The 115343-nt window shown below is 40.8% G+C and carries 98 protein-coding genes, 4 tRNA genes and 2 pseudogenes (2 of these 104 cut by a window edge); 34 read left to right on the plus strand and 70 right to left on the minus strand.

Annotated features, from left to right (window positions below):
* From IX83_RS06885 to IX83_RS06920, 7 genes are all read right to left on the minus strand, one after another.
* On the minus strand, positions 1 to 116 hold the start of the coding sequence (locus tag IX83_RS06885; protein ID WP_201770238.1) for a terminase. It extends 1498 nt beyond the left edge of the window; only the first 116 of its 1614 coding nucleotides appear in the window; its start codon is at positions 114 to 116; the stop codon falls past the left edge of the window.
* Positions 103 to 609, minus strand: a complete 507-nt coding sequence (locus tag IX83_RS06890) for a terminase small subunit-like protein (RefSeq protein ID WP_051919485.1) — start codon at positions 607 to 609, stop codon at positions 103 to 105. The genes IX83_RS06885 and IX83_RS06890 overlap by 14 nt, the downstream gene beginning before the upstream one ends.
* Positions 610 to 945: 336 nt before the next feature.
* The gene (locus IX83_RS06895) at positions 946 to 1341 is read right to left on the minus strand and encodes a DUF559 domain-containing protein (protein WP_038500684.1); all 396 of its coding nucleotides are present in this window, start codon (positions 1339 to 1341) and stop codon (positions 946 to 948) included.
* Complete coding sequence (locus IX83_RS06900) at positions 1338 to 2102, minus strand: ATP-binding protein (protein WP_051919488.1); 765 nt, start codon at positions 2100 to 2102, stop codon at positions 1338 to 1340. The genes IX83_RS06895 and IX83_RS06900 overlap by 4 nt, the downstream gene beginning before the upstream one ends.
* Entirely contained in the window at positions 2102 to 3130 is a 1029-nt protein-coding gene (locus IX83_RS08655) for a helix-turn-helix domain-containing protein (RefSeq protein WP_051919491.1), read from the minus strand. Before IX83_RS08655 ends, IX83_RS06900 begins: the two co-directional genes overlap by 1 nt.
* 2 nt (positions 3131 to 3132) lie before the next feature.
* Positions 3133 to 3330: a helix-turn-helix domain-containing protein gene (locus tag IX83_RS06915; RefSeq protein WP_038500688.1), complete on the minus strand. Its 198-nt coding sequence runs from the start codon at positions 3328 to 3330 to the stop codon at positions 3133 to 3135.
* Position 3331: 1 nt separating this feature from the next.
* Positions 3332 to 3580: a hypothetical protein gene (locus tag IX83_RS06920; RefSeq protein ID WP_051919494.1), complete on the minus strand. Its 249-nt coding sequence runs from the start codon at positions 3578 to 3580 to the stop codon at positions 3332 to 3334.
* Between the two features lie 81 nt (positions 3581 to 3661).
* On the opposite strand from IX83_RS06920, the gene IX83_RS08660 reads away from it, so the two are divergent.
* From IX83_RS08660 to IX83_RS08670, 14 genes are all read left to right on the plus strand, one after another.
* A complete protein-coding gene (locus IX83_RS08660; RefSeq protein WP_051919496.1) occupies positions 3662 to 4342 on the plus strand; it encodes an XRE family transcriptional regulator in 681 nt (226 codons plus the stop codon).
* Positions 4343 to 4362: 20 nt separating this feature from the next.
* Positions 4363 to 4905 carry a hypothetical protein gene (locus IX83_RS06930; protein WP_038500691.1) on the plus strand — a complete coding sequence of 181 codons (543 nt, stop codon included), beginning with the start codon at positions 4363 to 4365 and terminating at the stop codon, positions 4903 to 4905.
* Between the two features lie 8 nt (positions 4906 to 4913).
* Positions 4914 to 5681 (plus strand): hypothetical protein, encoded by a 768-nt coding sequence (locus IX83_RS06935; RefSeq protein WP_038500694.1) that lies wholly within the window; start codon positions 4914 to 4916, stop codon positions 5679 to 5681.
* Positions 5682 to 5894: 213 nt separating this feature from the next.
* A complete protein-coding gene (locus IX83_RS09035) occupies positions 5895 to 6047 on the plus strand; it encodes a hypothetical protein (RefSeq protein WP_158074684.1) in 153 nt (50 codons plus the stop codon).
* Positions 6048 to 6057: 10 nt separating this feature from the next.
* Positions 6058 to 6429: a hypothetical protein gene (locus IX83_RS06940; RefSeq protein WP_038500697.1), complete on the plus strand. Its 372-nt coding sequence runs from the start codon at positions 6058 to 6060 to the stop codon at positions 6427 to 6429.
* Positions 6422 to 7318 (plus strand): hypothetical protein, encoded by an 897-nt coding sequence (locus IX83_RS06945; RefSeq protein ID WP_038500700.1) that lies wholly within the window; start codon positions 6422 to 6424, stop codon positions 7316 to 7318. The genes IX83_RS06940 and IX83_RS06945 overlap by 8 nt, the downstream gene beginning before the upstream one ends.
* Before the next feature lie 16 nt (positions 7319 to 7334).
* The gene (bet, locus tag IX83_RS09135; RefSeq protein WP_051919498.1) at positions 7335 to 8183 is read left to right on the plus strand and encodes a phage recombination protein Bet; all 849 of its coding nucleotides are present in this window, start codon (positions 7335 to 7337) and stop codon (positions 8181 to 8183) included.
* A gap of 11 nt (positions 8184 to 8194) precedes the next feature.
* Positions 8195 to 8806, plus strand: coding sequence for a YqaJ viral recombinase family protein (locus IX83_RS06955; protein ID WP_038500703.1), 612 nt, complete (start codon positions 8195 to 8197; stop codon positions 8804 to 8806).
* 1 nt (position 8807) lies between these two features.
* The gene (locus IX83_RS06960) at positions 8808 to 9287 is read left to right on the plus strand and encodes a single-stranded DNA-binding protein (protein ID WP_038500706.1); all 480 of its coding nucleotides are present in this window, start codon (positions 8808 to 8810) and stop codon (positions 9285 to 9287) included.
* A gap of 43 nt (positions 9288 to 9330) precedes the next feature.
* Positions 9331 to 9720, plus strand: a complete 390-nt coding sequence (locus IX83_RS06965) for a hypothetical protein (protein ID WP_038500709.1) — start codon at positions 9331 to 9333, stop codon at positions 9718 to 9720.
* Positions 9707 to 9997: a hypothetical protein gene (locus IX83_RS06970; protein ID WP_038500712.1), complete on the plus strand. Its 291-nt coding sequence runs from the start codon at positions 9707 to 9709 to the stop codon at positions 9995 to 9997. The genes IX83_RS06965 and IX83_RS06970 overlap by 14 nt, the downstream gene beginning before the upstream one ends.
* A 12-nt stretch (positions 9998 to 10009) precedes the next feature.
* Entirely contained in the window at positions 10010 to 10468 is a 459-nt protein-coding gene (locus IX83_RS06975) for a DUF3310 domain-containing protein (protein ID WP_038500715.1), read from the plus strand.
* Positions 10469 to 10586: 118 nt separating this feature from the next.
* Complete coding sequence (locus IX83_RS06980) at positions 10587 to 11249, plus strand: hypothetical protein (protein WP_038500718.1); 663 nt, start codon at positions 10587 to 10589, stop codon at positions 11247 to 11249.
* 305 nt (positions 11250 to 11554) lie between these two features.
* Complete coding sequence (locus IX83_RS08670; RefSeq protein ID WP_051919501.1) at positions 11555 to 12361, plus strand: KilA-N domain-containing protein; 807 nt, start codon at positions 11555 to 11557, stop codon at positions 12359 to 12361.
* Between the two features lie 39 nt (positions 12362 to 12400).
* On the opposite strand, the gene IX83_RS06990 is transcribed toward IX83_RS08670, so the two are convergent.
* Positions 12401 to 13402, minus strand: a complete 1002-nt coding sequence (locus IX83_RS06990; protein ID WP_038500721.1) for a tyrosine-type recombinase/integrase — start codon at positions 13400 to 13402, stop codon at positions 12401 to 12403.
* A gap of 224 nt (positions 13403 to 13626) precedes the next feature.
* Positions 13627 to 13711 (minus strand) — tRNA-Leu (locus IX83_RS06995).
* 451 nt (positions 13712 to 14162) lie between these two features.
* Between IX83_RS06995 and IX83_RS07000 the strand changes: the two genes are divergently transcribed.
* Genes IX83_RS07000 through IX83_RS07010 form a run of 3 tightly spaced genes read left to right on the plus strand, consistent with a single transcriptional unit; the run spans position 14163 to position 18334 of the window.
* The gene (locus IX83_RS07000; protein ID WP_038500723.1) at positions 14163 to 15659 is read left to right on the plus strand and encodes an MBOAT family O-acyltransferase; all 1497 of its coding nucleotides are present in this window, start codon (positions 14163 to 14165) and stop codon (positions 15657 to 15659) included.
* A 3-nt stretch (positions 15660 to 15662) separates the two neighbouring features.
* Positions 15663 to 16970 carry a DUF459 domain-containing protein gene (locus IX83_RS09060; protein ID WP_051919504.1) on the plus strand — a complete coding sequence of 436 codons (1308 nt, stop codon included), beginning with the start codon at positions 15663 to 15665 and terminating at the stop codon, positions 16968 to 16970.
* Between the two features lie 2 nt (positions 16971 to 16972).
* A complete protein-coding gene (locus IX83_RS07010) occupies positions 16973 to 18334 on the plus strand; it encodes a GDSL-type esterase/lipase family protein (protein WP_051919508.1) in 1362 nt (453 codons plus the stop codon).
* 194 nt (positions 18335 to 18528) lie between these two features.
* Here IX83_RS07010 and IX83_RS08675 read toward each other — a convergent pair whose 3' ends face one another.
* The 4 genes from IX83_RS08675 to ribD are packed head-to-tail and all read right to left on the minus strand — an operon-like array spanning position 18529 to position 22221.
* Entirely contained in the window at positions 18529 to 19260 is a 732-nt protein-coding gene (locus IX83_RS08675) for an SGNH hydrolase domain-containing protein (protein ID WP_051919509.1), read from the minus strand.
* Complete coding sequence (locus IX83_RS08680) at positions 19250 to 20446, minus strand: acyltransferase family protein (protein WP_051919512.1); 1197 nt, start codon at positions 20444 to 20446, stop codon at positions 19250 to 19252. The genes IX83_RS08675 and IX83_RS08680 overlap by 11 nt, the downstream gene beginning before the upstream one ends.
* 6 nt (positions 20447 to 20452) lie before the next feature.
* Positions 20453 to 21070 (minus strand): riboflavin synthase, encoded by a 618-nt coding sequence (locus IX83_RS07020; RefSeq protein ID WP_038500726.1) that lies wholly within the window; start codon positions 21068 to 21070, stop codon positions 20453 to 20455.
* Between the two features lie 2 nt (positions 21071 to 21072).
* Positions 21073 to 22221 (minus strand): bifunctional diaminohydroxyphosphoribosylaminopyrimidine deaminase/5-amino-6-(5-phosphoribosylamino)uracil reductase RibD, encoded by a 1149-nt coding sequence (gene ribD / locus IX83_RS07025; RefSeq protein ID WP_236620607.1) that lies wholly within the window; start codon positions 22219 to 22221, stop codon positions 21073 to 21075.
* Between the two features lie 180 nt (positions 22222 to 22401).
* Between ribD and IX83_RS07030 the strand changes: the two genes are divergently transcribed.
* The gene (locus IX83_RS07030; protein ID WP_038500732.1) at positions 22402 to 23172 is read left to right on the plus strand and encodes a TadE family protein; all 771 of its coding nucleotides are present in this window, start codon (positions 22402 to 22404) and stop codon (positions 23170 to 23172) included.
* Positions 23173 to 23211: 39 nt separating this feature from the next.
* Here the strand turns inward: IX83_RS07030 and ftsB are convergent, their stop codons facing one another.
* From ftsB to IX83_RS07050, 4 genes are read right to left on the minus strand one after another with little or no spacing between them, the layout of a single operon-like run.
* A complete protein-coding gene (gene ftsB / locus IX83_RS07035) occupies positions 23212 to 23583 on the minus strand; it encodes a cell division protein FtsB (protein WP_038500735.1) in 372 nt (123 codons plus the stop codon).
* A 6-nt stretch (positions 23584 to 23589) separates the two neighbouring features.
* Positions 23590 to 24888 (minus strand): phosphopyruvate hydratase, encoded by a 1299-nt coding sequence (gene eno, locus IX83_RS07040; RefSeq protein WP_038500737.1) that lies wholly within the window; start codon positions 24886 to 24888, stop codon positions 23590 to 23592.
* An 11-nt stretch (positions 24889 to 24899) separates the two neighbouring features.
* Positions 24900 to 25760, minus strand: a complete 861-nt coding sequence (gene kdsA / locus IX83_RS07045; protein ID WP_143244770.1) for a 3-deoxy-8-phosphooctulonate synthase — start codon at positions 25758 to 25760, stop codon at positions 24900 to 24902.
* A gap of 5 nt (positions 25761 to 25765) precedes the next feature.
* Positions 25766 to 27412 carry a CTP synthase gene (locus tag IX83_RS07050; RefSeq protein ID WP_038500740.1) on the minus strand — a complete coding sequence of 549 codons (1647 nt, stop codon included), beginning with the start codon at positions 27410 to 27412 and terminating at the stop codon, positions 25766 to 25768.
* Positions 27413 to 27724: 312 nt separating this feature from the next.
* Here IX83_RS07050 and IX83_RS07055 point away from each other — a divergent pair.
* A tRNA-Arg gene (locus IX83_RS07055) sits at positions 27725 to 27802 on the plus strand.
* Between the two features lie 215 nt (positions 27803 to 28017).
* Here the strand turns inward: IX83_RS07055 and IX83_RS07060 are convergent.
* The 9 genes from IX83_RS07060 to orn form a co-directional block, all read right to left on the minus strand.
* A complete protein-coding gene (locus IX83_RS07060; RefSeq protein ID WP_038500743.1) occupies positions 28018 to 30186 on the minus strand; it encodes a malate synthase G in 2169 nt (722 codons plus the stop codon).
* A gap of 88 nt (positions 30187 to 30274) precedes the next feature.
* Positions 30275 to 31876, minus strand: a complete 1602-nt coding sequence (locus IX83_RS07065) for an isocitrate lyase (protein WP_038500746.1) — start codon at positions 31874 to 31876, stop codon at positions 30275 to 30277.
* 649 nt (positions 31877 to 32525) lie between these two features.
* The gene (locus tag IX83_RS07070; protein WP_038500749.1) at positions 32526 to 33515 is read right to left on the minus strand and encodes an asparaginase; all 990 of its coding nucleotides are present in this window, start codon (positions 33513 to 33515) and stop codon (positions 32526 to 32528) included.
* Entirely contained in the window at positions 33515 to 35554 is a 2040-nt protein-coding gene (locus IX83_RS07075) for a TIM-barrel domain-containing protein (RefSeq protein ID WP_148304543.1), read from the minus strand. Before IX83_RS07075 ends, IX83_RS07070 begins: the two co-directional genes overlap by 1 nt.
* A gap of 142 nt (positions 35555 to 35696) precedes the next feature.
* Positions 35697 to 36263: a CDP-diacylglycerol--glycerol-3-phosphate 3-phosphatidyltransferase gene (pgsA, locus tag IX83_RS07080; RefSeq protein ID WP_038500752.1), complete on the minus strand. Its 567-nt coding sequence runs from the start codon at positions 36261 to 36263 to the stop codon at positions 35697 to 35699.
* Positions 36264 to 36365: 102 nt separating this feature from the next.
* Positions 36366 to 38186, minus strand: a complete 1821-nt coding sequence (uvrC, locus tag IX83_RS07085) for an excinuclease ABC subunit UvrC (protein ID WP_038500755.1) — start codon at positions 38184 to 38186, stop codon at positions 36366 to 36368.
* Positions 38149 to 39240 (minus strand): beta-N-acetylhexosaminidase, encoded by a 1092-nt coding sequence (gene nagZ, locus IX83_RS07090; protein WP_077315817.1) that lies wholly within the window; start codon positions 39238 to 39240, stop codon positions 38149 to 38151. The genes uvrC and nagZ overlap by 38 nt, the downstream gene beginning before the upstream one ends.
* Positions 39194 to 39586, minus strand: coding sequence for a holo-ACP synthase (acpS, locus tag IX83_RS07095; RefSeq protein ID WP_174407404.1), 393 nt, complete (start codon positions 39584 to 39586; stop codon positions 39194 to 39196). Before acpS ends, nagZ begins: the two co-directional genes overlap by 47 nt.
* Positions 39587 to 39590: 4 nt before the next feature.
* Positions 39591 to 40142, minus strand: coding sequence for an oligoribonuclease (gene orn, locus IX83_RS07100; RefSeq protein ID WP_038500759.1), 552 nt, complete (start codon positions 40140 to 40142; stop codon positions 39591 to 39593).
* 152 nt (positions 40143 to 40294) lie between these two features.
* Between orn and rsgA the strand changes: the two genes are divergently transcribed.
* A complete protein-coding gene (rsgA, locus tag IX83_RS07105; protein WP_038500762.1) occupies positions 40295 to 41176 on the plus strand; it encodes a ribosome small subunit-dependent GTPase A in 882 nt (293 codons plus the stop codon).
* A gap of 293 nt (positions 41177 to 41469) precedes the next feature.
* Here the strand turns inward: rsgA and IX83_RS07110 are convergent, their stop codons facing one another.
* The 7 genes from IX83_RS07110 to IX83_RS07140 form a co-directional block, all read right to left on the minus strand.
* Positions 41470 to 41913 (minus strand): NfeD family protein, encoded by a 444-nt coding sequence (locus IX83_RS07110; RefSeq protein WP_038500765.1) that lies wholly within the window; start codon positions 41911 to 41913, stop codon positions 41470 to 41472.
* A gap of 11 nt (positions 41914 to 41924) precedes the next feature.
* The gene (locus tag IX83_RS07115; RefSeq protein ID WP_038500768.1) at positions 41925 to 42836 is read right to left on the minus strand and encodes an SPFH domain-containing protein; all 912 of its coding nucleotides are present in this window, start codon (positions 42834 to 42836) and stop codon (positions 41925 to 41927) included.
* A gap of 132 nt (positions 42837 to 42968) precedes the next feature.
* Positions 42969 to 43952 (minus strand): NAD(P)H-dependent glycerol-3-phosphate dehydrogenase, encoded by a 984-nt coding sequence (locus IX83_RS07120; protein ID WP_038500771.1) that lies wholly within the window; start codon positions 43950 to 43952, stop codon positions 42969 to 42971.
* A gap of 250 nt (positions 43953 to 44202) precedes the next feature.
* Positions 44203 to 46365 (minus strand): polyribonucleotide nucleotidyltransferase, encoded by a 2163-nt coding sequence (gene pnp / locus IX83_RS07125; protein WP_038500773.1) that lies wholly within the window; start codon positions 46363 to 46365, stop codon positions 44203 to 44205.
* A 94-nt stretch (positions 46366 to 46459) separates the two neighbouring features.
* The gene (gene rpsO / locus IX83_RS07130; protein WP_038500776.1) at positions 46460 to 46729 is read right to left on the minus strand and encodes a 30S ribosomal protein S15; all 270 of its coding nucleotides are present in this window, start codon (positions 46727 to 46729) and stop codon (positions 46460 to 46462) included.
* A gap of 66 nt (positions 46730 to 46795) precedes the next feature.
* On the minus strand, positions 46796 to 47548 hold the full coding sequence (pssA, locus tag IX83_RS07135; protein WP_038500779.1) for a CDP-diacylglycerol--serine O-phosphatidyltransferase: 753 nt from the start codon (positions 47546 to 47548) through the stop codon (positions 46796 to 46798).
* 20 nt (positions 47549 to 47568) lie between these two features.
* A complete protein-coding gene (locus tag IX83_RS07140; RefSeq protein ID WP_038500782.1) occupies positions 47569 to 48219 on the minus strand; it encodes a phosphatidylserine decarboxylase in 651 nt (216 codons plus the stop codon).
* 143 nt (positions 48220 to 48362) lie between these two features.
* Between IX83_RS07140 and IX83_RS07145 the strand changes: the two genes are divergently transcribed.
* Both IX83_RS07145 and IX83_RS07150 read left to right on the plus strand, forming a co-directional pair.
* Entirely contained in the window at positions 48363 to 48575 is a 213-nt protein-coding gene (locus IX83_RS07145) for a heavy-metal-associated domain-containing protein (protein WP_201770239.1), read from the plus strand.
* Positions 48576 to 48664: 89 nt separating this feature from the next.
* A complete protein-coding gene (locus tag IX83_RS07150; RefSeq protein WP_038500786.1) occupies positions 48665 to 50803 on the plus strand; it encodes a heavy metal translocating P-type ATPase in 2139 nt (712 codons plus the stop codon).
* A 54-nt stretch (positions 50804 to 50857) separates the two neighbouring features.
* On the opposite strand, the gene IX83_RS07155 is transcribed toward IX83_RS07150, so the two are convergent.
* The 9 genes and pseudogenes from IX83_RS07155 to scpB all read right to left on the minus strand — a co-directional run.
* A complete protein-coding gene (locus tag IX83_RS07155) occupies positions 50858 to 51391 on the minus strand; it encodes a copper chaperone PCu(A)C (RefSeq protein WP_051919519.1) in 534 nt (177 codons plus the stop codon).
* 88 nt (positions 51392 to 51479) lie between these two features.
* Positions 51480 to 53306, minus strand: coding sequence for a translational GTPase TypA (typA, locus tag IX83_RS07160; RefSeq protein ID WP_038500789.1), 1827 nt, complete (start codon positions 53304 to 53306; stop codon positions 51480 to 51482).
* Entirely contained in the window at positions 53303 to 54055 is a 753-nt protein-coding gene (truB, locus tag IX83_RS07165) for a tRNA pseudouridine(55) synthase TruB (RefSeq protein ID WP_038500792.1), read from the minus strand. Before truB ends, typA begins: the two co-directional genes overlap by 4 nt.
* Positions 54048 to 54413, minus strand: coding sequence for a 30S ribosome-binding factor RbfA (gene rbfA / locus IX83_RS07170; RefSeq protein WP_051919522.1), 366 nt, complete (start codon positions 54411 to 54413; stop codon positions 54048 to 54050). Before rbfA ends, truB begins: the two co-directional genes overlap by 8 nt.
* Complete coding sequence (gene infB, locus IX83_RS07175) at positions 54414 to 57044, minus strand: translation initiation factor IF-2 (protein WP_143244767.1); 2631 nt, start codon at positions 57042 to 57044, stop codon at positions 54414 to 54416.
* Complete coding sequence (nusA, locus tag IX83_RS07180) at positions 57044 to 58522, minus strand: transcription termination factor NusA (protein ID WP_038500795.1); 1479 nt, start codon at positions 58520 to 58522, stop codon at positions 57044 to 57046. Before nusA ends, infB begins: the two co-directional genes overlap by 1 nt.
* A complete protein-coding gene (gene rimP / locus IX83_RS07185; protein ID WP_038500796.1) occupies positions 58519 to 58980 on the minus strand; it encodes a ribosome maturation factor RimP in 462 nt (153 codons plus the stop codon). Before rimP ends, nusA begins: the two co-directional genes overlap by 4 nt.
* Positions 58981 to 59274: 294 nt before the next feature.
* A pseudogene (gene rluB / locus IX83_RS07190) lies at positions 59275 to 60453 on the minus strand (23S rRNA pseudouridine(2605) synthase RluB); the annotation flags it as partial.
* Between the two features lie 111 nt (positions 60454 to 60564).
* Positions 60565 to 61089 (minus strand): annotated as a pseudogene (scpB, locus tag IX83_RS07195) (SMC-Scp complex subunit ScpB); the annotation flags it as partial.
* Between the two features lie 126 nt (positions 61090 to 61215).
* Here scpB and IX83_RS07200 point away from each other — a divergent pair.
* Positions 61216 to 61292: transfer RNA gene (locus IX83_RS07200), tRNA-Met, on the plus strand.
* A 156-nt stretch (positions 61293 to 61448) separates the two neighbouring features.
* Positions 61449 to 61640, plus strand: coding sequence for a hypothetical protein (locus IX83_RS07205; protein WP_038500801.1), 192 nt, complete (start codon positions 61449 to 61451; stop codon positions 61638 to 61640).
* 313 nt (positions 61641 to 61953) lie between these two features.
* On the opposite strand, the gene rpsI is transcribed toward IX83_RS07205, so the two are convergent.
* From rpsI to icd, 3 genes are all read right to left on the minus strand, one after another.
* The gene (gene rpsI, locus IX83_RS07210; RefSeq protein ID WP_038500803.1) at positions 61954 to 62346 is read right to left on the minus strand and encodes a 30S ribosomal protein S9; all 393 of its coding nucleotides are present in this window, start codon (positions 62344 to 62346) and stop codon (positions 61954 to 61956) included.
* A gap of 10 nt (positions 62347 to 62356) precedes the next feature.
* Positions 62357 to 62785, minus strand: coding sequence for a 50S ribosomal protein L13 (gene rplM / locus IX83_RS07215; protein ID WP_038500806.1), 429 nt, complete (start codon positions 62783 to 62785; stop codon positions 62357 to 62359).
* A gap of 647 nt (positions 62786 to 63432) precedes the next feature.
* Positions 63433 to 64689 (minus strand): NADP-dependent isocitrate dehydrogenase, encoded by a 1257-nt coding sequence (gene icd / locus IX83_RS07220; RefSeq protein ID WP_038500809.1) that lies wholly within the window; start codon positions 64687 to 64689, stop codon positions 63433 to 63435.
* 118 nt (positions 64690 to 64807) lie between these two features.
* Here icd and IX83_RS07225 point away from each other — a divergent pair, with 118 nt between their 5' ends.
* The gene (locus IX83_RS07225; RefSeq protein ID WP_038500812.1) at positions 64808 to 65227 is read left to right on the plus strand and encodes a DUF1841 family protein; all 420 of its coding nucleotides are present in this window, start codon (positions 64808 to 64810) and stop codon (positions 65225 to 65227) included.
* A 225-nt stretch (positions 65228 to 65452) separates the two neighbouring features.
* On the opposite strand, the gene ffh is transcribed toward IX83_RS07225, so the two are convergent.
* Positions 65453 to 66871, minus strand: a complete 1419-nt coding sequence (ffh, locus tag IX83_RS07230; RefSeq protein ID WP_038500815.1) for a signal recognition particle protein — start codon at positions 66869 to 66871, stop codon at positions 65453 to 65455.
* 68 nt (positions 66872 to 66939) lie between these two features.
* On the opposite strand from ffh, the gene IX83_RS07235 reads away from it, so the two are divergent.
* The 3 genes from IX83_RS07235 to ampD all read left to right on the plus strand — a co-directional run bounded on the left by IX83_RS07235 (position 66940) and on the right by ampD (position 68827).
* Complete coding sequence (locus IX83_RS07235; protein WP_038500818.1) at positions 66940 to 67782, plus strand: cytochrome C assembly family protein; 843 nt, start codon at positions 66940 to 66942, stop codon at positions 67780 to 67782.
* Between the two features lie 65 nt (positions 67783 to 67847).
* Positions 67848 to 68105, plus strand: a complete 258-nt coding sequence (locus IX83_RS07240) for a hypothetical protein (RefSeq protein WP_038500821.1) — start codon at positions 67848 to 67850, stop codon at positions 68103 to 68105.
* A 167-nt stretch (positions 68106 to 68272) separates the two neighbouring features.
* A complete protein-coding gene (gene ampD, locus IX83_RS07245; RefSeq protein WP_143244766.1) occupies positions 68273 to 68827 on the plus strand; it encodes a 1,6-anhydro-N-acetylmuramyl-L-alanine amidase AmpD in 555 nt (184 codons plus the stop codon).
* Positions 68828 to 68992: 165 nt separating this feature from the next.
* Here ampD and IX83_RS07250 read toward each other — a convergent pair whose 3' ends face one another.
* Positions 68993 to 69946, minus strand: a complete 954-nt coding sequence (locus IX83_RS07250; protein ID WP_038501806.1) for a homoserine kinase — start codon at positions 69944 to 69946, stop codon at positions 68993 to 68995.
* A 78-nt stretch (positions 69947 to 70024) separates the two neighbouring features.
* Between IX83_RS07250 and dusA the strand changes: the two genes are divergently transcribed.
* Entirely contained in the window at positions 70025 to 71020 is a 996-nt protein-coding gene (dusA, locus tag IX83_RS07255) for a tRNA dihydrouridine(20/20a) synthase DusA (RefSeq protein WP_038500826.1), read from the plus strand.
* A gap of 99 nt (positions 71021 to 71119) precedes the next feature.
* On the opposite strand, the gene IX83_RS07260 is transcribed toward dusA, so the two are convergent.
* The 8 genes from IX83_RS07260 to IX83_RS09125 all read right to left on the minus strand — a co-directional run bounded on the left by IX83_RS07260 (position 71120) and on the right by IX83_RS09125 (position 77601).
* Positions 71120 to 71195: transfer RNA gene (locus IX83_RS07260), tRNA-Asn, on the minus strand.
* A 180-nt stretch (positions 71196 to 71375) separates the two neighbouring features.
* Positions 71376 to 71906 carry a DUF2569 family protein gene (locus IX83_RS07265; protein ID WP_038500829.1) on the minus strand — a complete coding sequence of 177 codons (531 nt, stop codon included), beginning with the start codon at positions 71904 to 71906 and terminating at the stop codon, positions 71376 to 71378.
* 177 nt (positions 71907 to 72083) lie between these two features.
* A complete protein-coding gene (ilvC, locus tag IX83_RS07270) occupies positions 72084 to 73100 on the minus strand; it encodes a ketol-acid reductoisomerase (protein WP_038500832.1) in 1017 nt (338 codons plus the stop codon).
* Positions 73101 to 73140: 40 nt separating this feature from the next.
* Complete coding sequence (gene ilvN / locus IX83_RS07275; RefSeq protein WP_038500835.1) at positions 73141 to 73632, minus strand: acetolactate synthase small subunit; 492 nt, start codon at positions 73630 to 73632, stop codon at positions 73141 to 73143.
* Positions 73633 to 73635: 3 nt separating this feature from the next.
* Entirely contained in the window at positions 73636 to 75372 is a 1737-nt protein-coding gene (ilvB, locus tag IX83_RS07280; protein WP_038500838.1) for a biosynthetic-type acetolactate synthase large subunit, read from the minus strand.
* 186 nt (positions 75373 to 75558) lie between these two features.
* Positions 75559 to 76875 carry a tryptophan--tRNA ligase gene (locus tag IX83_RS07285; RefSeq protein ID WP_038500841.1) on the minus strand — a complete coding sequence of 439 codons (1317 nt, stop codon included), beginning with the start codon at positions 76873 to 76875 and terminating at the stop codon, positions 75559 to 75561.
* A gap of 62 nt (positions 76876 to 76937) precedes the next feature.
* Positions 76938 to 77411 carry a MarR family winged helix-turn-helix transcriptional regulator gene (locus IX83_RS08685; protein ID WP_051919526.1) on the minus strand — a complete coding sequence of 158 codons (474 nt, stop codon included), beginning with the start codon at positions 77409 to 77411 and terminating at the stop codon, positions 76938 to 76940.
* Between the two features lie 61 nt (positions 77412 to 77472).
* Positions 77473 to 77601: a hypothetical protein gene (locus IX83_RS09125; protein ID WP_269077389.1), complete on the minus strand. Its 129-nt coding sequence runs from the start codon at positions 77599 to 77601 to the stop codon at positions 77473 to 77475.
* 183 nt (positions 77602 to 77784) lie between these two features.
* Between IX83_RS09125 and pdxA the strand changes: the two genes are divergently transcribed.
* Together pdxA and uvrA are read left to right on the plus strand one after the other, a co-directional pair.
* Complete coding sequence (gene pdxA, locus IX83_RS07295) at positions 77785 to 78735, plus strand: 4-hydroxythreonine-4-phosphate dehydrogenase PdxA (protein WP_077315858.1); 951 nt, start codon at positions 77785 to 77787, stop codon at positions 78733 to 78735.
* Positions 78732 to 84236, plus strand: coding sequence for an excinuclease ABC subunit UvrA (gene uvrA, locus IX83_RS07300; protein ID WP_038500844.1), 5505 nt, complete (start codon positions 78732 to 78734; stop codon positions 84234 to 84236). Before pdxA ends, uvrA begins: the two co-directional genes overlap by 4 nt.
* A 179-nt stretch (positions 84237 to 84415) precedes the next feature.
* On the opposite strand, the gene IX83_RS07305 is transcribed toward uvrA, so the two are convergent.
* The 7 genes from IX83_RS07305 to IX83_RS08690 form a co-directional block, all read right to left on the minus strand.
* Entirely contained in the window at positions 84416 to 84718 is a 303-nt protein-coding gene (locus IX83_RS07305; protein WP_038500847.1) for an integration host factor subunit alpha, read from the minus strand.
* 12 nt (positions 84719 to 84730) lie between these two features.
* Entirely contained in the window at positions 84731 to 87133 is a 2403-nt protein-coding gene (pheT, locus tag IX83_RS07310) for a phenylalanine--tRNA ligase subunit beta (RefSeq protein ID WP_038500850.1), read from the minus strand.
* Between the two features lie 21 nt (positions 87134 to 87154).
* Positions 87155 to 88183, minus strand: a complete 1029-nt coding sequence (pheS, locus tag IX83_RS07315; RefSeq protein ID WP_038501813.1) for a phenylalanine--tRNA ligase subunit alpha — start codon at positions 88181 to 88183, stop codon at positions 87155 to 87157.
* Positions 88184 to 88198: 15 nt separating this feature from the next.
* Positions 88199 to 88555, minus strand: coding sequence for a 50S ribosomal protein L20 (gene rplT / locus IX83_RS07320; RefSeq protein WP_038500852.1), 357 nt, complete (start codon positions 88553 to 88555; stop codon positions 88199 to 88201).
* Positions 88556 to 88567: 12 nt separating this feature from the next.
* A complete protein-coding gene (gene rpmI / locus IX83_RS07325; RefSeq protein ID WP_038500855.1) occupies positions 88568 to 88765 on the minus strand; it encodes a 50S ribosomal protein L35 in 198 nt (65 codons plus the stop codon).
* A 252-nt stretch (positions 88766 to 89017) separates the two neighbouring features.
* Positions 89018 to 89857 carry a glycosyltransferase family 25 protein gene (locus IX83_RS07330; protein ID WP_038500858.1) on the minus strand — a complete coding sequence of 280 codons (840 nt, stop codon included), beginning with the start codon at positions 89855 to 89857 and terminating at the stop codon, positions 89018 to 89020.
* 57 nt (positions 89858 to 89914) lie between these two features.
* A complete protein-coding gene (locus IX83_RS08690; RefSeq protein WP_051919529.1) occupies positions 89915 to 90910 on the minus strand; it encodes a glycosyltransferase family 2 protein in 996 nt (331 codons plus the stop codon).
* Positions 90911 to 91244: 334 nt separating this feature from the next.
* Between IX83_RS08690 and IX83_RS07340 the strand changes: the two genes are divergently transcribed.
* Together IX83_RS07340 and IX83_RS07350 are read left to right on the plus strand one after the other, a co-directional pair.
* Entirely contained in the window at positions 91245 to 92750 is a 1506-nt protein-coding gene (locus IX83_RS07340) for a YifB family Mg chelatase-like AAA ATPase (protein ID WP_038500861.1), read from the plus strand.
* A 287-nt stretch (positions 92751 to 93037) separates the two neighbouring features.
* Entirely contained in the window at positions 93038 to 94501 is a 1464-nt protein-coding gene (locus tag IX83_RS07350) for a chloride channel protein (protein WP_051919532.1), read from the plus strand.
* A gap of 614 nt (positions 94502 to 95115) precedes the next feature.
* Here IX83_RS07350 and IX83_RS07355 read toward each other — a convergent pair.
* Both IX83_RS07355 and pdxH read right to left on the minus strand, forming a co-directional pair.
* Positions 95116 to 95604, minus strand: a complete 489-nt coding sequence (locus IX83_RS07355) for a flavin reductase family protein (RefSeq protein WP_038500866.1) — start codon at positions 95602 to 95604, stop codon at positions 95116 to 95118.
* Between the two features lie 8 nt (positions 95605 to 95612).
* Positions 95613 to 96242 (minus strand): pyridoxamine 5'-phosphate oxidase, encoded by a 630-nt coding sequence (gene pdxH, locus IX83_RS07360; RefSeq protein WP_038500869.1) that lies wholly within the window; start codon positions 96240 to 96242, stop codon positions 95613 to 95615.
* Between the two features lie 64 nt (positions 96243 to 96306).
* On the opposite strand from pdxH, the gene IX83_RS07365 reads away from it, so the two are divergent.
* Positions 96307 to 97101 (plus strand): tRNA threonylcarbamoyladenosine dehydratase, encoded by a 795-nt coding sequence (locus IX83_RS07365; protein ID WP_038500872.1) that lies wholly within the window; start codon positions 96307 to 96309, stop codon positions 97099 to 97101.
* 272 nt (positions 97102 to 97373) lie between these two features.
* Here IX83_RS07365 and IX83_RS08695 read toward each other — a convergent pair whose 3' ends face one another.
* The 6 genes from IX83_RS08695 to IX83_RS07395 all read right to left on the minus strand — a co-directional run.
* Positions 97374 to 98954, minus strand: a complete 1581-nt coding sequence (locus IX83_RS08695) for a hypothetical protein (protein WP_051919536.1) — start codon at positions 98952 to 98954, stop codon at positions 97374 to 97376.
* A 307-nt stretch (positions 98955 to 99261) separates the two neighbouring features.
* The gene (locus IX83_RS08985) at positions 99262 to 111846 is read right to left on the minus strand and encodes a YadA-like family protein (RefSeq protein WP_038500874.1); all 12585 of its coding nucleotides are present in this window, start codon (positions 111844 to 111846) and stop codon (positions 99262 to 99264) included.
* A gap of 474 nt (positions 111847 to 112320) precedes the next feature.
* Positions 112321 to 113124 (minus strand): hypothetical protein, encoded by an 804-nt coding sequence (locus IX83_RS07380; protein WP_038500877.1) that lies wholly within the window; start codon positions 113122 to 113124, stop codon positions 112321 to 112323.
* A 244-nt stretch (positions 113125 to 113368) separates the two neighbouring features.
* Positions 113369 to 113929 carry an LbetaH domain-containing protein gene (locus IX83_RS07385; RefSeq protein ID WP_038500879.1) on the minus strand — a complete coding sequence of 187 codons (561 nt, stop codon included), beginning with the start codon at positions 113927 to 113929 and terminating at the stop codon, positions 113369 to 113371.
* 13 nt (positions 113930 to 113942) lie between these two features.
* Positions 113943 to 114935, minus strand: a complete 993-nt coding sequence (locus IX83_RS07390; RefSeq protein WP_038500882.1) for a uracil-DNA glycosylase family protein — start codon at positions 114933 to 114935, stop codon at positions 113943 to 113945.
* A 2-nt stretch (positions 114936 to 114937) separates the two neighbouring features.
* Positions 114938 to 115343 carry the end of a bifunctional tRNA (adenosine(37)-N6)-threonylcarbamoyltransferase complex dimerization subunit type 1 TsaB/ribosomal protein alanine acetyltransferase RimI gene (locus tag IX83_RS07395; protein WP_038500885.1) on the minus strand. 770 nt of this gene lie beyond the right edge of the window, so 406 of the gene's 1176 nt are visible here — the last part of the coding sequence; its start codon lies beyond the right edge, outside the window; it ends in the stop codon at positions 114938 to 114940.

The following is a 115343-nucleotide window of genomic DNA, read 5'->3' on the forward strand; positions in this document are numbered from 1 at the left end:
TGCATTTGTGGTCCGGGCAAAGGTCGCCAAATTGCTGTATCTGTATCCAGCAAGTCCAATAACTCTTCCTGTTCACTGGGGGTCAAGTACTGCATTAACTCATCAAGATTCTTCACGGTAACCTCGTTTCTTGGCTTTGGCCAACAATGAATTTAGTCGCGAAAGTCTGACCGTTTCGCTAATTTCTACTGGACCGCCTTCATTGCCTGTTAGCTCAATCTTGCTTGTATCGCCATACTTTCTAGGCGACATGCGGGCTAAAACCCATTTACGCGTATCGGCTTGCAAACGTGCTTTAGCGATACTGGCAAAATCCTCTGGAATGTTATCCACTAATTCCAACAGTTCATCATGAATAAGGTCAGCATGAACTTCCCTTGCTCGTGTGTAGTTGTCCGAAAAATCGCTATACTCTCTTAACCACAAATACACGGTAGATCGCACAGGCATATCAGCTTGTTCGCAAATCTGCTTTAAGCTCAACCCTTGTTCTAACTGCTCACAGATTTTATTGGCCACCTCCTTGCTGTATTGAGTAGGCCTGCCTTTTTTAATTTTCCCAACTGGTCCAGACTTGGACTTTTTGCTTTTTGATTTTTCCACTGCCATTTAATGCTCTCCATTCAAACGTTAAAGTTGCTCGTCTCTTATAAGTGCAAATCGATGCAATCGTATTTTTTGACACACCAAACCGACAAGCCAGTTGCTGATAAGAAAGCCCTTCATCCTCGTGTAGACTTCTTATCTCATCAACCTGCTTGTCTGTCAGTTTTGACTTCGGATGACCTTCCCCCACCCGGCAACCCGACTCTGAAACCGGTATTTTTTTAGTCAATATAAGCCCCTATGCAACCCAATATGCATACCACAATCAGTATGCAAACAATTTGAATTGATTCAAATATCCAGTCATTACCATGCCACTTTTCAGCTTTTGTTCGTTTCTTAATCTCTTGCATTGACCGCCTCCAATACCCAATTCAAAGCGGATAAACTTCTAACTTCCTGTCCCGTAAACCTATACACCTGCCAGCCCATTAACGTGGCTGTGTTGTATTTTTCACAGTCAGCGATAAAACCTTTGGCTCTAGTGTGACGACCATTTGTCCATACTCCGCCTTCAATTTCCACTGCAATTTTCTTTTCAGGCATCGCAAAGTCAAACTTCCATTTGCGAGTTGGGTGAAATTTAAACTCACGTTCAAAACTCAAATCAGAGGCTTTTAACTGCTGTTCAAACATCTTCTCAAGGACACTTTCTTTTCTGCTTCTACTGAGCTTTCTTTTAATGCTTGCTTTTTGCTGAACGAGGGCTTGATATTCTCGTGATGTCAATCTCATGCTTTACTCCTGTAGCTTCCCCAAACGCAGTTAATCAGCTTGCCACCGTCTTCTCTCAAACGGTCAATTGCTCTTTCTCCCAACAAATTAGACAACTCTTTAATTTCTAAATTGGTCACCAGAATGGTTGCTTTATTCGCGTTATATCGGCTATTGATTAACGAAAAAAGTCTAGACTTCTCAAAGTCACTGTCATTAATGCCTACTTCATCTAACACTAGCAACGAGGGTTTTTCTAGCTTACGCATAATATCCCATTCCGTTTCTTGGTAATCCACTCCTTTACGACGCTCCCATGAGTCTTTAATTCGGTTTGCAACATCCGTTACAGTCGTGAAGTAGCATGAAATACCATCAAGATACCTATCAATCAATGTATTCAAGATCGCTAGTGCCAAGTGAGTTTTTCCTGCCCCTACACCACCAGAGATTATGAGAGAACGTCCTACATGGTCTTTAAACTCATTAGCAAACACCTGACATATCTCTTTTGCCTGTAACTGCTCGGGACTATTTACCACGAAATTATCAAAATTTTTGTTTATGTAACGTTCAGGAATATTCGCAATTCTTTGAGAACGAGTTTTTAACAAAAGTCGATTAGCTGCACGTTCTTCCTGCTCCAAACGTTCTTTACGGCACTTAGGACACTCTCCTTTATCGTCCTTATACGCGATATTCTCGTACGCTCCATGCACCTCACACGTGCCTGTAACTACGCTAAAATTTGGCGAATTAAATACTTCTAGTAACGTTTTCATTAAAAATCTCCTACTACTGGCACATTGCCGTAATACTCTTTGGTAAAGTTATTCCATTTGCCCAACGTTGACTTACCTTTGGATTGGTTGTTAGAGTCTTGCCAATTCCATGACGCTTTAAACCCTTGCCAACCGCGTTCAATGGCAATCCTAATTGCTTGTTCTGTTGTTAGCCCTGCTTTTTGTGCTTCGTTTTCAAAGCCTCTTAAAGCGGTCTCAGTGATTTTTGATTTTCGATGAGCAATAAAGTCGTCAGCAAGTTGCCCAGTGATGCCAAATTGGACAAGCAGATCTTTGGTTGATTTTTTTGGTGAGTTTTTAACGGGGGTGAGGTGAACAGCGTGCGAGTTTTTCTCGCGCGCGTTTATATTATTTATATTATTTATATTATTATCTACTATATTATTATTTATATATATAGGTTCTGGGTGCAAAATTTTCACCACCCCTAGTGCAGATTTTTCACTAGGTGGTGCAGAATTTTCACCACTTTCTTGTGTAATTTCTTCATTAGGTGGTGCAGAATTTTCACCACCTAGTGCAAAATTTTCACCACCTAGTGCAAAATTTTCACCACCTAGTGCAATTTTTTCACCACCACCTAGTGCAGAATTTTCACCACCTAGTGCAAAATTTTCACCACCTAGTGCAGAATTTTCACCACCTAGTGCAAAATTTTCACCACCTAGTGCAAAATTTTCACCACCTAGTGCAATTTTTTCACCACCTAGTGCAATATTTTCACTAGGTATCTGCTTCCAATTTTCAGGGTGCAATTGATACACATTGCTACCACGTCCATCATTAGTTTTTCTTTCAAACACAGTTAGCATTTTTAACGCTTGCATTTGTTTGATATGCTGAATGACTGTACGACGAGATACCTCACACTGCCTAGCAATGTCAGCATAGCTCGGATAGCAATAACCTTCATCATTGGCATTATCTGCCAATTTCAACAAAATAAGCTTTTTAGTGCTGTCCCCTATTTTGCTCTCTAACACCCTTGTGATAAGTTTGATGCTCATATTTAATCCTCCACTAAACGATAGCGTGCATAATGCTTTTCGCCATCTTCAACAATCTCTGTGACGATGTTGTAGCCCTCGCGTCTCAAATCAAAAATTCTTGCCCCAAGCCGAAAACAACCGAAAAGATTTAATGCGTCTATCGGTGTGATCGGATTTCCCTTTTTTAAAAATTCTAGAATTTGTTCTGCCTGTGCCATATCATGCTCCTTTATTCTGTTTTGATTTATTTGACTTGATATATGGACCAAACACATCTAAATGCTCAAGCTTGATAGCGGCAGGGATTCCTCGTGTTCGCCAATTATTAACTCTCTGATATCCGCCATAACCTAGCCCTAGTATCTCCACGAGCTTCTTAACTCCACCAAGTTCTTGAATAATTTCCTTGTCTGTTTTCATCGCAAAAAAATAAATACTTTGTTTAACAATAATTAATATATTAAACATATAGTTTATAATTGTCAATCATTTTGTTTAACACATTTTGTTTAAGAGGTAGTATGATTTTTAATCAAGGAGAAAGAAAATATGGAACTAAGTACAAAACGACTATACGAACTCGTGGCTCGCTCTATCGGCAGAAATGACATTACTCAAACTGAGTTAGCTAATGAGCTAAACGTATCGCCTCAAACCGTGAACAATTGGGAAAAAAGGGGGATTCCTCCATCGATTGCCGTAGAGGCGGAAGAAAAGTATGGAGCATCGCCAACATGGTTAATGAAAGGCGTTGGTCAAAACTTAATCATTCATCAACCAGAAGCACATGAAGCTGATTTGATTAGTGTGCCTGTATACAACAAAGCAGCGAGTATGGGCTACGGTACTATTTCAGACGAAGAAAAGATAGTTGAATTTGCGACTGTAACCAAAGCATGGATTCGCACGCAGTTCCCACGTATTACTAGTATCGATAATCTAGCCATGATTCCTTCAACGGGTGACTCAATGAGCCCGACAATTGCCTCAGGCGAAATTCTCTGGGTGGATACTGGCGTTAACACTACAGACGTTGATGGCATTTACGCCATTAGCTTTGGCGATAGATTTTTTGTTAAAAGACTTACATTTAACCCATTAAAACAAGTTTTAACCATATCTTCAGACAATCCGCTTGCTGGTGATAAATGGGAAGTGACTGAAGAGAATGCTTATGATTTAATCATTCATGGCAAGGTTTTACTGTCGTGGAAGTCGGTTAAGTTGTAGAAAGTTAATAAGGAGGGGTAATGTCGAATAACTCAAATTTTCTAAGCCTTTCAGAAGTACACGAATACCTAAACATGGAAAAGTACACTCAAAGTGAAATGAGATGGATAGAAATGCCTAAGCACACTCAAACCGAGTATAGATATTATACTGCGATAGAAATAGGTGGTATTGCTAGAGAAGGTATGCGTTTGATTATCGCATATCGTGAACCCTATACTCGTATTAAAGGCGATGCATCTCACTATGTTGATGAAAAGATTTCATGTTCTTTCCTTCTAGGCAAGTCAAGAGTTTTAGGGTATGATTGTGAAAAGGATGTTGTACATAAAAATAAAGGTAATGTAGGAAGGGATTTACCTTTTTACAAACAGGAAATAAAAGGACCGCACAAACATATATGGGTAAAAGAAGGCAAGGAAGGTTATGCTGAGCCAATGGAACTAGACAAAACAGATCTAAAATCTGTTTTTTATACGTTTTTAGATGAAGCAAATATTACTCATTTGCATGATTATGTTCCACCTCCCCAACCCGTTTATTGCCAATCTGAACTTTTTTAGGTGACCTTATGTTTAACATAGAAAACTCTTTGCCTACGTGGAAAATTGGCGACCATCAAACTAATAGCGTACGTGTTTTTTCGCCATTTACTTTTGCTGATGACGGACAAACCATTTCATTTGTTGTGTTTTTTCCTAAGCCCAACTGTTTCTATATTAGTGATTTGGGAGCTCATGCATCACTAGCATATGATCTTGGCTCTGATTTTTCCAAGAAAAATTTAGATGAGTTGTATGAGCAATCATGCAATGAGTATGCATATTTTAATGACAGCGAAATAGTTGCTGAAGGAGACATTAATATGCTAGAGCAAGCACTTAATGAATCACTACTGCTAGCAATATCTTTGTCAACCAATTACACCAGATGGTTCCCGAAAGTAAACGCACAGAAATTTCAATCGACGGTATACAACACGCTTTGTAAAACATTTGGTCGGGAAAAAGTAAAAAAACAATGTTTGGGTAAAGGTGCAAGTGGAAATGAAATAAAATTTTCATTCGGTATAACCAGAAACGATTCACGTCTAAGTTTTGTCGAGATAAGTGCAGCAACCAACAAAAAAGAAGCCAATTGGAAAGAGGTATACCAAATTTACGGAAAATTTGCCGATAATAAAGAGCTTGACAATCGCCAACCACGACTATCATTGATAGAAAAAGACGTTATGAATGAGGATTATCAGAAAGCCTCTACACTCTTGACAGGAGTATGTAACGTTACTCGATTCGACCCTAGCAATGCAGAAGAAATTTTGATAGCTGTCAACCAATAATCTACTACTTCGACCAGACACACCGCCCTCACACGAGGGCTTTTTTATTACCCAAATTCCGCCTATTTTTCACACACTGTATTTTTTTTGTTGTTTTTTTACACACAATTTTTAAATAATAAAAACATTTTGTTTATTTTTATATTGACTTTATTAAACATATTGTTTAACATTATGTTTATGATGAATGTAAAAAATCGTTAAAGGTCAATCATGAAAAAACAAGTTATTTATATCTACGGACAACCTTACATCATGAACGAGCATGGAACTTTATCTCGTGTCCGAAAAGCATGGTGGCAGATGAGAATCACCAAAATTCTAGCTTTATTTATCGCGGGCTTTATTACAGCACACTTAATTTAAGGAGTGAGAAATGCTTTATCTTTACGCAGTTTTGGATAAAAAACCTTACTTAGACGAAGATAGTTTAATAGACACATTATTAAGCCATGGCGAAGAGGTTGATGATGATTTCCACTTTAAAAAAATAAAAGGCATTGCCGAAGATTTAGCAGCAGAAGACGAAAGAACGTTCACGAAATACATTGCATTCGTGGAGCTTGACGAGAGTGGATTTCCTTATTGGAATGGCGACCCAGAGGACATTCCAATAACTAAAAGAGAGCATTACTCAGCACGCAAGTGTGCTGTTTATGAAGTAAATGCCTCAGGTTATACCGATGAACAAGGCTATAACCCTTGCATATTGACAGACTTATATTCAGGAGAAAGTGTAAATGTTTGAATTAGAGATTAGAGCAGAATCCAGGCTCGTGACAAATAACATCGACTTATTTAAAAAGCAAGCTGAAGAATATTTAAAAAGCCTACCAACATCATTTAATAATGATGAGGATTTTCTCAGAGCCGAGGAAGACATTAAGGATTTAAAAACGCTAGAAGCCCGTACAAAATCTGCAATAGAAGCTGTCATTAATGGTTCAGCCGATATTTCTGCGGTCATCGATACGGCAACTAAAATCGCCGAGGAATTTAGACAGGCTCGATTAACTCGAGAAAGACTTGTTAAAAGTCGCAAAGAGGATATTAGAAACGAGCTTATTGCTACCGCTAGTGCAAACATATTAGCCTTTATCGGAGTGCTTAACTTTGATAACAGCGTCATTAAAGCGATAGAACGCATTTATAACAAATCCGCTATTAATGGTAGATTAGAACAGGCGTTAAAAAATAAACGCACTATTTCGGGGGCAGACAAAGCAGTACATACCGAATGCACCTTGATTAAAGAAGAGATTACACAAGATGCGACAAAGTACAGTGAATCATTAAAGACTATCCCTGATGACAAACTTTACCTGTTTCCTGACATCGTTAATTTACTCGTTTCTAACGAGGATATTACAGACATTCTTGACACCCGTCTTAAAGACGAAGCAGAACGCCAAGCAAAATTAAAAGAGACACAAGAGAATAAGCAAACGGTGTCTGCACCAGCACCTGAACCCGTTCCTGAGCCAGTCGCACCAGTCGTGGTTAATCAGGAGCCTGCCCCAGATAAAGAGCAGTTTTTGATATTAATCAACTTAAATTGCACGCTTGAAGAGGCTCAAGCAATCGCTAAAAGCCTCAAGGATAAATACATGAACGTGAGACTTAAAAAATCTCAGTAAATACGAGGAGTTTAAAATGAGCACAAACTTAGCATTGTTAAATAGTTCTATCACTAAATTAGCGCGAGCTATCGACTTTGGCGGAGACGTACAGCCAGCCGAGCTAGTCAATATTTTGAAGTCCACCGCATTTCATACCAAGCAAGCCATTACTAACGAACAGATGATTGCTTTAGTAGCCGTGGCATCACAATATAAACTCAACCCTTTCACTAAAGAAATCTATGCATTTCCAACCAACAACTCCATCGTGCCTATCGTAGGCGTGGATGGCTGGATTAAGTTAATTAACTCCAATCCACAACTCGACGGCATCGAATTTGAACAGGACAATGAGAAATGCACTTGCGTTATTTATCGCAAAGACCGCTCCCACCCTATCCGCGTGACCGAATATTTTGATGAGTGCAGTCGCCCTACTGACCCTTGGAAGAAATACCCTAAGCGTATGTTAAGACACAAGGCTATGATACAAGCGGCACGTGTTGCATTTGGTTTCTCTGGCATTTATGACGAGGACGAAGGTGAACGCATTAAAGAATCTGCTTCTACAGAAAATCGCATTATCGACATCACGCCACAAAAAAATACGATAAGCCCAGAACAAGCAAAAGAGTTAGAGGCGTTGATTCATGAAAGTCAAAGCGACAAAGAAAAACTATTGTCTTACTTTGGCATTTCATCGCTAGGCACTTTACCGATTGAAAAATACGAAGAGCTTAAGGCTACTCTAACTCGTCGTATCAAAAGCAAAAAAGCAACTGATGTGGAAGTAGTACCTAAAGCACCAGAAGCAACTACCGTTCCAAGCAATGTCGATCCTGAAACTGGCGAAGTGATCGATGAGGAAGATATTCCATTTTAACGAGGTAAAGAATGGCATTAATAACACTTAACTGCGAGCAAGGTTCTCAAGAATGGCTAGAGGCACGTTTAGGAATAGTAACCGCTACAGGGGCAAGCAATATCGTAACGCCTAGCGGAAACAAATCTAACGGCTGGGTTAATTACCTGAGCGAGCTAGTGGCTGAAACTTACGAAGGAGCAAAAGACCCTGTGAGAACAGCAGATATGGAACGTGGCCATGAATTAGAACCCAAAGCTCGTGCAGGCTATGAGTTCTTAACGGAACACGAAGTTAAACAAGTCGGCGGTATTTACCTAGATGAAAACCGTGATGTCATGATTAGCCCTGACGGTATCATGCCTGACTTAAAGAAAGGCTTGGAAATCAAAAGTCCACGACTCAAGAATCATATTAAGTACATATTAGAAGGCGGTGTCCCGTCTGAGTATTTAATACAAGTTCAGTTTAGCCTTTGGGTTACAGGGTTCGAGTCATGGGATTTCGTCAGTTACTGTCCCGAGTACACACCTCAGACGATGTACTTACATACAACTACACGTAACGACACATTAATGAGGGCGTTTGATCGGCTTGTCCCTCAATTCTTAAAGCAACTCAATGGATTAAAAAGAGGTAAATAATATGTCATCAGTCAATAAAGTAATTTTAGTAGGTAACTTGGGAAGAGACCCGGAACATCGTGTGTTCCCGAATAGTGATGGAGGTGTCACAAATTTTTCTATCGCCACTTCCTATCGTACACGAGGACAGGACGGTAATTGGAATGAGGAAACAGAATGGCACAATATCGTGACATTTAATCGTACAGCAGAGGTTGCTAACCAATACCTAAAAAAAGGCAGTAAGGTTTATGTCGAGGGTCGCATTCGTACAAGAAAGTGGCAAGACAAAATGGGGCAGGACCGATACACAACTGAAGTACTTGCTGAAAAGCTTGTCTTGCTAGGAGGCGATAAAGCACCACAATCATCGAATGCTAACACAAGTGGCGGTTGGGACAATAACCCATCTAACCCAACAAACAATGCATATTTGAACGCAAAAAACGGTACTCGCCCAGTGAATAACGTGTCCGACATGGAAGATGATTATCCGTTTTAATCAATAGATTTACTACTAAACGCTTTAAGAAGGAGTTAACAATATGGCCATTAAAGTAATAAGCGAATTTAATGCAGACATTAACGGCGTTCATTTTGGCTGGCGGGAGTTTCTGCATTTCAGAACCGCATCATCCATTCTATCTAACGTTTACAGCGAGTTCAATATCAAGATAGAAAGCCATGTATTTGCAAAAAGACTGCGTGATGTACTCAAGTTCACGGACGATTTTAGTAAGTTGTCTAGATTTGAAGATCGCATCGAAGCAATGATGTGCCTTATTAAATCGCCACACGAATTAGATTTTACGCACACGATGATTATCGATGCAGTGGATTACGACATTTGTGCCATTGAGGATTTAAAACTACTGCAAGCATCTTGGAAAAAAGTTTTAAAAGAACACGAGGAGTTAGCCAATGAACCTAGCTAAATCCAACGCAGTGGTCAAAGTCATTCGAGACAATGACATTATCACCATGACGGGAGCTCAGTTTAACGAGTTTGCCAAAACGTTAATCGCTCAAACCATGGACAGCATCAAACTCAAAAACAAAGAAGAGGCTTGTCAACTTTTGGGCATCAGCTTGTACAACCTAAACAAGCTGATTAAAAAAGGACACCTTCACCCCATTGAAGATTTAATCAGTATGCAGGAAATCCTACGCATTCAAGAATCTGGAGTTTTGAATCGAATTAAATATTTATAAGGAGTAAAGAACATGACAACCTTTAATGCTTTTGTGGAATTAGAAAAAGTGTCCACACTAAAAAATCCACTACGTTATGCCAAGGTAGCACCGCATTATACGGTTGACACAGGTCAAGTCAACACAGCCACCATCATTAACATACTAGGTCGTCGAAGCTACTTTCTGGCCAATGCCTTCAAGTATCTTTCTCGTTTACACAAAAAAGGGCAACTAGAAACCGATGTGATTAAAGCGTATCACTGCTTGAGGATCGCAGAGCGTTTTGGAGTTGAAGACATTCCTTTAAGCGAAAACGAGCGAGACACTCTCACTCAATTCATCATCGAGCAAGAACCCAACTACAATCCCCTACACTTTAAATTAATTTGCATTGTGCTAGATATCGAGAACAAGAACATCATATACAAAGAACTTTACACCTTATTCAAGATGTTGCTTTGGTGTTTAGAGGATAAAGAGATTGGGTAATCTATAGAAAATACATTTACAAAACTGTTAGATAAGCATTCGATGCTTATTCCAATACTGTATTAATTAGTAATATATAATTAGCTATTAACAACAAACATTAACAGGGGAACTAATCATGGCAGATTTATCAGGCTACCTCCCATTAATAATTATTCTTTTAATTTTTCTTGCTTTCTTTATTTGGCATCGCAAGCATAAAAAAGAGAACGGTTTAAAAGGCCCCGCTGGGTGGATATTGGTATTTAATATAGGTAGTGTATTAGGCTTTTTTTCAATCATGTCTAGAGAACAAACTGCCAAAGGCACCCCTTTAGAAACAGCAACAAACATAGTACTACTGTGTATTGCCGTCCTAACTTTTTACGCATTATATCTAACTATTAAAAAACAAGGCGATCCAAAAACACCACAAAAGGTTATTAAAGCCATATGGTTAAAAGGACCAGTTGCGATGTCCGTACTGTTTCTTTCGGCAATGTACTACTATCCGAATATATACAACACATCTTTTCCATATTTCTGGACATTAACGGCTATTATGGTTTTAGGCTATGTAGCAATGCCTGTTGTAGCCGCTACTGTCTGGGTCTTATACTTTCAAAACGCTGTTCGCGTACAGAACACATACAACATTACACCAAAGGACAAGCATTATGTGAAAAAGATTGTCGGGCTATGCGTACTACTTGCATTATTAGCCTTTATCAGAGGACCTTTAGAACAGAATTATTACCAAAAATTATCCTCTTTAGAACGAACAATGTATTTTCAACAATAAATTAAGAACCCTTTAATAACAACCTCTACCATTAGCTGTAGAGGTTGTTAACAGAGAATATTAAGATTGACTTCCCAAATAATTTAAGGTAGGATTAAAACTCCTAAGCAAAAGCAGCTCCGACCTGTTGTCGGCCTTTTTATTAATTTGACCTCCAGAATTACATTTATTGTTGTAAACGATAAATATCAAGTTAATGGGGGTGCGGGTACCAGCAATGGCTCGGCGTTACTTTTGACGTAGGACACCCCCGCCTATTATATTTTTATAGGCATTCTATTAATCCTAAACAAAAGAGGTTCTTCATGAACATTCAAATTTCTAATACTAATATACGCCAAAACGAATATGGCTTATTTTCATTAAACGACCTACACAAAGCCTCTGGTAAAGAAAAGCGACATCAGCCAAGCAACTGGCTTTCAACTCAACAAACCATCGAATTAATTAAAGAATTGCAAGCTCCTGTAATTCAAGGAGCTGAACAAAATCAACAGGTTATACAAGTTAAAAACGGTATCGGCACATTCGTCTGCAAAGAGCTGGTTTATGCTTACGCGACTTGGATTTCAGCTAAGTTCTTTCTACTAGTTATTCGCACTTTTGACCAAGTAGCTTCAGGGTCATACTCCCTCACCCCTGCCCAAAAACAAACAATCCGTGAGGCAGTTAAGCTTAGAAATAAATATACTGGTGAACATTGGCAGACAATCTATGATAAATTGCATACGCGTTTCAGGGTCAACACTTACCACGAAATCCTAGCGAGCGATTTTGAAAACGCACTACAATTCTTAGGCGTGGGTCGTCAGCCTGTTCCTACAACCAAACCTGCAACACCCAAAGGCGTATTTATCTCGTATGATCTACTGGAGAGTATTGGCTATGCGGTACTGAATGGCATGAGGTTAAAGAATTATGTCGAGCCCATGTACCAAGGACTTCGCTCATTACGCCTAGACCCTGAAGGCAGTTTGCGTACGTTGCTATATGAAACCGATATAACTTACGAGAGAGTCTGGAAGTTTATTCAGGATAACCGCCAAGAGAACTGGCGACTAACCCATGAAGTCCCGTCTTATCATTACACGGTTAAAATGATTCAGGACTAAAAGCTCAGACCACCCGCTTACCCACCTAGGTGAGCGGGCTTAGCTATCCAACCTATCCAACATCTCCTCTGCTGACTCGCGATAATAAACATTTAACATTCGTGGATCGGAGTGCCCCATAACTTTCATTAGCTGTAATTGCGTAAACTTTTTAGAAAGCCGAGTGCAAGCAGTCGCCCTCAAGTCATGAAAAGTAAATCCTGACAATCCTGCCTTTTCTCTGGCAGTGCGAAAAAGTGCATCTCGAGTAGGAGAATATAATTTAAATACTAAATCATATTCACCAGTGACAGGTTCTAGCTGTTTCAAAATTTCCATTGCCTTTAAAGATAGCGGTACATCTCTAACCCCTGCATCTGTTTTAGCTTGACGGATATACGCTACTCTTCCCTTAATATCACACCACTTCAGGTCACAAATTTCACCGCTTCTCATTCCTGTTTCAAGCGAAAATAACATCGCACACGCCACTCTTGCTTTTGTAGTTAGTGGAGGTTTATCCGCCTGATACCCTAACGCATTACACATAATTGCTATCTCTTCATCTCTAACAATACGCTGACGGTGTGCGGGAGCTTGCGGTAACTTTAAAAATTGCCAAGGGTGTTCTTTGAGCCAAAACCATTCAGAAATGCAATACCTGAACACACCACTAAGCAGTCCATACTCTTTAAGTAGCGTTGACGATTTAATTCCTTGAGCTAATCGTTTATTTTTCCATTCATGGCCATCGTGGATATTGATATCCTCTAACGGTGTAGCTACTAGCCTAGGGAAGTCTCTGATAAGTTTTCTGATACGAATCTGCTCATTTCGACAGCCTCGTTTTTTAATACTCACCTCTCTCGCATATCTTTCTAAAGCTTGTAATAAAGTTTTGCCATAAGATCGTTCTCCTCTTTGCTCACTCAAACGCTCCTCAAGCTTTTCCCACCATTCCTTACATTCACGTTTAGTAGGTAGTGTTTTAGAGTACCAAGTTCCTCTAACTTTTCCACGAACTCGCCAATTACCTGAAGGTTGAATTTCATATCTTGCCATGTTATATCCTCTATATTTTTTTTAACCTTGTTTATTACTCTAATTAAAATAGCTAAAAAAAGGAAGAAAAAATGTCAACTTTTTGTCAACTTTTTTTAATTTAGGTTAATTTTACTGTATAAATATACAGTAAATCAAGGATTTTAGGCAAAACAAAAAACCCTGTATTTTCAACTAATTGATTAAAAATCAACTGTTTAAAAATACAGGGTTCTAATATTCGGTGGTGCCCAGGGCCGGAATCGAACCGGCACGCCTTGCGGCGGGGGATTTTGAGTCCCCTGCGTCTACCAATTTCACCACCTGGGCTTAAAGATTTAGAATTATACACATAAGTAAAAAACTTGTAAAGACCTGAACCAAAAAACAACATCTTTTTTATAAACACCTCATTATCTCCATACCCTCCTTACCCCATCACCGAACCAACATCCACTTACCACTTCATCGCCACTACTTAAATCCTTATCCCACTTCACCATCCTTCTCACGTTTTTATTTCTGCATTATCTCCACCCCCATCCCTACCTCATCACCGAACCAATATCCACTTACCACTTCATCACTCCTGTCTAAAACGTCTTCTCTTATCATTCATCTAATACTTACTTTTTTTTCATAACCCCATTTCAAACCATCATCAAACATCATCATCCCTCAACAGCCTTGCTTTCGTATCCTGACAAACTTATTTCACACCACTTCTTTGAATATTTTAAAGCGTGATAAAATACGTGAGCTTACACATTACAAATAAATTATGCCTATTTTATCGATAGAATTTGCACTATTTTTTCTGATTTTTTTCCCTGTTTACTGGCTATTTAGAACACATATAAAAGCTCAAAACATTCTCTTATTATTAGCCAGTTTGGCATGGTTAATCAGCATTAATTATTGGTTCGCTTTGGCTGTTTTAGGCTATGGATTAGGCATTCATTTTATTGCCAAACGCATTATTCAAAAAACACCTTTTGCTTTTACTGGCGGGGTCGTCAGTACATTACTGTTTTTATCGATTTTCAAATACAGTAATTTTTATATTGCGGATCTGCAGTCTTTACTTCAATCCAGTCAATTTAATTTAATGATGCCTTTGGGTATTTCATATTACTGTTTTCAAGGAATTTCTTATTTACACACCCTTAAAGAAAAAGGCAAAAAACAGGCAATGGGCTTAATTGAGACACTTTGCTTTTTTAGTTTTTTTCCTACCATTACCACAGGCCCGATTTTAAGAGGCGATGATCTTAGACTCGATGCCAGCCAAGTTGATCCGATACGTCAAGAAGGGTTAAAAAAATCAAAAGGAAAATTTCTTTTTCCAGGGGCCGTTCAACAATTCACAAAAGCCAAAGAACGATTTCTCATACAACCTCATTTGGCCCTTGCTTACTTGCTTTTAGGAACGTTTAAGGTTTGGGTTTTGTCGTCATTTTTAGGCGACCAAATTGTAAATCCTATTTTTCAAAATCCTGCTCAATACACCGCATTTGAAGTATTAATCGGAATTTACGGTTATACGTTTGAACTTTATTTTAACTTTTCAGGTTCGATTGATTTAGTCATTGGACTGGCTATGTTATTAGGATTCCAATTACCACCCAACTTTGCGATGCCTCTTATCGCCTCAAATTTAAGAGAGTTTTGGAACCGTTGGCATATCACACTTTCGACATGGATTCGAGATTATATCTACATTCCTCTCGGTGGCAATCGTTATGGCTTTATCGCCATGGAGCTATTTCTTTTTATTGCCATGTTATTGTCTGGTATATGGCATGGATCGGGATGGAATTTTGCTTTATGGGGTGCTTTACACGGCATCGCACTCATGTTATTAAACTTGGGAGATTATTTGCTAGGTGATGGTCCAGAACGTTTGAAATCAGGCAGACAAAAAGCACTACACACGCATACATGGGGCAAACCGATAGCGATATTTTTTAATTTACAGTTTGTAGCGTTCACCTTTGTCATTTTTAATACTAATAATCTAGATGATGCTTGGTTGATTTTTTCCAGTCTGGGACAAAATGTACTACAACCTCCCGACAGCCTGTTTGTTTGGACATTTGCGGTCATGGTACTAGGTCTCATTTTTTACCCATATTTAGCCAAATTATTTTATGCATTTGTCCAATTTTTACAAGCCATACCCATGGTTCTTTGGATTTTACCGATTGCCCTGATTTTGTTTATCATCATTACTATAGCTCCCTCTGGGATACCTAGTTTTATTTATGCCAATTTCTAAGATATGAAACCAATAAAAATTATTATCTTCTATATCGTGATCATCGCTATTGCCATTCTGGCGACATGGTTTAGCCAGAATTCGATCAATACTTATTGGCAACAAACCTATCATACTGACAGCCCATTAAAATATTTAGATCAATACAAACTATGGCAGTTAGGTGCCGATCTTCAAGATTCTTTCCAATCTGTTGTTTCGCTTGATCGTGACCACCCATCTGACGTTTCTCCTCAAACAACTTCTGAATTTATTGCAAAAGAATCGCCTGTTCAAACTCATGTACAAAGTAGCGTCACTTCGACTGACCCTACGCGTTCCCCTATCCCTGGCATCCAAGCTCGCGATGGCGTACCGAAACACGATCAAGTTGTCACCACCTCTCCCATCACCGTAAAAAAATCACCTAACACTTACGCCCAAAAAAGTGTGGTTGAAGCATCCAAACCAGTTGCTTCTCAACCTACCTCACCTCAAAAACAAAATACTCTTAAAACTTCATCAAATAAAAATGATGATTTAATTGCTAAATTAGCAGCCAAAACCACCCCCTCTGTTCAACATCAAACAGATACCAATACCCGCATCGCTCGTTCTAACCCCAGTGTTAATGAGGATCGCAACAAAACAGTGAATTCACCAATCACCTCTACAGATTCTCGTTTTTCTTCATCGAGTAAAGTAAATTTGCAAATGGGTGATAAGGTATTTTTTGCTGGGGATTCGTTAATGCAAGGCGTAGCACCATATATGCAACGTTGGCTAAAACAACATCACAATATTGATTCCATCAATTTAAGCAAACAAAGTACAGGACTCTCATATCCTAATTTTTTTGATTGGCCCAGAACTATTGAAGATATCATTAATTCAGATCGTTCTATTAAACTACTTGTTATCTTCTTAGGTCCCAATGATCCATGGGATTTTCCAGATCCTCATAAACGCGGACGATATTTAAAATTCCAATCAAACGAATGGGAAAGCGTTTATTTATCACGTGTTGATCGAATATTAAATGTTTGCAGAAAAAATAATGTCAAAGTCATTTGGTTAGGTATTCCTTTTATGAAAAAAGACAAACTTAACAGTCAAATGACTTATCTAGATAAGCTATTGAAAGATTATTTGCAATCAAAAGTGATTTGGTTACCGACCAAGTTTTTATTAAGTGGCAACCAACCTAGTTATGCAGACAGCATCAAAATCAACGGTGAAAATGTAAAAATGCGTAGTAATGACGGCATTCACTTTACGCCCAAAGCTCAAAAAATGATTGCTGAATATATTGAATCTTACCTACAGTTTTAGTCATGAATATTTTTAAAAAACTTTTTTTCTTTATTATTATCTTGTCCATCACAGGCTTACAACTGTCTTTTGCGGCCAATCTGATAGATTATGGCAGTAACAAAACGTGGATACAAAAATTACGTCAAATTAATAAAACAGGAAAGTTTCGTATTATTCAATTAGGCGATTCGCATACAGCAGCAGATTTTTTTACCGATGCCGTCAGAAAAACACTCCAACAACGTTACGGCAACGGAGGGATAGGATGGGTGTACCCCAGCAAGGTTTCAGCTCAACGTATTGCCGCTGTTCAATACAGTGGTGCTGAAAACTGGCATATACTCAGCAGTCGAAAAGACGAGACTCATTCGTTTCCGATGGGAGGCATATTAGCACACCCACAAGCAGGACAAGCCAGTATCATTCAACTGAATGACGAACACGAAACACAACAAATACAAGACGTTTCCATCAATGTTCGTCCCATTGATATGCGTCATCGACTCGTAGTCAAAGATGCAGATGGGCAGACCGCTTATTTAAAAGTGAATACCAAAAACCACCTTTGGCAGACGCTTAAACTCAAAGCAAAATTCCCAATCGAAATTTCAACGGAATCTGCCACTGATTTGTTAGAAATAGGATTCATCAATATTGAACATTCACAACATGGCGTAGTGTTATCTCCCATGGGTATCAATGGTGCTCAATTAAGCGATGTATTTAAATGGCGTGATAACTGGTATAACGATTTAATCAAAGCTCAACCTGATTTAATCATTCTTGCTTTTGGTACGAACGAAGCCGTCAATAAAAATCTTGGTATGGAGAAAACAGAAATTTTATGGTCTCGCGTCATTCAACAAATGAAAGAACGATTACCTGATACCGCTATCCTTATCATTGGTGCCCCAGAATCACTATCTAAAATATATGGCAACTGCGGACGAAGAATGCCTTCTTTAAACAATGTCCAAGCGATGCAACTCAGACTCGCTAAAAAACACCATTTATTATATTGGTCTTGGCAAAGTGCAATGGGTGGCAAATGCTCCATGAGAAAATGGATTAAACGTGGATTAGGCAGAAAAGACGGCGTGCATTTTACCGCTGCAGGTTATGAACGAGCAGGCAAAAACCTTGCTCAAGAAATCATAAAAAAAGTCTCTCATGATCCCATGGTTACATCAACACATCGCAATAAACCTCGCCAGATCAAAAAAGCGACTCCCGCTCAATCAAGCACAAAAGCCACTCGCACTCAATCAAGTGCTAAAACCGCTCACTCAAAAACCAGTGTTAAACCGAAAACTAATGCTAAAACGAGTGTTACACCCCATACAAAAACAAACACTCATAAACCCCAATCCTCTACAAAATAAGATGTAAATCACACACGCTACATCTTATTTTCTTTCTGTTTTACTTTATCTACCACAACCCTGCTAAACAGCATGCAGAAAAATATCTCAGCGACATTAACACAAACTGTATAAAAAAATCCGTCAACAAAAGTTGACGGAAATTTTGTAAAAGATGAATTTAAGTTAGTCGCAATCTGCTACCGTTCCTATAGTTATTTAACAGATTGATCAGGTGCCAGATCCCCTTGCAATCGTTTCACCACACTTTCAGGTAGCAATCTTCTTTCTTTCTCGAAGTTAACCGCCGTTAAATAAGCGGCAAACGGAGTAATATGATCACGATCAGAATACGTAAATTCGCCATTTACCAATACATCAGGCGTATAAGGAGTGATATCCACCCAATAGACATTAGGTAAAGAAATAATCGTATTTTTAATTTTTTCATTACTTTCTTTTGAGAACTCAAATTTATGTATTGGTTTACCTCCCGGAATATATTTTTCTAATCCAAAATATGATAGTTGTCGATATTTTTTAGGATGATAACTAACTGTATATACATCTGAGAAAACATAAACGATCTTATCCTTAGATAGGTATTTAACGAATTCATAGAATTGTTGATAAAAATCAGGATGAATATATCGGTCTCGATTATTTCGGTCAAATACGGGATAATCGGCCGAATACAAATCATAGTAGTAGCTTAAAATCACTACTTTATATTTTTTTATTGCTTCAAGATTATTTAAACAAACTGGATTATTAATAATCTCACCTTGAGCAGAAATAGGAAACTTACATTCCTCATCATCGGAATTCAAATTCAAGAGTTTTACATTCCAACCTTCTTTTGAACCCACATAATTAAAGAAATAAGTCAAGTGTCCTGCATGAGAATCTCCTATTAACAGAACGTCTTTAGGATATTCATTTTTCACCCACAAATCCGTATGGGTGGGGGGGGGGTATTTCAAATTGTGCTTTAAGCTTGTTAAGCGTATAGGTATAACCCAATAATAAAACACTAGGCAAAAAGTAAAATAATAAAAGTGTCTTCTTAAATGAGAATTTCGTGTAGCGACATTTTTGCTCAATAAAGATATAACTAAATATTGACAACAACACAGTCAATACAGAAATTACCAATAGTTGTATGGGTGTAAATGGATCTTGGGTACCTATCACATATTTAAAAAAGGTAATAATTGGCCAGTGCCATAAATATAAAGAATACGACAATAAACCAATTTTTACTAAAACAGAAAAAGACAATAATTTTTTAATCCAAATTGAGAAAGGTGCAAAATATATCAATCCTGCGGTCATGAAACACGGTAATAATAAAGCCATACCAGGAACATATTTCATGTCTTCACGATACCAATAAAAACAAAGAAATAAACCACATAAACATATACCTGATATGAGATCCGCTAAAAATGATTGTTTATTTCCTGTCTTAATTTCTGACACAATTAAAGATAATGCTGAACCGATAAGCAATTCAAAAAATCTCAACTGCGGTAGATAATAAATATTGGAAAATTTAGTATAAAAAGAACGCGGAATAAAGCTTAACAAGACGCTAATAAGAATGAATGCTGTAAAGATTAACAACAAGGTTTTCGTTTTCTTACTAAACCATTTGTAAATGCAGAAAAACAAAAAAGGAAAAATAAAATAAAATTGTTCTTCAACCGCTAATGACCAGATATGAATCAAAGAATTCTCTTCTGTAATCGGATCAAAATAACCATGCCTTAATTTAGCAAAAAATATATTTGCTAGGAAAATAACTGAAAACTCGGCCTCTTGTTTTAAAAGACCAAAGTCAGAACGTCTAAATAAAAACGTAGCAACTAGAAAAACACACCAAATAACAAAAATAAAATTTGGATAAATACGTTTTAATCTTCGGTTATAAAAATCCTTAAAAGAAAAATTTCCCTCTACCAAACTATTTCTAATAATTTTGGTAATCAAATATCCTGAGATAACAAAAAATATATCAACGCCAAGAAACCCACCTGGCAGATAAGATGCATTAAGGTGAAAAATAATCACCGACAACACCGCGATGGCTCTTAATCCATCAATATCCGAGCGATAATTAATACTACTCATGCATCATTACCTTTTACATTCAACATAACGCACGACATATCGTGCCAACATATCAATTTCTACATTAACCGCATCGCCCACTTGATTGTATTGCAATGTCGTATGGGCAATGGTATGAGGAATGATGTTAATCGATACATCACTGCCTGAAGCATCATCTTTTACTCGATTAATCGTCAAACTAATCCCATTAATCGTGATAGAACCTTTGTAAGCCACAAATGGACTCAAACTTGCAGGCACCGAGACACACAACTCATAAGATTCAGAAATTTTTTCAAGCTTAGTAATCTTTCCTATCGCATCCACATGACCTGAAACAATATGCCCATCCAGCGTCTCGCCTACTTTCATTGCCGTTTCAAGATTAACCTTTTTACCCACCGTATTGAGGCCAACTGTTTTCGTTAAGCTTTCTTTTGATACGTGAATTTTAAATGTATCGGACGTTTTTTCCACCACGGTCATGCAAGCCCCTTGCACGGCAATCGAATCACCGATATGCACCGATTCCAAAGGTAAGGTGGGTGCAAAAATCACCACTTCCACTCCCGATTGTTCGGTACCGCCTAATTCTTTAACGGATCGAACTTCCCCAATGTAACGAATAATACCTGTAAACATATTTACATCCCTAACAAATTACTATTAAATATAGAACGCCAATGCACCTTATGTCTTAATCTCAATCGAATATCATTGTCTAAGCACTGAGATCCTACAAATTCCCATGGTTGTACTTGCTCTAGATCGCTTAATACTGGCAAGGTGAACACATCTTTTGATTCATGCCCTAGAATCTTTGGTGCTTGATACCAAATCATTTCATCTAATAATTCATTTTGGTACAAAGCCCCATTGACCGTGCTTCCCGCTTCAACGTGTATTTCATTAATATCTTTTTCTGCCAAAACACTCATTAACACTGATAAATTTAACATTCCCTCTTGAGTCAACGGTACGGCAATCAAGCAAACACCTTTATCTCTTAAAACACGAGCTGACTCTGTTTTTAACGCTTCTTCTGAACACACCCATATCAGTTTTTCAGGTTCTACTGTCAATATGTGTGCATTTAAGGGGCAGCGTAAATGTGTATCTAATACTATGCGATACGGTTGTCTAACAGTCGGCACCTCTCTTACATTTAAAGTAGGATCATCGGCCAATATCGTTCCAATACCTGTCAAAACCGCACAGCTCCTAGCTCTCCAATGATGACCATCTTTTCTAGATGCTGGCGAAGTAATCCATTTTGATTGTCCGTTGGCCAAAGAAATTTTGCCATCCAATGAGCTCGCTATTTTGCTTCGTACCCAAGGACGTTGTGTCAGCATCCGCCACATAAAACCGACATTTAACTCCACACATTGTTCGATCAAATCGCGATCTGATAATAGCGTTACCTCGATCCCTGCTTGGCGTAATAAATGCACTCCCTTACCAGCCACTTTCGGATTCGGATCTAAGGTACCTATCACCACACGCGCTATTTTCGCTTCTATCAAAGCATTAGCACAAGGCGGTGTACGCCCAAAATGACTGCAAGGTTCTAAAGTTACATAAGCTGTCGCCCCTGATAAATCTATTCCTTTTTGTTTAGCCAGATAAATCGCTTGTGCTTCAGCATGTCGTTGTCCCGCGACTTGTGTACCTGCCCGTGCCAAAATCTCATCATTCTTAACTAACACACAACCTACTCGAGGATTAGGTGAAGTGAGATATATCGAGGATCTTGCCTCATCCAAAGCAAGCTGCATGTATTCTAAATTCAAAGGTGTCATCCTTATTAAACAAAATATTGAAACTATTTTAAACCATAAGATTTAGGGAAAATCCTAATAGTTACTTTCTGAACGTTTAAGTATGCTTATATTACGTTCTTTAAACTACGAAAATATACAACCGCATTTGCACGAATTTACATTTTTTTCGATTTAAACGAAACTAATCATATGTTACGTTTTAAATCAGAATCAGGCTCCGCATTAAGCGAATTTATTATTTGTATCCTACCTGTACTACTGCTAATGAGTGCATGTTTTGAATTAAGTCGATGGTATATCCATCGTCAGGTACTCTATCATGCTTTACATGAAGCAGCTCGTGCGGGGGCAGCCCATCACGCCGATTCCTCTGTAATAGATACTACGTTTTTACAGACGGTGAGTTTATTGTATCCAAATGAACAGAAGCAGGTAAATTTTTATAAAGAATACCCACTCGATATTCGTGTATTATCGCCCACGAAAAAGGATTTTGAAAAATATAAAATTCGCCATCCCTCGGGACAGACTTTGATTAGAAACACCTTTCTTTTAGAACAATCTAAAAAGAAACCTGGCATTTATCAAGCCAACACACTTATTCTTGAATTAAACCACCCTTATATACCTTTGTTTCCGTGGTTTAACACCTTATTAAGATGGCAAGATGACTTTTTTCAAATCAAATTAACACACTACCACGCCATGCAAAGTCACGTTTTATCCGCAGGGGCGGGACAAGCGATAAAAACACCTTTATCAAAACGACCTCGTCAACCAATGATAAGTGATAAGCACCCATCTTATGACGATTCTAGTGATGACGTTCGAAATATTAAAGAATCTGCACCTGACAAAGAAGCGTATCTTTACAAATTATTATCGTTATCGGGAGAAGAAAATCGTTCTATCCTACCGTATGATCAGGGACTTTGTGGGGTGAATGTTTGTTGTGAATAGCTTTACTTCGTACTGCCTTAGGAGCAAGGGGATTGGCTCCTAGGGCAGTTTTTTTATGTGTGATGAATCTGCGTGTTTCTCTTGATCAGGAGAGAGGGAGAATTTAAAGTTTTTATTTGGATTATTATGATTTAAATTACTTTCATCCGTAAATTGCACCAGAAATTCATCAGACGAAATCATCCCTAACTCACTTCTAGCACGTTCTTCTAATGCTTGGACTCCTGATTGCAAATCTTCAATTTCCGCTTTCATCGCATTATTTCTAGCGATTAATGATTGACGTTTTTCTTCCTCATTCTTGAGTTCTTCTTTAAGTTGCGTGAGCTTTTGGTACCCATTATCTCCTATCCATAAGGGATACTGGATCGCCAAACAAGAAAAAATCAAAATAAGGAAGATTAAACGCATATTCGCTTACCTACGTTTCTTTTGCAAGTTATAGAAAGCTTTCTTGCCGGGGTATTCCTGAACCTCTGCCAATTCTTCTTCAATACGTAATAACTGATTGTATTTAGACATACGATCAGAGCGTGATAAAGAACCCGTCTTAATTTGCATCGCATTTGTTGCTACGGCAATATCAGCGATTGTATTGTCTTCTGTCTCACCAGAACGATGTGAAATCACTGCAGTATAACCAGCACGTTTTGCCATTTCAATGGCTGCAAAAGTTTCTGTCAACGTACCAATTTGATTAATCTTAATAAGAATAGCGTTGGCCACGCCTTCTGCAATACCTTCTTCTAAAATTTTCGTATTGGTAACAAACAAATCATCACCCACCAACTGTACTTTATCACCTAAACGATCTGTCAAGATTTTCCAACCTTCCCAGTCATTTTCAGCCATACCGTCCTCAATCGAAATGATAGGATATTTGTCACACCAAGTGGCTAACAAATCAGCAAACTCTTGAGAACTTAGTGTTAGGTTACCTTCTCCTGCCAAGTGATATTTTCCATCACGGTAGAATTCAGAACTAGCACAATCCAACGCCAAGGCAATTTGTTCACCTGCTTCATACCCCGCTTTATCAATCGCTTGAAGAATCAGCTCAATCGCCATTTCATGACTGGCCACATTAGGTGCAAAACCGCCTTCATCGCCGACAGCCGTGGACATACCTTGTTCATGAATAATGGATTTTAGTGCATGAAACACTTCTGCACCCATTCTTAACGCTTCTCTAAAACTTGAAGCACCGATGGGCATAATCATAAACTCTTGGATATCTAAAGAATTATTGGCATGAGCACCGCCATTGATCACATTCATCATCGGAACGGGCATAGACACTTGACCACTGCCACCGAAATAACGATAAAGTGACAAACCAGATTCTTCAGCCGCCGCACGAGCCACTGCCATCGATACCGCTAGTATGGCATTGGCACCTAAACGACTTTTATTTTCTGTTCCGTCTAATTCAATCAATGTACGATCAATAAAACTTTGTTCAGATGCATCAAGGTTAATCAAGGCTTCAGCAATCTCCGTATTGATATTTTCAACTGCCGTTAATACGCCTTTACCATTGTAACGAGAAGGATCTTTATCTCTTAATTCAATCGCTTCACGTGTCCCCGTCGATGCACCAGAAGGCACAGAGGCTCTACCCATCGCACCTGACTCTAACAATACATCGCACTCAACTGTTGGATTACCGCGTGAATCAAGAATCTCACGTCCAATAATATCAATAATCGCTGTCATATCCTTCCTCTTTAGTACTTGGTATTCAAACAAGTTTCTTTGACCAATGTATCAATCGCTTTCAAAGAAACTAATAATTGTTCCATTTCATTTAAAGGCACTGCATTAGGACCATCCGACAATGCTTTACTAGGGTCTGGATGGGTTTCCATAAAAATACCTGCCACGCCAACTGCCACCGCTGCACGAGCTAATACGGGGACAAACTCTCTTTGACCACCTGAAGATGTACCTTGACCACCTGGTAGTTGTACAGAATGTGTTGCATCAAATACGACGGGACAGTTAGTCTCACGCATAATCGCTAATGAACGCATATCGGATACCAAGTTATTGTATCCAAATGAGGCACCACGTTCACACACCAAAATATTCTTACCATCAAAACCTGCTTCAATCGAAGCATCTTTGGCTTTTTGAGCCACTTGCAACATATCATGAGGTGCTAAAAATTGACCTTTTTTGATATTGACAGGTTTACCTGTCGCGGCACAAGCACGAATAAAATCTGTCTGACGGCATAAGAAAGCGGGCGTTTGTAGTACATCGACAACCTGAGCCACCATATCCACTTGCTCTTTTTCATGTACATCTGTCAATACTGGCAATTCCAACTCACGACGCACATCAGACAAAATACGCAAGCCCTCATCTATTCCTAAGCCTCGGAAAGACTTACCAGAACTGCGATTAGCCTTATCAAAAGAACTTTTAAAAATAAACGGAATACCGAGTTTCGTGGTTATCTCTTTCAAGGTTTCAGCCGTACGCATAGTCATATCACGTGACTCAATCACACATGGCCCTGCAATCAGGAATAAAGGGTGATGCAAGCCTGCTTCAAAATGGCATAAAGAAATGGTATCTTGCATAAGTTTTACACCTTATTTTTTTCTTGGTGGGCCAAAGCCGCTTTGATATAACTAATAAACAAAGGATGCTCTGCTCGAGGCGTTGAAGTAAATTCAGGATGGAACTGCACCCCCACAAACCACGGATGAGAAGGAATCTCCATAATTTCAGGTAAGTCTTCTGTTGGTGTTCTCGCACTAATCACCAAACCTGCTTTTTCCAACTCAGGCACATAAGCATTGTTCACTTCATAACGATGACGGTGACGCTCTGTTACCGTTTCACCATAAATCTCAAATGCTTTCGTACCAGGTTTCACAGGGCAAGTCTGTGCACCTTTACGCATCGTACCGCCCAAATCTGAATCTTGAGAACGTTTCATCACCTGACCATCGCGATCTTTCCACTCAGTGATCAAGCCCACTACTGGTTCAGGAGTTTTGGGATCAAACTCCGTACTATTGGCTTTTGTTAAACCTGCGACATGACGCGCATATTCAATCACTGCCAACTGCATACCTAAGCAAATACCCAAATAAGGAATATGATGTTCACGAGCATACTGGATCGCTTTGATCTTACCTTCCACACCACGATTACCAAAACCACCTGGCACTAAAATTGCGTCATATTTTGATAAACTATCCGCTCCTTTTGTTTCCAGTTCCTCTGAATCGATGAAGTCAATCTTCACTTTAGATTCTGTATAAATGCCTGCATGAACCAAGGCTTCAATCAATGATTTATATGATTCAGTTAAATCAACATATTTGCCCACCATCGCCACGTGAACTACGTGCTTAGGATGTTCTAAAGAATACACCAACTTATCCCACACCGATAAATCCGCGGGTTTAGGATCTAAGCCTAAGGCATCACAAACAATACTATCCAAACCTTGACGATGTAACATGGCAGGAATCTTATAAATCGAATTCGCATCCACCACTGAAATAACTGAATCCAACGGAATATTAGCAAACAAAGAAATTTTTGCTCGCTCATCTTCAGGAATTTCGCGGTCGGCACGACATAACAAAGCGTTCGGAACAATACCAATCTCACGTAACTTTTGTACTGAATGCTGTGTTGGCTTGGTTTTTAACTCACCTGCAGAAGGAATAAAAGGCACAAGCGTAAGATGAATAAAGGCAGCACTTTGACGACCCAAACGTAAACTCATCTGACGAGCTGCTTCTAAAAATGGCAACGATTCAATATCACCCACTGTACCACCAATCTCTACAATAGCCACATCCGCTTTCCCGTCATAGGCTTGTTTTGCACCACGTTCAATAAACGCTTGAATCTCATTCGTGACGTGCGGAATCACCTGAACCGTTTTGCCTAAATATTCGCCCTTACGTTCTTTACGAATCACCGACTCATAAATCTGCCCTGTCGTAAAGTTATTGAATTTGTGCATTTTGGCTGAAACAAAACGCTCATAATGACCTAAATCCAAATCCGTTTCAGCGCCATCTTCTGTCACAAACACTTCGCCATGCTGAAATGGACTCATGGTGCCAGGATCGACGTTAATATAAGGGTCTAATTTCAACATCGTCACTTTCAATCCACGTGACTCTAAAATAGCGGCTAAAGAAGCGGCGGCGATTCCTTTACCCAATGAAGAAACTACGCCGCCGGTTACAAATACATACTTTGTCATATCAATCTACTAAAAGATGAAGTTTTGAATGGTTTATTGTAACTTATCACAATCTTAAATACAGTAGAAACCCCTCAGTATTTACGAAAAACTGTACGCATGACCACTTGTTTGAAAAGTGATCGATTCCATCACATATTTTCTAAGAATGTAACTTTTTAACAACACAATTTAAGACTACAAGCTTTTAAACAAACAATTTTTTATTAATATTTATCAATAAATTAATAAAAATAGCATAGAACAACCGTACTTTTTTATAAAAAAGAGATTGATCTTTTCTGTCAAATCATACATAATACTAACTTCGTAGCGCCCGTAGCTCAGCTGGATCAGAGCACTTGATTACGATTCAAGGGGTCGTGGGTTCGAATCCTGCCGGGCGCGCCAAAACATCAAAGCCTTGTTATCATAACAAGGCTTTTTTCATTTCTCCGCTTACCCGCACCATTTTTTAACTCATCTCTTATACCCTTTTTAACACCATTGCAAACTACACAGCTATCTATATCATAACTTTCGTTGAAGTCAATAAACATTTATTTGCACAAAAAAAGACCCACTTATCCAATAAGTGAGCCTAATTGTCATATCTATTCGATTCATTAATCGCCTTGATACCCTTTCAATTTTAAACGTGCCGCATGCAAAATAGGTTCCGTATAACCTGAAGGTTGGGCATCACCTTTGAATATCAAGTCTGCCGCAGCTTGGAAAGCAATACTATTATCATAATCCGCAGACATAGGGCGATAACCTGCTTCTCCTGCATTTTGCTCGTCAACTACTTTTGCCATGCGTTTTAGTACATCCCAAACTTGAGATTCTGTGACCACACCATGTTTTAACCAGTTTGCCACATGTTGGCTTGAGATACGTAACGTCGCACGATCTTCCATTAGACCAACATTATTAATATCAGGCACTTTTGAGCAACCAATACCCAAATCGACCCAACGCACGACATAACCTAGAATTCCTTGGCAATTATTTTCTAGTTCACGTGTTTTTTCCTCTTGCGTCCAATTCACATGATCAGATAATGGAATCGTTAATAAATCATCTAGGCTGGTGACTGCCTGGTTCAATAAGCTTTCTTGACGATCTAATACTGAACACTGATGATAATGAATAGCATGAATAGTAGCACCTGATGGCGATGGCACCCAAGCACAACTTGCACCTGCTTCAGGGTGTTCAATCTTGCTGCGGTACATATCTGCTAGCTCATCAGGTTTTGGCCACATACCCTTACCAATTTGTGCCTTACCCCGTAACCCAGATTTTAGACCTATCTGGACATTACGATCTTCATAAGCTTTGAACCAAATCTGCTGCTTAATATCACCTTTTTTCACAAAAGCACCCGCATACATACTGGTATGAATTTCATCACCCGTACGATCCATAAAGCCCGTATTAATGAATATCGTACGTTCTTTTGCCTTTTCGATACAATTTTTCAAATTCACAGAAGTACGACGTTCTTCGTCCATGATACCTACTTTAATGGTATTGGCAGGTAGCCCAAGTATTTTTTCTACTTCACTAAATACTTCTACTGCAAACGCGACCTCAGCCGATCCATGCATTTTAGGTTTGACGATATACATAGAGCCTGCACGAGAGTTACGTAGGGTATTTTCTTTACGCAAATCCACCAAACTTAATAATGGTGTAATCAAGCTATCCATTAAGCCCTCAAACACCTCTTCACCATGATACTTAACCGCAGGGTTTGTCATCAAATGCCCTACATTTCTTAACAGCATCACTGAACGACCATGTAATGTTTGTGTATTTCCTGATAAATCAATATATTGGCGATCCGCATTTAAACGTCGCTGGATCACTTTATCGCCTTTATGAACCTCTTCAACCAAATCACCTTTCATCAGACCCAGCCAATTACGGTAACCCTCAACCTTTTCTTGAGCATCGACAGCAGCAACCGAATCTTCTAAATCTTGAATCGTGGTAACAGCCGCTTCAAGCGTAATATCTTTCACACCTGCTTTATCCGTCTGACCAATAGGATGTTGACGATCAATTTCAATCAATACATGCAGACCATTATTTTTCAGTACAACTTGTGTAAGTGCATTGGGCGTACCGTTGTAACCAACCAACTGTGCCGTATTTTTCAAAGTACCTGCCCCTTCCGCAATTAGCTTACCCTCACTCACCGTATATTGCGTCACATTCTGATGAGAACCTTCTGTTAATGGAAAAATCTCATCTAAAAAGTGTTTGGCAAATTCAATGACCTTTGCTCCACGAACAGGGTTATATCCTTTTCCTTTTTCTGCACCATCTGTTTCAGGAATGACATCAAATCCATAAAGTGCATCATATAAAGATCCCCAACGTGCATTGGCTGCATTCAGGCTATAACGTGCATTACGTACAGGGACAACTAACTGTGGACCCGCAATTGTTGCAATTTCTTCATCAACACATTGTGTATCAATCTGAAAGTCTGCCACTTCTGGTTCGATATACCCCAGTTCTGTTAAAAACTTTTTATAAGCGACCTTATCATAATCATCCAGATCTGCTTGATGTTCTTTATGCCAAGCATCAATCTGAGCTTGAATTTCTTCGCGCTTTGCCAATAAATCTTTATTACGTTGTGTAAACTGATCAAGCAATGCTTCAAAACCTTGCCAAAAATGTTGGCTATCAATCTTTGCTACAGGTAAGGCTTCTTGCTCAATAAAGTCATATAACACTTTGTCAACTGCCAAAGCCCCTTTTTGAATTCGTGTTGTCATGATTCTCTCCTTTAAGATACAAAAAGCGGTGCTTCTAACTACCTCACACCGCTTTCGATCCTTATATCAATCGTTTAACTTTATCGACTTAGTGACCGAATTGGTTCATCGTGTTCTTCTTCGCATCACCTGCTTTCAGTGCATTTTCGCCTGAGAAGATTTCTTTGTGATCATCACCAATATCTGATCCCGCCATAGCTTGGTGTTTCACGCAAGAGATTCCATCACGAATTTCTTTACGCTGAACCCCTGCCACATAAGCTAACATGCCCTCATCACCAAAGTAACCTTTTGACAACTCGTGCATAGAAAGCGCTGCGGTATGGTAAGTCGGTAAAGTAATCAAATGGTGGAATACACCTGCCAAACGTGCCGCGTCCGCTTGGAAAGTACGAATCTTTTCATCCGCTTCTTTGGCTAATTCTGTATCATCGTATTTTGCATCCATCAGCTTCGCACGTTCATAAGCTGATACATCCTTACCCTCAGCTACCCAACGGTCATAAGCTTGTTGACGGAAATTAATCGTCCAGTTAAATGACGGCGAATTGTTATACACGAGCTTGGCATTAGGTACTTGTTCTTTGATACGGTTTACCATATGTGCAATTTCTTCTACATTAGGTGTTGGCGTTTCGATCCACAAAAGATCCGCGCCATTTTTTAAACTCGTTACACAATCTAGCACCACACGATCGATTTGAGTACCTGCACGGAACTGATACAAGCCTGATGGCAAGCGGGTGGGACGATGTAATTTACCATTACGCTTGATTAAAATTTCATCTTCTTTTGCTTCTGAAATATCAATCTCTTGAGTGTCCAAATAACTAATGTATTGCGAAGCCAAATCACCTGGCTCACGTGACACAGGAATCTTCTGGGTTAAATCTGCACCCTCAGAATCTGTACGTGCCACGATTACCCCCTCATCCACACCTAGTTCTAAAAAGGCATAACGAACCGCATTAATTTTCGCCAAAAAATCTTCGTGAGGTACGGTTACCTTACCTGCTTGGTGACCGCATTGTTTCGCATCAGATACCTGATTCTCAATCTGAATTGCACACGCACCTGCCTCAATCATTTTTTTCGTCAACAAGTATGTCGCTTCTTCATTACCAAAACCTGCATCAATATCCGCAATAATAGGAACAACATGCGTTTGGAAATGATTGATTTTGTCTTCGATCTCTTTCACTTTAGCTGTATCACCAGCTTCTTCAGCTTTCTGCAAAGCACGGAACAAGTCATTTAATTCTTTTGCATCAGCTTGTTTTAAAAAGGTGTAAATTTCTTCAATCAAATTCGGCACAGCTGTTTTCTCGTGCATAGACTGATCAGGCAACGGACCAAACTCAGAACGTAATGCGGCCACCATCCAACCAGATAGATAAATATAGCGTTTTTCTGTCGTACCAAAGTACTTTTTATTCGCAATCATCTTCTGCTGTGCAATAAACCCATGCCAACAACCCAAAGACTGTGTGTAATTGCCATGGTCCGCATCATATTCTGCCATGTCTTTACGCATAATCGCGGCGGTAAACTTTGCAATATCGAGACCCGTTTTAAAACGATTCTGGACCATCATTCGTGCAGCATCTTCTGGTTTAATAGCATTCCAGTTTCCTCCTAATTTTGCTTTCACAGCACGAACATGTTCGATTGCAGATTGGTATGTCATAATAGCTCCTCTTTAAACATTAATAAATCTGTCCTATCCCCAAAGCTAGTAAGTACGGATACTTTCAATCTTTTTTTTCTTTATTTTTAACGTATCGAAAATTTATTTTTTTGTCAAGAAATGGAAAACAAGCATAAATCCTTACTATTTTTATCTACTATCCTGAAACCAAAAAGTCTATTTCTTCCCTCTTTTGTTTCAAATATAAAAAACACAATACTATCAAATAGATAGGAAACGCCCTGAGATTTAAAAAGAAAAATCAATCGTTTCAAGGCTTTTGATAAGGAAAAACCCCTCTCACATTTTTCAAAACATTCAATAAAATCGTTTATTTTTATATTTTTTCTACAAAAAACATTTATTTTTTCCTAACTTCAAACGATAGAGGGTTGTTATCAGGATAGAGGTCTTATTTTTTATGTTGAAGACGTTGAATAAGAAAAATCAAACAGTATTTTATTTTTTAATTTAAAATCAATCTACTATAAAATTTCAATTAATATTATTTTTTATTTTTTAAAGAAAAGAGAGGATTTTCTAAACGATTAGGGATAACCATAACAAACCATCATCTACTGATTTACCCTAGATAGGGATAACGATAATATCCAAATAAAACAAATATGTAGCAAAAATCACACGTTTTTTTTTAATACAGCATAGACTGTTCAAAATTTTTAATATGCAAAATCGGATCTAAATTATTAGCAATACTTAATGCCATGATCATTCTGGCACGGTGAGGAGTCAAATAATGTGCATAACAAACACCTCTGGCTTGCAAATCCACTTCAGCCCCTACATAACCGTAAGTATGTTCTGTCACACGTCCATGACGCGTACGTGATGTCATCACCACAGGAATGTCTGCTTGGCTAATCATTTCTGCAAAACGTTCGCTAATATGACCTGCTCCGACCCCCGCGATAACAACCGCATCTGATGAATCTAATAATTGTTTAAGATACTTGGGATCATCGGAATAACTCACTTCATAAATAGGAATATTCGGATTGTCCATTTTGTTAGGTGTCGGAAAAACAAAGCGTTTTACAGGTGCGTGAAAATAATGCACACGGCCCTCTACCACCTCACCACAGTGGCCAATATAAGACTGAAAAGCCGCGACATGAGTGGTATGTGCTTTTTCCACCCAATTTGCTTCATACACACGATCGGCAAAAACCACCTGAACACCGCGATCTTGAGAGTTATCACTTGAAGCTACTATGACTGAAGCCAGTAAATTAGCCGCACCATCTGCACCAGGACTATTAGGTGAACGCATGGCACCCGTCATCACAATCGGCACAGGCGAATGCCATAAAAGACTGAGAAAAAAAGCACTATCTTCTAACGTGTCAGTGCCTTGAGTCAGCACAATGCCATCAGCAGATTTATCTACCTGCTCTTGGCACCATGTAAGCACTTTGAGCATATCAGAAAACTGCAAATAGGCACTAGGGTAACTCAACAACGACGTTCCCACAATCTTGCTATAGTTGGCAATTTCAGGCACTGCTCGAAGAAAATCTTTTGCCCCTAATTTAGGAACAACACCGCCACCTTTTTCATCAGATGGCATCATACAAATCGTGCCACCTAAGGTACCCAGTGCGACTGTTTTTTTGGTGCCCATTATCGTTCTCTTGAAATACGTACCTCAGAGCCACGTCGTTTCACTTCAATACCTGGCAAACAAAAGATTTTCAAACCCTCTAATCCTTTCAAATAACTTGATCCTTGCATGTGCATCACTCGGATTTTGTTACGCATCACTAAAGGATCAACTAAAGGCATATCGAACATCCAAACTTCTTCTAATATTTTCGCGGTATTAAAGTCTTCGGTCGTTTGCATGTCTGGACCAAGGCACAAAATATAGCCCTCTCGCCCAAATGCCACCACCGTTCCAACTGGAGAAGCGACCGTGATCAACTGTCCCCCCTCGTATCGTTGTCCTGTATTTAAATCCCACCATGCACTGCCTTTAGGCAAATATACAGCGGTTTCATCCTGATCCGCTTCAAAAACTGGACACATTAATAAAGCGTCGCCAAACAAGTATTCATGCGGGTAAGCATCCACCTCTGGATCATCAGGAAAACTCAACGGTAGTGAACGTTGGACGGGAACACCAGAACGAATGCCCTCTTCAATCAAGCCATACACATAAGGCAACATTCTCATGCGAAGATTTAACAAATGTTCAAATACATCTTTGTATTTAGAATGCGTTAATCGTAATAAATCCTCACACGCATCGATACTAAATCCTGTTGAGAAAACTACAAAACTGAGCAATCTCATTAAAAATTCATCGCTACTATTTTTAAGCAATGATGCCGTTAAACGTATCGATGGAGCGATACAACCCGAGTTTTGTAGGCTAAGACTTTCTCTGATCAAATATTCAAGACCTGCCCAAGATGACTCATCAGTTCTAACTTCTTGCCATAAATATCTTTGGGAATAGGCAGAAAACGGTCCATTAAAAGCAATTGCTTCTGATGGTACTCTGTGATCTTTCATCGCTTTTTGTACCGCATCTTCAAGATATAAAGTGTACAACTGATGCAGATATGATCCCGTTTGTCCCATACGTGCATAGACACCATCAAATGATGGAATCGGCAGTTCAGTTACCATGCCATCGAGCATCTGAGCGGTCGCCACACGGTGCCATTCAACCCAAAGTTCCATTGCATCTTTATAGGTAATGTCCAATAAAGCAAACTTTTCTGACGTATGAACCAGATGTCCCTCAAATAAAAAGGCGTTACCTGCTTCGTCTTGCAACAACCAACCTCGATCTTCTAATTCTTCAAATAAAGGCGTACCTACTTTAATAATGGGTAGGGTCGGTGCGTAAATATGCCATTTTTCATTATGCAAATGATCAAAAAATAATTCTAAATTTGTTTGGCGTGAATCACTCCATTCCAGCTGGAGTTTATTTTGAGCAAAGTCTGCAAAACTTGGCAATGAAAACCGTAGATTATTTAAGCCAAAAGATGTTTCACGATATTTTGAAGCAATGGCAATAAAATCTGTATTCGATTGTTGGGGTAATTGATTCAACGTCGGTGCCAAAGACCAGATAGGCACGTACAATGCTGGTTTGGTAATGTTAGAAAAATGATTAAAGATCTGACTAGGCGTTCCCAACATGACCCAAAGGTCCAACACAGCAGATTTAGCGTAAATTTCATAGGTATTTGGATGATCTGATGCCAAATGATGAGAAGCTTCACCCCAATGATTTAAAAACACTCCCCATCCATCATTGGCATAAACAAAAGGTTGGTATCCCTCATCTGATGAAAGCACACGGTCACCACGTCTTGATAAATCAGCACACGATCCCAAGCCATAAAGTCTGGTATCATCTTTCAAATCAAGCATCAATCCCCAATCGCTAGGACGTTTTTCATCATCCAATTGCCAAGCCAATGGTGCTTGTTCATATAACAGACTGGTTCTCGTGATTAACTTACCCGAATGATACCATTCCAAACGAAACGGAGATGGATAGATATGCATCTCATATGAATCGACAATCAGCTTATACACCTTATCGTCAATGACTTCTATCTCTGTCGTTTCAAATTCTGTATTGATATGCAAGGCTTCTTGAGCTTTCTCAAGTTCTAGGGCTGATTTTAAGCCAAATCTCAAACGAAACACACCATTTCGCCCAGATTCCACTTTTAAAAAAACGTCATTTCCAAGCGAAAATAATAACTGAGAACACTTAGTTTCCGAAAATATGTACGCGACTGTTTCTGGATAATAATTCACAAAAATACCTTCCTAGTTACTACTTTTCATTGACTAAATGTGGCCATGCACTTTTTAGGTAATAACACATCGACCAAATCGTTAACACGGCGGCTAACACAATCAACACCGTTCCTAATATTTTAAAATCAATGCCTGCTATCGTATGACCATATAACAAACAGGGAATCGCAATCATCTGAACAATGGTTTTTACCTTACCTAACCAATGTACCGCAACGTTCGATCTCGCCCCTAAAGTTGCCATCCATTCTCTCAAAGCAGAAATAGTGATCTCACGTCCAATAATAATCACCGCGATAATCGGATCCACTCGCGACAAAAACAACAGTATGATAAGTGCGGCGGTGACCATTAGTTTATCTGCAACCGGATCTAAAAATGCACCAAACGCAGAAGTCTGATTCAACCTACGTGCCAACCATCCATCTAACCAATCAGTAATCGCTGCTAATACAAAGAAAACCGTACCGATCGCATCACGATAAATATCTTTTTCACCCCATGGAATTGGCAAATAATAAATCATGATCAAAAGTGGGATCATCGCCACTCTCGTCCATGTCAAAATAATAGGGAAATTCATGATTTCTGTTATTAGAAAATACTTAAAATAATATAAGTATATAATTATAATATATATGTATTAAAAATGCTTTTTATCTCAGACTGATAAAGAGAAAATCTCTCAATGTAAAGCGTGGTAAATCTTCTCAGCCAACGCTCTTGAAATCCCCTCAATTTTACTTAAATCTTCAATACTTGCATTTTTAACGCCATTTAATCCACCAAATCGAGTCAGTAACTTCTGACGACGTTTTGCACCAATTCCCTCCACATCTTCTAAGCGAGAAACTTGACGCGATTTCGCTCGTTTTGCACGCATCCCTGTAATCGCAAATCGGTGGGCCTCGTCCCTTATCTCATCAATTAACATCAATGCAGGCGAGCTAATACCAGGAGAAATAGGAGCTCGACCATCTGTAAAAATCAGGGTTTCTAAACCTATTTTTCTCCCCTCACCTTTGGCTACCCCTACAATCACCGAAGTATCTAACCCTAATTCCTCAAATACGTTTTTCGCGATATCTACCTGTCCTTTTCCGCCATCAATCAATGCAATCGTTGGCATGGGCGAGTTACCCTCCACGACAGAAGTAAAGCGTCTATGCAACACTTGCCTCATTGCCGCATAATCATCCCCTGGGGTGATACCAGAAATGTTATACCGACGGTACATGGAGGGTTGCATCATATGATTTTGATATACCACGCAAGACGCTTGTGTCGCCTCACCTGAGGTATGAGAAATATCAAAACATTCTATTCTTATTTGATCGCTGTCTTGTGTATCTAATCCTAATAAATCGCACAACAACAAGGTTCGTTCTTGTTTAGCACTAGTTTCTGACAGCATGCGAGACAAAGATAATTGGGCGTTTTTAATCGCTTGTTCTAGCCAAGCTTTACGGATTCCTTGAGGGTGCAAAATCACTTTGGGACGATATGCTTTTGACTCACTTAATAAAGTCAGCAACTCATCATCCTCTAATGGACAAGAAATAATCAGCGTTGGAGGCATCAACTGTTCCAAATAATGCTGACTCATAAACGCTTGAAGCACATTAGACTCACTATCGTCATCATCATATTGACTTGGAAAAAATGCACGGTCACCCAAATGACGACCTGATCTCACCATCGCTAAATTCACACAGAACTTACCATTCATCTTCGCCACTGCAATGATATCAACATCGCTAGCACCACCAACTTCCATCGTTTGTTGATGTAAAACAGTTGCCAAGGCATTAATTTGATCACGAATCACGGCCGCTTTTTCAAATTCCAATGCATCCGAAGCCGCCATCATCTTAGCTTGCATGGATTGAATCAAATCATCCGCCTTGCCCTCTAAAAACAAAATCGCCTTATGAATATCTGCCTGATATTCTTGTTCAGAAATCTTTTGTACACAAGGTGCCGAACAACGATGAATTTGATATTGAAGACAAGGACGCGAACGATGGCTAAATACGCTATCTTCGCAAGTTCTTAAATGAAAGATTTTTTGTAAGATTTGAATCGTTTCTTTGACCGCCCAACTATTAGGATAGGGACCAAAATATCGACCGTTTTTATTAGTATTACCTCGATAATAAGCAATTCTGGGGTATTGGTGATCAGTAAATCTTAAATAAGGATAAGATTTATCATCACGAAAAAGAATATTGTATTTAGGGTGGAGAGTTTTAATTAAGTTATTTTCTAAAATTAATGCCTCAGCCTCAGATCGCGTCACCGTCACTTCAATCTTAGCCACTTTTGATACCATATGAGCAATGCGAGGACTGGCCAGTGTCTTCTGAAAATAAGAACTGACGCGTTTTTTCAAATCTCGAGCTTTGCCCACATACAAAACCACCCCGTCTTTATCAAGATGACGATAAACACCAGGCAAATGAGGCAACTCACTGAGAAATGTTTTGATGCAAAAGTCGTTTGGCATTGACATATAATCCATTCGTTTGTAATTCATCCCAAGTTAAAGCCGCTCCCACAGGCAATAAAGACATCAAACGGTTTGTCTTGAGTTCCACATCAGCAGGAGGAGTCAACTTCTCCAGCAACTCATCCGCTAAATCTGGGCGATTACATACCAAAACCATATCACAACCCGCATGGAAAGCAGCTTTTGCCCGATCATGAATATCACCCGCAACTGAAGCCCCCTCCATCGTCAAGTCGTCTGAGAAAATAACACCTTGATACGCTAATTGTTCACGCAAGATTTTTTGGACCCAAAACTTAGAAAAGCCTGCTGGCTGTGAATCCACTTTTTCGTAAATAACGTGAGCTGGCATAATAGCTGGTAAAGAGAGATTTCCCAAAGCGATATATGGCTTCACATCTTTTTCGTAAATCTCTTCAAAGCTTCTATCATCAATTGGCACATGCGTGTGAGAATCTGCATTTACATAACCATGACCTGGAAAATGTTTGCCACAAGATGCCATGCCTGAATCCGACAAACCTTGAATTAATGCACGAGATAACAAAGAAACGACTTTAGGATCGGCGTGAAAAGCACGATTACCAATCACATCACTACGACCATAATCCAAATCAAGCACGGGGGTGAATGAAAAGTCAACACCACAAGCCCTTAACTCTGATGCAAGAATAAAGCCTGTCGCTTGAGCCAGTTGTAATGCCAACAATTCGTCTTGTTCATATACGCGACCCAACTCTCTCATAGCGGGTAGATGAGTAAATCCGTCCGTTTTAAAACGTTGCACTCTTCCGCCCTCATGATCCACCACGATTAGTAATGGCGTATCTCTCAACGAATGGATCTCTTGGCATAATCGTGTCAATTGTTCTCTACTTTGAAAATTTCGAGTAAATAAAATCACCGACCCGACCAAAGGATGTTTTAATCTTTGTTTCTCATGTTCTGTTAACTCATAACCCTCGATATCCACCATCACTGGGCCTAAAGGTGTTTTACTACCTTCATCGCGTTTCGACCAGTACGAAAGCGAAGACAAGATCTGATTCATCTGTAATTGAGACATGTGCACTTCCAAATTTTTGTTCATACCAAGTTTTTAAAGGCTCTGACAAGACGATCATCGGTTTACCACTTTCATGGTTTAACGTTTGAACAGCAGACCATCTCATCGGACTACGGATACCCAAGCCAATCGCCTTACTAAATGCTTCTTTCACAGCAAAGCGAGTTGCCAAATAACGAATCCCTCTATGTTTATCTCGTGCATATCGACGTGCAAACACAGCTTGCTCTTGAGGGCCATAAACCTTATCTAAAAATCGTTGCCCCCAACGTTCATAACTAGCTTCGATACGATGCAAATAGAGTAAATCCGTTCCAATACCCGCTATCATCGTATTACAAGGCAATAAAGTGTTCACGATAACATTTCAACTCTTCGATAGACTCGCGAATATCTTGCAATGCTTGATGTTTATTTGATTTTTTTTGTTCATTTGCCGCAAACACTTGTGGAGCCCATCTTCTGGCGAGTTCTTTTAACGTTGTCACATCAATCATTCGATAGTGCAAAAACGTATCTAACTTTGGCATATATTTTTTAATAAACAATCGATCTTGAGCAATAGAATTACCGCATAATAAGGCTTTACCTTTTGGAACATATTGACTCAAGATATTGATTATTTCATCTTCTACTTTTTCTTCAGTCAAATCAGAGGCCTTTACTTTATCGATTAGACCGCTACCTCCGTGCGTGCCTTTGTTCCAAGCATCCATCTTATCTAAAATTTCTGAACTTTGGTGAATCACCCATACTGGTGCTTCATATACAACCGTCAAATCAGGCTCTGTGATAATCATGGCCACTTCGATGATACGTTCTTTTTCAACATCTAGCCCTGTCATTTCCATATCGATCCACACAAGGCGTTGTTCATTTAATGACATAGTTTCTTCCTCATCAAAACCCTATTATTTTCTCACAATATCTGCATAGTGTGCGATACACTATAGCTTTTTAAACATCAAAAAATCTGTTTTGCTTATTTTTACTTGCTTAGATTAAAATGTGCAAATATCATTAATCACAAAAGGTCAGAATGAAAGGGTTGGTTACCGCTGCTCATGGCAGACATTATGAAGTAGAACTTGAGAACGGCAAACATTATCGTTGTTATCCCAAAGGAAAAAAATCAATCGTCTGCGTGGGTGATCACGTACAAGTGAATGTCCAAAATGAGCAACAAGCCTGGATAGAAGAGATATTGCCTAGAAAAAATTTGCTTTATCGTTCTGACAAAATGCGTTCTCGCCAGTTTGCCGCAAACATCGATCAACTGATTATTGTGATTGCAACAGAACCTGATTTTTCTTTAGATTTGCTAGGTCGTGCTGTAACCGCTGCATGGGCAGAACACATCGATCCCATTATCTTATTAAACAAATGCGATTTACAAGAAAAAGTCGATCGTTGTTTAGAAAAAATTTTCTTTTATACCCAACACGTCCCTCTTATCAAGCTTTCAGCACTGAACACTCAAGAAGTAGAAGCGTTACTTTTGCCAAAACTTGAACACAAAACAAGCATTTTATTAGGTCAAAGTGGCATGGGAAAATCTACTATTTTGAATGCATTAGTTCCTGATGCCAACTGTCAAACTCAAGAGATTTCACAAGCCTTAGGCACGGGTAAACACACCACCACCCACAGCACTTTATATCATTTACCCCATCATCGCGGACAAATTATTGATTCACCCGGCTTTCAAGCATTTGGTTTATTTCATTTAAGTCACGAGCAGATTTTACAAGGCTTTCCCGAATTTAATGAGTATTTAAAAGACTGTCGATTTTACAACTGCACTCACCAAAAAGAACCACATTGTGGCGTTCGCCAAGCCTTGGCAGAGGGCAAGATAGATCCTGAACGTTACGATCTGTACCTTCGATTACTAGCTGATATTCAAGTCTCTTTTGATTAGCGAATGCATAAGACTATACGTCTTTTTTGAAAGCGGTGGACTGTAGCAGTGAAGCGGGTTTGCAAACATCCTCATTTATTATCTAGACCTATTTGACACTTAATTTATAAAATTTAATATACGATTATTTTTTATACTTTGCTGTGAATCGTTAGAAATGGAGCGGGTTTGAGATATAAAAAAACATCCTTGTCTTTACATTCACTTTCCAAAAAGGATGGTGAGAACAAGGATGTTTTCTAAATACAAACTCAAAGCAGATAACAACCTCTTGAGTTGTCACATATGGCGGTTTAGACTTTTTCCACCACCAAATACATATTATCCACGTCAATAATCTTTACTGCCGTGCCTTGGGGTAAATCGTCACCTTTTAAAGACCAACGACTGCCGTCTATAAATTCAGAGCCGATGCCATTTGTAATGGGGGATTGCAAAACAATCGTACGATTTAATAAATGATAAGCACGATTATTTAAGTAACTTGCTGAGTCGTTCTTTTCTTTTTTAATAAGGTGTCTTCCCCAGTAAAACCAAGAAATAAAACTCAACAAACTTAACACGGCATACCAACATAATTGCCATGCCAAATCAAGATCTGGCATCACATAACAAATTAAAGCAACTACCACAGAGGCAATCGCTAAAAATATTCCCAATAAGGCAGGTGCCAATACTTCCAATAAAAGCATTAGGCAGGCAATAATCAAATAACCCCAATAGGCTTCAAATGACATCACATATACTCCTATTTGGTTTGTTTCTTGGTGTCATTCAGCATCTCAGCTACACCACCCAAAGCCCCTAGTAACCCAGAAGTATCCATCGGCAAGAAGAATGTTTTTTGGTGATTACTTTCTGCGAATTTACCTAAAGCCTCTACATACTTCTGAGCAACGAAATAATTAATCGCATTCGTGTTACCTTGGGCAATCGCTTCAGAAACCATACGTGTTGCTTCCGCTTCCGCTTTCGCGGCACGTTCACGTGCTTCCGCATCCAAAAAGGCTGCTTCACGACGACCTTGTGCTTCTAATACCTGTGCCTGTTTTTGACCCTCTGCTTTTAAAATTTCAGATTGTCTTTCACCTTCTGCTTCTAGAATTTGGGCACGTTTAATCTGTTCAGCTTTTTTCTGACGAGCCATTGCATCGACCAAATCAGCAGGTGGAGAAATATCTTTAATTTCAACACGCGTTACTTTAACACCCCATGGATGAGTCGCTAAATCAATCGTATTCAACAAACGCTGGTTAATCTCATCACGACTAGCCAATAAATCATCCAAAGGCATACTACCCATGACCGTACGAAGATTCGTCATGGATAAATTAATAATCGAATATTCTAAATGATCGACCGCATAAGCTGCCTTGGCCGCATCAATCACTTGGAAAAACACGATACCATCCACTTCAACAGTGGCGTTATCCTTTGTGATCACTTCTTGACGAGGAACGTCCAACACTCTTTCTTTCATATTGACCTTATGTCCAATACGATCCCAGAATGGAATGATCAAATTAAAACCAGGTTCTAACGTTTTTTTGTATCGACCCAAACGCAACATCGTATATTCCATCCCTTGTGGCACAATACGAATCGACTGTGTCAAAAATACGATGACCACCACGAGTAATACTATTGCAAACTCTAACATCAATATTCCTTTTCAAAATTAGATTAATCTTTAAATTTTATCATTTTTGCTTAAAAATCCGTCAAAATTTATAGCGAAAATCACTGCACACTTTATCGCTATATTCAGATGGATACTCTATTTCTCAGTCGCTTACATTTCCTGTTTTGGCACGCGTTCCATCAGGATTTCTTTTACTTGAGAAATATTGATATGATCTTTTATCAGCTGATATAAAAGCTGGGCAATAGGCATTTCTACACCATGTGACTGAGATTGACGGACAACTTCCTCAACCGTTAACACCCCTTCTGCCACATGTCCGAGTTCTTTTAAAATCGTCGCTAACGTTTTTCCCTCAGCCAACAACAAGCCCACTGTTCGATTACGAGACAAAGATCCTGTACAGGTCAATATCATATCGCCTATTCCCGACAATCCCATCAATGTCGTAACATTAGCCCCCATTGCAACAGCCAATCGGGTTATTTCAGCCAACCCACGAGTAATCAATGCTGCTCTTGCATTTAACCCCAAGCCTAATCCATCTGAGATACCTGTTGCGATCGCCAAAACGTTTTTCACCGCACCACCTACAGCCACGCCCACTACATCTTGATTAGCATACAAACGTAAGATGGGCGTATTCAATTCTAAACACAATGCTTCGACCCAATGTAAATTATCAGAAGCCAATACCACCGCACAAGGTAGTTTTTGAGCCAATTCTTGAGCAAAGCTAGGTCCAGACAGAATGCCTATTTTTGTCGCTGATGATCCATAAACTTCTTTTAATACCTCATGTGGCAACAGCCCTGTGCCTTGTTCAAATCCTTTACATGCCACTAAGGCTGGAACGTTCGACAACCCTGCTTGTTTTAAATAGACGGCCGTCTGTCTTAAAGCATTCACGGGGGTGGCCAACAAAACCAAATCAAATGAATGATGTTCAAGCGTATGCAATAAATTCAGTCCATCTAATGGAAATCCCGGCAAATACTGGGCATTCTCATGCTCTCGTTTCATCTCATCGACATGTTCTGCTCGCCTAGACCACAAACTTACTTGATGCGTTTGTGCAAAATGCAATGCCAATGCGGTTCCCCAAGCACCTGCACCCATCACTAAAATATTCATTTCTCCCTCCCTTATATCACTCTCTCACACCACTCACCGCTTAAACGCTTAACATCGCGGTTTCAAACAGTCACCATCCAATTAAACAAAGCAACTCACAACTACCATTTACCACCGTCAATCGGATAACAAGTTATATCACTCTCTCACACCATCAACGACTGCGTTCAAACCATGTATCCTCTGTTTATCATAGCGAAAAAAAAGCCCTTTGATAAAAAATCAAAGGGCTATTCTTTAAAAAATACCGTTACTGTTCAGGCGTTTCTTCCGTTGCAGATACTGTATCTTGGGTCACACCGCGTTGGGCAGATAAGCCACCCAAAGCTTTCACAGACAAGCGTAAACGACCACGATCATCAGCTTCGATCACTTTCACACGAACGGTTTCACCCACAGCCAATACATCTGCCACATTCGCAATACGGTGATTATCGATTTCAGAAATATGCAACAAGCCGTCTTTACCAGGAAGAATCTGAACGATAGCACCAAAATCACGGATCTGTTGAACGATACCATCGTATTCCGCACCCACTTCAACTACAGCAGTTAACTCAGCGATACGACGCTCCGCTTCTTTAGCTTTTTGGGTATCTGTACTCGCGATGGTTACCACACCTTCGTCCGTAATATCGATTTGGCAACCTGTCTCTTCAGTCAATGCACGAATGGTTGCACCACCTTTACCAATAACATCACGGATTTTCTCTGGATGAATCTTCATGGTCAACATACGAGGTGCAAAATCAGATAACTCCTCACGCGAACCACTAATAGCCTCAACCATCTTACCAAGAATGTGCATACGACCTTCTTTGGCTTGTGCCAAAGCAACTTGCATAATCTCTTTCGTAATACCCTGAATCTTGATATCCATTTGTAATGCGGTAATACCATTCTTCGTACCCGCTACTTTGAAATCCATATCGCCTAAATGATCTTCATCACCTAGAATATCTGTCAATACTGCGAACTTGTTACCTTCTTTGATCAAGCCCATCGCCACGCCTGCCACGTGATCGGAAACAGGCACACCTGCATCCATCATCGCCAAACAACCGCCACATACAGAGGCCATGGAAGAAGAACCGTTCGATTCTGTAATCTCAGAAACTAAACGAATCGTGTATTGGAATTCATCAGCATTTGGTAATGTCGGTACTAATGCTCGTTTTGCCAAACGTCCATGACCGATTTCACGACGTTTAGGTGAACCAAATCGACCTGTCTCACCTGTTGCAAAAGGAGGCATATTGTAGTGAAGCATGAAGTTATCACGTGATTCACCCATGACAGAATCCACAATCTGTTCATCCGTTTTTGTACCTAGTGTAGCGACTACTAAAGCCTGTGTTTCACCACGTGTAAACAATACGCTACCATGTGTGCGAGGAAGTACACCTAAACGAATGCTAATCGGACGCACGGTGCGTGTATCACGACCATCAATACGAGGCTCACCATTCAAAATCTGTGTACGAACAATTTCAGACTCAAGGTTAAATAAGATATTATCGACTTCTACTTCATCTGGAGCTTCAGTGCCATTTGCTTCTGCTTGGACTTTCAACGACTCTTTGGTCATCGCAGAAACAGATTTCAAACGTGCTGAACGATCTTGTTTTTCGCGAATTTGGAAAGCAGCTACCAATTCATCATAAGCCAATGCTTTTACCGCATTAATCAACGTATCGTTCTTAGGTGCAGGTGCCCAATCCCAAGCTGGTTTACCCGCTTCAGCCACAAACTCATGAATCGCGTTAATCACCTTTTGCATTTGTTCATGACCAAATACTACCGCACCCAACATCACGTCTTCAGATAGTTGTTGGGCCTCAGATTCCACCATCAATACAGCAGATTCAGTACCTGCAACCACCAAATCCATCTTAGAATCTTTTAACTGAGAGACAGTCGGATCAAGAACATATTCACCATTAATGTAACCCACACGAGCCGCACCAATTGGACCATGGAATGGAATGCCAGAAATAGCCAATGCCGCAGACGTACCAATCATCGAAATAATATCTGGGTCAATTTCTGGATCCACTGATAATACATGAACAATCACCTGAACTTCATTGTAAAAACCTTCAGGGAATAAAGGACGCAATGGGCGATCGATTAAACGAGAGGTTAATGTTTCTTTTTCAGATGGTTTTCCTTCACGTTTAAAGAAGCCACCTGGAATTCTACCTGCTGCATATGTTTTCTCAACATAATCCACTGTTAGTGGAAAAAAGTCTTGGCCAGGTTTTGCTTCATTTTGTGCCACCACGGTTGCCAAGACGACTGTATCCCCCATCGAAGCCAATACAGCACCACTTGATTGGCGAGCAATCTCACCTGTTTCTAACTTAACTTCATGTTGGCCATATTGAAACGTTTTTGTAAATTTATTAAACATAATTTTCCTTTCTCACAACAACAATAAAAAACCGTACCAATATCACCTGTTACAGTTTCTTGGTACGGTCATCTGTAGGATTTTTCCTACAAAATTACTTACGTAAGCCTAATTTCTCGATAATAGCACGGTAAGTATCTGGGTTACGACCCTTTAGATAATCGAGTAATTTACGGCGACGACTAACCATACGAAGCAGACCACGACGAGAATGGTGATCTTTCTTATGTGTTTTAAAATGAACAGTTAATTCATTAATGCGAGCTGTTAGAAGTGCAATCTGAACCTCTGGAGAACCCGTATCACCCTGTTTACGAGCAAATTCATTAACGATAGACTGTTTATTAATTTCTGCAACTGACATATTTAATTTCCTCTTAAAAACTGGCGACAAAGATGAGGATCCTTGTCGTGAAAAAAACTTTGTAAATTATAGCATCTTTTTGCGTTTTTTGCGAACTTTAGTCCAACGATAGTAGAGAACGCACCATCCACTAACGGCATAACACATAAACAAGGCAAAAATCATGACGGGCGGATTAATTAAAATCACCGCCACTAACAAAATCGTCACCAATACCCAGATCTGGGCCGAATGGTTACCTTGGAATGCCATTTTTTTGCCACTAATAAACGGAGCATTTGAAACCATACTTAATCCCGCATAGATCACAATCGAAAAAACCAACCATGCGTTCAACATATAAGGAGGTAGTTTATTGTCCACTAATAACCACACAAAACCACCCACGATGGCCGCCGCGGATGGACTAGGCAGTCCCTGAAAAAACCGAGAGTCCACCACGCCGATATTAGTATTAAAGCGAGCTAACCTAACCGCCGCACACGCAATATAGATGAAACATGCAAACCACCCCCATCGTCCCAACTCATGAAGTAGGTAGTAATAGGCCAACATCGCAGGTGCTAATCCAAAAGTCACCATATCGGACATGGAATCATACTGTTCGCCAAACGATGATTGCGTCTTAGTCAGACGTGCAATTCGCCCATCCAACGCATCCATTATCATCCCCACCAACAACGCCATAACCGCCAACTCAAAATTACCCGCAATGGATTGAATAATGGCATAAAATCCCGCAAAAAGATTCCCTGTCGTTGCGGCATTAGGTAACAAATAGGCACTCTTGTGATAACGTAATCGATCTGCTGATTTCATCTATTGCCTCTTGTATAAGATTATTGCAACTTTGCCAATACCGTCGTCGTTGCTTGTACTTTATCTCCAATTTTCACCATAGGAATACTACCTAAAGGCAAATACATATCTATTCTTGAACCAAAACGAATAAAACCATAACGTTCACCTTTTTTCAGTTCTTCACCCTCTTTGACATAGCATAAAATCCTTTTAGCTACCAAGCCAGCAATCTGAACATAAGTGACGGTTTGTCCAGTTGGTGTCGTCACGACCACTGCATTACGCTCGTTTTCAGCAGAAGCTTTGTCTAAGGCTGCATTGAAAAATCTACCCGAAAAATATTCTATTTTTTCAACTTTGCCGTCCACAGGAACACGATTCGAATGCACATTAAATACATTCATAAACACACTGATTTTCAATGCTTCGCGTCCTGCATAAGGATCGTAATCTTCTTGTATTTGGATCACTTTACCATCAGCAGCCGACAATACCGTATTTTCGTTTGCACCCGCAGGAACATATCGTTTCGGATCTCTAAAAAACTGTATCGCAAAAATCACATATACGAACAAAATAAAAGCGACAAAGCCATTTAAAAAAGACCATAAGAGTGCCAAAATAATGCCACCCAAAATAAACAACCACCCCTCTTTGGCGATAATAGGATGCGTGTTATATCGATTCATAAGTAAACTACCCTAAAAACGTGTAATTTTTCATTTTATCAAAAGATAAAATAAAGCTTTCTTGTTTGCCCAAAAACAAGCAAAAGAGTTCAATAATTCTCACAAGTATTATAATAAACGCTCAATATATCAAGTAGAGGTAAATGATGAGTACACAAACCACTGTAAAAATCGAAGGGATGACTTGTCAAGGTTGCGTGCGTTCTGTCAAAACAGCCTTAGAACAAGCACCTGGCATTCAATCCGTTGAGGTTTCATTGGAACGCAAACAAGCCGATATCGTTTTTGATGAATCACTTTGCTCTTTAAACAAGATTCACCATATTATTGAAGAAAAAGGCTTTGATGTCCAATAAGCCACGCTTAATTTTAGAGATTAGCCCCTCAAACTACCTTTTTTTAATTTCATCAAACGTGCTGCTATTGAATTCAGCACCGGTTCGACATGATTGATAAACAATACACCATCGAGGGCATGTCTTGCCAAGCCTGTGCAACCAGACTAGAAAAAGTGCTTAATAGAAAGCCAGAAGTTGAACAAGCCGAGGTAAACTTTGCAACAGAAACCCTCAACATTCGCTATCATGACCAAGTTAGCGAGCATCAAATACACGAATGGGTAAAAGATGCTGGTTTTAAAATTGCCGCCACCATCACCCAAACTCCACAAAAACCTAGTCTAAGGTTATGGGCGACATGGACCATTACGCTATATTTTACCCTTTTAATGGTTGGCATGCTTTTTCATGTCGAATGGATTCACTCCCATACCAGCATTTTTATCCAATTTATACTGGCCACTTTTTCTCAATTATTTCTTGCGATTCCCTTCTACAAAAGTGCTTATGCCGCCATTAAAGGTCGCATGGCAAATATGGATGTATTAGTCAGTAGTGGCACTCTAATTATTTGGCTATATTCCAGCATTGTTTTTTTAGCCAATATCCCTGAACACGTCTATTTTGAAGCCTCTTGCATGATTCTAGGTTTTGTCTCTTTGGGCAAATATATAGAAGAAAAAGTTAAAAAAGAAAGCCTCAATAGCATTAGTTTATTAGTAAAACTCAATCCAAAAACTGTTTTGGCAAAACGATCAGACACATGGACGGAGATTCCATTTGATCAAATTCAAACAGGAGAAATCATCCGTGCCAGACAAGGAGAACGCATTGCGGCCGATGGCGTGATATTAGAAGGACATGCTTTTTTCGATGAAAGTCACTTAACTGGTGAATCAATATCTCTAGAAAAATCGACGGACGATCAGGTATTAGCAGGTTCCTTAGTTTCTGATGGTAGTGTCATTTATCTTGCCCAAGCATTAGGAGAAAAAACCTTGCTAGGCGACATGATTCATGCGATGAATGAAGCTCAAGGAACCAAAGCACATATTGCTCGTTTGGCAGACAAGGTTTCGAGTGTTTTTGTCCCTTTAGTGATGGGGATTGCTTTGCTTACGTTTATCGTAAATTTCTTCTTATTGTCCGATGTAGAAACGGCCATCATTCGTGCCGTATCCGTGCTAGTCATTGCTTGTCCTTGTGCATTAGGACTCGCCACTCCTGCGGCCATCATGGTCGGCATTGGCATGGCATCCCGAAACGGTATTTGGTTCAAACAGGCTTCTACACTTGAAAGCACCGCTCATTTAAAAGAAATCGTACTCGATAAAACAGGCACGCTCACCTTGGGGAAACCTGAAATCAAACACATCCTATTGCTTGATGATTCGTATTCTGAAACACAAGTGCTGTCATTAGCCTGTGCTCTTGAATCACAAGTCAGCCATCCTTTGGCCACCGCCATTATTGAGGAAGCACAACGTCGTCAGATAAATCCACCCTCTGCCAAAAACGTTGAGGTAACGGCTGGACATGGGATAAAAGGTCAAGTCAACGAACTGACTATAGAACTTGCTAAACCTGATTCTTTGGGCATTGACACACAGTCGTTATCCAAAGATCTGTCGTCTTATTCATTAATAGGGATGCGTGTTAATCATCACCTCGTTGCTTTAATTGCATTAGGTGACACCTTAAAACCAGATACGATACCTACCATCCAAGCACTACAACAAGATGGACTGGATATCACCATTTTAAGCGGTGATCAAGAATCTTTGGTTCAACATATTGCCCAAACCTTACATATCAAGCACGCTAAAGGCAACCAAACACCTCGTGATAAAGCGAGCTATATTCAAAACAGCCCTCATCCTATCGGCATGGTAGGCGATGGGATCAATGACGCAGCTGCTTTAACCGCCGCCACCGTCAGTTATTCATTCAAAGATAGTACCGATGTGGCTCAACACAGTGCTGATATTACTTTAATGGGTAATGCTTTAATGGGTATTTATAAAAGTTTGCTCATTTCACGTGCTACCATGAAAACCATTAAGCAAAATCTTTTCTTTGCATTGGTATATAACTGTTTAGGTATTCCACTTGCGGCTTTTGGTTTATTAACACCTGCTGTGGCGGGTCTTGCCATGGCATTAAGTTCTTTTAGTGTGATTATGAATGCCTTACGGTTAAAACGTTTAACATTTCCCTCATTTTTAAACACGACGGATAAACCATAGCCACTTAAAAATAACCCCCTTTTGTACTGATTTCAAAAAAGGGGGTCATCAACTTTATAACGTGCCAGGTTCTTTAACCACACAGTCTGCGGAGACTTTTGCATCTTTCTGTAAGATAATCAGATGTGCTTTGTCACCTACCTGTAACGTTCCTTTACTTTTCATTAACATCACATGATTGCCTTTTGGTTCAAAACTAACTGTCTGACCTGGCTTAATATCAAAATGTGTTAATTTTTCCATTTTCATTTTGCCATCCACTACTTTTGTTGTATGGTATTCTGAATGCCCAAAATCTAATGAATACACATCATGAATATGCTTATCTTCGTTACTCGTATTCGTTAATTTAAAGTAAGCACTCGATGGAAACTTCTTAGGCATCAATCTGATCCAACAATCTGTCACTTCCAAGCCTTTCGCCTCTGGTAATTTTGATACCTCAACAGCCTTATCTATTGTCTGGGAATGACTACTGGCATGATGATGGTGGTGATGGCTCTCTTGATGTTGGTGCTCTTCACAAGCATATGCGGCACCAACCACCATGGCCGTGCCTGTTAGCATTACAACTACTTTTTTAAACATGCTCCTCTCCTAAAAAAAACAAGGGTACCTAACGATACCCTTAGTTTATTCCATCTATATGGCTAATACCATGATACATATCATGAAATTAAGAACTTCTTTCTTCTCTTGCCATACGACGGCGTTCATTTTCAGTCAAATAACGTTTACGCAAACGAATACTCTTTGGTGTCACTTCGACTAACTCATCATCATCGATAAATTCCACTGCATACTCAAGCGTCAATTTAATCGGTGGCACCAAACGTACCGCCTCATCTGTGCCTGATGCACGAATATTCGTTAATTGTTTACCGCGAATTGGGTTCACCACCAAATCATTATCACGAGAGTGAATACCGATAATCATCCCCTCATATAATGGTTCACCTGGTGAAACAAACATTCTGCCTCGATCTTGCAATTTCCACAAAGCGTATGCCACGGCATCACCATTATCCTGACTAACCAACACGCCATTTCGACGTTCACCGACACTACCTTCTTTGACAGGTGCATAATCATCAAACACATGGCTGATTAAGCCTGTTCCTCTGGTCATCGACATAAAATCAGTAGAGAAACCGATCAAACCACGAGCAGGAATGCGATACTCTAAACGTGTGCGACCACGTCCATCCGATTCCATATTCAATAGTTCACCTTTACGACGACCTAACTCTTCCATTACGCCGCCTTGATGTTCATCTTCAACATCGACCGTTAATAATTCAAATGGCTCACAACGCACACCATCAATATCTTTAAAGACGACGCGAGGACGTGATACAGCCAGCTCATAGCCCTCACGACGCATATTTTCGATCAAAATCGTCAAATGCAATTCACCACGTCCAGACACCTCAAATACGGTATCATCATCAGTATCTTTGACTCTTAACGCCACATTTGATTTCAATTCCAACTCTAAACGATCGCGTAATTGACGACTGGTGACAAACTTACCCTCTCTACCTGCTAAAGGTGAGGTGTTGACCATGAAATTCATATTCAATGTCGGCTCATCAATTTTCAGCATAGGCAAGGCTTCAGGCTGGTTGACATCACAAATCGTACAACCAATACCAATATCCTCGATACCATTAATCAACACAATATCGCCTGCTTCTGCTTCCTGCACTTGCTCGCGATCTAAGCCCTTAAACTTATGAATTTGGTTAATACGACCTTTAAATGTCGCCCCATCTTCACCGAATTTCACCACAACATCTTGGCCTGCTTTCATGCGACCACGGTTAATTCGACCCACACCAATCTTACCCACATAACTGTTGTAATCCAAAGAAATGACTTGCATCTGCAACGGTCCCTCTTTATCATCACCACGTGTCGGTACATATTTCAAAATCGCTTCAAATAAAGCACGCATGTCACCTGAACGTACATCGGGCGAATCTCCTGCATAACCATTCAACCCTGATGCATAAATCACAGGGAAATCCAGCTGTTCTTCTGTCGCCCCCAATTTATCAAACAACTCAAAAGTCGTATTGATCACATAATCTGGACGAGCACCAGGACGATCGATTTTATTGATCACTACGATCGGCTTCAATCCTAATGCCAACGCTTTTTTCGTCACAAAACGTGTTTGTGGCATTGGGCCTTCCACCGCATCCACCAATAACAATACACCGTCAACCATTGATAGCACACGTTCTACTTCGCCACCAAAGTCAGCATGTCCTGGGGTATCCACGATATTAATACGTGTGCCTTCATAATCTACCGCACAGTTTTTGGAAAGAATCGTAATACCACGTTCTTTTTCCAAATCGTTAGAGTCCATCACTCTTTCATCAATATGCTGATTTTCTCTGAACGTACCAGACTGGCGTAATAACTGATCGACCAAAGTAGTCTTACCGTGGTCAACGTGAGCAATAATCGCTACATTGCGTAATTCTTGACTCATGAATGTTCCTTTTTTAATTTTGACAAAAATAATTCATCAGGTAATTGTTCAACGGATATAAGACGAGATAACGGTTCGACTTCATCTTGAAACGCTTCTAGTCCTATCGCATCATCTATCTTAAACATGCCAACTTCTGTTCTTCTTAATGCACTCAAATGTGCATAGCATCCCAAAAATCGACCTATATCTTGAGCTAAGGTTCTGATATAAGTTCCTTTGCTACAAAAAACATCAAGCACTACTTCCTGCTTATCACGAGAAATAATCTTAATATCGTAAATCGTTACTTGACGTGCGGCACGCTCAACCTCGATGCCCTTTCGAGCTAATTTATACAAAGGTTGCCCATCTTTTTTCAAAGCTGAGTACATCGGAGGAATTTGCTCAATCTCGCCGATAAAGTGACGAATACACTCGTCTAATTGTTCATCACTGATAGACGGCACCGTATCAACAGATTTGACGACTTCACCTGTGTAATCCCCTGAATCTGTCTCACTTCCCAAACAAAGTGTCGCAACATATCGCTTATCGACATTTAACATCTGACCGCAGATTTTAGTTGCTTTTCCAAAACAACAAATCAATAAACCTGTGGCAAAGGGATCCAACGTTCCTGTATGTCCCGCTTTTTGGGCATTCAATGTACGTCTTGCTCGTTGTAAAGCAAAATTACTGGATAAATCTTTCGGCTTATCCAGTAATAACACGCCATCTACAATATCACCTTTACGTCTTCTACTCATTTTTATTGGCAAGGTCAATCAGACGTTGTACTTCCAATCCACGATTTAGACCCTCGTCATAATAAAAATGCAAGGTCGGTACCGTATGAATATGAAGCAACTTAAACAAAATAGCATGCAACCAACCCGCTTTCTCGTTTAACACGGCTTCTGCTTGTTGTTCATCGCCACCAATGACCGTAAAGTAAACTTTGGCGTGAGCATAATCAGCACTTAATTCTACCGCAGACAACGTAATCAACCCATATGTTTTTACGTCAATTTCTTTTTGAATAATCTGCGCCAAATCCTTTTGAATTTGGTCTGCCAACCGCTGATTACGATTGGCAGATGAGCTTGTTTTATGTCTTGACTTCATTTATAGACTACGTGCAATTTCTTTAATTTCAAATACTTCAAACTGGTCATTAATTTCGATATCGTTATTTCCTTTCAAAGAAATACCGCAATCAAAACCTGATTTCACTTCTTTCACATCATCTTTAAAGCGTTTAAGTGAATCTAACTGACCTGTCCAAATCACCACGTTATTGCGTAGCTGTCGAATATGAGCATCGCGAGAGACCATTCCCTCTGTGACCATACAACCCGCCACGGTACCGATACGAGAAATACGATAAACCTCGCGTACTTCCACCATACCAATCACTTCTTCTTTCTTCTCAGGTGCTAACATACCTGACATGGCGTTCTTCACTTCTTCGACCGCATCGTAAATAATGTTGTAATAACGAACGTCAATATTATTCGTTTCAGCTAATTTACGAGCACTTTGATCCGCACGTACGTTAAAGCCGATAATCACCGCATTAGAAGCAATCGCCAAGTTCACGTCTGATTCCGAAATACCGCCCACGGCAGCATGGACAACGTTTACTTTTACTTCAGGTGTTGATAGTTTCAACAACGCCTGAACCAATGCTTCTTGAGAACCTTGAACATCTGTTTTCACAATAAGTTCAAGTGTCTGACTACCTTCAACATTTCCCTCGAACATTTGTTCAAGTTTCTTAGCTTGTTGACGTGCCAACTTCGTATCACGGAATTTTCCTTGACGGAACAAAGCGATTTCACGGGCTTTGCGTTCATCCAAAAGCACTTGGAATTCATCACCTGCTTGTGGAACATCTGATAAACCTTGGATTTCCACAGGTGTTGAAGGCCCTGCTGTTTTCACAGGTTTACCGCCATCATCCAACATCGCTCTGACTTTACCAAAAGTCGCCCCAGCCAAAATCGCATCACCTCGATTTAACGTACCACTTTGGACCAATAGTGTTGCAACAGGACCACGACCTTTATCCAATCTCGCCTCGATTACCACCCCTTTAGCAGGTGCATCCACAGGTGCTTTTAATTCCAAAATTTCAGCTTGTAGCAAGACGTTCTCAAGCAAATCATCAATACCTTGTCCTGTTTTAGCAGAGACATTAATAAAAGGAACGTCACCGCCGTACTCTTCAGGCACCACTTCTTCAGCAACCAGTTCTTGTTTGACTCTTTCTGGATTTGCTTCAGGTTTATCGATCTTATTAATCGCTACCACTAAAGGAACATTCGCTGCTTTTGCGTGAGCAATCGCTTCTTTCGTTTGAGGCATCACACCGTCATCAGCCGCTACGACCAAAATCACCACGTCTGTAGCCTTGGCACCACGTGCTCGCATAGCAGTAAACGCCTCGTGTCCTGGGGTATCTAAGAACGTCACGATACCACCCTCTGTCTTCACACGGTAGGCTCCGATATGCTGAGTAATACCGCCTGCTTCGCCACTAGCGACTTTAGCACGGCGAATATAATCTAAAAGCGACGTTTTACCATGATCCACGTGGCCCATTACCGTGACCACAGGTGCTCTTGGCAATACTTCTGCAGACACATCATCATTAGACTCTTCTGAAAGAAATGCTTCAGGATCGTCCAACTTCGCAGCAATCGCCGAATGCCCTAACTCTTCAACCACGATCATCGCCGTTTCTTGATCAAGCACTTGGTTAATCGTCACCATTTGACCTAGCTTCATCAATTCTTTAATCACTTCTGCTGCTTTTACAGCCATTTTGTGAGCCAAGTCTGCAACCGTGATGGTTTCAGGTACATGAATTTCACGTTTGATGAACTCAGGTGTTGAGGGCTGTTGAACCTTATTCTGAGCATGTTTTTTAGGTTTGTTTCGATTACCAGAAACATGCCAACCCTCATCATCATCTTTCATGCGACGATCGTTTTTATCACCTTTTTTCACCGAACGAGTGGGTTTTTCACTATCATTCCACCCATCTTGGGAATCCATATTTTTCTTAGAAGCACCTTTTGATTTCGCTTCTTTCTTCACTGATTTTTTGTCACCGCTCTCTTTTTCCTTCGTGTTAGCACGTAACATCTTACGAGGACGATTTAAAAATTCACTGATTTCAGCCGCTTCATCTTGAGCTTCTTTTCTCGCTCTTTCGCGATCTTCATCCGTTACATCAGCTGGCGTTTCAACCGTTGTGGATACTGTTTCTGAAACCACAGGCTCTTGTTTAGAAGGGGCTTGAGCAGGTGCTACTTCAACCTTTCTCTCATCAACCACTTCTTTAGCCACTTGTTCAGTCACTTCTGAAGTCTTTTTCTCGGTTTGAGCTTTTTTCTCAACTTTTGATTTTGGCTTACTCGATCTGTTCATCGCTTCGCGTATAGCAGCCGCCTCTTGTTCGGCTTTTTCTCTAGATCGAGCATGTTCATCATCTTGAGAAAGTGTTTTAGGCTTCTGTACTTCAGGCTCCGCACTTGTCTTAGCCGTCACCTTTTTCTCAGCTTCAGCCTTAACTTTTGTTTTTGCTAGTTCAGCCTTTTTCTGTTCTTCAGGATTAAATCTGCGTTTTTTCTTCACGGTAACAGAAACTTTCTGACCATCATGATCAATCTCTTTCTGTTTACGCGTAGGTAAACTCAGACTTTTACGAACTTCTTTTTTGACTGGTTTTTCTTTATCTGTATCCATCATTACTTATTCTCTTCCTCAAACCAATGTGCACGTGCTTTAAGAATAAGATCCGCCGCATCTTCTTCTGAGATTTTTGCAATCTGTACTAATTCATCTGTCGATAAATCCGCCAAATCATCCAAAGTGGTGATTCTAGCTTCTGCTAATTTTTCCACCACTTCTGGTGTCATTCCTTTTAGATCCAAGAATGCCTGATCGACGGCAATACTCGCATCATCTGAATCTTGTAAAGCCGATCTCGCTCTTTGTCTTAATTCTCCTACCAATTCTTCGTCAAAGTCATCTATTTCCAAAAGTTCTTCTTCTGGCACGTAAGCAACTTCTTCTAAACTGGTAAATCCTGATTCAATCAAAATATCAGCGATGGCGACATCCACATCCAACTGATTCACAAACATATTACGTAGGATAATTGTTTCTTTTTCTTGACGGTTTTGGCTTTCTTCAGAAGTCAAAATATTGATCTGCCAGCCGATAAGCTCAGAAGCCAATCTTACGTTTTGACCTCTTGATCCAATCGCTTTGGGAAGATTCTCTTCATCCACAATCACGTTCATAACTCGTTCATCTTCATCCAACTCAATGGACTGAACGGTCGCTGGGGATAAAGCATTTATCGCAAATTCAGCGGGATCATCTGACCAAATAACAATGTCAATCTGTTCACCACCTAGCTCATTACGTACCGCACTCACACGCGATCCTCTCATACCAACACAAGTTCCGATAGGATCAATACGCTTATCATACGCCACGACTGCAATCTTCGCTCTTACGCCCGGATCACGAGAAGCCGCTTTAATCTCTAACAATCCCTGTTCAATTTCAGGCACTTCATTGACAAAAAGCTCACGCAAAAATTCTGGGCTAGTTCGAGTAAGAATAATTGACTGTGAACGAGAATTTCTATCTACTCTTGCAATATACGCACGTACACGATCGCCTGTACGCATGTTCTCACGCGGAATCATCTCGTTTCTTGGTAGTCGTGCTTCTACTTTACCGATTTCCACGATCGCATCGCCTTTGTCCAGACGTTTCACAATACCTGAGACAATCTTTTCACCACGATCCAACAATTCATCAATCATTTGTTGACGTTCTGCATCGCGAATTTTTTGCATTAATGTTTGTTTAGCGACTTGAGCGCCAATACGGCCCAAATCATCGCCCTCAAGCTCTTCTTCCACATACTCACCTACCTGAATAGCAGGATTAACTTCTTGGGCATCCATCAATAATTCTTCACGATCAGGATTTTGTAAACCCGCTTCGTTTGGAACAACTACCCAGCGACGTTTACAACGATATTCGCCTGTCTGACGATCGATCTGAACCACAATATCAGCATCTTCGTCTTTAAAACGTTTTTTAGTAGCCAGTGCCAAGGCCGCTTCTAATGCACTAAATACAATCTCTTTCTCTACGTTTTTTTCTCTTGCCAACGCATCGACAAATAATAAAATATCTTTGTTCATCGGTTCTTACCCTTAAAATCTAAAACTGGATCTAATTTTCCTTTTGCGACCTCTTCCACTGCAAAGACTAATTCTTTCTCTTCAGCCTCTAATTCAATCGCAAATTTACCCTCTTCTTTTTTCTGCAAAATCCCTTTAAACACTTTCTGGTTATTAATCGCTTGGTGCAGCTTAATCTCCACTCTTTCACCGACAAAACGTTCATAATCCTGACGATGACGCAATGGACGATCCAACCCTGGAGAACTTACTTCCAAACGATTGTAGTCAACGTTTTCAACTTCATAAACTCTAGAAAGCTGACGTGAAACTTTCTCGCAATCTTCGATTTTCACCCCATTAGGCGTATCAATCGTCACTCGCAACAAGCCTGCAGGAGCTCGTTCCACATCAATCAACTCAATATTTTCACCTAGCCCTAAAATGGCATCCTGTGTTATCTGAAATATATCTATCATGTCTATAAGTAAAAAAAGCCCGCCAATAGTGTGAATAAACCTGTATTTTGGTCTATCCAAGCTATCTGCATGCTTAAAAAATATAAAGGTATGCAAAAAAAAGGGGACTCAAAAGACTGGTCCCATTCAAAGATCATCTATAAACTGCCATTTTAGCATGAAAAACTTTATTTGTGAGCTAACTAGCCGATTATGTTATTAAAAATTCCCCAAACTAGACTCATGAATATTTGCTTTTCTGCTAGGAGATTTACTGGAAACGATTCTTTTTTTGCGAACCGTCACCTTTTGATCAAATCCTGGCGGCATGGCACTTTCATAACTGACTGGCTGTGCGTGACGACGAGAAGCACCTTTCTTAGATCGAGATTTTGAGTCTTCTTGAGGCAATTCACTTTCCAAACCCAAACGAATAAACAAAGCCATCACCACATCAGCTTCCAACTCTTCAAAACGACCTCGTTTCAATCCCGTTGGCAAAGAAATATCGCCAAATCGTGTACGCATCAGACGACTAACCGTTAAACCCACGGCCGCAAACATACGTCTTACCTCACGATTACGCCCTTCACGAATCACCACACGATACCAACGATTACTTCCTTCGCCACCCAAATAATCTAAGGCATCAAAGGCTGCCAATCCATCCTCAAGCTCAACCCCTTTTAGTAGCTGATCTCGAATCTCGTCCGTTAAGTCCCCCAAGACACGAACCGCATACTCACGTTCACTTTCATATCTTGGGTGCATCAAACGATTCGCCAAAGCACCCGATGTCGTTAAAATCATCAACCCTTCTGTATTCAAGTCAAGTCGTCCAACAGAAATCCATTTTCCAGTACGCATTTTAGGTAAACGATCAAACACACTCGCTCTACCATCTGGATCATCATGACTAACAATCTCACCAGCAGGTTTATGATACAAAATGACTCTTGGCAAACGATTTAACTTGGGACGCTGAACCAATCGACCATTCACCCTAACCACATCGCTATAAGAGACTCTTTGACCAATATAAGCAGGCTCCCCATTCACCGACACACGACCGGCCACGATTAATTCTTCCATCTCACGACGAGAACCAACACCCGCTTCTGCCAATACCTTATGTAACTTAGGCTGAATACGCTCACTGTTTAAATAAGAACTCAGACTTTCTTTTACGTTCTGAGACTGATACACAGGCATATCATCCATATTATTTTCTGGGAAAGCCACATCAAAGGCCAATTTCTTCGCCAATTTCGCTTTCTTAGCATTAAGTCTTTTGCTTCGATGTCCGCGTACCTTTGTTTCAAGTACTCTTTTTGTCTCTACTGGCTCCACCGTCGCTTCATTTCTCGCTTCTGGCACCTGTTCTTTTTTCTTACGTGAATCTGACCCTAAACGACGAGCAAAAGGCGTTCTTAACTTACGTCCTTTAACTTTTTTAGGGGATTCATCCGTTGTATTGACTTCTATATCGCTCATAATTATTTGAACCCATGGATTCAGAAATCGTATCTGACCATTCTATTTTTAGTTTGATTGCCCAAAACCAGGTAATAAATCCATCTCTGTTTCTGATAATTGAGACAACTTAGCTTCCAACTCTTCGCCCATTTCTAATTCTGGCAAATCATCTAATGTTTTTAAACCAAGATCATTTAAAAACTGCTTCGTTGTGCCTAATAACGCAGGTCTTCCGGGAGCATCTCGATACCCTAATACCTCAACCCAGCCTCGATCTTCTAATGTCCTAATAATCTGGGAAGAAACAGTTACCCCTCTAATATCCTCAATATCTCCTCGAGTAACTGGTTGTCGCCATGCGATAATAGCCAGTGTTTCTAGTACTGCACGAGAATATTTAGGAGGTTTTTCAGGATTCAGCCGTTCTAAATAACGCTGCATCTCTGGTTTGCTTTGAAAACGCCAGCCTGTCGCCAGCTCTACTAATTCTAACCCTTTATCGCTCCAATCACACCTAATATTTTCTAAATGTTGCAAAACTGCAACACTATCAACATCTTGATCAAAGAGTTTTTTAATTTCTGATACTGGCATGGGTTCTGCACTACATAACAGTGCTGTTTCGATTATTTTTTTTGCTAATTCTTCATTCATCATTTTCATTCACACCCGTATCAAAGGGCTTATTGCCTATTCTTTCTATCCTGTATTTTTAAAATAAAATTAAATTTGGTCTTGCATAATTATAACAGTTTACGCTATAATTATCACTTCATCAGACGCGGGGTAGAGCAGTCTGGTAGCTCGTCGGGCTCATAACCCGGAGGTCGTAGGTTCAAATCCTGCCCCCGCAACCAACTTGCGAGACTGGTTTAGGTTTGAAATCATCGCTGGTAAAACCAGATTCATCTTCCCTTCATTTCTTTTAAATTCCATACAAATAATCATCCTGTTTTTGAATAATTAAATTATGCTATGATAGGTCGTATCACACAAACAGGCTGAGGATAATTATGTCTGATAAAGAAAAGAAACATCATATATTTAAGTTTGACAAACCTATGCCCAAAATCGATCGTCCCATCGTTAAAGTCATCCCTATGGATTTAAGCGATCATGAAGCGTCTGATCGATTAATTAAACGTTCTCTTAAACGCATTTACGAAGCCCATAAAGAAGCGATTGACAGGCTTGCTTATAAATGATGATTGATTTAATCAAGTTTGAGAAGAAAGCGTTATTGGAGACGACCCTCTCTTAGCGGTTCTACCGTTTAAACGAATGGATGAGCACGAACGGCAACGCTTTCTTTTTTACCACACCACCACCCCAACAACTCAGCAATCTCGCTCCCACTCTTTCCATTACCCTCCAACCTGTCTCATCAGGATAACCAGCAACAATTCAACGACTTTACCTCGGATACAGTCAAACATATTACCCATCAAAACCTTTGATAACCATAAAAAAACCGAGTCCACAAGGAACTCGGTTTTCGGTTCGATAAAAACGTATAAATTAACGTTTTGAGAACTGTTTGCGACGACGTGCTTTGTGAAGACCCACTTTCTTACGTTCAACTTCACGAGCATCACGAGTCACGAAACCAGCCTTAGATAGAACAGGTTTCAACGTCTCATCATAGTCAATCAAAGCACGAGTGATACCAAAACGTACCGCACCTGCTTGACCACTTTCACCACCGCCATAAACATTAATCTGAAGATCAAACGCTTCTGTCAAATCAGTTAAAACAAGTGGTTGACGAACTACCATGCGACCTGTTTCACGGCCAAAATAATCTTCTAAGGTCTTACCGTTCACCAAAATTTTACCTGTACCTTTTTTCAAGAATACACGAGCAACTGAGGTTTTACGACGACCAGTACCATAATTCCAATTTCCGATCATGATCTAATCCTTAAATATCCAATGGTTGTGGTTGCTGAGCTGCATGAGGATGCTCTGCACCAGCATAGATTTTAAGTTTCTTGATCATGGCGTAACCAAGAGGACCTTTAGGTAACATACCTTTTACAGCCTTCTCTAATGCACGACCAGGAAAACGTTCTTGCATCTTACGGAAGTTAGTTTCGTAAATACCGCCTGGATAGCCAGTATGACGGAAGTATTTCTTATCGTCCTGTTTACGACCAGTTACTTTCAATTCAGATGCATTAATGATGACGATGTAGTCACCTGTATCAACGTGTGGTGTGAATTCAGGTTTATGTTTACCACGTAAACGGCGTGCAACTTCGCTGGCTACACGACCCAAAACCTTGCCTTTAGCATCGATCACAAACCATTCACGTTTTGCTTCATGGGGTTTTGCCACAAAGGTTTTCATGGATGATTCCTTTAAAAAAAATTAAAAAAAACTCATCAAGCTTTTATCAATAAGCCGTATGAGAAAAACTATTCTAACCCAAATTACAAAAAATCACAACAACATATTAAAATATCGTTATTTTTTCACCAAAAAGTGTCTTAAAACCACACTGTTTTTGAACCATCAAACCAAGCATATTCACTGGCACATTCATCATCTTTGATTGATCACTGAAGCAAAGTTAAATCAGTTCCTATATCAACCACCGTATGAGCCACCACGTCTCAAAACCCATCACACCTCAAGCAAGCCGATATGAATAGTTGGAACCCAAGTGCACGCATCACCCATCGCCCTTTACCTCAAAAACACAACACGTCCGCACCAAACAAGTCACTTATTCCCTTACCAAACATCGCCTGTTTTTAACCTCTAAACGATTCAAGCAACATACCTGCACAAAAAACCATTTCATTACATCTATTTCTGCACTTTAAAAAATGAGGACACCTCGCTTCTTTCATTCGTTTTACCGTACGAGCCACCACGTCTCAAACCCCAAACAAAACTTTACCGTATAAGCCACCACGTCTCCAAACCCAAACAAAACGCACATAAAAAAAAGGGGCTTTTCAGCCCCTCTTCATTCTTTAAAAATACGTTTATTACATATTTTCAATCATCACTTCACCAAAGCCAGAACAACTTACTTGTGTTGCACCGTCCAATAAACGTGCAAAGTCATAAGTTACTTTCTTCGATAAAATAGCTTTTTCCATAGAAGAAATGATCAAATCAGCCGCTTCTGTCCAACCCATGTGACGCAACATCATTTCAGCAGATAAAATCTCTGAACCTGGGTTCACATAGTCTTTACCAGCGTATTTTGGAGCTGTACCATGAGTCGCTTCAAACATCGCAACAGAATCAGAAAGGTTTGCACCTGGAGCGATACCAATACCACCCACTTGAGCCGCCAACGCGTCAGAAATATAGTCACCATTCAAGTTCAATGTCGCAATGACTGAGTAATCAGCTGGACGCAAAAGAATTTGTTGCAAGAAAGCATCAGCAATCGCATCTTTAATGATAATTTCCTTACCATTCTTAGGATTGCGAATTTTGCACCATGGTCCACCATCAATCTCTTGGGCACCAAATTCACGTTTTGCCAACGCATAACCCCAGTCACGGAAACCACCTTCCGTAAACTTCATGATATTACCTTTGTGAACCAATGTTACATTAGGTTTGTCATTATCGATAGCGTATTGGATAGCCTTACGAACCAAACGCTCTGTACCCTCACGAGAAACAGGTTTTACGCCGATACCAGATGTCTCTGGGAAACGGATTTTTTTCACACCCATTTCATTTTGCAAGAAAGCAATTAATTTTTTCGCTTCTGGACTACCTTCAGCAAACTCGATACCCGCATAAATATCCTCTGAGTTTTCACGGAAAATCACCATATCAACTTTCTCAGGATGTGAAACTGGAGAAGGAACACCTTGGAAATAACGAACTGGACGCAAGCAAACATATAGGTCTAACTGTTGGCGCAATGCTACGTTTAGCGAACGGATACCACCACCAACAGGTGTCGTCAAAGGACCTTTGATCGATACAGAATATTCGCGCAAAGCATCTAAAGTTTCATCTGGCAACCATACGTCTTGTCCATAAACTTTAGTCGCTTTTTCGCCTGCATAAATTTCCATCCATTGGATTTTACGTTTGCCACCGTATGCTTTCTCAACCGCCGCATCAACGACTTTAAGCATCACTGGCGTAATATCTTGACCTGTACCATCTCCCTCAATAAATGGAATAATGGGCTGATCAGGAACATTCAAACTGAAATCTGCATTAACAGTAATCTTTTCGCCAGTTGTTGGCACTTTAATATGTTCATATGACATGTTCATTCTCCGTTATAATTTGCTTCACATCGAGTAAAATATGTACGTTTTACTAAATGACACACTAACTCTTATATATAATACAAGACTCAACCTTACATTTTAACAAAAACTTATCATGTTTAATCCTAGTCGTGAACAGGTTCGTATATTTTTTACAACAGTACTCAAAAAACACCACCAAAACGATATTTTGACTCCCATTGAAAACCAAGCATTAAACTGGGTTTTGAAACATCCCGAGTATCACGAAGATTTATTAAATCCAGACAATCAACATAAAGACTATCAGGTTGAAAATGGTCAAACCAATCCTTTTTTGCACCTATCCATGCACTTAGCCATACAGGAACAAATCAATATTGACAGTCCACCAGGAATAAAAGCGATTGCCCAAAAGCTTATTCAACGTTATGGCGAACACGAGGCACATCATAAAATCATGGAAGCGTTGGGATTAGTGATTTGGGAAGCTCAACGACACGGTGCACCGATGAATAATGAACGTTATTTAGAATTATTAGAAAAGCTAGTTTAATCCCACAAGCACTTTCTCTGCATTATGCCCAAAGAAGGAGGTCACCCAAACAACCACCTCCTTCAATCATCGACAACAAGATGATGATAGACGCAACCTTTGAACACGAGCAATACAGCCGACTTCGTAACGACCGCCGCATACTTACAAAAAACAAACCACTTACCTCATCCACCAAACCCAAATAGTAATGTTTACTTCAAGGTAAGTGTTGAAATAATGGGTTTATTTGCGTCGTCCAAATCCAGCCATATTTTTTAAGGCACTCATGCCACCCATCGCGCGCATAATCTTGCCCATACCGCCTTTTTTGAACTGTTTCATCACCGATTGCATTTGTTCAAACTGTTTTAACAGCTTATTAACTTCTTGAACTGGCACCCCTGCACCTGCGGCAATACGTCTTTTTCGAGAGGCTTTAATTAATTCGGGTTTACTACGCTCTAAATGCGTCATTGAGTTTAAAATCCCCTCTGTACGACGCATCTGTTTCTGGGCATCTTCGGCATTCACCTTACCCGCCATTTGAGCCAGACCGCCAGGCAACTTCTCTAACAACGACCCCATATCGCCCATTTTTTTGACTTGAGCCAACTGATCACGAAAATCATTCAAATCAAACTTATCGCCAGCTTTAACTTTTTTAGCGAGTTTTTCAGCTTCTTTGAGGTCGATATTTCGTTGAGCTTCTTCCACCAACGAGAGAATATCACCCATACCCAAAATACGCTGAGCCATACGATCTGGGTAAAACGGCTCCAATCCATCCAGTTTTTCAGATACCCCAACAAATTTCAACGGTTTGCCCGTCACCTGACGCACAGACAACGCCGCACCCCCTCGAGCATCACCGTCTAACTTCGTCAATACCACACCCGTTAAAGGCAACGCATCTGAGAAAGCTTTGGCCACATTCACCGCATCTTGTCCCAACATCGCATCGACGACAAATAGCGTTTCAACAGGATTGAGTTCACGATGCAACATGGCAATCTCTTCCATCATCGCTTCATCAATCCCCAAACGCCCTGCCGTATCCACTATCAAAACATCGTAGTAGTGTTTTTTGGCATAATCCAACGCCGACAAAGCAATATCTCTAGGCTTTTCATTTGGAGAAGATGGAAAAAAGTCAACGGATACTTGCTCAGCAACCGTCTTTAACTGATCAATCGCCGCAGGACGATACACGTCGGTACTGACCAACAACACTTTCTTTTTCGTTGCAGGCAAACCTTTTTGTTTAAATGTTCCTTGAGATAAGATTCGAGCAAGTTTTCCAGTCGTTGTTGTCTTACCCGCACCTTGCAAACCTGCCATTAAAATAACCGCAGGTGGTTGAGTGGCCAAAGACAATTCGCCAGCAAAAGGGCCTAAATCACCGCCCATCAACTGCGTTAACTCACGATCAACCACGCCAATTAACGCCTGTCCGGGTGTCAAGCTACCTACTACTTCTTCACCCATCGCCTTTTCTTTTACCCTTTGGATAAAATCACGAACAACAGGCAATGCCACATCCGCTTCTAACAAAGCCATACGGACTTCTCGAAGCATCTCTTGTGTGTTAGCTTCTGTTAAACGAGCTTGACCTCTCAAGGTCTTGGTAATTTTTGCAAAACGATTACTTAGGTTATCAAACATTTACTCGGCTCTTTTTAGTTATACTAATAGAATAATTTGATTATATCGTATCTGATTATTTATTCGTTATGTCTTTAAATATTGTGTTGCATTTATTAGCCAGTTTCATTTACCTTGGAATTGGTTTATCACTGTGGATTCCACTTGCCCAAAAACAAACCTTTTCCCCGATTACAGGCTTGCGTCGATTCATCTTATTAGTCGCCATCGTCTTGCACGGCATCGCTATTCATGTCGCCATGCTTCACAATGAATACATCCAATTAAGCTGGACGGCAGGCTTGTCACTGACGATGTGGATTGTTATGCTCATCTTTTGGTTAGAACGATTACTGGCTAGGATTGATGGTTATTTATTTATCTTACTTCCTTTTGCTTTTGTGATGACCTTGTTAACCACCATTTTTCCTGTGGCATCCAGTTCTCCTTTAATCATCCCCGTACGTAATGAAATTTTCCGTTTGCATATTTTATTATCGCTTTTAGCTTATAGTTTGATTGCTATTGCCGCCATTCAATCTGGACTAATGGCCTTATTTGATCGATATTTACATCGCCAAAAAATCAAAGAACGAAAAGGTTTAACAGGACTTGTTCTACAAGCACAGCCACCCTTACTAACACAAGAAAAAGTGCTATTTTTATTAGTGTGGATTGGCTTTTTTGTGTTAACCATTGCCATCATTACTGGCATGTATGTTTCATGGCAGATTTCCCAAAAACTACTACCCATCGATCACAAAACCATTTTCAGTATAGCGTCTTGGTTGGTTTTTGCCGTTTTATTAACTGGACGCGTCATTTGGGGATGGCGAGGACGTTTAGCATTACATTGCAACTTAATCGGCTTTACGTTGTTACTTTTGGGTTATACGGGTTCACGATTCGTAATTGATGTGTTGTTGCATTGAAGCGGGTTTTAAGGCTTCACAAATAATGCATCAAAACCTTTTTTACTATTTAATGCTTAATTATTATGATTCGTTTTTTACTCATTCTACTTGTCATTTATTTGATTGCTCGTTTTGTCTTTCCAAAGAACAAACAAACTACGCAAAAAACAGCCCCATCTGAAGTACCCAATGCCCAAAAACAAGTCAAACTACAACCTTGTGAGTATTGTCATACATTTTGTGATCCTAATTTAATGGTCTCTTATCAAAACAAACATTTCTGCAGTCTTGAACATGCCACACTTTATCAAAAAGAACAACAACCCACTCATCACCCATAAACATTCATCCTGTTTGGCTGTTTTCACTCGTTTACTCCCACAACGACGACACAAAGCCCTTAAAACAACTCTTCATTTTTTTTAATGGGCATACAAGAAATCACAAAGAAGATTTAAAATACGATATTGGCAAATAATCTTTTTGAATAATAAGGATGAATGTAACGATGAACATTACTAATGGTTGGTTAGCTCGAAACAACAAAACACTCCGTAATTATTCACCGAATTTCAATGAACGCAACGAACCGCCATATTTACTTATTATCCACTTTATCAGCTTGCCTCCGCGTCAATATGGCCATCACTTCATCCGAGATTTTTTTACAAACAAACTAGATATTCAAGCCGATCCTTTTTTTGAACAAATCAAAGATCTAAAAGTATCTTCGCACGTGGTGATTTACCGCACGGGGGTTATTGAACAATTTGTCAACTTTAATGATCGTGCTTGGCACGCTGGTGTTTCCTGCTTTGAGGGAAGAGAGACCTGCAATGATTTTAGTATTGGCATTGAACTAGAAGGGTGTGAATTTGAACCCTTTACCAAAGAACAATACCGCAGTCTTATTCAGCTAACCCGACAATTGAAAAAACATTATCCATTAAGGGCTGTTTGTGGACATGAAGACGTTGCACCAGGTAGAAAAAATGATCCCGGACCATTTTTTGATTGGACATACTATCGTCAACAAGCTTGGTGCGAAACCCTTAAAAAATAATGCTCACTCGATCAAACCACAAAAACTAGGATTTATCAGCCTATCCAGACATTAGCAGATACTATTCAACTTCATCACTACTCGATCATCAACGCGCTTTCTTCAAGCAAACACTCTGATTATCTTAATCGTTTAGTATCTGATCAACCCCACAACACCAAGGATTCATCGACCCATCATGCGGTTTTTCAAAAGATGTTCAAACCAAGTGGGATCATGCGGTTTTAAATCATCTGCTGGTCGTGGCAAATAATAATCATACAAACGAGAGGTCCAGAATCTCAATCCAGCCGTCTTTAACATCAACGGCCAAACTTCTTTTTCTTCAGGCGTAAATGGACGAACACGCTCATATGCCTGCAACCAAACATTAACTTTTTCTAAATTTAAGGCTGTTGGGTTATTTTGTTTATCTCGATCAATACACCAATCATTCACAGACACTGCTACATCAAACAAAAATTTATCTACGCCTGCAAAGTAAAAATCAATCACGCCACCCATTTGATCCCCATCGATCAACACATTATCTCTAAATAAGTCACAGTGACATGGCCCTTCTGGCAAGGATTGATAAATATCGGATTGATGAAATTCAATCTGTTCTTCTAACAAAGACTCATACATGGATAATTGTTCTGCGGTCAAAAACGGTTTAATCTCAGGAAATTTTTCTTGCCACCAAGACAATCCTCTCAGATTTTTTTGGACAATAGAATAATCTTTTCCGGCGATATGAATTTGGGCTTGAATTGTGGCTGTTAATTGACAATCTGCAACGCTAGGCAAAGGCGAATATTGCCCCTTGAGTTTAGTCGCGATAACAAAAGGTTTATTTTTGAACACGCCAATCATCTGTCCTTGATGATCAACTTGAGGTTCTGGCACCAACAATCCTCGTGCCGATAAATGCTTCATAAAACCAATATAAAAAGGAAGTTGTTCAAAGGTCAACACTTCAAAAATAGTCAATACATAAGAACCTGTGGTGGTGTCTAAAAAATAATTGGTGTTTTCGATACCTGCTGAAATACCTCTTAAATCCAACAATTCGCCCAAATCATAATTTTTTAACAATGCCTTTGCATCATTTATGTCAACTTTTGTAAAAACCGCCATAATCACAAAACCTTTACGATACTCTATCTTAGCAATGGTAAAATCAATGCTCCAAAAGTACATCATACCACTGTATTTATGAGCAATCTATACTCCCATCCCAAAAAACCTTGGCAACTCAGTGTCGCACCGATGCTTGATGTCACGAATCGTCATTGTCGTTACTTTCATCGTTTACTGGCTCCCAATGCTTTGTTATATACCGAAATGGTCACAACAGGAGCTTTGATTTACGGAGATATTGATCGACACCTTAAATTCAATGCTGAGGAACACCCTGTTGCCCTTCAACTAGGCGGCAGCGACCCTGCACATCTAGCTCAATGTGCCAAACTAGCAGAAACATATGGATATGATGAAGTCAATCTTAATTGCGGTTGTCCGTCTGATCGCGTGCAAAAAGGGGCTTTTGGAGCCTGTCTCATGAAAAATCCCCAACTAGTGGCCGACTGTTTCAAAGCGATGCGTGATGCGTGTTCTTTAGATGTCACCATTAAACACCGCATTGGTATTGATGATGAAGATAGTTACGAGTTCGTTCAAGATTTTGTCGGTACGCTTTACGAAGCTGGCTGTCGCGTTTTTATTACCCATGCCAGAAAAGCGATTCTACAAGGTCTTTCACCCAAAGAAAACCGTGATATCCCACCACTAAAATATGAAGTTGTTCAAAAATTAAAAAACGATTTTCCAGATGCTATTTTTGTACTCAATGGTGGCATCAAAACGACGGATGCCATATCTGAACATCTCAAAACACTGGATGGTGTGATGATAGGACGAAGTGCATGGCATGAACCTTATATACTGCGTGAAGCACATCGCTTAATATGGCCCGAAACAGCCGTACTTAGCGATGATGAAATCATTGAGCAAATCATTCAATATGCCGATCGTTGCGTTCACGAAGATATTAAACTGAGATATGTCATCATGCCTATATTAGGGCTATTCAATGGACAAAAAGGTGCCAAACTGTGGCGACGAATACTCAGCGATAACCTGCGTTTACAAGCAAACGACATCACCTTAATTCGTGATGCTTATCAGGCCATAAAATACAATATGGATTAATCATAATTGAATTCATGGAAGTTAAATCAGGCCGAGTGTTTTAGATTGAAATAGAAAAACAAAAACCCTGTATCGTTACGATACAGGGTTTATATATTCTGGCTCCCCAAACTGGGTTCGAACCAGTGACCTGCGGATTAACAGTCCGTCGCTCTACCGACTGAGCTATTGGGGAATAAGCTGACATTATAACCAAGCCCATCTACTTTGACAAGTGGTTTTCACAAAAAATAGCGTTTTTACCACACCATCGTTTCTTTATTACCACAAATCGACTCACTGACAAAAACAACACTCAACTCAACAGGCAGTTAATGCTTTCTCCTTATTCATGCATCACACGCCATTTATTCCGTTAACACATACGGTAAGTGTTTTTGACCCTTTGAGAATAGCTTAAATACAAGGTAAAAGCGATCGCAAAACTCAAGGAAATCGACAACATTTGCCACTGGATTGTCTCAATTTGCTCAGGTACTATCAATGTATGGTTACCCGACAAATACACACTGATACTGGCAACGGGTCCTGCAATCCATATCATCCAATACAACAGTTTCACCGCACTCGGTCGCCTTAACCAAATAATCACACCTATGGCACCAATATGAATCACCAAAGCAATAATGCCAATATTCACCACCGTATTCGCGTAAGCCTCAAATCCAAACGTATGACTCACCTCTGGATAAAAAAAGGTATAAATGTTAATAATCTCGTAAATACTAAATAACAAATACAAACTTTCAACAAACATCAGCCCCGTGAAAACAAGCAGATAGCCATGCACCCCACAAACGCCCTTTTCACGAACTAAGCGACGATTTTGCAACCATAACAAATAGCCAATACCGCCCAAAATACACACCCATAACAAAATTCTCATATCATCAGTCCATCTTTATTTTTTATTATTATACGCCTATTAATGAAAATGAGTTTTATTTAGAATCACCAAATTCCCCTCCGCCTCCGCCGCCGCCTCCATCCCCCCCCCCACCTTTCATCACTGCATAAAAAAAGCCCAGTCATCAGACCAGGCTTTTCAATCTAAACGCAACAATTAGTTTTTGCTTTGATCGACTAATTTATTTTTTGCAATCCATGGCATCATTGAACGCAACTGACCGCCTACTTGTTCGATTTGAGACGCTGCGTTGTTGCGACGACGAGCAGTTAGGCTAGGCGAACCTGCTTGGCATTCGTTAATGAAACGACGAGCATACTCACCCGATTGGATGTCCGCTAACACCGCACGCATGGCTTTTTTGCTTTCCTCTGTAATCACACGAGGACCTGAAACATACTCACCATACTCCGCATTATTTGAGATCGAGTAGTTCATATTAGCGATACCACCCTCATAAATCAAATCAACAATTAGTTTCAATTCATGCAAACACTCAAAATAAGCCATTTCTGGAGCATAACCAGCTTCTACCAATGTTTCAAAACCAGCTTTAATCAATTCAACGGCACCACCGCAAAGTACAGCTTGTTCACCAAACAAGTCTGTTTCTGTTTCTTCACGGAATGTGGTTTCGATAATACCCGCACGACCGCTACCAATTGCACTTGCATAAGACAAAGCAATTTCACGAGCATGGCCGGATTTATCTTGGTGAACCGCGATTAATGCAGGTACCCCACCGCCTTGCGTGTAAGTGCCACGAACAGTATGACCTGGTGCTTTAGGTGCAACCATAATCACATCCACGTCTTGACGAGGAACTACTTGACCATAGTGAATATTGAATCCATGGGCAAACGCAAGTGTCGCACCTGCTTTTAAATTTGGAGCGATTTCAGCTTGGTAAACAGCAGCAATATTTTCATCTGGCAACAAAATCATCACAACATCAGCTTCTTTAACAGCATCAGCAACTGGTTTTACTTTTAATCCAGCATTTTCAGCTTTTTTCCAAGAAGCACCATTTGGACGCAATCCAACTGTTACATCCACGCCAGATTCATGTAAATTCAATGAATGAGCATGACCTTGTGAACCATAACCAATAATGGCTACTTTTTTGCTTTTGATTAATGATAAATCGCTATCTTTATCGTAAAAAACTTTCATATTAATTCCTTTATATCTAATTAATTTCTTTGATATGGATTTACAAACGTAAGGTGCGGTCACCACGACCAATACCCGTAGCACCTGTACGCACCGTTTCTTGAATGGCACTACGATCAAGTGTATTAATAAAAGCTTGGATTTTTTCCTGCTCTCCCGTTAACTCAATCGTATAGGTTTTATCCGTGACATCGACGATATGCCCACGAAAAATATCTGTCAAACGCTTAATCTCTTCACGCTCTTTGCCTACCGCACGCACTTTGATGAGCAATAGTTCACGCTCAACATGAGGAGCTTCAGAAAGATTCACCACTTTGACTACATCTACCAAACGATTTAAGTGCTTGGTAATCTGTTCCATCGTTGAAGCAGATCCAGTGGTGGTGATGGTTAAACGAGACAAGGTTTGGTCTTCTGTGGGTGCCACTGACAAGTTTTCAATGTTATAACCACGTGCAGAAAATAATCCAATCACGCGAGATAAAGCACCTGGTTCATTTTCTAATAAAATAGCAATGATATTTTTCATACCTTACCCCTTATTTTCCACATCAGGACCTAGCAATATTTGGCTTAATCCTTTACCCGCTTGAACCATTGGCCAGACATTTTGTTCTCTATCTGTACGAATATCCAAAAAGACCAACTTATCTTTATGTTCACCGTAGAATGCTTCACGAAGTGCAGGTTCTACCTCACTAGGTTTTGTTACCAATATACCGACGTGACCATAAGCTTTCATCAGTTGTACAAAATCAGGGATAGACTCCATATAAGACTCAGAATAACGTCTTTCGTATTCCAACTCTTGCCACTGGCGTACCATTCCCAAGAAACGGTTATTCAAACAAATAATCTTTGGCGCCAACCCATATTGCGTACATGTCGCCAACTCTTGAATATTCATCTGAATCGATCCATCGCCTGTAATCACCGCAACGGGGGCATCATTTTTACTGGCACACACACCGATACCATAAGGCAAACCGACTCCCATCGTACCCAAACCACCTGAATTTAGCCATTTTCTAGGGTCTTTAAAACCGTAATATTGGGCCGCCCACATTTGGTGCTGTCCTACATCTGAACAGATATAAGCATCACCATTTGTAACCTTATGCAAAGTCTCAATCACAAACTGAGGTTTAATCACGGTATCTGATGGTTGATAGTCTAAGCACTTCTTACCACGCCATTCATTAATCTGATCCCACCATTTGCTCAATGCTTTCGTGTTTTGTTTAGACAAGAAACTTCCCTCTTGCAAAATAGCATTTAACTCTTGCAAGACATCTTTAGCATTTCCAACGATAGGAATATCAGCCACCACGCGTTTTGAGATCGAAGATGGATCAATATCGATGTGGATAACTTTGCGAGGTACAGAAGAAAAATCAGCCACATTTGCGACCACGCGATCATCAAATCTGGCCCCAATAGCGATTAAGACATCACTATTTTGCATCGCTAAGTTTGCCTCATACAAACCGTGCATGCCCACCAAACCTAAGAAATTAGGCAAATCGGCATTTACCGCACCTAATCCCATCAAGGTACTGACACAGGGAGCATTCAACAGTCTGATTAACTCACGACATTCTGCTGAAGCATTCGATAAAATCGCACCGCCACCCACGTAAATCATCGGACGAGAAGCTTGGGCCAATAACTGAGCCGCTTTTTTAATCTGACCTGTATGACCTTTTTCAATCGGGTTATACGAACGCAAGCTAATTGGTTCGGTCATCGGCGTGTACTTGCAACGATTGGCACTGACATCTTTCGGAATATCAACCAATACAGGGCCTGGACGACCCGTACGAGCAATATGGAAAGCTTTACGCATCACATTTGCTAAATCTTTAACGTCTCTTACTAAGAAGTTATGTTTCACACAAGGACGTGTCACACCAATCGCATCGCATTCTTGGAAAGCGTCCTCACCAATCATGTGAGAACCTACTTGACCACTAATAACGACAAGGGGAATCGAATCCATATAAGCGGTTGCAATACCAGTTACCGCGTTAGTCAGCCCTGGTCCACTGGTTACCAAAGCAACTCCGACTTTACCTGGATTCACTCTTGAATAGGCATCAGCCGCATGAACCGCTGCTTGTTCATGTCGCACTAAAATATGTTTAAATTGATTTTGTTTGAAGATGGCATCATAAATGTAAAGTACTGCACCGCCTGGATAGCCAAAAACACAATCTACATTTTGTTCTTCGAGACATCGTACCAATATTTCGGCACCATTTAATTCCATTTTAAAATCCTTTTCTATCGGTCACTCAAAATTTTTGTAAACAAGAACTTGGGTATCTCTCGTTCAAAAAAGCTGGAGACATCACAACTACGCTTGTGGCACAGTTATATAGCCTTGGACATTACTTTCGTTTAAAAGCAACAATCTTCCATTATAACGAAAAAACGCCCTTTTACCTCATCTTATCTAATTTTGCGAAAAAGATTTTAAGGCATCCATCAAGGCATCCCATGAACCTGTAATCTGAGCAATTGTTTGACCATCAAAAATCAACGCATCGCCTTGGCACTTTAGTTCAGACAAGCTATCTGGTGATTGCAACTTCTTCATTAAACTTCCCGCATCTTGAGGTTTTTCAAAAGGTTTCGAGACGATTTGCTCCACCCCTTGCTCATCTATTAAACGAAAGAAGAACATTCCCTCTTCACGGAAACTCACAAAACGAGCCGATTTCGATTTCTTAGCTTGTGTTTTTTCTTGTTTGGCCGTTGACAAGTGCTTCATGCTCCTTAATCCCACCGCCTCACGCAATTCATTCATAAATGGCGTGGCTTGCAAACGTGCTTTTTTGGCTCCTGCTAACAAAATATCAGATATATCATCAGGTCTAGACATCAGATCCATGTATTGATCACGCATCGGTGCCAGCATATTTTCTAGCAAAGACAAGAATTCGTTTTTAGCATCACCCCAACCCATGCCTGTTTTCAAGGCCTCACGAAATACTAATGTTTGTTCTTTGGTGGCAAAGGCTTTATAAAGCGTAAATAAATGGCTGTTATCAGGATCTTTAGGCTCGCCTGGTAATTTCGAATCAGTTTGAATTCTCATCACCGCTTCTTTTAGGGCCTTTTGACCCCCTTCAAAAAGCGGAATCGTATTGTCATAACTTTTTGACATTTTACGACCATCCAAGCCTGGCAACAACGCAACATCCTCAGCAATTTGCACCTCTGGCAACACAAAGTAATCGCCTTGGTACAAATGGTTAAATCGTTGGGCAATGTCGCGTGCCATCTCAATATGCTGAATCTGATCTCGTCCTACTGGCACTTTATTTGCCTTAAACATGAGAATATCTGCCGCCATTAAAACGGGGTAACAAAACAATCCCATGGTCACGCCATCATCGCTGTCAACGCCTTTTTCTGCATTTTGATCCACGCAAGCTTTATAAGCATGAGCACGATTCATCAAGCCTTTTTGAGTAACACAACTCAATAACCAATTTAGTTCTGGAATTTCAGGAATATCAGATTGGCAGTAAAACGTAACGGTATTAGGATCTAAACCTGAGGCCAACCATGTTGCCGCAATTTGCAATCTTGCCATCGCCACTCTTTGAGGATCTGCACACTTAATCAAAGCATGATAATCCGCCATAAAAAAGTAAGAATCAACTCCCTCTAATCGACTGGCTTCAATACAAGGACGTATGGCGCCTGCATAATTGCCCAAATGAGGAATTCCTGTGGTTGTAATGCCTGTTAATACTCTGCTCATCCTAATACCCTACAAAAAATTAAGAGCCAATCATCGACTGGCTCTTTGAGACTGACTGACGCTTATAAAGATAAAGTAATCTTTGATAAGGTTTGAACCAATTGACGTTTTTCGTCTTCTGTCAACGGATCCCACATATTGCTGTAAACTTGAGACACAATAGGAGACAACTCATCTAAACGCTTACGCCCACGTTTATTGATTTCCAAATATAGACTACGTCTATCAGCACGATTAGGAATTCTTTCTACGAACCCCATTTCCTCTAAATCAGAAATCACTCTGGTCATCTTAGTGCGAGAAATATCAACCAATTCACACAAAGATGAAGGACTAATTTTCTCGGACCCACTGGCCAAAAACATAAGTACCCAGTAATGCGTAGCGGTTAAATCATAAGGACGTAATTTTTCATTCAATTTTCTACGTCCCTCCCTTGCAGCACGAACGATATGACCACTCACAAAGACATCTAAACGAGGCATTTTGGCATGCTTTTTACAGGCCATATCAAGATAATCTTCAAATGTAAGCATAATATTTTTTTATAAGAATGAATAAAAAACGTTACTGTATATTACACAGTAACGTCTAGAATTAAACACGTTTTACTTTTTCAAGCATTTTAAATACACTTTTTGGGCAGTTGCGATACAAGCGTTTAGAAGCCTTACCTAAACAACGACGCTCAAGTGTATTACGGCGTGTACGTTTAATCTCTGCCATAATATTCTCCATGAACTTATTTACAAACCTTTTATTTTACTAAATCATTTATATATTGTCAAAATTCGTCTCTCTTGACCACCTCCTCCTGACTCAGCGGGTGGTATATCGTTTCCGTGACTTTAATATTGTATAAATACACAGTATAATAAGGTGCTTTTATTTTTATATCCACTTAAAATAATGAGTCATTCTTATCAAATGCTTCCGCTTGGGATTACGATGGGCGATGCAGCAGGTATTGGTCCAGAAATCATTATCAAAACACTAGCCAGTGGTCGATATGCACCAGAATCACTATTGATTTACGGTGACGAAGCTATTCTCAAATCCACGGCCAAGCGACTCGGATATTCGGATCTCTTTATTCCCATTAGACACTGCGGTTTTTCTTTAGGCGAAATTAAACTGGGGGAAATCCAAGCTCAAGCAGGAAAAGGAGCATTTCTTTATCTAAAAACAGCGATTGAAGATGCCCTATCTGGAAAAATCAAAGGCATCACCACCGCTCCTTTGCACAAGGTTTCACTGAAACTTGCAGGTTATGACTATCCCGGCCATACCGAAATTCTTGCAGAACTTACCCATTCCCCCGATGTGGCGATGATGTTGCTAAACGATGAGATCCGTACATTGCTGGCCACGATTCACGTGCCACTATCGCAAGTACCCGCTTTGATCACACGTCCCTCACAAGAAAGACTTATTCACTTGGCTCACCAAGTATGTTTACAATTAGGCATTTCTCACCCAAGAATCGCCATAGCAGGACTCAATCCTCACGCTGGAGAGGAGGGGCGTTTTGGGACCGAGGAACAAAACATCATTATCCCAGCCATCCAACATATGCAATCACGTGGCCTTCAAGTTTCAGGCCCTTATCCTAGCGATACTGTCTTTATGCGAGCCAGAAAAGGAGAGTTTGATATCGTCATTGCCCAATACCACGATCAAGGATTAATTCCTGTCAAATACTTGGGGTTAGATAAAGGCGTGAATGTTACCGTTGGGTTACCTATTATCAGAACTAGCGTCGATCACGGCACTGCATTTGATATTGCAGGACAAGGCATCGCCGATCCCGAATCACTAATGACGGCCATCGATGTAGCATTAAATATGGAAAAAATATGAGTACCTATCTTGGTCAAATTCGTCTGCATGGTGCCAGACAAAACAATCTCAAAAACCTCAATGTTAACTTCAACACAGGAGAATTTACCGTTATTACAGGCGTATCGGGATCAGGCAAAAGTTCATTAGCCATCGATACCTTGTATGCAGAGGGTCAACGAAAATATGTTGAAACATTCTCTCCTTATGCAAGACAGTTTCTGGATCGCATGGATAAACCTGATGTGGACAAGATCGAGGGAATTTTACCCGCCATTGCCATTAATCAAACCAATCCTGTAAAAACGTCACGCAGTTCAGTGGGCACCATGACCGAGCTGAATGATTACCTAAAAATTTTATTTGCTCGTTCAGCGAAACTGTATTGTCAACAATGTGCCCATTTAGTAGAGAAAGATAATCCTCAAACCATCATCCAAAAACTGCGTGATACCTTTGCTGACAGCGATCCTAGATTGACCGTCACTTTTTCTAAAACAGTGCCTAAATCTTTTACCGAAACAGAAATATTAGATTACTTACAGCAACAAGGCTACAGTCGCATTCATCACAGTGAAACCATCAATAAAGAACAAAAACTATTTGTGATTCAAGATAGATTCCGACTATCAAAGGCGGATCCTGCTCGTCTTCAAGAAGCTTTTGAAGTCGCTTTAAAACATGGGACAGTCACAGTTTTCAGTGAAGATGACCAATGCTTACGTTTTAACGCCGATCTGTGTTGTGCGAATTGCGATATTCATTATCACGAACCCTTGCCTAGTACGTTTTCGTTTAATTCTCCACTCGGTGCTTGTGATACCTGCCGTGGTTTTGGACGAACCATGTCTATTGACTATGGTCTCGTGATTCCAAATGAAAAACTCACGCTGCAAGAAGGGGCCGTCAAACCTTTTCAAACCCCCACGTTTAAATCTTGTCAGACTGATTTAGAAAAGTATGCAGCTAAACATCATATTCGTCTGGACATACCTTGGGAAGATCTAAGTCAAGAAGAAAAAGACTGGGTCATTAACGGCGATCCTGAGTGGAAAAATAATAAATCTTGGAAAACACAGTGGTATGGATTAGCAAGATTTTTTGCGGATTTAGAAAGTGCATCTTATAAAATGCACGTCAGAATATTATTATCAAAGTATCGTAGCTATACGATTTGTCAAGATTGTAAAGGTTCTCGTCTCAAACCCCAAGCCAATCTCTGGCGTTTAGGCGATGAAGTCGTTACAGATTTACCCAAGAATTGGACACACTTTATGCCTGTTCAGGCAACATGGTCAACTGAAACATTAAAACAGTTACCGGGCTTAAATCTCTTTGATTTAATGCAGTTACCACTGGATAGGTTAAAAGCGTTTTTTCTTCATCTATCTAACTCACAGCATTTTGACAAAGCGATGGAGTTACCTTTAAATGAGGTAAATCACCGCTTGCAATACCTTTGTGATGTCGGTGTTGGTTATTTAAATTTAGATAGACAAAGTCGCACCTTATCAGGCGGAGAGGTTCAACGAATCAATCTCACCACGGCTTTGGGCACCTCTCTTACCAATACACTTTTTGTATTAGATGAGCCGTCTATTGGCTTGCACCCTCACGATACACAAAAGATTATTCAGGTATTAAAGCGTCTGAAAAACAATGGCAATACTTTAGTGGTGATTGAACATGACCCTCAAATCATGGTGGCGGCAGATAGATTACTAGAGATAGGACCTGGGCCAGGTGAGCGAGGCGGAGAGATTGTTTTTGATGGTACGCCAGAAGACTTACGACAAGCGAATACCTTAACGGGAGAATATCTTAGTGGGATAAAAAGTGTGGAAGCTCCTCGTCCCCAGCCCGTGACACCGAACACACCTAAAATTATTCTACAAGGGGCAAGAGCAAACAATCTCAAAAATATTGAGGTCAGCTTTCCACTTCAACGCCTTGTATGTATCACAGGGGTATCGGGGTCGGGAAAATCAACATTAATCCAAGATGTTTTATATCCCGCTCTATTGAAAAAACGTGGCAAACCCGCTGAGGGACAGCTTGAATATGATCAAATTTTAGGCGATGAACAACTCGCAGACGTTATTTTGGTCGATCAAAGTCCTATCGGCAAAACCGCTCGTTCTAATCCTGCCAGCTATGTCGGTGCCTTTGATGCGATCAGAAAGTTATTTGCCCTTGCACCGCTTTCGGTGGAACGTGGATACACCGCTGGAACCTTTAGTTTTAACAGTGGTAATGGACGTTGTCCTACTTGTGGTGGCAGTGGTTTTGAACATATTGAAATGCAGTTCTTGGCCGATGTTTACTTACGTTGCCCTGACTGTAATGGAAAACGTTTTAAAGACGAAGTCTGCGAAGTGACCCTTTCTCATCTTGGTCAATCCGCTTCCATCGATGAAGTGTTGGATATGACCGTCAATGAAGCTCTTGATTTTTTCAAAGGGTTACAGGAAGTACAACGCAGTTTACAACCTTTAGTAGATGTAGGATTAGATTATTTAAAACTGGGACAAGCCGTTCCTACCTTATCCGCAGGCGAGGCTCAACGTCTGAAACTTGCTGGACATCTTGCCCAATCTAGCAAAACACTACATAAAAAACTAGCACAAAAAGGTTCTTTATTCTTGTTTGATGAACCGACAACTGGCTTACACTTTGATGATATTTCTAAATTAATGAAAGCCTTTAGAAAGCTACTAGAAGCGGGACATTCACTCATTATCATCGAACATAATTTAGACGTGATTAAAGCCGCCGATTGGTTAATCGATCTGGGACCATCAGGTGGCGAGAATGGCGGTGAGATTGTTGTGACAGGCACACCTGCTGAAGTTGCCTTGCATCCTAGTTCTTACACCGCACAAGCATTGCGTGAATATCAGCAATCTATCGTTCATCCAGCACGTGATAGCATGGCCTTATCTGAGTCTTCTAGCCCATATCAGGTGGCCCCTAAAGAAGTGATTCAGATTCTCAATGCCCAAGAGCATAATTTAAAACATGTCAATCTCACCATTCCACGCAATGTATTTACGGTGATTACAGGTGTATCAGGATCAGGAAAATCAACCTTAGCTTTTGATATTTTGTTTAACGAAGGACAAAGACGATACTTAGAATCTTTAAACGCTTATGCACGTTCAATGGTACAACCCGCTGGGAAACCTGATGTTGACGCGATTTACGGCATCCCTCCCACAGTCGCAATTGAACAAAGAACCAGCCGAGGTGGCCGAAAATCAACCGTTGGCACCATGACGGAGATTCATCACTTCTTGCGTCTTTTATATGTAAAACTTGGCACCCAATTCTGCCCTCACTGTCAAATTCCCGTGTCATCACAAACACCTGATCAAATTTTGGAACATATTCGACGTGATTTTCCAAATAAAGTGATTACACTATTGGCACCTTTGGTCATTGCTCGAAAAGGATATTACACTGATTTAGCTCAATGGGCGAAAAGCAAGCAATATCCTGAGTTACGCGTAGATGGCAAAATGGTCAGTGTCTCATCATGGCCTCGACTCGACCGATACAAAGAGCATACGATTGAATTGCCAATCAAACAGTTCAACACAAAAACTGAGAAAGAGTTAAGTACACTTGTTCACACGGCCCTTTCACATGGAAATGGACAATTAAGCGTTTTATTAGGCGATCAAATCACTCATTATTCGAGCAAATTATCCTGCACGCATTGTGCAAGAAGCTTTCCCGAACTTGATCCCCGCTTATTCTCATGGAACTCCAAACATGGTTGGTGTCCAGATTGTTTTGGTACTGGATTAAAAATCAAAGATTTCGATGCTGAACAAACTGGTGAAGAAAGCCAATGGAATGACGATGAAACTCACTACGAACCTTGTCCAAGTTGTCATGGCTTGCGTTTAAACGAGGTTGCTCGACATGTTTATTGGAAAGAGAAAAACATCACCGATCTATGCCAAATGTCGGTAGAGGAACTATTTGATTACTTTGACCAATTAAAACTCACGAAACGCGAGAAAGAAATCGCTTCAGAAGCCCTTAAAGAGGTGATTGGACGTTTGTCGTTTATGAAAGAAGTCGGTTTAGGATACTTGGGATTAGACCGTTCAGCTCCTACTCTATCGGGCGGAGAAGCTCAACGCATACGCCTGGCTGCACAGTTAGGATCCAATCTACAAGGTGTCTGCTATGTTCTGGATGAGCCAACCATTGGCCTACATCCTAGAGACAATCGCATTTTACTTAATGCCTTGTCTAAACTCGAGCGTAACGGTAATACTTTAGTGGTCGTGGAACATGACGAAGATACCATTCGTCGTGCCGATCATATTATCGATATTGGCCCTGGTGCAGGTGTTCGTGGCGGTACCGTAGTGGCACAAGGTTCGTATGAAGAAATTATTAAACAACCTGAATCGATCACAGGTCGTTATCTGGCCCACCCAATGGTACACCCCATGCAGCCTAAACGTCCGATTGAAGATAAATGGCTCACCATTAAAAATGCCCATCTTCATAACCTCAAACATATTGATGTGCGTATTCCTGTTGGCAAACTTTCTGTGGTAACAGGTGTATCGGGGTCAGGTAAATCTTCATTAGCAAGAGATATTTTATTAGGCAATTTAACATCCTTACCTGCTCACACATTTCATGGTTGTGACACGATAGAAGGTTGGGAACATATCGATCGTGTTTTAGAAGTTGATCAAACACCTATTGGCAAAACACCTCGTTCGTGTCCCGCTACCTATGTAGGTTTTTGGGATGATGTTCGTAAACAATTTGCCAATACTTATGAAGCTCAAATCAATGGATGGAATGCCTCAAGATTTTCATTCAACACGAGCAATGGCCGCTGTCCAGTTTGTGATGGCCAAGGAATGAGAACGGTTGAAATGTCATTCTTACCCAACATCAAAGTATTATGCGAAGCTTGTCACGGGGCGAGATTTAACCCTGAAACACTGGCCATTCAATTACGCGACAAAACGGTGGGAGAGGTATTACAAATGGAAATCGATGATGCCATTCCTTATTTTGCCAATCATCCCAAAGTGCTCCGACCCTTGCAATTGCTACAAGATGTCGGTTTGGGTTACCTCACTTTAGGCCAACCGTCTCCCACGCTTTCTGGTGGTGAAGCCCAACGTATTAAACTTGTCAGCGAATTGGTCAAAGCAAGAATTGATGAGGGTATTCATCAAACAGGACGTGCATCCAAACGCCCACACACCTTATATGTTTTAGATGAACCTACAGTAGGCTTATCCATGGCCGATGTAGAAAAATTGATCAAAGTCTTACATCGACTCACCGATGCAGGCAATACCGTTGTCGTTATCGAACATAACTTGGATGTGATGGCAGAGGCCGATTGGATCGTGGATTTAGGACCTGAGGGAGGCAAAGACGGAGGTCAATTAGTGGCAGCCACCACACCTGAAGACCTGATAAAATCCTATCCGCACTCCCATACCGCGAATGTTTTAAAAACGTTCTTAAAGCACTAATCTTTAAGATCCATTCATCATCAAGCGAACAAGAAGAAAGCGTCTCATTTACGTGTTCTTCTTCGTTCGCCGCGGTCTGAACCTGTCGTACAAAATTTTTAAGCATAAAAAAACACCCTCTATCACAAGAGAGTGTTTTTCGTAAACAGTGATAAAGACTCGCTAAAAACCTTAGGGTATTAACCTTTTACGCGAATCGATCCTTTTAATTTTTGGCTGGCATGAAAGGTTACCACACGACGAGCTGAGATAGGAATCGTTTCGCCAGTTTTAGGGTTACGTCCAGGACGTGGTGTTTTATCACGAACTTGAAAATTACCAAAGCCAGATAGTTTTACCTCTTCTCCACGGCAAAGACAGTCTCTAATGCTTTCAAAAAACTGATTAACAACTTCTTTGGCTTCACGTTTATTCATACCGATCACTTCATTCAAAGTGTCCGCTAACTCTGCTTTTGTTAAGGTTTTTGGTTCTGTAGTCATTTTATGTTTTCCTTATCGTTGTCGTACTGAGTACGTTTCTGTCCATAATTTAAGTACGGCAGCCATTGTCTGCTCAACCTGTGCATCTTCCAAAGTATGTTGAGTATCTTGCAAAACAAAACGTAATGCCAAACTACGCTCATCTGTATTTGAATTCGGATCTTTCCAAACATCAAATAAAGTTACTTCTTTAATGCGTTTCAACTCTTCATTTTTCGCTCGTTTTAAAGTTTCGAGCAAACTTGATAATTCGAGTGATTTAGGGGCCCAAATAGCCAAATCACGAATTACCTGAGGCTGTTTTGAGTATTCTTTTACGCGTGGCAAAGGAACATTCTCAAACGCAGCAAACTCTACCTCAAACACTACAGGAGCATTTGTCAAATCATATTTTTGGACTAGGCTTGGATGTAACTCACCGATAAAACCTATCTCTTTGCCTTGATAGATAACGGCAGCACTACGTCCAGGATGTAAAGCAGGAAATGCTTTAGATTGGAATTTTACGTCATTTTGGGCTGGGAATAACTGACACAAATCAGCTTTTACGTCATAGAAATCCACGTTTCTATGTGCAACACCCCATTGTTCGGGGAATGCTGGCCCCCAAGCAACCGCCGCCAAATGTGGTACCTGTCTAACACCTTTTACTGTTAAATCGCCTGAAACGACCTTTTCATCTTTAGAAAAAACAGCACCTAACTCAAATACTCTCACACGGTTAAGCTGTCGTTTGGCGTTAAAAACCACATTATCCACCAATCCTGCCAACAAGCTAGAACGCATCACAGACAGCTGGCTAGCAATTGGATTTAACAGACGAATAGGATCATCATTGGATACAAAATCTTTTTCCCAAGATTCTGGTACAAAGCTATAATTCACGACCTCTTGGTAGTCTTGTGCCACCATCAAATCGCGAATATGATGTGGTCGTCCTTTTTTCTCGTATGTAGGCAACATCACCGCTGGAGCAACAGGCGGATTAGCAGGTATATTGTCAAATCCGTATATGCGAGCGACTTCTTCGATCAAATCTTCTTCAATTTCAATATCAAAACGCCAAGACGGTGATTGAACGGTAAAGACCCCATCTTTGAACTGATAATCAAACGCTAAATCTGTAAAAATCTCAGCAATACGTTCACTGGGGATGTCCACACCTAAAATCTTCTGACAACGTGAAACACGCATAGAAACAGGCTGTCGTTTTGGTAAATTCACCACTTGATCTTGCAATGGACCGACTTCACCACCACAAATCGTGACGATCAAACGAGTTAAGTATTCTAAATGATCGGTTAAACAAGCAAAATCAACCCCACGTTCAAATCGGTGTGCCGCTTCAGAATTAAGCTTGAATCGTCTGGTTAACCCTGCAATCGCAGCAGGATGCCAAAACGCCTGTTCAACAAAAATATGCTGGGTCTCTTCGCTTACAGAGGCTTCCAAACCACCCATCACACCTGCCATCGCTTCTGGCTTCGTGCCTGCGTAAACCACCCCGACTTTTTCATCTAGCGTCACCGTTTCATTATTTAACAAAGTCAACGTTTCACCAGACTTTGCCCAATCTACCGTGATCGCTTTTGTGGCCATCTTATCCAAATCGAAAATGTGAGAAGGCGTACCTAATTCCAACATCACATAGTTAGAAATATCAACTAATACATTGACACTTCTTTGTCCGCTACGCTCTAAGCGTTCTTTCATCCAAGCAGGCGTGGGCGTATGAGCATTCACGCCACGAATAACGCGACCTGCAAAGCGTCCGCACAAATCAGGTGCATTAACCGTAACAGGAATAACGTCTGAAATCGTGGCTGGAACAGGCGTAAAATCAAACTCTTTTACTTTTGCACCCGTTAAAGCACCCACTTCGCGAGCAACGCCTTTAATAGACAAACAATCCGCACGATTAGGCGTAATTTTTAGTTCAAAAATCTGTTCATCTAATCTAAAAACATCACGAATATCTTGGCCTAATTCGACTTGTTCAGGATCTAATACTAACAATCCGTCATGCTCTTGTGTCATGCCAATCTCGGTAGCAGAACACAGCATACCAAATGATTCAACACCTCTGAGCTTGCCTTTTGAGATTTTAATCCCACCAGGCAACTGGGCTCCAATTCTCGCTAAAGGCACGGTCAATCCTTTCGCCGCATTAGGGGCACCACACACCACTTGCAATAAGGTGCCACTACCATCATTTACCTGACAAACTCTTAGTTTATCTGCATCAGGATGAGGTTCTATCGCTTCAATTCTAGCGACAACCACGCCGGAAAAAGGGACGGCAACAGGAGCAATTTCCTCAATTTCAAGGCCAGCCATTGTTAATAAATGGCCCAATGCCTCAGTATCTTGTGTAGGATTAACAACTGCTCGCAGCCAAGACTCTGGAAATAACATATCTCGTGCCTAGTAAATTAATTAGTAATTAAACTGTTTGAGAAAGCGTAAATCGCCTTCAAAGAATTGGCGCAAATCATTCACGCCGTAACGTAGCATCGTTAAACGCTCTAAACCTGAACCAAATGCAAAACCGACGTATTCTTCTGGATCCAAACCAAAATTACGGATCACTGAGGGATGGGTTTGTCCTGAACCTGAGATTTCAAGCCAGCGTCCTTTATTTGGACCACTGGTAAACATCATATCAATCTCGGCAGATGGCTCAGTAAATGGGAAAAAAGAAGGTCTAAAACGAACACACAAATCTTCTGTCTCGAAAAACGCACGTAAAAAATTCGTATAAACGCCTTTTAGATCTGCAAATGAAATATTTTTATCAATCCACAAACCCTCAACCTGATGGAACATAGGTGAATGCGTCGCATCGCTATCCACACGATAAGTACGCCCTGGTGCAATGACCTTAATAGGAGGTTGATGGGTACGAGCATAACGAACCTGCATAGGGCTGGTATGCGTACGTAGCAACAAAGGCAAACCCTCATCATCCTGCATATCCACATAAAATGTGTCTTGCATGGAGCGAGCTGGGTGATTTAATGGATTATTCAAAGAAGTGAAATTCGTCCAGTCATTTTCAATCTCAGGGCCACTTGCTACCTCAAATCCAATCGAGCGAAAAATCTCTTCCACTCGTTGCCAAGTGCGAATGACGGGATGAATGCCACCTCTGTCACGCCCCCTACCTGGAAGCGTGACATCAATGGTCTCGGCTGCTAGGCGAGCATTTAACTTCGCCACAGCAAATGCTTCTCGACGAGCATTTAACAGATTTTCAATTTCCTTTTTTAACTCATTAATCTGAGCACCGCGAGTACGTTTTTCCTCAATGGAAAGCTGTGCCATCCCTTTCATCAAGGCGGTCACGGCTCCCTGTTTACCCAAGAACTTTGCTTTTTCGTTCTCTAGGCTCGCCTCATCAGTAGCTGCGTTAAACAGCGTTCTCGCTTCTTCCAGTAATTTATCTAAATCTGTTACAGTCGTCATCATTAAGCCACTATATTAAGCCAAGGCAGATTTAGCTTGAGCAACGATAGCTGCAAAGCCTGCTTTATCATTTACTGCTAAATCAGCTAATACTTTACGATCCAAAGCAATTTCCGCTTTTTTCAAACCAGCGATAAATTGGCTGTACGTAATACCTTGAGAACGAACTGCCGCATTAATACGAGCAATCCACAACGCACGGAATGTACGTTTTTTGTTACGACGGTCACGATATGCATACTGACCAGCACGCATTACCGCTTGTTTCGCTACACGGAATACGTTACCACGACGACCACGGTAACCTTTAGCAGCATTAATAACTTTCTTATGACGAGCATGTGCAGTAACACCACGTTTTACGCGAGGCATAGTAATCTCCTATTAAGCAAATGGCATCATGGCTCTTACTGAGTTCAAATTAGATTCATGAACCGCAGCAATACCACGTAAATGACGTTTATTTTTAGTGGTCTTTTTCGTTAAGATATGACGTTTAAACGCTTGACCACGCTTAATAGAACCGCTTCCTCTCACGATAAAACGCTTAGAAGCACTTTTCTTCGTTTTCATCTTAGGCATAATAATTATTCCTAATAAGTGATTATAGGTGCCTCGAAACTTTTCGAGTCTTTACAAACCCTAACCATCCACTGTTATTAAAAATTTCTTCGAACTCTAACAAAATATAGAGCCTAAAAACCAATAAACAGACCGCCTATTATACTAACTAAATAAAAAATTGTCTATAAAATCATAGTGTCGTAAGATTCTTTTACAACAACTTGTATTTAAAATTATCTTTTGGAATGGGTATAACTTTTGGTATGACGATTATCTTAATTTATCTTTCAACCAAGCTTTAAGTTTTTTAAGGACATATTTTCTTTTTAAATTTTTCAACGTTTCCGCGGACACCTGATAACCGTACTCTTTGTAATCGATTTGTTTCACGCCTGGATCACGCTGATGTTGCAAATTAGAGACCAACGCTTGATTTTCTCTAACCAAAGCGGGGCGAACATGAGCAATGACATTTTTACGATACCCAAGCAAACTGAGTTGCAGTCTAAAATCATCCGCTAACCAATAAACCTTATTACCCGCATCCACCCATTGCACTATCTGTTTCGCTAGGTGTCGAGAAATCACATAGCCCACCGTCATATTCATAAAATTTCTGTAAATTCTACCCACTCGATATGAGCGATATTTTTTAGGAAAAAACTGCATGGGATTGGCAATTTTTTCTAGATACATCTCTTTTACATCAGGATCAAAAGGTTCGGCTTTGTATGAATTGATAAAAAACAGCTCAAATCCTTGACCACAGTGTTTAATAATAGCGGTCAAATCTAAAAAGTTTTCTGACAATATCGCATCATCTTCACAAACCACCAAATAATCAGCATCAGACTGATTCAAAAATAAACGATACATGGCCACATGAGATAAGGCACACGCTGCTTCACCTCGGGAGATATTATTTGTTCTACCATAAACTTGGTGATAAAAATCACTGCTTTTTTCTAAATCAAACAGTGCATCCACCTCGTTTTGTCCTGCCTCAATCGCATCAAACACCTCAAACAACTCAGCGTGAGGTTGTGAAAAAAACATATTTCTTCGTTCAACGTCTTTTTTAAGACTCAATAATTTATAAGTAAATTTCATAACGATTTAAAACAGCTGAATCACCTCAACCAACAACCGCAGCAAACTAATAAACAATCATTTTTTAACATAACGTGAGTAAATTGCTCTAATACGCCCACCCACACGTTTTATCAAAGAAGCATCTTGATAATAATTTAACCAATATTCTGATCGTATCTCTCTTAATTTGCGTATAAACGCCTTGTATTGAGGCGTTTTATAACGTTCATTACCCCCCCCCTTTATATCACAGCCGATCAAGTCCACGATAAGCTGTAATTCAGCCTCTATCGTTTGGATAAATAGATTTTGGGGGACATCCATTATGCGTTGTCGAATGGCTTTTAATTTTTCGATTGTAATACCGTGTTGTTCTCTAGAGACCTGATCATCGAGCGACGTTTTTTTGTGGAAACAATAGTAATACAATGTTCTTTTGCTTGCCATGACGGTATCACTCTGAGCCAAAGCAATTGTGTTCAATAAGGCATCTTCAGAATAAAAGTATCCTTTGGGCACCTCGCCTATTTTCTCATAAACCTTTAACAACAAGCTTCTCTTAATAAACTTCCCTGCACTATTAAATGCAAACGTATGCCTTTTAGTCACAAAATATTTCAATACAAAACGCGTATTCAACAGGGTCTCAACTTGTTTAGGAATCCCATCAGCAACCGGCCAAATTTCATTAATTGCCTCATGAAAAACTGGGAACATCAAGTAATCAGGCCTTGATGCTTGGCACAATGTCACCAATCGATCTAATGCCACAGGTACCAAATAGTCATCACTATCTAAAAACAAAACATACTCACTATCTGGAGAACAAGCCTCCACGCCTTTTTTGCGAGCAAGATACGTGCCTTGATTATCAGGCAAGGCAATCAACTTAATTTTTTCAGGATACCGTTCAAGATAAGGTTTTACAATCTTTACCGTATCGTCAACGCTACCATCATCAACAATAATCAATTCAAATGATGTGTAGGTTTGCAATAAGGTCTGCTGAATCACCGATTCAATCGTTGAAGCAGCGTTATAAGCTCCCATCACAATGGACACTTTTATCATTTAAAACCCTTTATCAGTCGCTTGATTACTACGCGATTAAGACACCACCCATCATATATAAGGCTGGTTTTTGGTATTACATAAAAAAATATGAGTGCCTTGCAAAGTTTCGACAACCCTGCCGTATAAAGAAAAAATGCACCACATACCATTATTATACTGATAATCAGCCTCTTATTTAATCTCTAATCAAAAATATCCATGAAGTTCCCCTTTTTGGCTAATTTGACAAGGTGCAATAAGGGATTTTCCGCTAGGACAAAAATAAGCCATCCAACTGGTTTAAAGACAACGTTATCGTTACGATAAACTCATTAAAAATGAGAGCAATCCTATGTCAGTCATTAAATTATCCAGTTGTACGATTCAGGGAATGTATGCACCTGAAGTTCATGTAGAAGTCGATATTTCCAGCGGTTTACCAAGCTTCACAATTGTTGGTATGCCCGACACCAGCATTCGCGAAAGTCGTACCCGTGTTCGATCCGCGATTATTAACAGTGGCTTTGAATTTCCTAGTGGTTGTATCACCGTCAACCTCTCTCCAGCCGACATCCCCAAGCAATCCAGTCGTTTTGACTTAGCCATCGCCTTAGGCATTCTTATCGCTAGCGAACAAATCACTCCTAGCGAATCCTTTATGAAACAACAGTTCACTAAATTATTATTCATTGGGGAACTCTCTCTAACAGGCGTTATTCAGCCCGTCCAATCTTCCCTAATTATGGCATTTTCACATCGAAGACGACAAAAAGATGCGATTCTTGTTTTGCCGAAAGAAAACATTCCTCAAGCTAGCCTAGTCGATAATCTGAATCTCGTTGGGGTCAGTCATTTAAACGATATTGCACAACAGTTACATCACAACACATTAGAGCTATCCGATCATTGTTTTCAACACCAGTCTGAACGCCCTACTTCTCTTTGTTATTCCGATATTCGTGGACAAAATATAGCCGTAAAAGCCATGGAAATATGTGCATCGGGAGGTCATAGCATCTTATTATCTGGCACACCAGGAGTAGGAAAAAGTATGCTTGCCCAACGATTACCCACTATTTTGCCAAATCTCTCTAATGAAGATTTTCTCGAAGTCCAAGCGATCCATTCCTTATCTCTTCAAACCAAACCGTTAGATTATTTGCGACCGCCTTTTCGATCTCCGCATCACAGCACGTCGGCAGTTGCATTAATTGGAGGTGGCGTAACCATACGACCTGGAGAAATTAGCCTTGCCCATCACGGCACGTTGTTTTTAGATGAGTTGCCTGAATTTCCACGAAATGCCTTGGAAGCACTTCGCGAACCCTTAGAAACCGGCGAAATCCATATTTCACGTTCAAAAATGCAATTAAGTTTTCCTGCTAGATTTCAACTTGTTGCTACCATGAACCCTTGTCCTTGCGGCTATTTTGGAAGTAAAACCAAAACCTGTCGTTGTCGCCCCGAACAAGTCCAAAAGTACAAACAAAAAATTTCTGGACCTTTTCTTGATCGTATTGATTTATTATTAAATCTGCACACACCGAAAGATACTTGGCATGATTTACCTCGTGCAGAAACATCGGATGCTATCCGCGAACGTGTACTTGCTTGCCGAACAAAACAAATCCATCGACAATCATGCTTAAATGCACAGCTTCCTAACCAACACCCTGCTTTAGAATTAGACACCCCAACAAAAAACCATTTCAGCCAACTTTGCAGACATTTTAATTGGTCGATGCGAACGGCTGAACGATTACTTCGCATTGCTCGCACCATCAGTGATATTCACAACCACGCCTTTATTCAAACAGATGATTTAAACGAAGCCCTTAGTTTTAGAGGTGATATTTAAGATGTTTCATGTACACATCAATCCTCACCTCTTGTTCTCACTTCATCACGATTCTGACAAGCGTATTTTTAAACCACTCACGCTAGGTTTTCCGTGATGAGTCTTGTTTTTAAGTGCTTTGTCTGACGGGTGAATGTTCTGATGGTTTGCAAAAAAAGTATAAAAAACTTTCTTTGTATGTTCATAAAAAATTAAAACCTTTTCTCTTTTACCTATCCTCAAAAAAAAACAGCTGTAAAATACTGCTTGATTAAATTTTTGCTTTGCACCCATGCTCAACACACGTCATGTTTAACAAATATATTATTCTTTTAAAAAAGCACATACGCCATCCTAAAAATCATTTAAAACGTCTTTCTAAAAAAACCGTACAGTTCTCTATTATCTTGATTGGGGCTGCGTTTGTGGCAGGCGTGTCCATGATTTTTGCACACCTAGCAGACTGGGCCATTCATCTAAACGCTCATTGGGTCAGAGAAATGCCTTGGTTACCTTGGATCATCCTACCATTGGGCTTGCCACTTTTAAGATTTTTAGTCACCCGCTTTGCTCCCTACTCAGTCGGTTCTGGCATCCCTCAAATCATCGCCAGTCTTAGTTTAAAAGACAGTTCATATGGTCGTAACAAATTAACCTCCTTATTTCAAGCGTTATTAAAAATCCCTTTTACCTTTCTGGCCTTATTAATTGGTGCATCCGTAGGTCGCGAGGGTCCATCTGTTCAAGTCGGAGCGGCGGTCATGTACGCATGGGGCAAATTATGCAAAAAATGGAATCTCACTATTCAAGGGTTTAAAGCTCAAGAATGGCTAGCGGCTGGAGCTGCCAGTGGTTTAGCAGCTGCATTTAATGCACCTTTGGCGGGTGTTATTTTTGCGATTGAAGAGTTGGGCAAAGGCTTAAATATTCTTTGGCACAGAGTCGTTTTACTAGGGGTGTTGGCCTCAGGTTTCTTTGTGGTCGCCTTAATGGGGAACAACCCTTATTTTGGAAAATTCAATGGCGAAGCACTCGACGAGTATATGTGGTTATGGGTATTGGTCTGTGCAGTTGTTTGCGGTATTACGGGCGGATTGTTTGCTCGATTATTAAGCAAAGGATACGCGTTTTTTGCACCTGCTCGTGCCAGAAATTTTTTACGTAATCATCCCTATATTGTTGCTTTTTTTCTTGGTTTAATCGTTGCCAGCATTGGTTACCTCACAAACTTCTCTTCGTTTGGAACCAGCTACGATGTTGCCGATCATGCATTGCGATTTCAGGAACAATACATCAACCACGAAATATTTGGCATTAGTAAATTAATCGCTACCGTTGCCTCTTATTGGTCAGGCATTTCTGGCGGTATCTTTACTCCTGCACTTACTACAGGAGCGGGAATAGGACTGCATCTTAGCGGTCTGTTCAATATGTGGCCACATCAAGATATTCTTGTTTTATTGTGCATGGCAGCTTTTTTATCCGCCGCTACACAAGCGCCCATTACCAGTGCTGTCATTGTAATGGAAATGGTCGGTTCACAACCCATGTTTTTTTGGTTAATGTTAGTCGCTATCTTTGCCTCTATGGTTTCTAAACAAATCTGCCCACATCCGTTCTATCATTTTGTGGCATTACGCTTTAGACAAAGAGCCATTGAGGAAAACAAACAATACGAACAACGTCTTGAAACAGCAAAAAATCAAGAAAAAATTCAGCAGCAAGCTTTTCAAGATGAAGTCCAAGAAGCACTCAATGCTGTGAAAAAATAAGCCTACTCACCACCATCTTTTTTATACCACTCGTATTAAAGGTAGTGGTTGCAGATCATACAGTATATCTCGCGATAATTCCTTTTTAGACAACTGTTAATAAAGGGGGTTCTACCTTATTCTCCCTATTTAAGTAACTTTTTGGTGACTGAGCAACTGTCACGGTCGTGTTTTAACATTCATTTTTAGTATTGTTTATTAAACTAATGTCACCCTATCCATCCGTCTTTACGATACATGATGGAGGGGTGTTGAAGAGTTTATCCATCCACAAAAAATCTATCCGTCAACACTAGCTACTTGTAACTAGTGACATCAGCCAATAAGCATTGAATGATGATAAGTGTTTATCGCAGTCGTGTTTGTTAACAAAAAGATAAAAAAAAGCAGTGCCTAAACACCGCTTTTAAACAATCAGTGCCTAAGCACCTATGGAGAATTAATCAGAAAACATCAATTAAGGTTTAATTTTATTGAAAATAATTATCATTTTCAATAAAATTCTCCTTTTTGAGAAAAATAAATAATTTTATCTGTGTATTGATTGATTTAACACCACCAACCCGCGCATAAACACAGGGTTTCAGCCCCTAAGCTTTTACACCATTACATCACTAAAAAACATAGGGCTCTGTCAACAATCGGCTACCATGAAATATTAACGGTTTTTTCTCTTGGTATCCAAACGCTTGCACTTTAGACACTAACAGGTAATGGTCGCCTGTGTCTAAACAAACTTCATGTTCGCAGTTAAACCAAGCAGCGGTATGTTGCGAATCGATATCAAGAAATGGGGGATTTAGGTTTAGATCCACGCCAGCAAATCGTTCTTCTTGAGATCCCGTCGCAAATTTTTTAGCTAAAGATTCTTGCGAACTAGACAAAATATGTAAACGATAAGGGATGCGTTCTTGTATCAATGGGACTAACTGAGATTTTTTGCTTAAACACCAGCTCACCAATGCAGGCTCCAAAGAAACAGAAGCAAATGAACTTAACGTCATCCCATAAGATTTTTGAGTCTCTGGATGATATATCGTGACAATCGCAACCCCTGTTGGAAAGCGTGCAAATGCTTTCTTTAACGCTTGATGATCATTCATATGGTTACCTACGGAGCCAATCTCGCATGATGCCAGCCATCACTGGATTTTGTATATAAAATACGATCATGCAATCGAGAAGGACGGCCTTGCCAAAACTCAATCTGCTCAGGAACAATCAAATAACCGCCCCAATGTGCTGGTTTAGGTACATCTTCGCCAAATTTTTCTTGAAACTCACGTTCTCGTTTTTCCAATGCTTCTCGAGTAATCACCTGACTTTGGGGTGATGCCCATGCTCCTATTTGAGACGCAACAGGTCGTTTATGAAAATAAGCCGTTGATTCTTCCTCACTGATTTTTTGGACTCTTCCAATTATTTGAACCTGTCTTTGCATTTCTAACCAAACAAACAATGCACTGACGTAAGGATTCGCTTGTAAATCCTTGCCTTTCTTAGAATCATAATTAGTAAAAAATCTAAAGCCTTGATCAGAGACACCTTTACAAAGAATAGTTCTGGCACTAGGTACGCCTTGAGGACTTACCGTGCTAATCACCATCGCATTAGGCTCAAGAATATTAGCATTCATCGCTTCTTGAAACCATTTTTCAAACTGCTCGATAGGGTTAGCCAACAATCCAGATTCATTTAACACATCTTTGTCATAATGCTGACGCAAATCTTCGTAAGACATATTTACCTCTGACTTTTCATATATAATCGCTTTTATTATTATAAGCCCATCTGAAATGGATAGCATGAGTGAACACAAAGAGATCAATATTCAAAGGCGTTTTGCAAGCTTAAAAAGACTATATGGCGAGCTTTTTAATCCTCAATCGTTTCACGTAATGATTGTCGGTATCGGCGGTGTCGGGTCGTGGGCGGCTGAAGCCCTAGCACGAACAGGAGTCGGCAAATTGACATTATGTGATTTAGACCATATTGCTGAATCCAACATCAATCGTCAAATTCACGCATTAACCTCGACATTGGGCCAAGCCAAAACACGTTCTATGGCAGAAAGAATTCGTGAGATTAATCCCGATTGCGTGGTGAATGAATTTGATGATTTTATTAACCAAGAAAACATTGCCACTGTATTGGATCAATATCAACCTGATTTTGTGATTGATGCTTGCGATCAGCATGATGCCAAAGTAGCCATTATTGAACATTGCAGACAACGACAAATTTCTTTCATCGTCTGTGGCAGTGCCGGCGGTAAACAAAATCCCCTTAGTTTGCGATTCGGCGATTTATCTGAAAGCAAGTATGACGCTTTATTACAACGCATTCGCCAAACATTGAGAAAATCTTATCATTATCCCAAAGGGGCCGATGCAAAAGGCAAAGCATTAAAAAAAGTACCGAAAATGAATGTTCAATGTTTATGGTTTGAAGAAACGACCGTAAAACCTACACAATCCGATTGTCAATTACAAGGGTTATCATGTGCAGGTTATGGATCGTGTGTAACGATTACCGCAACAATGGGCTTAATGGCGAGCAATGTTGCTATTCAATCTTTAAAGCCATCTTGTCGTGAATAAATGATGCAGGTATTATTTCCGTTTCTCAATTAATGTGGCTATAACACCTTTTTGAACATGATAAGAAAGTAGCTTGATTGCTAGGTTTCAACATCCTTGTTATTTAATAGTTTCTAAGATGTTAGGGCGTTGGATTAATGGCAATGTGTGAGGCGTGATCGCTTGAGTTTTATATAATCGCCGAGAGTGGCTTGATTGCTGGGGATTAAGATTTATATCATTTAAACAATGATCGGGTATTATATTTACCAGCTCACAAGGTTCCGCATATTTTATTTTTGTTCTGTTTCCTTATCTTTTAAATATCGGAACGCATTAGAAACCACAAATCCGTACATCTGACCGAGATTGTCACTTTGTTCGCCGTCTTTTAGCGAAGATCTTAAAAACGCCATCAATTCTCTCATTAGGTTCGCTTGTTTAATAAGCTCCATCACTTCAGGAGAAATCGGCTGTTCGGCAACCTTTTCATCATAAACAAGAATATCAACCCACTGACGAACATTGTCCATCTTGTCTAAACTTAAATAGTCTGGATGATAGCCCCATCCCACAATCTGCGAAAGTGCTGGTTTCATCACATACGTTTGATTTAAGCGACGAGGTTTCTTACCCAAATCAATAAGTCGGTTTACAAAATGCTGCTTTTTCTTAACATAAACCAAGTCGCCGTATCGCATACTCTCAATCGTTACAGTATTGTTCAAACTGTAATGAGGTAATAATTTAGCAATCCAACCATATTGAAGATGTTGCAATGAGGTAGCCACTACTTGATTATTTTGATTCGTCAATATCAAGTTATCTAAAGGTTCTTCAATCTTAGGTGACTCAATTAATTGTTTATCAAATTTAAACAAGTCTTCTTTCAGCACGGCTGGCGTAGGCTCTACCTCGGGTTCTGGAGTCACCTCAGGTTTAACAGGCTCTTCGACCACTGGCGATGTAGGCTCTGCCTCGGGTTCTGGAGTCACTTCAGGTTTAGCTGGTTCCTCAACCACAGGCGGCGTAGGCTCTACCTCGGGTTCAGGCGTGACTTTTGAGATAGGTGCACGTTGTTTCTCATCACGATAAGTCGACGCTGCATTCATTTGACTAATCACGTTTGATTTAAATGGGAACGTTTGCAACACTTCATTTGAAAGGTGTCTATCCTCATCTATTTGATCAAACCATGACTCTTTTTCTGGTCTTGTTTTTCCAGTAAGCGTGTGACTTTTATCTACCGTAATACTGGATTTTTCAGGTGCTGAAGAACGCGTGACAGTTGCGGGTTGACTAGCCACTACTTTTAACTTATTCGATTTTCCCGTTTGGGTCACACTTGTTTTATCAAACTGTTCCGACTGTTTTTTTTCTTGAATCAAAGTCGGGTTTTCTGGGTAAAAAACTTTCTCTGGAATAATCGTACGTTGATCCGCATAAGAATTTGTTTTTTGCCAATCAAAGAAACTCTCTTTTGTCGCTTGCATGCTTTTTTTGGACGAGGCTTTATCTAACGATTTATCTATTTTTCCGCTTGAACGCGAAGCAAGTTGTCCTACCGCTACACCGTCAACACTCACTTTTTCTGGCAAAGCTTCTATCGATCGCGATACAGTACCACTAGAATTCGTGTCATCAGCCGTTGTTTCCGTCGCGGGTATGTTTGGCAACAAATCAATAGACACCCACACGGCATTCTCGTCATAGCTCAGATGAACTGGCTGACCACCAAAAGCCGTGACAGCATATTGATTATTCAACGTAACCGAAGAAGTTGACTCAGAGGAATGATGGTTCGGATGTGTTGGGTTGATATGCCCTTGATTAAAACTGACTGCTGCATCGGCATATACGAATAAACCTGACATCAACATTCCTGTCACTAGCATGGGAGCTTGATACAGAAACTTCTTTGTCAATCTAGAGCTTATTAATTTGTGTTCATCCATACCAACGATACTCGTGTATTTTTACAGCACTACTTACCGAAACCAAAAAAAACTATTGGCATTTTACCCCTAAACACTTTGTAATTATCAAAGTTCCTCAATAAACCACAAAGAACGCAACAGAATTTAAACAATTTTGATTCCAAAAAATAAAGCGAAGCGTTATAAAACACCTCGCTTTACTTAATGGTCAGAACTCATCGCTTGTCACGACGAGTAACTGGGTTTACCACTGGTAGCCGATACCAACTGTTCCGCCGACATCACCACGCGTATTGGTGGTTCCAGATGCTTTAATGACCACTTTACCATTGTCACTAATGCTGGATACGCCAATAGCAATCGCACTTTGTCCGCGGAAGGTACTACCTGCAATAGCCACCATGTTCTTACCCGGGCGATAAGCCTGTGGTAAGCCTGCTGTTGCCATCGCATTCGCCACACCGGCACTTAGATCTTTATCCAAGTTATCGATCTGTTTGCCTAAAGCACTGATCGCCTGCGAATTACGTGCCACCTGCATATTGGTTGCATGTAACTGACTACCGTTGATCGCATCGGTTGAAGTTGCCGAAATCACGCCAGGAGCTACATGTTGTAACTGACGTTCAGCACCTTCAGTACCAAAGGACACAACAGCTGGACCGGTTGGGTTCTGGTCGTTCACCGTTAAGCCGGCGACTTCACCGTCAAATGCCGCATAATAACCATTATTATCTTGTGTTGGTTTATGTGCTGCTTTTGCTTTTGAACCTGCACCGATAGCCACAGAGCCTGATGTAGCGTCTTGTTCAACAACCGCATCATCATTATCGCCGGTACTACCTGCTTTGAAGTACTTATTGGCCTGAGTAGCTGCTTTCAACTGCGATACGTTAACGGCATCGGTGTCTGCAGTGCCTGCGGCCACATTGGTAATCTTCTGACTACCTGCATCGATACCAGTTTTCTTCACACTTGGGCCGTCTTTAATCGTTAAGCCTTCTGTCGTGACGCTGGTATCACCAGCTTTCAGACTACCAGTATCACCTAAGTCCACGTCCTTAGCCAATTTCACTACCAAGTTGCCACCTTCATTGACAACGCCGATGTTGCCTTTAGTCAACTGGGTTGCATCAGTCGCACCACCTTTGATCGTTAAGGTCTCGCCAAGTGTCTTCGATACCGCCTGACCATCATCACCTTGGAAGCTTAACTTGCTCTCCTTAATACCTTTAACAGCATTTTGAATTGCAAATAATTGGCTACCATTCACTGCATCGGTGCTAGCTGCGCTAATATCGCCAGCAGCCACGCCAGTAATCTTGTTACCACCGTTATACAAGCCATCTGCAGAGATGCTGACTGTCTTGCCATCAGCTCCCATATAAGTGCTGCCTGCCGCCATATGTAAGGCTTTGTTACCTTGATCATCTGTGCTGATCACGCCCATATCTGATACCGATGTACCGTTGGACTTATCAGCCACCTTACCAACAGTCAAGCCTTTGTCGCCATCTAGCGTTACGTTAGCCTTACCTTCCTTGTTATTCAAGGTCACCTTACCTGTTGAGTCTTTTTTACCCAATGTTACTTGGTCGTTTAAGGCAACTTTCACGGCATTATTATCCACCGATGTAGTGATATTCTGATTATCGCCATTCACAGTAATGGTATTACCTAAATCAGCTTTAACCTCGTTATTATCATCAGCTTTCAGACCAAATCCACCTGTAACAGAGGAGGTGATCGCGTTCATCGCATTTTTCAAGTCACCAATATTAGCAGCATTAGTCAAAGTATCATCTTTTGCATCAGCTAGGTTAGTACTTCCTAAACCACTAGCCACCTTCGTGATCTGTTTACCGCCCGCATCAATGCCTGTAGACGTTACTTTCACCGGTCCTACTGTCAAGCCTGTGCTATCCAAGGTGTTATCACCCGCTTTGAACGTACCGCCTGTAATTATGCCTGTTGCGGTGATGTCTTTTAAGCCTGTCAATGACTCAGCTAGTTTCACCACTAAAGCACCATCTTTGCTCTCTACGCCGATGTTCTTGTCGGTTAGAGTGCCTGTCGCGCCACCTTTAATCGTTAAGGTATCACCTAGTTTCTTAGCAATTTCTTGGTTATCATCGCCTTGGAACTTCAAGCCTTTATCTGTCAACTCAGTCTTCGCTGTGTCAATCGCACTATAAACGGTTCCGCCCGTCACAACATCAGTATTGCCATCTTCTACCTTACCGTCTTTCTTCACAGCTAAGTTATAAGTATCTCCAGCGCCATTTGTGCCTTCTGTCTTCGTCACGGTCACGCTAGCATCGTCTGATTTAACTGTTGTCTTAGCTGCTTCGATCGCTTTATTAACAGTATCACCTGTGACTAAGCCTGTGTCATCTTTAGCTACCTTACCGTCAGCTTTCACGTCCACTTTAACCGTGCTATCTGTCAACGTTACCGTTGTATGATTACCATCTGCAAACGTCACTGTATCCCCTGGCGCCACAGTCTTCGTCGTACCAGCACTACCTACTTTTAGGTTCCAACCTTTGTTGGCAGTTGTTTCCACCGCTTGCAACTGACTATAGTTCACCGCATCGTTAGCGTTAGAACCTGCAGCCACGTTCGTGATCTTCTGACTACCCGCATCAATACCTGTAGACGTTACTTTCACCGGTCCTACTGTCAAGCCTGTACTATTCAAGGTGTTATCACCCGCTTTGAACGTACCACCAGTAATCGTTCCTGTTGCATTGATGTCCTGTAAACCAGTTAGCGATTTCGCTAATTTCACCACGAGGCTATCACCATCTTTAACCACCTTGATGTTGCCATCAGCTGTTTCACCTGTCGCGCCACCTTTGATCGTTAAGGTATCGCCCAATGACTTCGTTACCACCTGACTATCATCGCCTTGGAACTTCAAGCCTTTATCTGTCAATTCAGTCTTCGCTGTGTCAATCGCGCTATAAACCGTTCCGCCCGTCACAACATCAGTGTTGCCACTTACTACTTGACCGTCTTTCTTCACAGATAAGTCATATTTCTCACCTGTTGAATCAGTCGCCTCAGTCTTCGTTATGGTCACGCTATTGTCTTTAGACTCAACCGTTGTCCTAGACACTTTCTTCGCATCTTCAATCGCTTTATTAACCGCATCGCCAGTTACTAAGCCTGTGTTGCCACTTGTTACCTGACCATCAGCTTTCACGTTCACTTTAACCGTGCTATCTGTCAACGACACCGTTGTATGATCGCCATCTGCAAACGTCACTGTTCCTTCTGGTTTAACCGTTGTCGTATTAGAACCCACTTTTAAGTTCCAACCTTTGTTAGCAGTTTCTGCTGCACTCTTCGCGGCGTTTGCTGTGGTTTGTGCATTATCTGCTTTCGTTTCCACCGCACTTAATTGACTATAGTTCACCGCATCAGTACCAGCAGTACCATTTGCCACCTTCGTGATCTTCTTACCGCCTGCATCAATACCGCTCGTAGTCACACTTGGCCCGCCTGTAATCGTTAAGCCATTGCTGTTCAAGCTTGCTTTTCCATCATCTCCAAACGTAATGCCGTCTGCTGATACTTTCGTATCGCCTGCTTTCACGCTACCGTTCGCACCTAAGTCCACGTCCTTAGCCAGTTTCACTACTAAAGCACCATCTTTGCTCTCTACGCCGATGTTGTTGCCGGTTAGAGTACCTGTCGCACCTCCTTTAATGGTTAGCTCTTCGTTCAATTTCTTCGCAATCGTGTCACCACTATCACCTTTGAACTTCAAGCCATCTTCTAATGTCGCTACGGTGTGCTGTTTGTTATCTGGATCTGTGTACACAATACGGGTGATGCTATTGCCATCTACACCGGCTTTACCCGCTTCGCCTGTCGCACCATTCTGACCATTCGTGCCGTTCGCTCCGTCTTTGCCTGCAATCGCAATGGTTGTGCCGTTCGTACCGTCTTTACCTTTTAACACAACGGTCTGAGTTTCTAATTGCTCAGTGCTTGCATTAATGGTCACAGTACCGTCACTATTCTCCAAGCTCACGTTCTTACCGGCTTTCAACGTCACTTTCTTGTCTTTAGCTTCAACTTCCTTAGTTGTTGTACCATCGTTGGTTGTCGCTAACGTCCATTGATCCGCTTGAACAGCTTCTTGAGCATCACTAATCGCTTTATCTAACTGTTCTTTATTGACCGCATCAGTATTAGCTGTACCCTCAGCTACGTTCGTGATCTTCTGACTACCCGCATCAATACCTGTAGACGTTACTTTCACCGGTCCTACTGTCAAGCCTGTACTATTCAAGGTGTTATCACCCGCTTTGAACGTACCACCAGTAATCGTTCCTGTTGCATTGATGTCCTGTAAACCAGTTAGCGATTTCGCTAATTTCACCACGAGGCTATCACCATCTTTAACCACCTTGATGTTGCCATCAGCTGTTTCACCTGTCGCACCACCTTTAATGGTTAACATCTCACCTAGTTTCTTCGCTACTGCCTGACTATCATCGCCTTGGAACTTCAAGCCTTTATCTGTCAATTCAGTCTTCGCTGTGTCAATCGCGCTATAAACCGTTCCGCCCGTCACAACATCAGTATTGCCACTTACTACTTGACCGTCTTTCTTCACAGATAAGTCGTACTTCTCACCTTCTGTTGCTGTCGCTGCTGTCTTCGTCACGGTCACGCTATTGTCTTTAGACTCAACCGTTGTCTTAGACACTTTCTTCGCATCTTCGATCGCACTGTAAACATCGCCACCTTTCACTAAGCCTGTGTCACCACTTGCTACTTGTCCGTTAGCAACAACATTTACTTTCACGGTATTGCTACTACTATCCAACTCTACCTTCGTATTCGTACCATCTGCAAACGTCACTGTTCCTTCTGGTTTAACCGTTGTCGTATTCGTACCTACTTTTAAGTTCCAACCTTTGTTAGCAGTTTCTGCTGCACTCTTCGCGGCGTTTGCTGTGGTTTGTGCATTATCTGCTTTCGTTTCCACCGCACTTAACTGACCTTTATTGACCGCATCGCTATCAGCAGTACCATTTGCCACCTTCGTGATCTTCTGACTTCCAGCATCGATACCTGTAGACGTTACTTTCACCGGTCCTACTGTCAAGCCTGTGCTGTCCAAGGTGTTATTACCGGCTTTGAACGTACCACCAGTAATCGTTCCTGTTGCATTGATGTCCTGTAAACCAGTTAGCGATTTCGCTAATTTCACCACGAGGCTATCACCATCTTTAACCACCTTGATGTTGCCATCAGCTGTTTCACCTGTCGCACCACCTTTGATCGTTAAGGTATCGCCTAGTTTCTTCGCTACTGCCTGACTATCATCGCCTTGGAACTTCAAGCCTTTATCTGTCAATTCAGTCTTCGCTGTGTCAATCGCGCTATAAACCGTTCCGCCCGTCACAACATCAGTATTGCCACTTACTACTTGACCGTCTTTCTTCACAGATAAGTCGTACTTCTCACCTTCTGTTGCTGTCGCTGCTGTCTTCGTCACGGTCACGCTATTGTCTTTAGACTCAACCGTTGTCTTAGACACTTTCTTCGCATCTTCAATCGCTTTATTAACCGCATCGCCAGTTACTAAGCCTGTGTTGCCACTTGTTACCTGACCATCAGCTTTCACGTTCACTTTAACCGTGCTATCTGTCAACGACACCGTTGTATGATCGCCATCTGCAAACGTCACTGTTCCTTCTGGTTTAACCGTTGTCGTATTAGAACCCACTTTTAAGTTCCAACCTTTGTTAGCAGTTTCTGCTGCACTCTTCGCGGCGTTTGCTGTGGTTTGTGCATTATCTGCTTTCGTTTCCACCGCACTTAATTGACTATAGTTCACCGCATCAGTACCAGCAGTACCATTTGCCACCTTCGTGATCTTCTTACCGCCTGCATCAATACCGCTCGTAGTCACACTTGGCCCGCCTGTAATCGTTAAGCCATTGCTGTTCAAGCTTGCTTTTCCATCATCTCCAAACGTAATGCCGTCTGCTGATACTTTCGTATCGCCTGCTTTCACGCTACCGTTCGCACCTAAGTCCACGTCCTTAGCCAGTTTCACTACTAAAGCACCATCTTTGCTTTCTACGCCGATGTTGTTGTCAGTTAACTTGTTTGACTCAGTCACACCACCTTTAATGGTTAAAGTCTCGTTCAGTTTCTTCGCAATCGCGTTACCGCTATCACCTGCAAACTTCAAGCCATCTTCTAAGGTCGCTACCGTGTGCTTGGTCGTACCATCTGGATCGGTGTACACGATACGGGTGATGCTATTGCCGTCTAAGCCTACTGCACCTGCATCGCCTGTCGCACCATTCTGACCATTCGTGCCGTTCGCTCCGTCTTTGCCTGCAATCGCAATGGTTGTGCCGTTCGTGCCATCGCCTAACTTCACGGTCTTACTCTCTACCGTATCTGTATTCGCGTTGATCGTCACCGTTCCATTCGCATTCTCTAAGCTTACGTTCTTACCAGCTTTCAACGTCACTTTCTTGTCTTTAGCTTCAACATTCGTAACAGTGCTACCGTCGTTCGTTGTCGCTAACGTCCATTGATCGCCTTGTGCCGCCGTAATCTGACCAGTCACGCCCTCAATCGCTTTATCTAACTGTTCTTTATTGACCGCATCAGTATTAGCTGTACCATTCGCTACGTTCGTGATCTTCTTACCGCCTGCATCAATACCTGTAGACGTTACTTTCACCGGTCCTACTGTCAAGCCTGTACTATTCAAGGTGTTATCACCGGCTTTGAACGTTCCACCACTAATCGTGCCTGTTGCTGTAATATTCTCTAAGCCTGTTAGCGATTTCGCTAATTTCACCACGAGGCTACCATCAGTGCCTTTAACCACCTTGATGTTGCCATCAGCTGTTTCACCTGTCGCGCCACCTTTAATCGTTAAGGTATCACCTAATGACTTCGTTACCACCTGACTATCATCGCCTTGGAACTTCAAGCCTTTACCTGTCAACTCAGTCTTCGCACCTTCGATCGCCGTATTAACCGCATCGCCAGTTACTAAGCCTGTGTTACCACTTGCTACTTGTCCGTTAGCCTCAACATTTACTTTCACGGTATTGCTACTACTATCCAACTCTACCTTCGTATTCGTACCATCTGCAAACGTCACGCTTCCTTCTGGCGCAATGTTCTTCGTTGTTGAACCTACTTTTAGGTTCCAACCTTTATTGGCTTGAGTTGTTGCCGCTTCTGCTGCACTCTTAGCAGTTTCCGCTGCTGTCTTAGCGGCGTCTGCTGTGGTTTGTGCTTTATCTGCTTTCGTTTCCACCGCACTTAATTGACTAAAGTTCACCGCATCAGTACCAGCAGTACCATTCGCCACCTTCGTGATCTTCTTACCGCCTGCATCAATACCGCTCGTAGTCACACTTGGGCCGCCTGTAATCGTTAAGCCATTGCTGTTCAAGCTTGCCGCACCACCTTCAAACGTAATACCGTCGGATCCTACTTTTGTCTTATCTACTTTCAGACTTCCAGTGCTACCTAAGTCCACGTCCTTAGCCAGTTTCACTAACAATTCGCCATCTTTGCTTTCTACGCCGATGTTGTTGTCAGTTAACTTGTTTGACTCAGTCACACCACCTTTAATGGTTAAAGTCTCGTTCAGTTTCTTCGCAATCGCGTTACCGCTATCACCTGCAAACTTCAAGCCATCTTCTAAGGTCGCTACCGTGTGCTTGGTCGTACCATCTGGATCGGTGTACACGATACGGGTGATGCTATTGCCGTCTAAGCCTACTGCACCTGCATCGCCTGTCGCACCATTCTGACCATTCGTGCCGTTCGCTCCGTCTTTACCTGCTATCGCGATGGTTGTGCCGTTCGTGCCATCGCCTAACTTCACGGTCTTACTCTCTACCGTATCCGTATTCGCGTTGATCGTCACCGTGCCATTCGTATTATCCAAGCTGACGTTCTTACCGGCTTTTAACGTCACTTTCTTATCTTTAGCAGTAACATCTGTGCTGCTCGTTCCATCGTTCGTCGCTAACGTCCATTGATCGCCTTGAGCTGCCGTAATCTTGCCTGTTACAGTCTCAATCGCTTGATCTAACTGGCCTTTATTGACCGCATCGTTTTTACCACTACCATCGGCTACGTTGCTGATTACCTTGTTACCAGCATCAATACCAGCTTTCTTCACGCTTGGACCACCACTGATCGTTAAGCCTTCTGTCGTGATGCTCGTATCACCCGCCTTCAACGTACCACCAGTAATCGTTCCTGTTGCATTGATGTCCTGTAAACCAGTTAGCGATTTCGCTAATTTCACCACGAGGCTATCACCATCTTTAACCACCTTGATGTTGCCATCAGCTGTTTCACCTGTCGCGCCACCTTTGATCGTTAAGGTATCGCCTAGTTTCTTCGCTACTGCCTGACTATCATCGCCTTGGAACTTCAAGCCTTTATCTGTCAATTCAGTCTTCGCTGTGTCAATCGCGCTATAAACCGTTCCGCCCGTCACAACATCAGTGTTGCCACTTACTACTTGACCGTCTTTCTTCACAGATAAGTCGTACTTCTCACCTTCTGTTGCTGTCGCTGCTGTCTTCGTCACGGTCACGCTATTGTCTTTAGACTCAACCGTTGTCTTAGACACTTTCTTCGCATCTTCAATCGCTTTATTAACCGCATCGCCAGTTACTAAGCCTGTGTTGCCACTTGTTACCTGACCATCAGCTTTCACGTTCACTTTAACCGTGCTATCTGTCAACGACACCGTTGTATGATCGCCATCTGCAAACGTCACGCTTCCTTCTGGCGCAATGTTCTTCGTTGTTGAACCTACTTTTAGGTTCCAACCTTTATTGGCTTGAGTTGTTGCCGCTTCTGCTGCACTCTTAGCAGTTTCCGCTGCTGTCTTAGCGGCGTCTGCTGTGGTTTGTGCTTTATCTGCTTTCGTTTCCACCGCACTTAATTGACTAAAGTTCACCGCATCAGTACCTGCAGTACCATTCGCCACCTTCGTGATCTTCTTACCGCCTGCATCAATACCGCTCGTGGTGACACTTGGGCCGCCTGTAATCGTTAAGCCATTGCTGTTCAAGCTTGCCGCACCACCTTCAAACGTAATACCGTCGGATCCTACTTTTGTCTTATCTACTTTCAGACTTCCAGTGCTACCTAAGTCCACGTCCTTAGCCAGTTTCACTAACAATTCGCCATCTTTGCTTTCTACGCCGATGTTGTTGTCAGTTAACTTGTTTGACTCAGTCACACCACCTTTAATGGTTAAAGTCTCGTTCAGTTTCTTCGCAATCGCGTTACCGCTATCACCTGCAAACTTCAAGCCATCTTCTAAGGTCGCTACCGTGTGCTTGGTCGTACCATCTGGATCGGTGTACACGATACGGGTGATGCTATTGCCGTCTAAGCCTACTGCACCTGCATCGCCTGTCGCACCATTCTGACCATTCGTGCCGTTCGCTCCGTCTTTACCTGCTATCGCGATGGTTGTGCCGTTCGTGCCATCGCCTAACTTCACGGTCTTACTCTCTACCGTATCCGTATTCGCGTTGATCGTCACCGTGCCATTCGTATTATCCAAGCTGACGTTCTTACCGGCTTTTAACGTCACTTTCTTATCTTTAGCAGTAACATCTGTGCTGCTCGTTCCATCGTTCGTCGCTAACGTCCATTGATCGCCTTGAGCTGCCGTAATCTTGCCTGTTACAGTCTCAATCGCTTGATCTAACTGGCCTTTATTGACCGCATCGTTTTTACCACTACCATCGGCTACGTTGCTGATTACCTTGTTACCAGCATCAATACCAGCTTTCTTCACGCTTGGACCACCACTGATCGTTAAGCCTTCTGTCGTGATGCTCGTATCACCCGCCTTCAACGTACCACCAGTAATCGTTCCTGTTGCATTGATGTCCTGTAAACCAGTTAGCGATTTCGCTAATTTCACCACGAGGCTACCATCAGTGCCTTTAACCACCTTGATGTTGCCATCAGCTGTTTCACCTGTCGCGCCACCTTTAATCGTTAAGGTATCGCCTAGTTTCTTCGCTACTGCCTGACTATCATCGCCTTGGAACTTCAAGCCTTTATCTGTCAATTCAGTCTTCGCTGTGTCAATCGCGCTATAAACCGTTCCGCCCGTCACAACATCAGTGTTGCCACTTACTACTTGACCGTCTTTCTTCACAGATAAGTCGTACTTCTCACCTTCTGTTGCTGTCGCTGCTGTCTTCGTCACGGTCACGCTGTTGTCTTTAGACTCAACTGTTGGTTTAGCCTTATTAATCGCACTGTAAACATCACCACCACTTACCACTTTGGTTTCGTTTTCTGCTACTTTGCCTTTGTTTAAAGTTAGTTGGTAGTTATGGTTAACCCCATCTGTTGATGTATCAGAAGCGGTAATATCTGCTGTAGTAGCCACCGTTGTTTCACTACCACCACCCGTGATTTGAAGTTTTTTAAGTTGTGCAACGGTGACGGCATCATCATCTAATACACCATCTGCTACGTTAGTGATACGGCGAGTAAGTGCATTAGTCATTGAGACATCATTAATAGAGCCATAGTTAGAACTACCTGCACCGACTGATACAATACCTTTCGTACTTTGATCTTTGTTTGTTAAATAGGATTTTTGACTTTCAGTAACAGTGTCCTCGCCCTCAGTAACACGTGAAAAGGTACCTAGTGCGACAGAATTGTCCATCTCTGTTCGTGCATAATAACCCAGCGCTATTGAATTATTTACTACTTTATCTTGAGTATAATTACTACCGTTTTTGGTATTGTAAGTATTTGAAGTATAACCTACAGCTGCACTACGACCAATTGCTATCGAATTATTGCCACTAGCATAGCCGCTGTTACCAATCGCAATGGCATCTGTTGCATTGGCTATTGAAACACGTCCTAATGCCAATGAACTTTCTCCAATAGCCTTACTACTATAACCAAATGCCACAGAGTCAACACCAGAAGCATTCGCCACAGGACCTATTGCTGTCGCATTTGTATTCGTCGCTTTTGCACTACCACCAATCGCAATGGCATCTTTACCCGAAGCTTTTGCCACATAGCCTAACGCCAATGCTCTTTCAGCACTTCCCTCTGCACTATTACCAATAACAATTGCATCCGTAGCATTCGCTGTCGCGAATCGCATCAAGGCTAATGCACTTTTTCCACTTGCATTCGCATTATTACCAATGGCAATCGCATCCACTGCGCTATTTGATTTTCCTGCTTCTTTCAATGCAGTAATAGCATCTTGCCGAGCTTTATTTTTGGTTTCATAGTCCGCATCTGCTTTTGTCACACGGTCACGTGCCGCACTAATTGCGGTGGCATTATTATCCGTATAAGCCTGCTTAAGTGCCGTATTCGCTGCATTTTGCTCATTAATCGCCGCATTTCTTGCATCATTTGCAGTATTAACCGCTTGACTTAAAGTCTCTAAATTATCATTCCAGCCAGCAGAAGCACCTGAACCAAATACGATCACATCTTTCGCCCCTGCTTTACTATTTCTACCTACCGCATAGGCTTGCTCCGCCACAGAACGGGCACTATCACCCAAACTGACACTACTGTTATTATAGGCATGGGCAACAGCACCGATGGCAATACTCCTTTCACCATAGGACTTCACGCTATTACCGATCGCAATCGCATCGGATCCTCGAGAATCTGCTAAACGTCCCAATGCCATCCCAGCATAAGACCATGCTTGCGCACCATCACCAATAGCCATGGCAGATGCCACATTTGACTCATTATATGCCTCGTATAACTTCTTCTTCGCCGCACCAACCTGCTCCTGCGTAACGGTTTTCCCATTATATTGAAGACCATTATTAAAATACATCTGCAAGTCAGTATATTCTTTCTCTAACTTCGCAATCTCTTCCGAATTACCAGCTCGTGTTTTCGAACCAATCGCAATACCTTCTTTGGAACCTGCGAATGCTGATGCCCCCTGAGCAATTGAATTAGTAGCCGTCGCTGTTGCATAACCCACCGCAACAGTATTATCACGTAATGCCTTAGATGCTCCGCCTAATGCGGTTGCAAAGTTACCTTCTGCGGTTGATCCTGTTCCTACCGCCAAAGCCACCCCCCCATCAGCCTTAGCCTTATTACCAAATGCCGCTGCTGCTCCAGACCAATATGCACCTAATGACTTAGATTTAATCGCCGCAACTAAAGGATTATCAGGGTTATATGCCAGCGTATTACCATAAGCATCATGATAATAGGTCACCCCAATAGAGTACACATTACCTGTCGCCGAAGCACCATCCCCCACTACGACACTACCGCGGCCTGACGCTGTCGCACCAGTATATCCACCGCCAATGGCAATGGTACCTACCGAATTAGCATTAGCTGCTTTATTATTCGTATAATTAGCTAAATTAGCCGCAGAGTCAGTAGAATTACTTGTATTTAAAACACCGCCATGAATAGTTTGATTAAAGCCCAATGGTAGGACCCAACCTGTTCCCTCATAACTGACCTGCGATTTACCACCGCCTAACTGCAAACCTTTATAAATATCGGCAATCGTTACATTGGAAACATTCGTTCCTGAAGTCGAGATTATTTGCCCATCTTTAATCTCAACGGTTGCCCATGCTGGTGTTCCTATTAGTCCCACCAACACCGCCAGCACTGATAACGGGAAGTAACGCAAGACCCCTGCTTGCTCTAAACTCTGCCCTGCAGACGATTTCACATGTCCTTTAGCAAATTCTGATGCTACTTCACAACGATTTTTGTTACGATTAAAAATAACTTTAAAAATCTTATTCATAGGCTTTCCTTACAAAAAAAGTAAACACTAACACCCTCTTTATATATTTAAAATGTTCTTAAAAAAGACGATGTTAGCGAAAGAATTACATAGATGAGAAGATTTTACCTGTCTCAACATATAAAATCAAAATCCCCCCCCCGTACACCCAAAACAGTGATTTTTGTATATAAATCAATAGATTGGGATAAAAAGTAGAGGGATTTTATTAAATTTAACTTAACACTTTTGAAACATTTATAGTCATTTTGCACAATTTCAAAACTACGTAGGTCACAATATATTGATTTTACAAAAATTTATTTAATAATTAATTATTGCTCAATGTAGCAATCTCACAACGATTTATTACGATTTTAAAACATTTACTTCCCTTTTTTATTAGAGGATCTTAACCCCACTCCTTGTTCCAGCATAGCCCAAACCATACGTATTCGACTATCCGATTTTCAAGTATTGCCTGTTACAAAAAGACTAAGATAATTCTTCTTGAAACCCCACCTTTCTTAAAAAAGAAATCACATAATCCTTATCCACCATCTCTAGTGTGACGTGGTTGGCCTCGATGTCCAAGACCTCTTTATAACGTTCCAACGGTACACTAGGAAGGGAAAGTGAACGTCTATGTCTTTTCAAAAGTGGAAAATGCCAAGTAATCAACTGAGTATGAACGATTTGCAAACCGTACTTTTTACAGAATGATTGTGGAAATTCCAAGAGTTCATACGCCTCGAAATTAGAATCATCGGCATCTGTAATATACATTTTAAAACGTAATTCTGACACTTTTTTTAGCAACCAATGATCACAAGGATCAACATAAGGTGTTTGAGCATATAAATGCAGTTTACCCTCAACAACATTCAAATTCATTCGGGCGATAGATACGATTTGACGCTCATCAACCATACTTAATAGTCGAGCCAGTTTCTCTGTATCATAAATCTGATCCGCATCGATTTTGATCATCCACTCGCCATTTGGAATCTGATCTAACGCAGCATTATAGTAGGTATCTAAATGACGCTCTCTTTCAGTATTTGTTAAATATTCACGACTGCCTGCAGGTATTATTTGATAGTCATATTTAAAAGGAATAAAACCTGTATTTTTCTGACAAAAATCGAGAATAAATTTTTCTTCTTCCGGATCTTCTGAAGGATTATAGGCAATGACACCTTTTTTAATCACAGGCAAAATACTATTTAAACACGCAGGCAAGGTTCGCATCTCATCGCAAACCCGCATAAATGCCCATGCATCAACGGGTTGTCGCATTCTTTCTAAGAATTTTTTATGGGGAGGGGGGTAAATCTTTATAGACTCGCTTAGGTCGTAAGCCATATATCACACGATTTAATATTTTTTTAGCACTATTCATCTTGAGCACACTCATTTACGACTCTTGTCATCCTAACCGTTACCTTTGTTTCTATACATTCGATGGTGCTTAACACAGCAATTGCATTAAGAAACCATCGTTTGCACCACATCCATTTAGAAAAAAAGCAAGCTGCTCTTTTTAAAACGTGTTTTGTATTTTTAGATAAGCACTCGCTAAACTAACATTCGTTGTCATCACCGACTCTGAAAACTCTCTCACGGATGTCGGCACGATATTTAAATCTTCCAAATGTGTGGCACGTGTCACCACCGTTGCTGAGGGTAGATAAAACTTCTCAGGAATATCATGCCCATCCACCACACAGTTATGACGCACCACTGCTCCGTCTGCCACCACGCAATTATAAAGCACGGTATTAAAGCCGATAAACACGTTGCTACCTACTTTACAAGGACCATGAACAATAGAACGGTGTGCAATCGATGTATTTTCGCCGATTTCCACCGCCGCACCATCTTTAGAATGAATCACGACACCATCTTGGATATTAGAATAGGCACCGATAATGATGGGATCCATTTGTCCTTCTTCATTGACCTCATCGGCACGAATCACGGCATAAGGACCAATAAACACGCCTGGCCCTACCTCAATCTTGCCACATAAAATAGCCGTCGGATCGACAAACGCCGTTTCATGAACTTGAGGGAAATCTCCACGGGGATTTTTTCTTAACATAATACTTCCTTATCTATTCTTTATGAGTGCCAGCAAAGGCCAAAGAAGTGGCTTTACAATAATCTTGCCACACCAAGGGTCTCAAAGAAACATCTTTGGACAACATAAACGGATGAAATGAAAACACAAAAGGTACGGTATACTGCTCATCAAACTTCACCCAAAATTCCGTTTGACGAAGCATCGAAACGTCATACGATCGCCCCAACATATATTTCAATGCGGTTCCCCACACCAATACACATCGCGGACGCACAATATCAATTTGCGCCATCAAAATATCGTTCGCATATTCTTTCAAAAATGACACGAGCTCACCATGATCACTGTCTCGACATTTTAAAATATGCGTAGCAAATAAGTTGCGACTCATCTCCCAGTCCAATATGCCACTGATTTGGCAAAATACTTTCTGAATCTGGCCTGTAAACATTTTTTTGTTCGCTACATCAGGCGGTGAGGGACAAATATCTACAATCATTAAGTCTGCACTGGGATGTCCTTGTCCAAACATAAAGGTATTACCTTGCAACTGATGAAGTTGGATTTTTTCTTCTAGCTCAGCAAGCGTGCGACTCTTGAACTCCAAGAAATTAGGTGCCAGCTCATCGACCAGATAGACTCTTTTTTCCAATACAGGAGAAACCGATGCACGCTGATTAGCTGACTCCATCACATCATTCGCGTTTAAAGAAGCTCGATTCTTATTCGATATTATCGTTCGTGTCGAGGAGTCGGGAGACGTTAATTCTCCTAACTTTGAGGCCGCTACCAGTTCAGATAAGGTCTGTTGGGCATCTCGTTCAACCATCATCGCCTCGGTATGCGTAGTCGACAATGATTCTGAAGCAGTCGTTTGCTGAGATACTGTCTCAAGCGATGAATCAGAGGTTGTTTTATCCTTTGGATTCAAATGAGTGGCTTTCAAAGGCGTTCCCCACAACGCCGTCACGCCCATCTCTTTTAACCACAAGACCTGTAGCTCATTTAAATCTTGATTCATCATGATTAACCTTTTACTTTTTTAGATAAAACAATGGCATCTATCTGACCTGAGGCATAGTATCCTTTTCGTTTGCCTATCTCGATATAACCTTGTTTTTCGTAAAAATCTCTTGCTCGAGTATTATCCTCTCTCACTTCTAACACTTGTTCAAAAATACCATGTTTTATCATATTTTCATGTGATTGTTGGATTAATACTTGGGCAATACCTTTACCTTGATACGCCTCATGAACGCCTAAAATCATCAAATGAGCAACATCTGGAGCAATTAATTGAAGCAAATAAGCGATAATTTGTCCATTAAACACCACCACCCACGATGAATACCCCTTATTTAAGGCATCAATAAAGTTTCCCGCCGTCCAAGGATCTTGCTCCAACAACGCTTCCAATGCCACCACAGCAGGC

It is taken from the genome of Basilea psittacipulmonis DSM 24701, from assembly GCF_000743945.1.
GTDB lineage: Bacteria > Pseudomonadota > Gammaproteobacteria > Burkholderiales > Burkholderiaceae_B > Basilea > Basilea psittacipulmonis.

Bases quoted from the DNA above. Each gene is read 5' to 3' on its own strand.
- IX83_RS06890 (WP_051919485.1), bottom strand. From the start codon at position 609: ATGGCAGTGGAAAAATCAAAAAGCAAAAAGTCCAAGTCTGGACCAGTT.
- IX83_RS06895 (WP_038500684.1), bottom strand. From the start codon at position 1,341: ATGAGATTGACATCACGAGAATATCAAGCCCTCGTTCAGCAAAAAGCA.
- IX83_RS06900 (WP_051919488.1), bottom strand. From the start codon at position 2,102: ATGAAAACGTTACTAGAAGTATTTAATTCGCCAAATTTTAGCGTAGTT.
- IX83_RS08655 (WP_051919491.1), bottom strand. From the start codon at position 3,130: ATGAGCATCAAACTTATCACAAGGGTGTTAGAGAGCAAAATAGGGGAC.
- IX83_RS06915 (WP_038500688.1), bottom strand. From the start codon at position 3,330: ATGGCACAGGCAGAACAAATTCTAGAATTTTTAAAAAAGGGAAATCCG.
- IX83_RS06920 (WP_051919494.1), bottom strand. From the start codon at position 3,580: ATGTTTAATATATTAATTATTGTTAAACAAAGTATTTATTTTTTTGCG.
- IX83_RS08660 (WP_051919496.1), top strand. From the start codon at position 3,662: ATGGAACTAAGTACAAAACGACTATACGAACTCGTGGCTCGCTCTATC.
- IX83_RS06930 (WP_038500691.1), top strand. From the start codon at position 4,363: ATGTCGAATAACTCAAATTTTCTAAGCCTTTCAGAAGTACACGAATAC.
- IX83_RS06935 (WP_038500694.1), top strand. From the start codon at position 4,914: ATGTTTAACATAGAAAACTCTTTGCCTACGTGGAAAATTGGCGACCAT.
- IX83_RS09035 (WP_158074684.1), top strand. From the start codon at position 5,895: ATGAAAAAACAAGTTATTTATATCTACGGACAACCTTACATCATGAAC.
- IX83_RS06940 (WP_038500697.1), top strand. From the start codon at position 6,058: ATGCTTTATCTTTACGCAGTTTTGGATAAAAAACCTTACTTAGACGAA.
- IX83_RS06945 (WP_038500700.1), top strand. From the start codon at position 6,422: ATGTTTGAATTAGAGATTAGAGCAGAATCCAGGCTCGTGACAAATAAC.
- bet (WP_051919498.1), top strand. From the start codon at position 7,335: ATGAGCACAAACTTAGCATTGTTAAATAGTTCTATCACTAAATTAGCG.
- IX83_RS06955 (WP_038500703.1), top strand. From the start codon at position 8,195: ATGGCATTAATAACACTTAACTGCGAGCAAGGTTCTCAAGAATGGCTA.
- IX83_RS06960 (WP_038500706.1), top strand. From the start codon at position 8,808: ATGTCATCAGTCAATAAAGTAATTTTAGTAGGTAACTTGGGAAGAGAC.
- IX83_RS06965 (WP_038500709.1), top strand. From the start codon at position 9,331: ATGGCCATTAAAGTAATAAGCGAATTTAATGCAGACATTAACGGCGTT.
- IX83_RS06970 (WP_038500712.1), top strand. From the start codon at position 9,707: ATGAACCTAGCTAAATCCAACGCAGTGGTCAAAGTCATTCGAGACAAT.
- IX83_RS06975 (WP_038500715.1), top strand. From the start codon at position 10,010: ATGACAACCTTTAATGCTTTTGTGGAATTAGAAAAAGTGTCCACACTA.
- IX83_RS06980 (WP_038500718.1), top strand. From the start codon at position 10,587: ATGGCAGATTTATCAGGCTACCTCCCATTAATAATTATTCTTTTAATT.
- IX83_RS08670 (WP_051919501.1), top strand. From the start codon at position 11,555: ATGAACATTCAAATTTCTAATACTAATATACGCCAAAACGAATATGGC.
- IX83_RS06990 (WP_038500721.1), bottom strand. From the start codon at position 13,402: ATGGCAAGATATGAAATTCAACCTTCAGGTAATTGGCGAGTTCGTGGA.
- IX83_RS07000 (WP_038500723.1), top strand. From the start codon at position 14,163: ATGCCTATTTTATCGATAGAATTTGCACTATTTTTTCTGATTTTTTTC.
- IX83_RS09060 (WP_051919504.1), top strand. From the start codon at position 15,663: ATGAAACCAATAAAAATTATTATCTTCTATATCGTGATCATCGCTATT.
- IX83_RS07010 (WP_051919508.1), top strand. From the start codon at position 16,973: ATGAATATTTTTAAAAAACTTTTTTTCTTTATTATTATCTTGTCCATC.
- IX83_RS08680 (WP_051919512.1), bottom strand. From the start codon at position 20,446: ATGAGTAGTATTAATTATCGCTCGGATATTGATGGATTAAGAGCCATC.
- IX83_RS07020 (WP_038500726.1), bottom strand. From the start codon at position 21,070: ATGTTTACAGGTATTATTCGTTACATTGGGGAAGTTCGATCCGTTAAA.
- IX83_RS07030 (WP_038500732.1), top strand. From the start codon at position 22,402: ATGTTACGTTTTAAATCAGAATCAGGCTCCGCATTAAGCGAATTTATT.
- ftsB (WP_038500735.1), bottom strand. From the start codon at position 23,583: ATGCGTTTAATCTTCCTTATTTTGATTTTTTCTTGTTTGGCGATCCAG.
- eno (WP_038500737.1), bottom strand. From the start codon at position 24,888: ATGACAGCGATTATTGATATTATTGGACGTGAGATTCTTGATTCACGC.
- kdsA (WP_143244770.1), bottom strand. From the start codon at position 25,760: ATGCAAGATACCATTTCTTTATGCCATTTTGAAGCAGGCTTGCATCAC.
- IX83_RS07050 (WP_038500740.1), bottom strand. From the start codon at position 27,412: ATGACAAAGTATGTATTTGTAACCGGCGGCGTAGTTTCTTCATTGGGT.
- IX83_RS07060 (WP_038500743.1), bottom strand. From the start codon at position 30,186: ATGACAACACGAATTCAAAAAGGGGCTTTGGCAGTTGACAAAGTGTTA.
- IX83_RS07070 (WP_038500749.1), bottom strand. From the start codon at position 33,515: ATGGGCACCAAAAAAACAGTCGCACTGGGTACCTTAGGTGGCACGATT.
- pgsA (WP_038500752.1), bottom strand. From the start codon at position 36,263: ATGAATTTCCCTATTATTTTGACATGGACGAGAGTGGCGATGATCCCA.
- uvrC (WP_038500755.1), bottom strand. From the start codon at position 38,186: ATGCCAAACGACTTTTGCATCAAAACATTTCTCAGTGAGTTGCCTCAT.
- nagZ (WP_077315817.1), bottom strand. From the start codon at position 39,240: ATGAATCAGATCTTGTCTTCGCTTTCGTACTGGTCGAAACGCGATGAA.
- acpS (WP_174407404.1), bottom strand. From the start codon at position 39,586: ATGATAGCGGGTATTGGAACGGATTTACTCTATTTGCATCGTATCGAA.
- orn (WP_038500759.1), bottom strand. From the start codon at position 40,142: ATGTCATTAAATGAACAACGCCTTGTGTGGATCGATATGGAAATGACA.
- rsgA (WP_038500762.1), top strand. From the start codon at position 40,295: ATGAAAGGGTTGGTTACCGCTGCTCATGGCAGACATTATGAAGTAGAA.
- IX83_RS07110 (WP_038500765.1), bottom strand. From the start codon at position 41,913: ATGTCATTTGAAGCCTATTGGGGTTATTTGATTATTGCCTGCCTAATG.
- IX83_RS07115 (WP_038500768.1), bottom strand. From the start codon at position 42,836: ATGTTAGAGTTTGCAATAGTATTACTCGTGGTGGTCATCGTATTTTTG.
- IX83_RS07120 (WP_038500771.1), bottom strand. From the start codon at position 43,952: ATGAATATTTTAGTGATGGGTGCAGGTGCTTGGGGAACCGCATTGGCA.
- pnp (WP_038500773.1), bottom strand. From the start codon at position 46,365: ATGTTTAATAAATTTACAAAAACGTTTCAATATGGCCAACATGAAGTT.
- rpsO (WP_038500776.1), bottom strand. From the start codon at position 46,729: ATGTCAGTTGCAGAAATTAATAAACAGTCTATCGTTAATGAATTTGCT.
- pssA (WP_038500779.1), bottom strand. From the start codon at position 47,548: ATGAAATCAGCAGATCGATTACGTTATCACAAGAGTGCCTATTTGTTA.
- IX83_RS07140 (WP_038500782.1), bottom strand. From the start codon at position 48,219: ATGAATCGATATAACACGCATCCTATTATCGCCAAAGAGGGGTGGTTG.
- IX83_RS07145 (WP_201770239.1), top strand. From the start codon at position 48,363: ATGATGAGTACACAAACCACTGTAAAAATCGAAGGGATGACTTGTCAA.
- IX83_RS07150 (WP_038500786.1), top strand. From the start codon at position 48,665: ATGATTGATAAACAATACACCATCGAGGGCATGTCTTGCCAAGCCTGT.
- IX83_RS07155 (WP_051919519.1), bottom strand. From the start codon at position 51,391: ATGTTTAAAAAAGTAGTTGTAATGCTAACAGGCACGGCCATGGTGGTT.
- typA (WP_038500789.1), bottom strand. From the start codon at position 53,306: ATGAGTCAAGAATTACGCAATGTAGCGATTATTGCTCACGTTGACCAC.
- truB (WP_038500792.1), bottom strand. From the start codon at position 54,055: ATGAGTAGAAGACGTAAAGGTGATATTGTAGATGGCGTGTTATTACTG.
- rbfA (WP_051919522.1), bottom strand. From the start codon at position 54,413: ATGAAGTCAAGACATAAAACAAGCTCATCTGCCAATCGTAATCAGCGG.
- infB (WP_143244767.1), bottom strand. From the start codon at position 57,044: ATGATGGATACAGATAAAGAAAAACCAGTCAAAAAAGAAGTTCGTAAA.
- nusA (WP_038500795.1), bottom strand. From the start codon at position 58,522: ATGAACAAAGATATTTTATTATTTGTCGATGCGTTGGCAAGAGAAAAA.
- rimP (WP_038500796.1), bottom strand. From the start codon at position 58,980: ATGATAGATATATTTCAGATAACACAGGATGCCATTTTAGGGCTAGGT.
- IX83_RS07205 (WP_038500801.1), top strand. From the start codon at position 61,449: ATGTCTGATAAAGAAAAGAAACATCATATATTTAAGTTTGACAAACCT.
- rpsI (WP_038500803.1), bottom strand. From the start codon at position 62,346: ATGATCGGAAATTGGAATTATGGTACTGGTCGTCGTAAAACCTCAGTT.
- rplM (WP_038500806.1), bottom strand. From the start codon at position 62,785: ATGAAAACCTTTGTGGCAAAACCCCATGAAGCAAAACGTGAATGGTTT.
- icd (WP_038500809.1), bottom strand. From the start codon at position 64,689: ATGTCATATGAACATATTAAAGTGCCAACAACTGGCGAAAAGATTACT.
- IX83_RS07225 (WP_038500812.1), top strand. From the start codon at position 64,808: ATGTTTAATCCTAGTCGTGAACAGGTTCGTATATTTTTTACAACAGTA.
- ffh (WP_038500815.1), bottom strand. From the start codon at position 66,871: ATGTTTGATAACCTAAGTAATCGTTTTGCAAAAATTACCAAGACCTTG.
- IX83_RS07235 (WP_038500818.1), top strand. From the start codon at position 66,940: ATGTCTTTAAATATTGTGTTGCATTTATTAGCCAGTTTCATTTACCTT.
- IX83_RS07240 (WP_038500821.1), top strand. From the start codon at position 67,848: ATGATTCGTTTTTTACTCATTCTACTTGTCATTTATTTGATTGCTCGT.
- ampD (WP_143244766.1), top strand. From the start codon at position 68,273: ATGAACATTACTAATGGTTGGTTAGCTCGAAACAACAAAACACTCCGT.
- IX83_RS07250 (WP_038501806.1), bottom strand. From the start codon at position 69,946: ATGGCGGTTTTTACAAAAGTTGACATAAATGATGCAAAGGCATTGTTA.
- dusA (WP_038500826.1), top strand. From the start codon at position 70,025: ATGAGCAATCTATACTCCCATCCCAAAAAACCTTGGCAACTCAGTGTC.
- IX83_RS07265 (WP_038500829.1), bottom strand. From the start codon at position 71,906: ATGAGAATTTTGTTATGGGTGTGTATTTTGGGCGGTATTGGCTATTTG.
- ilvC (WP_038500832.1), bottom strand. From the start codon at position 73,100: ATGAAAGTTTTTTACGATAAAGATAGCGATTTATCATTAATCAAAAGC.
- ilvN (WP_038500835.1), bottom strand. From the start codon at position 73,632: ATGAAAAATATCATTGCTATTTTATTAGAAAATGAACCAGGTGCTTTA.
- ilvB (WP_038500838.1), bottom strand. From the start codon at position 75,372: ATGGAATTAAATGGTGCCGAAATATTGGTACGATGTCTCGAAGAACAA.
- IX83_RS07285 (WP_038500841.1), bottom strand. From the start codon at position 76,875: ATGAGCAGAGTATTAACAGGCATTACAACCACAGGAATTCCTCATTTG.
- IX83_RS08685 (WP_051919526.1), bottom strand. From the start codon at position 77,411: ATGCTTACATTTGAAGATTATCTTGATATGGCCTGTAAAAAGCATGCC.
- IX83_RS09125 (WP_269077389.1), bottom strand. From the start codon at position 77,601: ATGGCAGAGATTAAACGTACACGCCGTAATACACTTGAGCGTCGTTGT.
- pdxA (WP_077315858.1), top strand. From the start codon at position 77,785: ATGAGTCATTCTTATCAAATGCTTCCGCTTGGGATTACGATGGGCGAT.
- uvrA (WP_038500844.1), top strand. From the start codon at position 78,732: ATGAGTACCTATCTTGGTCAAATTCGTCTGCATGGTGCCAGACAAAAC.
- IX83_RS07305 (WP_038500847.1), bottom strand. From the start codon at position 84,718: ATGACTACAGAACCAAAAACCTTAACAAAAGCAGAGTTAGCGGACACT.
- pheT (WP_038500850.1), bottom strand. From the start codon at position 87,133: ATGTTATTTCCAGAGTCTTGGCTGCGAGCAGTTGTTAATCCTACACAA.
- pheS (WP_038501813.1), bottom strand. From the start codon at position 88,183: ATGACGACTGTAACAGATTTAGATAAATTACTGGAAGAAGCGAGAACG.
- rplT (WP_038500852.1), bottom strand. From the start codon at position 88,555: ATGCCTCGCGTAAAACGTGGTGTTACTGCACATGCTCGTCATAAGAAA.
- rpmI (WP_038500855.1), bottom strand. From the start codon at position 88,765: ATGCCTAAGATGAAAACGAAGAAAAGTGCTTCTAAGCGTTTTATCGTG.
- IX83_RS07330 (WP_038500858.1), bottom strand. From the start codon at position 89,857: ATGAAATTTACTTATAAATTATTGAGTCTTAAAAAAGACGTTGAACGA.
- IX83_RS08690 (WP_051919529.1), bottom strand. From the start codon at position 90,910: ATGATAAAAGTGTCCATTGTGATGGGAGCTTATAACGCTGCTTCAACG.
- IX83_RS07340 (WP_038500861.1), top strand. From the start codon at position 91,245: ATGTCAGTCATTAAATTATCCAGTTGTACGATTCAGGGAATGTATGCA.
- IX83_RS07350 (WP_051919532.1), top strand. From the start codon at position 93,038: ATGTTTAACAAATATATTATTCTTTTAAAAAAGCACATACGCCATCCT.
- IX83_RS07355 (WP_038500866.1), bottom strand. From the start codon at position 95,604: ATGAATGATCATCAAGCGTTAAAGAAAGCATTTGCACGCTTTCCAACA.
- pdxH (WP_038500869.1), bottom strand. From the start codon at position 96,242: ATGTCTTACGAAGATTTGCGTCAGCATTATGACAAAGATGTGTTAAAT.
- IX83_RS07365 (WP_038500872.1), top strand. From the start codon at position 96,307: ATGAGTGAACACAAAGAGATCAATATTCAAAGGCGTTTTGCAAGCTTA.
- IX83_RS08695 (WP_051919536.1), bottom strand. From the start codon at position 98,954: ATGTCAGGTTTATTCGTATATGCCGATGCAGCAGTCAGTTTTAATCAA.
- IX83_RS08985 (WP_038500874.1), bottom strand. From the start codon at position 111,846: ATGAATAAGATTTTTAAAGTTATTTTTAATCGTAACAAAAATCGTTGT.
- IX83_RS07380 (WP_038500877.1), bottom strand. From the start codon at position 113,124: ATGCGACAACCCGTTGATGCATGGGCATTTATGCGGGTTTGCGATGAG.
- IX83_RS07385 (WP_038500879.1), bottom strand. From the start codon at position 113,929: ATGTTAAGAAAAAATCCCCGTGGAGATTTCCCTCAAGTTCATGAAACG.
- IX83_RS07390 (WP_038500882.1), bottom strand. From the start codon at position 114,935: ATGATGAATCAAGATTTAAATGAGCTACAGGTCTTGTGGTTAAAAGAG.